At 69.4% G+C, this 111,608-nt stretch carries 112 protein-coding genes, 6 tRNA genes and 3 pseudogenes (1 of these 121 running past the window's edge); 73 read left to right on the top strand and 48 right to left on the bottom strand.

Translation table 11 applies throughout. The features are described from left to right. Together K338_RS0102815 and K338_RS0102820 are read left to right on the top strand one after the other, a co-directional pair. A protein-coding gene (locus tag K338_RS0102815; protein WP_022916671.1) for an amino acid ABC transporter permease crosses the window boundary here: on the top strand, positions 1 to 368 show its 3' portion. It extends 304 nt beyond the left edge of the window; the window shows 368 of its 672 coding nt (coding positions 305–672); the start codon falls outside the window, past its left edge; it ends in the stop codon at positions 366 to 368. Then, positions 365 to 1,090 (top strand): amino acid ABC transporter ATP-binding protein, encoded by a 726-nt coding sequence (locus tag K338_RS0102820; protein WP_022916672.1) that lies wholly within the window; start codon positions 365 to 367, stop codon positions 1,088 to 1,090. Before K338_RS0102815 ends, K338_RS0102820 begins: the two co-directional genes overlap by 4 nt. 79 nt (positions 1,091 to 1,169) lie before the next feature. Here K338_RS0102820 and K338_RS0102825 read toward each other — a convergent pair whose 3' ends face one another. The 4 genes from K338_RS0102825 to K338_RS0102840 form a co-directional block, all read right to left on the bottom strand. Further along, positions 1,170 to 2,048: an alpha/beta fold hydrolase gene (locus K338_RS0102825; RefSeq protein WP_022916673.1), complete on the bottom strand. Its 879-nt coding sequence runs from the start codon at positions 2,046 to 2,048 to the stop codon at positions 1,170 to 1,172. Between the two features lie 9 nt (positions 2,049 to 2,057). Next, a complete protein-coding gene (locus tag K338_RS0102830) occupies positions 2,058 to 2,624 on the bottom strand; it encodes a TetR/AcrR family transcriptional regulator (protein ID WP_245542880.1) in 567 nt (188 codons plus the stop codon). Between the two features lie 187 nt (positions 2,625 to 2,811). Next, entirely contained in the window at positions 2,812 to 4,047 is a 1,236-nt protein-coding gene (locus tag K338_RS0102835; RefSeq protein ID WP_022916675.1) for a sensor histidine kinase, read from the bottom strand. Further along, positions 4,044 to 4,709, bottom strand: a complete 666-nt coding sequence (locus K338_RS0102840; RefSeq protein ID WP_022916676.1) for a response regulator transcription factor — start codon at positions 4,707 to 4,709, stop codon at positions 4,044 to 4,046. Before K338_RS0102840 ends, K338_RS0102835 begins: the two co-directional genes overlap by 4 nt. 177 nt (positions 4,710 to 4,886) lie before the next feature. Between K338_RS0102840 and K338_RS0102845 the strand changes: the two genes are divergently transcribed. The 4 genes from K338_RS0102845 to K338_RS0102860 are packed head-to-tail and all read left to right on the top strand — an operon-like array spanning position 4,887 to position 8,648. Then, entirely contained in the window at positions 4,887 to 5,576 is a 690-nt protein-coding gene (locus K338_RS0102845; RefSeq protein ID WP_022916677.1) for a hypothetical protein, read from the top strand. Further along, positions 5,573 to 6,685 (top strand): peptidoglycan-binding protein, encoded by a 1,113-nt coding sequence (locus tag K338_RS0102850; protein ID WP_022916678.1) that lies wholly within the window; start codon positions 5,573 to 5,575, stop codon positions 6,683 to 6,685. The genes K338_RS0102845 and K338_RS0102850 overlap by 4 nt, the downstream gene beginning before the upstream one ends. Continuing rightward, positions 6,682 to 7,446: an ABC transporter ATP-binding protein gene (locus K338_RS20115; protein WP_022916679.1), complete on the top strand. Its 765-nt coding sequence runs from the start codon at positions 6,682 to 6,684 to the stop codon at positions 7,444 to 7,446. Before K338_RS0102850 ends, K338_RS20115 begins: the two co-directional genes overlap by 4 nt. Further along, a complete protein-coding gene (locus K338_RS0102860; protein ID WP_022916680.1) occupies positions 7,443 to 8,648 on the top strand; it encodes an ABC transporter permease in 1,206 nt (401 codons plus the stop codon). Before K338_RS20115 ends, K338_RS0102860 begins: the two co-directional genes overlap by 4 nt. A gap of 62 nt (positions 8,649 to 8,710) precedes the next feature. On the opposite strand, the gene K338_RS0102865 is transcribed toward K338_RS0102860, so the two are convergent. Beyond that, a tRNA-Leu gene (locus K338_RS0102865) sits at positions 8,711 to 8,792 on the bottom strand. An 86-nt stretch (positions 8,793 to 8,878) separates the two neighbouring features. Between K338_RS0102865 and K338_RS20120 the strand changes: the two genes are divergently transcribed. The 6 genes from K338_RS20120 to K338_RS0102895 all read left to right on the top strand — a co-directional run bounded on the left by K338_RS20120 (position 8,879) and on the right by K338_RS0102895 (position 14,304). Then, positions 8,879 to 9,571, top strand: a complete 693-nt coding sequence (locus K338_RS20120) for an HAD family hydrolase (RefSeq protein WP_022916681.1) — start codon at positions 8,879 to 8,881, stop codon at positions 9,569 to 9,571. 273 nt (positions 9,572 to 9,844) lie between these two features. After that, a complete protein-coding gene (gene phnD / locus K338_RS0102875) occupies positions 9,845 to 10,867 on the top strand; it encodes a phosphate/phosphite/phosphonate ABC transporter substrate-binding protein (RefSeq protein WP_022916682.1) in 1,023 nt (340 codons plus the stop codon). A gap of 69 nt (positions 10,868 to 10,936) precedes the next feature. Beyond that, positions 10,937 to 11,719: a phosphonate ABC transporter ATP-binding protein gene (phnC, locus tag K338_RS20125; RefSeq protein WP_022916683.1), complete on the top strand. Its 783-nt coding sequence runs from the start codon at positions 10,937 to 10,939 to the stop codon at positions 11,717 to 11,719. A 23-nt stretch (positions 11,720 to 11,742) separates the two neighbouring features. Further along, positions 11,743 to 12,534 carry a phosphonate ABC transporter, permease protein PhnE gene (gene phnE, locus K338_RS0102885; protein ID WP_211218184.1) on the top strand — a complete coding sequence of 264 codons (792 nt, stop codon included), beginning with the start codon at positions 11,743 to 11,745 and terminating at the stop codon, positions 12,532 to 12,534. Next, positions 12,531 to 13,418 carry a phosphonate ABC transporter, permease protein PhnE gene (gene phnE / locus K338_RS0102890; protein WP_022916685.1) on the top strand — a complete coding sequence of 296 codons (888 nt, stop codon included), beginning with the start codon at positions 12,531 to 12,533 and terminating at the stop codon, positions 13,416 to 13,418. The genes phnE (K338_RS0102885) and phnE (K338_RS0102890) overlap by 4 nt, the downstream gene beginning before the upstream one ends. A gap of 10 nt (positions 13,419 to 13,428) precedes the next feature. Next, positions 13,429 to 14,304 (top strand): MurR/RpiR family transcriptional regulator, encoded by an 876-nt coding sequence (locus K338_RS0102895; RefSeq protein WP_022916686.1) that lies wholly within the window; start codon positions 13,429 to 13,431, stop codon positions 14,302 to 14,304. Between the two features lie 122 nt (positions 14,305 to 14,426). Here the strand turns inward: K338_RS0102895 and bcp are convergent, their stop codons facing one another. After that, positions 14,427 to 14,903: a thioredoxin-dependent thiol peroxidase gene (bcp, locus tag K338_RS0102900; protein ID WP_022916687.1), complete on the bottom strand. Its 477-nt coding sequence runs from the start codon at positions 14,901 to 14,903 to the stop codon at positions 14,427 to 14,429. Positions 14,904 to 15,025: 122 nt separating this feature from the next. Between bcp and K338_RS0102905 the strand changes: the two genes are divergently transcribed. After that, a tRNA-Lys gene (locus K338_RS0102905) sits at positions 15,026 to 15,098 on the top strand. 87 nt (positions 15,099 to 15,185) lie between these two features. On the opposite strand, the gene K338_RS0102910 is transcribed toward K338_RS0102905, so the two are convergent. Beyond that, positions 15,186 to 16,028 (bottom strand): SMP-30/gluconolactonase/LRE family protein, encoded by an 843-nt coding sequence (locus K338_RS0102910; protein ID WP_022916688.1) that lies wholly within the window; start codon positions 16,026 to 16,028, stop codon positions 15,186 to 15,188. 167 nt (positions 16,029 to 16,195) lie between these two features. Here K338_RS0102910 and K338_RS20130 point away from each other — a divergent pair, with 167 nt between their 5' ends. Continuing rightward, complete coding sequence (locus K338_RS20130; protein ID WP_022916689.1) at positions 16,196 to 17,158, top strand: ATP-grasp domain-containing protein; 963 nt, start codon at positions 16,196 to 16,198, stop codon at positions 17,156 to 17,158. A 108-nt stretch (positions 17,159 to 17,266) separates the two neighbouring features. On the opposite strand, the gene K338_RS0102920 is transcribed toward K338_RS20130, so the two are convergent. After that, positions 17,267 to 17,842 (bottom strand): dihydrofolate reductase family protein, encoded by a 576-nt coding sequence (locus K338_RS0102920; RefSeq protein ID WP_022916690.1) that lies wholly within the window; start codon positions 17,840 to 17,842, stop codon positions 17,267 to 17,269. Positions 17,843 to 17,925: 83 nt separating this feature from the next. Continuing rightward, entirely contained in the window at positions 17,926 to 19,266 is a 1,341-nt protein-coding gene (gene mgtE / locus K338_RS0102925) for a magnesium transporter (protein ID WP_022916691.1), read from the bottom strand. A gap of 288 nt (positions 19,267 to 19,554) precedes the next feature. Between mgtE and K338_RS0102930 the strand changes: the two genes are divergently transcribed. The 5 genes from K338_RS0102930 (at position 19,555) to K338_RS0102950 (ending at position 23,501) form a co-directional block, all read left to right on the top strand. Next, positions 19,555 to 20,418, top strand: a complete 864-nt coding sequence (locus K338_RS0102930; protein ID WP_022916692.1) for an EamA family transporter — start codon at positions 19,555 to 19,557, stop codon at positions 20,416 to 20,418. Between the two features lie 84 nt (positions 20,419 to 20,502). After that, positions 20,503 to 21,027: a 2'-5' RNA ligase family protein gene (locus K338_RS0102935; protein WP_022916693.1), complete on the top strand. Its 525-nt coding sequence runs from the start codon at positions 20,503 to 20,505 to the stop codon at positions 21,025 to 21,027. A 156-nt stretch (positions 21,028 to 21,183) separates the two neighbouring features. Continuing rightward, complete coding sequence (locus tag K338_RS20135) at positions 21,184 to 22,257, top strand: YeeE/YedE family protein (protein ID WP_022916694.1); 1,074 nt, start codon at positions 21,184 to 21,186, stop codon at positions 22,255 to 22,257. Between the two features lie 66 nt (positions 22,258 to 22,323). After that, positions 22,324 to 22,551, top strand: a complete 228-nt coding sequence (locus tag K338_RS0102945) for a sulfurtransferase TusA family protein (protein ID WP_022916695.1) — start codon at positions 22,324 to 22,326, stop codon at positions 22,549 to 22,551. A 107-nt stretch (positions 22,552 to 22,658) separates the two neighbouring features. Then, on the top strand, positions 22,659 to 23,501 hold the full coding sequence (locus tag K338_RS0102950) for an ABC transporter ATP-binding protein (RefSeq protein ID WP_022916696.1): 843 nt from the start codon (positions 22,659 to 22,661) through the stop codon (positions 23,499 to 23,501). Between the two features lie 492 nt (positions 23,502 to 23,993). On the opposite strand, the gene K338_RS0102955 is transcribed toward K338_RS0102950, so the two are convergent. Beyond that, positions 23,994 to 24,069 (bottom strand) — tRNA-His (locus tag K338_RS0102955). Between the two features lie 98 nt (positions 24,070 to 24,167). Next, positions 24,168 to 24,827 carry an oligoribonuclease gene (gene orn / locus K338_RS0102960; protein WP_022916697.1) on the bottom strand — a complete coding sequence of 220 codons (660 nt, stop codon included), beginning with the start codon at positions 24,825 to 24,827 and terminating at the stop codon, positions 24,168 to 24,170. Between the two features lie 431 nt (positions 24,828 to 25,258). Between orn and K338_RS0102965 the strand changes: the two genes are divergently transcribed. The 4 genes from K338_RS0102965 (at position 25,259) to K338_RS0102980 (ending at position 27,258) form a co-directional block, all read left to right on the top strand. Then, on the top strand, positions 25,259 to 25,798 hold the full coding sequence (locus K338_RS0102965) for a DUF1697 domain-containing protein (protein WP_245542881.1): 540 nt from the start codon (positions 25,259 to 25,261) through the stop codon (positions 25,796 to 25,798). A gap of 181 nt (positions 25,799 to 25,979) precedes the next feature. Further along, positions 25,980 to 26,444 (top strand): FluC/FEX family fluoride channel, encoded by a 465-nt coding sequence (locus K338_RS0102970; protein ID WP_022916699.1) that lies wholly within the window; start codon positions 25,980 to 25,982, stop codon positions 26,442 to 26,444. Further along, entirely contained in the window at positions 26,441 to 26,809 is a 369-nt protein-coding gene (locus K338_RS0102975; protein WP_027286373.1) for a fluoride efflux transporter FluC, read from the top strand. Before K338_RS0102970 ends, K338_RS0102975 begins: the two co-directional genes overlap by 4 nt. Before the next feature lie 32 nt (positions 26,810 to 26,841). Continuing rightward, on the top strand, positions 26,842 to 27,258 hold the full coding sequence (locus tag K338_RS0102980; RefSeq protein WP_022916700.1) for a DUF2695 domain-containing protein: 417 nt from the start codon (positions 26,842 to 26,844) through the stop codon (positions 27,256 to 27,258). On the opposite strand, the gene K338_RS0102985 is transcribed toward K338_RS0102980, so the two are convergent. After that, the gene (locus tag K338_RS0102985) at positions 27,246 to 28,967 is read right to left on the bottom strand and encodes a CocE/NonD family hydrolase (RefSeq protein WP_022916701.1); all 1,722 of its coding nucleotides are present in this window, start codon (positions 28,965 to 28,967) and stop codon (positions 27,246 to 27,248) included. The two genes, K338_RS0102980 and K338_RS0102985, sit on opposite strands and share 13 nt — an antisense overlap. A gap of 52 nt (positions 28,968 to 29,019) precedes the next feature. On the opposite strand from K338_RS0102985, the gene K338_RS26095 reads away from it, so the two are divergent. After that, the gene (locus K338_RS26095; protein WP_245542882.1) at positions 29,020 to 29,541 is read left to right on the top strand and encodes a hypothetical protein; all 522 of its coding nucleotides are present in this window, start codon (positions 29,020 to 29,022) and stop codon (positions 29,539 to 29,541) included. Between the two features lie 370 nt (positions 29,542 to 29,911). Here the strand turns inward: K338_RS26095 and K338_RS0102995 are convergent, their stop codons facing one another. Beyond that, on the bottom strand, positions 29,912 to 30,301 hold the full coding sequence (locus K338_RS0102995) for a heavy metal-responsive transcriptional regulator (RefSeq protein WP_022916703.1): 390 nt from the start codon (positions 30,299 to 30,301) through the stop codon (positions 29,912 to 29,914). 104 nt (positions 30,302 to 30,405) lie between these two features. On the opposite strand from K338_RS0102995, the gene merA reads away from it, so the two are divergent. After that, positions 30,406 to 31,806 carry a mercury(II) reductase gene (gene merA / locus K338_RS0103000; RefSeq protein WP_022916704.1) on the top strand — a complete coding sequence of 467 codons (1,401 nt, stop codon included), beginning with the start codon at positions 30,406 to 30,408 and terminating at the stop codon, positions 31,804 to 31,806. Between the two features lie 278 nt (positions 31,807 to 32,084). On the opposite strand, the gene K338_RS0103005 is transcribed toward merA, so the two are convergent. The 6 genes from K338_RS0103005 to K338_RS0103030 form a co-directional block, all read right to left on the bottom strand. Beyond that, positions 32,085 to 32,681 (bottom strand): cadmium resistance transporter, encoded by a 597-nt coding sequence (locus K338_RS0103005; RefSeq protein WP_022916705.1) that lies wholly within the window; start codon positions 32,679 to 32,681, stop codon positions 32,085 to 32,087. Continuing rightward, complete coding sequence (gene cmtR / locus K338_RS0103010; RefSeq protein WP_022916706.1) at positions 32,678 to 33,037, bottom strand: Cd(II)/Pb(II)-sensing metalloregulatory transcriptional regulator CmtR; 360 nt, start codon at positions 33,035 to 33,037, stop codon at positions 32,678 to 32,680. Before cmtR ends, K338_RS0103005 begins: the two co-directional genes overlap by 4 nt. Positions 33,038 to 33,363: 326 nt before the next feature. After that, a complete protein-coding gene (locus K338_RS0103015; RefSeq protein ID WP_022916707.1) occupies positions 33,364 to 33,753 on the bottom strand; it encodes a hypothetical protein in 390 nt (129 codons plus the stop codon). Between the two features lie 146 nt (positions 33,754 to 33,899). Next, positions 33,900 to 37,442, bottom strand: a complete 3,543-nt coding sequence (gene mobF / locus K338_RS20140) for a MobF family relaxase (RefSeq protein WP_051154667.1) — start codon at positions 37,440 to 37,442, stop codon at positions 33,900 to 33,902. A gap of 895 nt (positions 37,443 to 38,337) precedes the next feature. Beyond that, entirely contained in the window at positions 38,338 to 38,739 is a 402-nt protein-coding gene (locus K338_RS0103025) for a four-helix bundle copper-binding protein (protein ID WP_022916709.1), read from the bottom strand. 290 nt (positions 38,740 to 39,029) lie between these two features. Then, positions 39,030 to 39,611 carry a CueP family metal-binding protein gene (locus tag K338_RS0103030; protein WP_022916710.1) on the bottom strand — a complete coding sequence of 194 codons (582 nt, stop codon included), beginning with the start codon at positions 39,609 to 39,611 and terminating at the stop codon, positions 39,030 to 39,032. A gap of 257 nt (positions 39,612 to 39,868) precedes the next feature. On the opposite strand from K338_RS0103030, the gene K338_RS0103035 reads away from it, so the two are divergent. The 5 genes from K338_RS0103035 (at position 39,869) to K338_RS20145 (ending at position 44,530) form a co-directional block, all read left to right on the top strand. Beyond that, entirely contained in the window at positions 39,869 to 40,138 is a 270-nt protein-coding gene (locus tag K338_RS0103035) for an SHOCT domain-containing protein (RefSeq protein WP_027286374.1), read from the top strand. Continuing rightward, complete coding sequence (locus K338_RS0103040; protein WP_022916712.1) at positions 40,138 to 41,598, top strand: multicopper oxidase domain-containing protein; 1,461 nt, start codon at positions 40,138 to 40,140, stop codon at positions 41,596 to 41,598. The genes K338_RS0103035 and K338_RS0103040 overlap by 1 nt, the downstream gene beginning before the upstream one ends. Before the next feature lie 33 nt (positions 41,599 to 41,631). Continuing rightward, positions 41,632 to 42,549, top strand: coding sequence for a cation diffusion facilitator family transporter (locus K338_RS0103045; protein ID WP_027286376.1), 918 nt, complete (start codon positions 41,632 to 41,634; stop codon positions 42,547 to 42,549). A 158-nt stretch (positions 42,550 to 42,707) separates the two neighbouring features. Continuing rightward, entirely contained in the window at positions 42,708 to 43,412 is a 705-nt protein-coding gene (locus K338_RS0103055) for a response regulator transcription factor (protein ID WP_022916715.1), read from the top strand. Then, complete coding sequence (locus tag K338_RS20145) at positions 43,409 to 44,530, top strand: HAMP domain-containing sensor histidine kinase (protein ID WP_022916716.1); 1,122 nt, start codon at positions 43,409 to 43,411, stop codon at positions 44,528 to 44,530. Before K338_RS0103055 ends, K338_RS20145 begins: the two co-directional genes overlap by 4 nt. Here K338_RS20145 and K338_RS0103065 read toward each other — a convergent pair. Further along, complete coding sequence (locus tag K338_RS0103065) at positions 44,484 to 44,768, bottom strand: DUF2933 domain-containing protein (protein WP_022916717.1); 285 nt, start codon at positions 44,766 to 44,768, stop codon at positions 44,484 to 44,486. The genes K338_RS20145 and K338_RS0103065 overlap by 47 nt on opposite strands. A 581-nt stretch (positions 44,769 to 45,349) precedes the next feature. Between K338_RS0103065 and K338_RS0103070 the strand changes: the two genes are divergently transcribed. Both K338_RS0103070 and K338_RS26100 read left to right on the top strand, forming a co-directional pair. After that, positions 45,350 to 45,874, top strand: a complete 525-nt coding sequence (locus K338_RS0103070) for a DUF305 domain-containing protein (protein WP_342662704.1) — start codon at positions 45,350 to 45,352, stop codon at positions 45,872 to 45,874. A 289-nt stretch (positions 45,875 to 46,163) separates the two neighbouring features. Continuing rightward, entirely contained in the window at positions 46,164 to 46,394 is a 231-nt protein-coding gene (locus tag K338_RS26100) for a beta/alpha barrel domain-containing protein (protein WP_022916719.1), read from the top strand. A 706-nt stretch (positions 46,395 to 47,100) separates the two neighbouring features. On the opposite strand, the gene K338_RS20155 is transcribed toward K338_RS26100, so the two are convergent. Next, a complete protein-coding gene (locus tag K338_RS20155; protein WP_022916720.1) occupies positions 47,101 to 48,252 on the bottom strand; it encodes an FAD-dependent oxidoreductase in 1,152 nt (383 codons plus the stop codon). After that, positions 48,252 to 48,899: a TetR/AcrR family transcriptional regulator gene (locus tag K338_RS0103090; RefSeq protein ID WP_022916721.1), complete on the bottom strand. Its 648-nt coding sequence runs from the start codon at positions 48,897 to 48,899 to the stop codon at positions 48,252 to 48,254. Before K338_RS0103090 ends, K338_RS20155 begins: the two co-directional genes overlap by 1 nt. 161 nt (positions 48,900 to 49,060) lie before the next feature. Here K338_RS0103090 and K338_RS20160 point away from each other — a divergent pair, with 161 nt between their 5' ends. The 5 genes from K338_RS20160 (at position 49,061) to K338_RS0103115 (ending at position 54,534) form a co-directional block, all read left to right on the top strand. Next, positions 49,061 to 50,620: an MFS transporter gene (locus K338_RS20160; RefSeq protein WP_022916722.1), complete on the top strand. Its 1,560-nt coding sequence runs from the start codon at positions 49,061 to 49,063 to the stop codon at positions 50,618 to 50,620. Positions 50,621 to 50,681: 61 nt separating this feature from the next. Next, entirely contained in the window at positions 50,682 to 50,891 is a 210-nt protein-coding gene (locus K338_RS0103100) for a heavy-metal-associated domain-containing protein (protein WP_022916723.1), read from the top strand. 1 nt (position 50,892) lies between these two features. Next, positions 50,893 to 51,906, top strand: a complete 1,014-nt coding sequence (locus K338_RS0103105; RefSeq protein ID WP_022916724.1) for a hypothetical protein — start codon at positions 50,893 to 50,895, stop codon at positions 51,904 to 51,906. Next, a complete protein-coding gene (locus K338_RS20165) occupies positions 51,896 to 54,220 on the top strand; it encodes a heavy metal translocating P-type ATPase (protein ID WP_022916725.1) in 2,325 nt (774 codons plus the stop codon). The genes K338_RS0103105 and K338_RS20165 overlap by 11 nt, the downstream gene beginning before the upstream one ends. 41 nt (positions 54,221 to 54,261) lie before the next feature. Next, the gene (locus tag K338_RS0103115) at positions 54,262 to 54,534 is read left to right on the top strand and encodes a hypothetical protein (protein WP_022916726.1); all 273 of its coding nucleotides are present in this window, start codon (positions 54,262 to 54,264) and stop codon (positions 54,532 to 54,534) included. A 140-nt stretch (positions 54,535 to 54,674) separates the two neighbouring features. Here K338_RS0103115 and K338_RS0103120 read toward each other — a convergent pair whose 3' ends face one another. Beyond that, the gene (locus tag K338_RS0103120; protein ID WP_157612188.1) at positions 54,675 to 54,911 is read right to left on the bottom strand and encodes a hypothetical protein; all 237 of its coding nucleotides are present in this window, start codon (positions 54,909 to 54,911) and stop codon (positions 54,675 to 54,677) included. Between the two features lie 78 nt (positions 54,912 to 54,989). Between K338_RS0103120 and K338_RS0103125 the strand changes: the two genes are divergently transcribed. From K338_RS0103125 to K338_RS24925, 9 genes and pseudogenes are all read left to right on the top strand, one after another. After that, complete coding sequence (locus K338_RS0103125; RefSeq protein WP_425413814.1) at positions 54,990 to 56,903, top strand: heavy metal translocating P-type ATPase; 1,914 nt, start codon at positions 54,990 to 54,992, stop codon at positions 56,901 to 56,903. A 47-nt stretch (positions 56,904 to 56,950) separates the two neighbouring features. Next, positions 56,951 to 57,265 (top strand): metal-sensitive transcriptional regulator, encoded by a 315-nt coding sequence (locus tag K338_RS0103130; protein WP_022916728.1) that lies wholly within the window; start codon positions 56,951 to 56,953, stop codon positions 57,263 to 57,265. Positions 57,266 to 57,555: 290 nt separating this feature from the next. Next, positions 57,556 to 58,479, top strand: a complete 924-nt coding sequence (locus K338_RS0103135) for a helix-turn-helix domain-containing protein (RefSeq protein WP_022916729.1) — start codon at positions 57,556 to 57,558, stop codon at positions 58,477 to 58,479. A 233-nt stretch (positions 58,480 to 58,712) separates the two neighbouring features. Then, complete coding sequence (locus K338_RS0103140) at positions 58,713 to 59,831, top strand: ArdC-like ssDNA-binding domain-containing protein (RefSeq protein ID WP_022916730.1); 1,119 nt, start codon at positions 58,713 to 58,715, stop codon at positions 59,829 to 59,831. After that, entirely contained in the window at positions 59,828 to 60,772 is a 945-nt protein-coding gene (locus K338_RS0103145; protein WP_022916731.1) for a bifunctional DNA primase/polymerase, read from the top strand. The genes K338_RS0103140 and K338_RS0103145 overlap by 4 nt, the downstream gene beginning before the upstream one ends. Further along, positions 60,769 to 61,566 (top strand): DUF2637 domain-containing protein, encoded by a 798-nt coding sequence (locus K338_RS0103150; RefSeq protein WP_211218186.1) that lies wholly within the window; start codon positions 60,769 to 60,771, stop codon positions 61,564 to 61,566. The genes K338_RS0103145 and K338_RS0103150 overlap by 4 nt, the downstream gene beginning before the upstream one ends. Then, a complete protein-coding gene (locus tag K338_RS0103155; RefSeq protein ID WP_022916732.1) occupies positions 61,563 to 61,982 on the top strand; it encodes a hypothetical protein in 420 nt (139 codons plus the stop codon). Before K338_RS0103150 ends, K338_RS0103155 begins: the two co-directional genes overlap by 4 nt. 93 nt (positions 61,983 to 62,075) lie before the next feature. Further along, on the top strand, positions 62,076 to 62,999 hold the full coding sequence (locus tag K338_RS20170) for a hypothetical protein (RefSeq protein WP_022916733.1): 924 nt from the start codon (positions 62,076 to 62,078) through the stop codon (positions 62,997 to 62,999). Beyond that, positions 62,996 to 63,373 (top strand): annotated as a pseudogene (locus K338_RS24925) (ParB N-terminal domain-containing protein); the annotation flags it as partial. The gene K338_RS20170 and the pseudogene K338_RS24925, both read left to right, overlap by 4 nt. Positions 63,374 to 63,560: 187 nt before the next feature. On the opposite strand, the gene K338_RS25425 reads toward K338_RS24925, so the two are convergent. Next, the gene (locus K338_RS25425; RefSeq protein ID WP_027286380.1) at positions 63,561 to 63,833 is read right to left on the bottom strand and encodes a hypothetical protein; all 273 of its coding nucleotides are present in this window, start codon (positions 63,831 to 63,833) and stop codon (positions 63,561 to 63,563) included. Positions 63,834 to 63,867: 34 nt separating this feature from the next. After that, a tRNA-Arg gene (locus tag K338_RS0103170) sits at positions 63,868 to 63,943 on the bottom strand. Positions 63,944 to 64,056: 113 nt separating this feature from the next. Here K338_RS0103170 and K338_RS20175 point away from each other — a divergent pair. The 5 genes from K338_RS20175 (at position 64,057) to K338_RS0103195 (ending at position 70,090) form a co-directional block, all read left to right on the top strand. Continuing rightward, a complete protein-coding gene (locus K338_RS20175; RefSeq protein WP_022916734.1) occupies positions 64,057 to 65,712 on the top strand; it encodes a P-loop NTPase family protein in 1,656 nt (551 codons plus the stop codon). Then, complete coding sequence (locus K338_RS20180; protein ID WP_084480555.1) at positions 65,709 to 67,214, top strand: GTPase; 1,506 nt, start codon at positions 65,709 to 65,711, stop codon at positions 67,212 to 67,214. The genes K338_RS20175 and K338_RS20180 overlap by 4 nt, the downstream gene beginning before the upstream one ends. An 82-nt stretch (positions 67,215 to 67,296) precedes the next feature. Further along, complete coding sequence (locus K338_RS24260; protein ID WP_022916736.1) at positions 67,297 to 67,857, top strand: single-stranded DNA-binding protein; 561 nt, start codon at positions 67,297 to 67,299, stop codon at positions 67,855 to 67,857. A 91-nt stretch (positions 67,858 to 67,948) separates the two neighbouring features. Next, positions 67,949 to 69,631, top strand: coding sequence for an energy-dependent translational throttle protein EttA (gene ettA / locus K338_RS0103190; protein ID WP_022916737.1), 1,683 nt, complete (start codon positions 67,949 to 67,951; stop codon positions 69,629 to 69,631). A 3-nt stretch (positions 69,632 to 69,634) separates the two neighbouring features. Next, positions 69,635 to 70,090: an acyl-CoA thioesterase gene (locus K338_RS0103195; protein WP_022916738.1), complete on the top strand. Its 456-nt coding sequence runs from the start codon at positions 69,635 to 69,637 to the stop codon at positions 70,088 to 70,090. A 90-nt stretch (positions 70,091 to 70,180) separates the two neighbouring features. On the opposite strand, the gene thpD is transcribed toward K338_RS0103195, so the two are convergent. The 4 genes from thpD to ectA form a co-directional block, all read right to left on the bottom strand. Beyond that, the gene (gene thpD, locus K338_RS0103200; protein ID WP_022916739.1) at positions 70,181 to 71,074 is read right to left on the bottom strand and encodes an ectoine hydroxylase; all 894 of its coding nucleotides are present in this window, start codon (positions 71,072 to 71,074) and stop codon (positions 70,181 to 70,183) included. A gap of 126 nt (positions 71,075 to 71,200) precedes the next feature. Further along, positions 71,201 to 71,593 (bottom strand): ectoine synthase, encoded by a 393-nt coding sequence (locus K338_RS0103205; protein ID WP_022916740.1) that lies wholly within the window; start codon positions 71,591 to 71,593, stop codon positions 71,201 to 71,203. Between the two features lie 37 nt (positions 71,594 to 71,630). Then, positions 71,631 to 72,893 carry a diaminobutyrate--2-oxoglutarate transaminase gene (gene ectB / locus K338_RS0103210; protein ID WP_022916741.1) on the bottom strand — a complete coding sequence of 421 codons (1,263 nt, stop codon included), beginning with the start codon at positions 72,891 to 72,893 and terminating at the stop codon, positions 71,631 to 71,633. Between the two features lie 122 nt (positions 72,894 to 73,015). Further along, positions 73,016 to 73,576 carry a diaminobutyrate acetyltransferase gene (ectA, locus tag K338_RS20190; RefSeq protein ID WP_022916742.1) on the bottom strand — a complete coding sequence of 187 codons (561 nt, stop codon included), beginning with the start codon at positions 73,574 to 73,576 and terminating at the stop codon, positions 73,016 to 73,018. Positions 73,577 to 73,816: 240 nt separating this feature from the next. On the opposite strand from ectA, the gene K338_RS20195 reads away from it, so the two are divergent. Beyond that, entirely contained in the window at positions 73,817 to 74,806 is a 990-nt protein-coding gene (locus K338_RS20195; protein ID WP_051154651.1) for an N-acetylmuramic acid 6-phosphate etherase, read from the top strand. Positions 74,807 to 74,849: 43 nt separating this feature from the next. Here K338_RS20195 and K338_RS0103230 read toward each other — a convergent pair whose 3' ends face one another. From K338_RS0103230 to ptsP, 3 genes are all read right to left on the bottom strand, one after another. Continuing rightward, positions 74,850 to 75,722, bottom strand: a complete 873-nt coding sequence (locus tag K338_RS0103230) for an acyl-CoA thioesterase (protein ID WP_022916744.1) — start codon at positions 75,720 to 75,722, stop codon at positions 74,850 to 74,852. Then, positions 75,719 to 76,180, bottom strand: a complete 462-nt coding sequence (locus K338_RS0103235; RefSeq protein ID WP_022916745.1) for a globin — start codon at positions 76,178 to 76,180, stop codon at positions 75,719 to 75,721. The genes K338_RS0103230 and K338_RS0103235 overlap by 4 nt, the downstream gene beginning before the upstream one ends. Positions 76,181 to 76,245: 65 nt before the next feature. Next, positions 76,246 to 77,928 (bottom strand): phosphoenolpyruvate--protein phosphotransferase, encoded by a 1,683-nt coding sequence (gene ptsP / locus K338_RS0103240; RefSeq protein ID WP_022916746.1) that lies wholly within the window; start codon positions 77,926 to 77,928, stop codon positions 76,246 to 76,248. Between the two features lie 109 nt (positions 77,929 to 78,037). Here ptsP and K338_RS0103245 point away from each other — a divergent pair, with 109 nt between their 5' ends. The 3 genes from K338_RS0103245 to K338_RS0103255 all read left to right on the top strand — a co-directional run bounded on the left by K338_RS0103245 (position 78,038) and on the right by K338_RS0103255 (position 81,157). Beyond that, entirely contained in the window at positions 78,038 to 78,277 is a 240-nt protein-coding gene (locus tag K338_RS0103245) for a PTS sugar transporter subunit IIB (protein ID WP_027286382.1), read from the top strand. A 250-nt stretch (positions 78,278 to 78,527) separates the two neighbouring features. Further along, positions 78,528 to 80,711: a 4-alpha-glucanotransferase gene (gene malQ / locus K338_RS20200; RefSeq protein WP_022916748.1), complete on the top strand. Its 2,184-nt coding sequence runs from the start codon at positions 78,528 to 78,530 to the stop codon at positions 80,709 to 80,711. Continuing rightward, positions 80,708 to 81,157 carry a PTS sugar transporter subunit IIA gene (locus K338_RS0103255; protein ID WP_022916749.1) on the top strand — a complete coding sequence of 150 codons (450 nt, stop codon included), beginning with the start codon at positions 80,708 to 80,710 and terminating at the stop codon, positions 81,155 to 81,157. Before malQ ends, K338_RS0103255 begins: the two co-directional genes overlap by 4 nt. A 93-nt stretch (positions 81,158 to 81,250) precedes the next feature. Here K338_RS0103255 and pepN read toward each other — a convergent pair whose 3' ends face one another. Continuing rightward, complete coding sequence (pepN, locus tag K338_RS0103260) at positions 81,251 to 83,815, bottom strand: aminopeptidase N (protein WP_022916750.1); 2,565 nt, start codon at positions 83,813 to 83,815, stop codon at positions 81,251 to 81,253. A 135-nt stretch (positions 83,816 to 83,950) separates the two neighbouring features. On the opposite strand from pepN, the gene K338_RS0103265 reads away from it, so the two are divergent. Next, complete coding sequence (locus tag K338_RS0103265) at positions 83,951 to 84,283, top strand: cupin domain-containing protein (RefSeq protein WP_022916751.1); 333 nt, start codon at positions 83,951 to 83,953, stop codon at positions 84,281 to 84,283. A gap of 57 nt (positions 84,284 to 84,340) precedes the next feature. Further along, positions 84,341 to 84,994 carry a DsbA family oxidoreductase gene (locus tag K338_RS0103270; RefSeq protein WP_022916752.1) on the top strand — a complete coding sequence of 218 codons (654 nt, stop codon included), beginning with the start codon at positions 84,341 to 84,343 and terminating at the stop codon, positions 84,992 to 84,994. A gap of 15 nt (positions 84,995 to 85,009) precedes the next feature. Here the strand turns inward: K338_RS0103270 and K338_RS0103275 are convergent, their stop codons facing one another. Then, positions 85,010 to 85,963, bottom strand: a complete 954-nt coding sequence (locus K338_RS0103275; protein WP_027286384.1) for an aminoglycoside phosphotransferase family protein — start codon at positions 85,961 to 85,963, stop codon at positions 85,010 to 85,012. Between the two features lie 88 nt (positions 85,964 to 86,051). Here K338_RS0103275 and K338_RS0103280 point away from each other — a divergent pair, with 88 nt between their 5' ends. After that, positions 86,052 to 86,630, top strand: a complete 579-nt coding sequence (locus K338_RS0103280; RefSeq protein WP_022916754.1) for a hypothetical protein — start codon at positions 86,052 to 86,054, stop codon at positions 86,628 to 86,630. Positions 86,631 to 86,692: 62 nt separating this feature from the next. Continuing rightward, complete coding sequence (locus tag K338_RS25430; protein ID WP_022916755.1) at positions 86,693 to 87,145, top strand: rhodanese-like domain-containing protein; 453 nt, start codon at positions 86,693 to 86,695, stop codon at positions 87,143 to 87,145. A gap of 4 nt (positions 87,146 to 87,149) precedes the next feature. Here the strand turns inward: K338_RS25430 and K338_RS0103290 are convergent, their stop codons facing one another. After that, on the bottom strand, positions 87,150 to 89,102 hold the full coding sequence (locus tag K338_RS0103290) for a M13 family metallopeptidase (protein WP_027286385.1): 1,953 nt from the start codon (positions 89,100 to 89,102) through the stop codon (positions 87,150 to 87,152). Positions 89,103 to 89,284: 182 nt separating this feature from the next. Between K338_RS0103290 and K338_RS0103295 the strand changes: the two genes are divergently transcribed. After that, the gene (locus K338_RS0103295) at positions 89,285 to 89,734 is read left to right on the top strand and encodes a ribose-5-phosphate isomerase (RefSeq protein ID WP_027286386.1); all 450 of its coding nucleotides are present in this window, start codon (positions 89,285 to 89,287) and stop codon (positions 89,732 to 89,734) included. Here K338_RS0103295 and K338_RS0103300 read toward each other — a convergent pair. Beyond that, positions 89,709 to 90,458 (bottom strand): hypothetical protein, encoded by a 750-nt coding sequence (locus K338_RS0103300; protein WP_157612190.1) that lies wholly within the window; start codon positions 90,456 to 90,458, stop codon positions 89,709 to 89,711. The genes K338_RS0103295 and K338_RS0103300 overlap by 26 nt on opposite strands. Positions 90,459 to 90,479: 21 nt before the next feature. On the opposite strand from K338_RS0103300, the gene K338_RS0103305 reads away from it, so the two are divergent. Next, on the top strand, positions 90,480 to 90,827 hold the full coding sequence (locus K338_RS0103305) for an MGMT family protein (protein WP_022916759.1): 348 nt from the start codon (positions 90,480 to 90,482) through the stop codon (positions 90,825 to 90,827). 13 nt (positions 90,828 to 90,840) lie between these two features. Here the strand turns inward: K338_RS0103305 and K338_RS26540 are convergent. Further along, positions 90,841 to 90,963, bottom strand: a pseudogene (locus tag K338_RS26540) (nuclear transport factor 2 family protein); the annotation flags it as partial. A 5-nt stretch (positions 90,964 to 90,968) separates the two neighbouring features. Between K338_RS26540 and K338_RS26545 the strand changes: the two are divergent. Further along, a pseudogene (locus K338_RS26545) lies at positions 90,969 to 91,130 on the top strand (LysR family transcriptional regulator substrate-binding protein); the annotation flags it as partial. Positions 91,131 to 91,250: 120 nt separating this feature from the next. Here the strand turns inward: K338_RS26545 and epsC are convergent. From epsC to K338_RS0103330, 4 genes are all read right to left on the bottom strand, one after another. Next, entirely contained in the window at positions 91,251 to 91,829 is a 579-nt protein-coding gene (gene epsC / locus K338_RS0103315) for a serine O-acetyltransferase EpsC (protein ID WP_022916761.1), read from the bottom strand. 13 nt (positions 91,830 to 91,842) lie between these two features. Beyond that, a complete protein-coding gene (gene cysK / locus K338_RS0103320; RefSeq protein WP_022916762.1) occupies positions 91,843 to 92,778 on the bottom strand; it encodes a cysteine synthase A in 936 nt (311 codons plus the stop codon). 340 nt (positions 92,779 to 93,118) lie between these two features. Then, complete coding sequence (locus K338_RS24265) at positions 93,119 to 94,120, bottom strand: hypothetical protein (protein WP_022916763.1); 1,002 nt, start codon at positions 94,118 to 94,120, stop codon at positions 93,119 to 93,121. Then, entirely contained in the window at positions 94,117 to 94,479 is a 363-nt protein-coding gene (locus K338_RS0103330) for a GntR family transcriptional regulator (RefSeq protein ID WP_022916764.1), read from the bottom strand. Before K338_RS0103330 ends, K338_RS24265 begins: the two co-directional genes overlap by 4 nt. 283 nt (positions 94,480 to 94,762) lie before the next feature. Here K338_RS0103330 and K338_RS0103335 point away from each other — a divergent pair, with 283 nt between their 5' ends. From K338_RS0103335 to K338_RS20210, 3 genes are all read left to right on the top strand, one after another. After that, positions 94,763 to 95,020, top strand: a complete 258-nt coding sequence (locus K338_RS0103335; protein WP_027286387.1) for a type B 50S ribosomal protein L31 — start codon at positions 94,763 to 94,765, stop codon at positions 95,018 to 95,020. A 101-nt stretch (positions 95,021 to 95,121) separates the two neighbouring features. Then, positions 95,122 to 95,292 carry a 50S ribosomal protein L32 gene (rpmF, locus tag K338_RS0103340; RefSeq protein WP_022916765.1) on the top strand — a complete coding sequence of 57 codons (171 nt, stop codon included), beginning with the start codon at positions 95,122 to 95,124 and terminating at the stop codon, positions 95,290 to 95,292. Positions 95,293 to 95,440: 148 nt separating this feature from the next. After that, entirely contained in the window at positions 95,441 to 95,812 is a 372-nt protein-coding gene (locus tag K338_RS20210; RefSeq protein ID WP_022916766.1) for a helix-turn-helix domain-containing protein, read from the top strand. Here the strand turns inward: K338_RS20210 and K338_RS0103350 are convergent. The 3 genes from K338_RS0103350 to K338_RS0103360 all read right to left on the bottom strand — a co-directional run bounded on the left by K338_RS0103350 (position 95,809) and on the right by K338_RS0103360 (position 97,450). Beyond that, positions 95,809 to 96,414, bottom strand: coding sequence for a ClpP family protease (locus K338_RS0103350; RefSeq protein WP_022916767.1), 606 nt, complete (start codon positions 96,412 to 96,414; stop codon positions 95,809 to 95,811). The two genes, K338_RS20210 and K338_RS0103350, sit on opposite strands and share 4 nt — an antisense overlap. Next, positions 96,411 to 97,058 carry a ClpP family protease gene (locus K338_RS0103355; protein ID WP_022916768.1) on the bottom strand — a complete coding sequence of 216 codons (648 nt, stop codon included), beginning with the start codon at positions 97,056 to 97,058 and terminating at the stop codon, positions 96,411 to 96,413. The genes K338_RS0103350 and K338_RS0103355 overlap by 4 nt, the downstream gene beginning before the upstream one ends. Positions 97,059 to 97,373: 315 nt before the next feature. After that, positions 97,374 to 97,450, bottom strand: a tRNA-Pro gene (locus K338_RS0103360). A 151-nt stretch (positions 97,451 to 97,601) separates the two neighbouring features. Here K338_RS0103360 and K338_RS0103365 point away from each other — a divergent pair. Then, positions 97,602 to 97,675, top strand: a tRNA-Gly gene (locus K338_RS0103365). A gap of 19 nt (positions 97,676 to 97,694) precedes the next feature. On the opposite strand, the gene K338_RS20215 is transcribed toward K338_RS0103365, so the two are convergent. After that, entirely contained in the window at positions 97,695 to 98,567 is an 873-nt protein-coding gene (locus K338_RS20215) for a glycerophosphodiester phosphodiesterase (protein ID WP_022916769.1), read from the bottom strand. A gap of 265 nt (positions 98,568 to 98,832) precedes the next feature. On the opposite strand from K338_RS20215, the gene tig reads away from it, so the two are divergent. From tig to K338_RS0103400, 6 genes are all read left to right on the top strand, one after another. Then, entirely contained in the window at positions 98,833 to 100,314 is a 1,482-nt protein-coding gene (gene tig, locus K338_RS20220) for a trigger factor (protein WP_022916770.1), read from the top strand. A gap of 180 nt (positions 100,315 to 100,494) precedes the next feature. Further along, positions 100,495 to 101,118, top strand: coding sequence for an ATP-dependent Clp protease proteolytic subunit (locus K338_RS0103380; RefSeq protein WP_022916771.1), 624 nt, complete (start codon positions 100,495 to 100,497; stop codon positions 101,116 to 101,118). A 68-nt stretch (positions 101,119 to 101,186) separates the two neighbouring features. After that, positions 101,187 to 101,819, top strand: a complete 633-nt coding sequence (locus K338_RS0103385; RefSeq protein ID WP_084480590.1) for an ATP-dependent Clp protease proteolytic subunit — start codon at positions 101,187 to 101,189, stop codon at positions 101,817 to 101,819. 247 nt (positions 101,820 to 102,066) lie between these two features. After that, positions 102,067 to 103,350: an ATP-dependent Clp protease ATP-binding subunit ClpX gene (gene clpX, locus K338_RS0103390; protein WP_022916773.1), complete on the top strand. Its 1,284-nt coding sequence runs from the start codon at positions 102,067 to 102,069 to the stop codon at positions 103,348 to 103,350. A 77-nt stretch (positions 103,351 to 103,427) separates the two neighbouring features. After that, positions 103,428 to 104,618 (top strand): baeRF2 domain-containing protein, encoded by a 1,191-nt coding sequence (locus K338_RS0103395; RefSeq protein ID WP_157612192.1) that lies wholly within the window; start codon positions 103,428 to 103,430, stop codon positions 104,616 to 104,618. A 67-nt stretch (positions 104,619 to 104,685) separates the two neighbouring features. After that, the gene (locus K338_RS0103400; RefSeq protein ID WP_022916775.1) at positions 104,686 to 105,003 is read left to right on the top strand and encodes a chorismate mutase; all 318 of its coding nucleotides are present in this window, start codon (positions 104,686 to 104,688) and stop codon (positions 105,001 to 105,003) included. A gap of 63 nt (positions 105,004 to 105,066) precedes the next feature. Here the strand turns inward: K338_RS0103400 and K338_RS24270 are convergent, their stop codons facing one another. Then, positions 105,067 to 106,575, bottom strand: coding sequence for an HNH endonuclease signature motif containing protein (locus K338_RS24270; protein WP_022916776.1), 1,509 nt, complete (start codon positions 106,573 to 106,575; stop codon positions 105,067 to 105,069). Between the two features lie 259 nt (positions 106,576 to 106,834). On the opposite strand from K338_RS24270, the gene fgd reads away from it, so the two are divergent. After that, positions 106,835 to 107,857, top strand: coding sequence for a glucose-6-phosphate dehydrogenase (coenzyme-F420) (gene fgd, locus K338_RS0103410; protein WP_022916777.1), 1,023 nt, complete (start codon positions 106,835 to 106,837; stop codon positions 107,855 to 107,857). A 19-nt stretch (positions 107,858 to 107,876) separates the two neighbouring features. Here the strand turns inward: fgd and K338_RS0103415 are convergent, their stop codons facing one another. Together K338_RS0103415 and valS are read right to left on the bottom strand one after the other, a co-directional pair. Next, a complete protein-coding gene (locus K338_RS0103415) occupies positions 107,877 to 108,782 on the bottom strand; it encodes an NADP-dependent oxidoreductase (RefSeq protein ID WP_022916778.1) in 906 nt (301 codons plus the stop codon). Between the two features lie 88 nt (positions 108,783 to 108,870). Continuing rightward, positions 108,871 to 111,519 (bottom strand): valine--tRNA ligase, encoded by a 2,649-nt coding sequence (gene valS / locus K338_RS20230; RefSeq protein ID WP_022916779.1) that lies wholly within the window; start codon positions 111,517 to 111,519, stop codon positions 108,871 to 108,873. Between the last annotated feature and the right edge of the window lie 89 nt (positions 111,520 to 111,608).

Here is a 111,608-nt window from a genome sequence, read left to right on the forward strand (position 1 = left end):
TCAACTCCGGCGCCTACATCGCCGAGATCGTCCGCGGCGCGGTGCAGTCGATCGACAAGGGGCAGATGGAGGCCGGGCGCTCCCTGGGCATGAGTCACCACATCACCATGCTCAAGGTGATCTGGCCGCAGGCGTTCAAGCGGATGATCCCGCCGCTGGGCAACCAGTTCATCATCAGCATCAAGGACACCTCGCTGCTGTCGGTGATCCTGGTGCCCGAGCTGCTGTTCCAGGGCCGCACCATCGCGTCCAACCACTTCAACTCAGTGGAGATCTACACGACGGTGGCGGTGTTCTACCTGGCCATCACCTTGACCCTGTCCTTCGTGCTGCGCCGCACCGAGAAGCGTCTGGAGCTCCGGGCATGATCATCGAGGTCACCGACCTGCACAAGTCGTTCGGCGACAACGAGGTGCTCACCGGTATCGACCTGTCCGTGTCCGACGGTGAGGTGGTGTGCGTGATCGGGCCGTCCGGGTCCGGCAAGTCCACGCTGCTGCGCTGCTTGAACCGGTTGGAGGACATCACCGGCGGGGACGTGGTGGTCGACGGGCACCGGCTGTCCGACCGGAACATCCGTATCGACGACGTGCGCGCCGAGATCGGCATGGTCTTCCAGCAGTTCAACCTGTTCCCGCACAAGTCGGTGATCGAGAACATCATGCTCGCGCCGATGATGGTGCGTCAGCTCGGCAAGGAGCAGGCCCGGGAACGCGGGCGGGCGCTGCTGGCCAAGGTGGGGCTGGCGGAGAAGGAGAACGAGTACCCGTCGCGCCTCTCTGGCGGCCAGCAGCAGCGGGTGGCGATCGCCCGCGCGCTGGCGATGGAACCGAAGATCATGCTCTTCGACGAGCCCACCTCTGCTCTGGACCCCGAGCTGGTGGGGGAGGTGCTCGCGGTGATGAAGCAGCTCGCTCTGGAGGGCATGACCATGGTGGTGGTCACCCACGAGATGGGCTTCGCCCGCGAGGTGGGCGACCGGGTAATCTTCATGGATGACGGGGTGATCGTCGAGGAGGGCGACCCGGTGCAGGTGTTTGACAACCCCCGGCACACCCGCACCCGGGCGTTCCTGGACAGGGTGCGGTAGGCGCTCGACGGCGGAGCTCGGCGTGGTCTGGCGGGCTCACCGTGCTCCCGCGATACTCAGCGCGGTGGTCCCACGGAGCTCAGCGCGCCAGGAGGGTGCGGACGAATGCTGCGACCTCCTCGGGGCGCGACTCGGCCATGAAGTGTCCGGCCGTGGTGGGCCGGAGCTCGAAGTCGGGTGCCCAGGCCCGCCACAGCGCCTCCGGGTCGAAGCCGAGCTGGCCGCCCCAGTCCTGGGTGAGGGAGGCGACCGGCATCGTGAGCCTCCGGCCAGCGGCGCGGTCGGCGCGGTCGTGCTCCAGGTCGACACCTGCGGAGGCGCGGTAGTCGGCGACGATCGAGGGGACGGCTTTGCGCGAGGCGGCCAGGTAGGTCTCCCGGACCTCCGGCGGGATGGTGCTGTCGTCGCCGCCCCAGGCATCCAGGAACGAGCCGAAGAACTCGTCCGCGGTGGCCGCGATCATCCGTTCCGGCAGACCCGGTGGCTGGGCCATCAGGTACAGGTGCCACGCGACTGCCGCATCGACTCCGTGCAGCACGTCCCACGTGTCCAGGGTGGGCAGCACGTCCAGGATGCCCAGGTGGGTGATGGCCTCGGGATGGTCCAGTCCGGCGCGCACCCCCACGAGCGCCCCGCGATCGTGCCCGACGAGTGCGAACCGGTCATGTCCGAGCGTGCGTGCGAGCGTGACGACGTCAGCTGCCATGGTGCGCTTGGCGTAGGTGTCGGCCGTGGTGGCTAGGGGTTTGCCGCTGCTGCCGTAGCCGCGCAGGTCGGGCACGATGACGGTGTTCGTGGCCGCGAGCTCGACGGCGACGTGCCGCCACATCAGGCGCGTCTGCGGGAACCCGTGCAGCAGCACGACCGGGGAACCGGAGCCCCCGACGGCGGTATGGATCGGCACGTTGTCGTGACCGCGAAGCTGGTCGTAGCGAAAACCTGGGATGGACACGGGCACGACGACTCCTCAGTGGTTGCCGCCGGAGAAGATCCCGGCGTGCTGGATAGATGGTGACGAGGTGCGAAGTGCGGGCAGGAGCACGGCGTCGACGAGCTGGGCCCGGTAGGTCTCGTCGTAGGGCAGGCCGTTGAGTGCGCGCGTGATCAGGGCCGCACCGGCGACCTCGTCGTAGCCGAAGGTGTGCGCATCGTCCGGGACCTCGCCGCGCTCGACCGCGCGTTCCAGGACGGCGGCCGGCAACCGGGCGCCGGTGGGTCCGGTGGCTGTCTCCAGGTAGTCGCAGAGCTCCGGGTCTGCCAGGCCCGCGTGCAGCAGAGTCGCTACCAGGGCGGTGTCGCTGGTGGTGAGTGTCTCCGCGAGCACCCCGAGCAGCTCCAGCAGGTCCCCGCGCAGCGATCCGGTGTCGATCGTCCGGCCGCCGCCAGTTGCCGGCATGGCACGGACGGCTGCGACCACCATGTCCCGTTTCGTGCGCCACCGACGATAGAGGGTCGGCTTCGAGGCGCCCGCGCGCCGCGCGACGAGCTCGAACGTGACGCCGTCGTACCCGACCTCGGCCAGGAGCTCGGCCACGGTGGTGAGGATGGCTCTCTCTCGTTCCCGATCGCGGGGGCGGCCCGGTGGCCGAGTCTTCTGATCAGATTGAGACACGATACGTATCGTATCAATATTGATGGTGCTGTGGCCGTTGCTGCTCGTGGCGCTTCCGATGCCGGGGCTGCGCGCTGGTTCACACCTGGCCGGTCGTGGCCGTGCGGGGTCAGGTCGCCGGTGGACAGCTGAGTCGGGCGACCAGACCGCCGTCCGTGCCGGGAGTCAACGTCAGCGTGGCTCCGATGGAGTCGGCGATGTTCTGGACCAGCGTGAGTCCCAGGCCGAGGCTCCGTCCGCCGGCGGTGGTTCGGGTGTGCGGGCCGCGGTTGAAGGGTTCGACCAGCTGAGCGGCTTCCTCGCTGCTCAGTGCTGGGCCGTCGTTGGCCACCTCGATCCATACCTGTGCGTCGTCCTCGCCCGTGACGATGTGCACCGCGCCGCGGTCAACGTTGTGCTGGATGGCGTTGTCGACCAGGTTCTCGATGGCCAGCGTCAGCAGAGCCTCGTCGGTGGTGGGGGCGCTGGTTCCGCCGAGCTCAGTAGTGACGGTGAGGTGCCGATCCTCGATGTCCTGCTGGCGCTGCGCGAGGCTCTCATCGATGATCGGCGTGAGCTGAGTCCGTCGTGCGGCCCGGGTGCTGGGTTCGGCACTCGTCGTGCGCGCGAGAGCCAGGAGTGCCGCGATGAGCTCCTCGCTGCGCTGGTTTGCCTCCAGGGCGCGCCGCACCGCGGGTACGAGGTGCTCGGGGATCTCGCCCTGTTCGAGCGGGATCTCCAGAGAGGTGCGCGTGGTGGTCAGTGGCGTGCGCAGCTCGTGGGAGGCGTTGGTGATGAAACGCTCCTGCTGGGTGAACGACGCCTGGAGCCGGTCGAGCATGGTGTCGATCGTGTCGCCGAGCTCCTTGATCTCGTCGGCAGGACCTGGCAGGTCGAGCCGCTGGTGCAGGTCGTTGCGGGTGATCTGCTGCGTGGTGGTGGTGATCTGCCCGATCCGGGCGAACGATCGCCGGGACAGCCAGGAGGCGGCTGCCACCGCGAGGCCGGTGAACACGAGGAGGGTGACGATCGACCACAGCAGCAGTCCGGAGAGCACATCCTCGGAGAGCAGCGTGGTCTGCTCGACGATCACCGCGTAGTCCTCGTCAGCCGACGGAGCCGGGCCCGGATCGGTGCCCCACCCATCGCTCATGGTCTGGCAGTCGAGCTCGCTGTCCGCACCGGCCACCACCGTGACCCCGCGGTCGTCGACGCAGCTGGTGATGCTGCCGATGGCGTCCTCGAACAGTCCTTGCACCAAGAGGTACTGGACCACCAGCAGGGCCGTGCCACCGGCGACGAACACAGCAGCGATGAGGGCAGTGAGCCGGGTGCGGAAGCTCCACGAGCGTCGCGTGCTGGTCACGTCGGTGCTCCGATGCGGTAGCCCAGTCCGGGACTGGTGTGGATGATGTCGGGGTGGCCGAGCTTGCGCCGCAGCGTGTGGATGGTGAGCTTCACGACTGAGCGGCTGCGTTCGCTGCCGGCCTCCCACACCTCTGCCAGCAGCTCCTCAGCGGTGAGGTGTCCGCCGTCTGCCAGGAGCAGTGCCTCGAGGACCCCGAGCTCCTTGGGGGTGAGCGCGAGCGGACGGCCGTCGCGTTCGGCGACCCGCCGCAGCGTGTCGATCCGGACACCAGCAGCGGACAGCACCATCTGTACTCCCTCGGTCGCGCGGCGTGCGAGCGCGCGCAGCCGGGCGAGCAGCTCGACATAGGCGAACGGTTTCGCCAGGTAGTCGTCCGCGCCCAGGTCGAGACCGGCGACCCGGTCGTCCAGAGCTCCTGCGGCGGTGAGCATGAGGATCCGCATCGGATGGTGTTGCTCGCGCAACGTGCGGCAGACGAAGTCGCCGTGCAGCACGGGGAGGTCGCGGTCAAGAATCATGATGTCCACATCGGCTTGCCCGATCTTGACCAGCGCGTCCGCCCCGTCGTGTGCCACGTCGACGAGGTACCCCTCGTTCCGCAAGCCAGAGGCGAGCGAGTCGGCGAGGTCAGCCTCGTCCTCCACGATCAAGATCCGCACCCCTGGTCACCTCCTGCGGCAGACGCCGTGTCCGCTGCCCTGATCCTGCGCCCACCACTCTGACACCGGTGAGGTTAGGTCGCGGTTAGGCCGACCCAGACCTGTACCTAACCCCGACCTCCGTAGAACAGACCCTACGGGTGGTGATCGGCACCGCCACAGATCCCGGAGGACCTGATGAAGGCACGTACTCTTCCCGGTGCGACTGTTGGCATCACGCTGGTCGGCGTGCTCGCGCTTGCCGGCTGCAGCGACGGCCCGAGCAACGCACCCGACCCGGACGAGGCTGGGTCGGACGCCGCTGCGGTGTTCCTGGCCTGCCTCACCGCCGCCGACGTGGAGGCGGGCCTCAACACCGACGACCAGGTGCTGGTCAAGCTGCCGGCGGAGCCGGGGGACGGCGCTGAGATCTCCAGCGGGGCTGACGATGACGGCCTCCTTGGCATGGAGCTCGACGAAGCAGGGCACCTGTGGGCGGTGGCTGCCGACTCCACCTACTTCGTCGACGTCCCGGAGATCCAGGACGCCTACGCCACATGTGAGCAGGAGCATCCGGAGTTCACCCAGCCACACCCCGATCCGGGCAACGATCCTGAGCACCAGGACCTGAGCGCAGAGCAGCAGGCGGCGGCGCTGGCGTTCGCCCGGTGCGCACGCGAGAACGGGTTCCCGCAGATCGCGGATCCGGAAGGTGACATGGGCGGGGCGATCATGATCCCGGACGGTTTCAGCGAGTCAGACTTTCGTGCGCTGGCCGAGGCCTGCTATGACCCGGGGAGCAGCTTCGCCGTCGGAACCAGCACCGAGGACCTCGGCTTCGATCCGTGGGCGATCCTCGAGGAGCTCGAGGACGCACCAGTCTCATGAGCGCGCGTACTTCCCCAGGCCGGCTGATCCGCAGGGCCGTGGCATGGGGTCTGGTTGCCGCGCTCGCAGTCGGTGCTGTGCTCGTCTGGATCGGCGGGCCCTGGAACGGCACTGCTCCACACCCCGCACCAAGCGGTGCGGACAACGTCGTGACTGTGCCGGTGGAGCGAGGAACCCTCACCAGCCAGCTGCACCTGAACGGCACCCTCGGGTACGGGGACCCGGTCGAGATTCCGCCAGCCGCCGGGGTCGTCACCGCGCTGCCGCTCCCGGGAGAGGTGATCGAGGTCGGCGCGCCGGTCTACGAGTCCGACGGGTCCCCGGTCATCCTCATGGAAGGACCACGCCCGCTGTGGCGAGACCTCTCCCGCGGAGTGGCCGACGGGCCGGACATCCTGCAGCTGGAGCAGAATCTCGCCCGGATGGGGTTCTTCCACCGGGAACCCGACACCAGGTTCGACTGGTGGACCGCTGACGCTGTGCGTCGGTGGCAGAAGGAGTCCGAGCAACCGGTCACGGGCACCATCGCCGTAGCCGACATCGTGGTTGCCGACGCTGCGCCCATCCGTGTCTCGCAGGTCACTGCGGCCCTCGGCGAGTCCGACGTCAGCCCACTGACCTACACGGCTACGAGGCTGCGGGCGCAGGTCAAGCTCACCGAGGCGCAGGCACGCGAGCTGGACGCCGGTACCCCGGTCATCGTGGCGCTCCCCGACGGGACGGAGGTGGAGGAGACTCTCGACGCGGTGGATCCGGGCGGGCAACCCACTGGCGACGACGGTGAGACGACCCCGCCCACTGCGACGATCGAGTTCGCTGATCAGGACCAGGTGACCAGTGCCGGCCCGGCCGCGGTGCGGGTGACCGTGCAGAACAGCGAGGAGAGTACGGAGACGCTCATCGTCCCGGCCACCGCCCTGATCGCCACTGCACGAGAGAGGTACGCCGTCGAGGTGCAGGCCGCGGGCGAGATCGTGCGTGTTCCGGTGGAGATCGGGCTCGTGGCCGAGGCCCGTGTCCAGATCCTTGCCTCCGGCAGCGCCGTGGCCGGTGCCCACGCCGAGGTTCCCAGCCTCGCCGAGGGGGACGAGGTGGTGATCACCCGATGATCACCAGTGCGGCTCCCGAGCCCGCCACGTCCGTCCCTGTGATCGACGGGCAGGCGATCGCGAAGCTGTACCCCGGCCCACCGCCGGTCACTGCTCTGCACCCCACCTGCGTGCGGATCCACGCAGGGGAGAAGCTCGCGATCCTCGGCGCCTCCGGCTCCGGCAAGAGCACCCTGCTGGCGATCCTCGGCACTCTCGACGACCCGAGCGCGGGTACGGTGCTGGTCCAGGGGCAGGACCTGGGCGCTCTTGCCGACGCGCAGCGCTCTGCGATCCGGGCCGCCACGATCGGCTTCGTGTTCCAGCAGTTCCACCTCCTCCCGACGGTCTCGGCAGCAGAGAACGTCGCCACGGGGCTGCTCTACACCGGTGTCCCCCGGCGAGAGCGCCAGGAACGCGCAGTGCGGGCGCTGGAAGCAGTCGGTCTCGGACACCGGCTCCGGAACCGGCCCGGTGAGCTCTCCGGCGGTGAGCAGCAACGGGTCGCGATCGCCCGTTCGTTGGTCCGAGAACCTGCGGTGCTGTTCGCGGACGAACCTACCGGAGCGCTCGACTCCACGACAGGTGAGTCCATCATCACGCTGCTGACCGAGATCGCCACGGCTGGGACCGCCGTCGTGATGGTCACCCACGACGTCGAGCTGGCCGGACGGTTCCCGCGCCGGCTGCACCTCAGTGACGGTCGCATCATCGACCGCTACCCGGCAGAGCCTGGACCCGGCGGGCGGCCGCCCAGCACGAGGGCGGAGGGTGCGCCGTGACCCGAGCACCCGCAGCCAGGAGCAGGTTCCGGTGCAGCGACGTGCTGCGCACCGCCTGGTCGGGCGTGGTCAGCCGCCCGCAGCGCACTGTCCTCGCTTCGCTCGGGGTCGCCCTGGGCATCGGGGCGCTCACGGCTCTCTCCGGTGCGGCGGCCTCCAACCAGGCTCAGCTGCTGGCCGAGCTCGACCGGATGGGTGCGAACCTCGCCATCGTCACCGCCACACCGGGCCCCGACGATGTTCCCGTTCCTCTCCCGCAGACGGCACCAGAGATGGTCGGACGAGTGGACGGCGTGGCAGAGGTGGGGGTCTTCGAGACCGCACCAGAGGACGTCCACGTCTACCGTACGGATCTCGTACCTGCGACGGAGACCAACGGTCTGGACGTGGCCGTGGCCCGACCGGACGTGCTCGGTGCGATCGAGGCAACGCTCGCGTCGGGACGCTGGTTCGACGACGCCACCCGGGCCCTACCAGTCACCGTGCTGGGCCACACTGCGGCAGACCGGCTCGGCATCACCAGACCTGGTGACCGGGTATGGATCGGCGGGCACTGGTACGGCGTGATCGGCATCCTCGACTCCGCCGGTCTCGCCACCGAGATCGACACCGCTGCCATCCTCGGCGACCGGTGGGTACGGGACAGCTTCGCCGGCGCCGACATCGGGGACCTCTCCGCCCTCTATGTGCGCGCTGAACCTGGGCGCATCGACCAGATCACCGACACGCTCCCGTCGGCAGCGAGCCCCGGGTCGCCGTTCGTCACAGTGAGCACGCTGACCGAGCTCGCCGATGCCCGTACCACTGCCGATGACTCCTTGCACACCCTTGGTCTCGTCCTGGCTGGGATCGCGCTGCTCGTGGGTGCGGTCGGTATCGCCAACACGATGGTGGTCACAGTCCTGGAGCGCCGCGGTGAGATCGGGCTGCGCCGTTCCCTGGGTGCACGGTCGGTTCATGTCGCGGTGCAGTTTCTCACCGAGGCGGCCATCCTTGCCCTCGTCGGCGGGATCGCCGGCCTGGTGCTCGGAGCCGCCGCAGCGGCCATCATCGCCGCGGTCAGCGGACAGCCGGTCGTCATTCCCGCCGAGGTCGTCGCAGTGAGTCCCGGTGTCGCTGTGCTGGTCGGGGCGCTGGCGGGCCTCGCACCGGCACTTCGGGCCGCTCGACTCTCGCCCACGGTGGCGCTGCGCGCAGCGTGACGAACGGGGCGACCTCTCCGCCGAGACCCCGGCAGCAGAGGTACGCTGAGATTCGGTGTCGGTGCGCGAGGTGGGACTCGAACCCACACGCCCGAAGGCACAGGAACCTAAATCCTGCGCGGCTACCAGTTACGCCACTCGCGCTCAGTGCCTAGCCTAGAGGGTGCCGCAGGTAGGTCCACGCGCCGTGCCCACGACCAGCGACGTGCGCCATCGCCTAGCCTGAGGGCGTGTCATCCTCAGATCCTTCCGCAGCCCTTGTCCTGGACTTCGACGGAACCGTCTGCATCGGCGACGACCCGGTCCACTTCTACGCCGAAGAGGTCGCTGCCCGGCACCCCGCAGCAGCCGACGTGCCCGACCAGGTGCGCCAGTTCCTCGCTGGCCGGCTGCCGGTCGAGCGAGCAGCCGACGGCTACCAGGCGGTGCACCGCCTGTCGCAGGCCGCCGGAGTGAGTCGGGAGCAGTTCGTGGCGGCCTATCTCGCCTCTCGGGAGCGGCTGGAGGCGGGGGAGGGGGACACCCGCGCTCCGCACGGGCTGACCGCTCTGCTGGAGGAGCTGCGCGCGGCGCGGGTGCGGATCGTGCTGGTCACCAACTCGCCACGGACCGGGATCGAGAGGTGGCTCACCAGCCAGGACCTTGACCACCGCTTCGACGAGGTGGTCACCGAGGCAGGCAAACCCCAGGGTATGCCCGCGATCCTGGCGCGCATCGCCGACGAGGCCCGACTAGCACGTCCCGTCACGCTCGGCAGCATCGGGGACGTGTGGGCCAACGACGTCAGCCCCGCGATGGACCGCGGCGGCACCGGATTCTTCATCGACCGGTTCGACCGGCGGGACGGGCCGAGCTCGCACACCGGCGCCACCTTCGAGGATCTGCTCCCGGCGCTGCGGGGCTGGGCCGGCAGCCTCAGCTGAGCGGGCGGCATCCGTCCGTCGCGATCGCCGACGACGGTGCGCTGCCCCGGGCGTACGGCTGTGCCCAGCCGCTGGGCTGCTGTTCGTCCGTCTGCCCGAGCTGGTGGTCCAGCGGTCACGCGACGGTTACCGAGATGCAACCTGTCATTTCCTGGCGCAACGGTGCCCGCATCAGTACGGTGAAATCCGTGTTCACCGTCGAGGCGTCGATGCAATGGCGTTTCGGCACTCCATCCCGGTGCCACGGCACCACCGAACGACGAGGTGCGACAGATGAAGCGGACGATACGTTGGGCCGCTGTAGCGGCTGCGGCAGCGCTGGCGCTCACCGCCTGCGGCAGCGGCGATGGCGACGACACCGACGGCGGTGGAAACGGAGCCGATGCCGACGGTGCCGGTGAGGCCACAGCGGACCCGGACACGATCATCCTCGGGCTGGTTCCTTCGCAGGAGATCGACACCCTGGTGGAGGATGCGGACGGCCTGGGTGCGCTGATCTCGGACGAGCTGGGCCTACCGGTGGAGACATTCGTGTCGGAGAGCTACGCCGCGTTGGTGACCGCGATGGGCACCGGTCAGGCGCACATCGGCATGTTCGGGCCGATCGCGCTGGTGCAGGCCGCCGACCAGTCCGGCGCCGAGATCGTCCTGCAGTCGATGCGCTACGGCTCACCGACCTACCACACCCAGTGGTTCACCAACGATCCCGACACCTACTGCCTGGACGACGTGGTCGAGGTGACCAACGACGACGGCTCGGTCTACACCTTCTGCAACGGTACGGACACCGCAGAGACCGGTCCGGCAGGCGAAGACGGGCTCGCGCTGATCGAGCAGGACACTCCGATCTCCATGGTCGACCAGTCGTCCGCCTCCGGCTACTACTACCCGGCCACCCAGCTGCAGCGGGTCGCCGACCTGGATCCGTTGGCGCTGAACACCCAGTTCGCCGGCGGGCACCCGAACTCGGTGCTGAACGTGGCCCGCGGGGACTACCCGGTCGGCGTGAGCTTCGACGACGCCCGAGACAACCTGGTCGAGGAGGACCCACAGATCGGGGAGAAGGTCACGGTCTTCGCCTACTCCGACGAGATCCCCAATGACGGTGTCGCCGTGGCAGGGAACCTGTCCGACGAGCTCACCCAGCAGATCTCCGACGCCATGGTCGCCGTGATGGACACCGAGGAAGGTGCCCAAGCCTTCGACGACGTCTACTCCATCGAGGGCCTGGTCCCGGCCGACCTGGAGGCGTTGGAAGCCGCCCGCCAGGTGGAGGAGAACTTCGCCGGTCTGTGAGCCGGCCGGCGCCCCGCGCGGGGCGGGCCGCCCGCCCCGCGCACACCCACGAGTACACGAGGTGCGAACATGATCGAGTTCCGTGACGTGTCGGTCACCTACCCCAACGGGACCAAGGGGCTGGACGGGGTGACCCTGACCATCCCGGACGGTCAGTTCGTGGTGGTGGTCGGCCTCTCCGGAGCCGGCAAGTCGACCCTGGTGCGCACGATCAACGGACTGGTCCCGGTGACCGGTGGCGAGCTGACCGTGAACGGCGAGAACCTCGTCGGCGCGAGCAAGCGGCGCCTGCGCGGGTTGCGCTCCCGCATCGGGATGATTTTCCAGTCCTTCAACCTGGTCAACCGGGTCACGGTGCTGAACAACGTGCTCACCGGTCGGCTGCACTCCACCGGCATGCTCCGCTCCCTGCTCGGCTGGTTCTCTGCCGACGACAAGGAGCGCGCCTTCGACGCCCTGGAGCGGGTGGGCATCGTGGAGAAGGCCTACATCCGGGCTTCTCAGCTCTCCGGCGGGCAGCAGCAGCGGGTGGCCATCGCCCGGGCACTAGCCCAGGAACCGCAGGTGGTGCTCGCAGACGAACCGGTCGCCTCCCTCGACCCGCCGACCGCGAACGCGGTGATGCGCGACCTGCAGCGGATCAACCGGGAGCTGGGCATCACCACTGTGGTCAACCTGCACTTCCTGGACCTGGCCCGCCGGTACGGTGACCGGATCATCGGTATGCGCGCCGGCAAGGTGGTCTTCGACGGCACTGCCGCGGAGGCCGACGACGCAGTGTTCGAGGAGATCTACGGTCGCTCGCTGACCGCCGAGGACGTCGCAGAGCGCGAACCGGGGGCGCTGGCGTGAGCGCACCCGCCCCTACTGCGGCGGTGACGAGCCGGGGCCGCCCGCGCAAGCCACCGCCGTCGATCGGCGCGATCACCGCACTGGTGGTGTTCGTGGCGGTCACCCTCTGGTCGGCGATCGGGGTGGAGTTCACCCTCAGCCCGCTGATCGTCAACCTCACCCGCGGTAGCGACGTCATCGAGCAGTACCTGCACCCGAACTGGGAGATCCTCACCCGGCCCGCGGTTCGGGAAGGTTTCCTGGAGACCCTGTACATCGCGATCCTGGCGTCCTTGGTCGGCTGCCTGATCGCACTCGTGCTCGCCATGCTGGCCTCGAAGGTCTCCGCCCCCAACACCGGTGTCTACCAGGTGATGAAGCTGATCCTCTCCCTGGTCCGTTCCCTGCCGGACGTCGCCTACGGTCTGCTGTTCGTGGCCTTCGTCGGCTCCGGTGCCCTGCCCGGCATCCTGGCGCTGATCGTCTTCAACATCGGCGTGGTCGCCAAGCTCACCTCGGAGAGCATCGACGCTGTGGACCACGGCCCGGTCGAGGCCGTCGAGGCCGCCGGTGCCACCCGGTTCCAGCGGGGCCGGTACGCCGTGCTGCCGCAGGTCGCACCGAACTACCTGTCCTACTGCTTCTACGTGTTCGAGCTGAACCTGCGCGCCTCCCTGGTGCTCGGCTTCGTCGGTGCCGGCGGGATCGGTGAGGTGATCATGCTGCTGGTCAGTCGGTTGGAGCACTCCTCGGTCTCCGCTGTGGTGATCATGCTGTTCGCCATCGTGTTCGTGCTCGACCAGGCCTCCCGCGCCGTGCGACGGAGGTTGACATGACCACCACCCAGACGCGCTCCGCGCCCACCGGGGCCCGGCCCAAGCCGCCGTCCAAGGCCCGCAGCACCGTCGCGCTGCTGGCCACCGCTGCGATCGTGATCGCCACCGTGTGGGCGGTGGACGCGCGCTGGGAGCGGTTCCCGGCGATCTTCACCGAGGCCCCCACGTACATCTCGCTGATGGTCGAGGGGCTGGTGCAGAACCCGCTCGAGATGCCCTGGAGCGAGTACTGGACGAAGACGTCCGGCTACATGTTCGAGTCGCTGCAGATGGCCTGGATGGGCACGGTGATCGGGGCGCTGCTGTCCTTCCCGCTGTCCTTCCTGGCTGCCTCGAACGTGGCCCCACGGTGGGTGGTGCTACCGGTGCGCCAGCTGCTGAACATCATCCGCGCGCTGCCGGAGATCGTGCTGGCGATCGCGTTCATGATCCCGATCTTCGGCCTCGGTGCGCTGGCCGGCACCATGGCCCTGGGCATCGGGTCGGTGGGCACGCTGGGCAAGCTCTCCAGCGAGGCGATCGAAGAGGTCGACCGCGGCCCGGTCGAGGCGCTGCGGGCCACCGGGGCGAACACGCTGCAGTCGTTGCGCTGGGCGGTGGTGCCGCAGGCGCTGCCGGAGATCGTCGCTTTCTGGCTGTACCGGTTCGAGATCAACATCCGCGCCAGCGCGATCCTGGGCATCGTCGGCGCCGGCGGAATCGGCTCCATCCTCAGCCAGCTCTTCAACGCCCGGCTGTGGGACCGGATCGGCATCACCCTGGTGGTGATCATCGTGGTGACGGTGATCGTCGACCAGATCTCTGCGGCGGTGCGTCGGCGGATCATCTTCGGCTCCGCCCGCCCCTCGGCCGAGATGGCCACCGGCCCGGTGGAAGTCGCATGAGGGAGCGGACGTGAGCGGCACGATCCTGCCCGAGATGGGCACCGTCCCCGCGCTCATCCGTGCCGGCGTCTCCGCCCTGCACCCCAGCGAGCAACGGGTGGCGCAGGTGTTCATCGACCGCCCGGAGTGGACCATCGAGGCCTCCGCCCAGGACGTGGCTGACGCCGCCAGCACCTCGCGGGCCACCGTGGTCCGGGCGGCGCAGCGGCTCGGCTTCACCGGCTATCCGCAGCTGCGGGTGCTGCTGGCCCGAGACCTGGGCCTGGCAGCCACGGAGACGGCGGAGAGCGACCACAGCGGCGCCGTCGGAGTAGTGCGTGCCTACGTGCGAGACATGGCCAGTGCGGCGCACGACCTTGCCGCCCTGCTGGACCCCGAGGACGTGCAGCGCGGTGTGGACCTGCTCCGCAGCGCCCGGTCCATCCTGGTGCTCGGCAACGGCCTGTCCGCCCCGGTGGCGCTGGAGGCGGCGATGCGGCTGAATGCCATCGGCCGTAACGCCGAGGCTCCGTTCGACAACGTCGCCCAGGGGGTGCGGGCCCGGCAGCTCAGCCCGCAGGACGTGTGCCTGGTGGTCTCCGGCTCCGGGTCCACCCGGCCCACGGTGCAGGCCGCCCGTGCGGCCCGCGCGGCCGGGGCCCCGCTGATCGCGATGACCGCGTTCACCACCTCACCACTGACCGAGATCGCCACGGTCAGCTTCGTCTCCGCCCTGGGCGCCGGCTCGTTCCGGGACGAGATCACCCGCACCTCGCGGCTGTCCCAGACGATCATGGTGAACGCGCTGATCCGGGCGCTGATCCAGGCGGACCCGGAGTCGGCCCGGCTGGCGCAGGCGCGGATGCTGGACGTGATCGGCGAGGTGTTCCTGCAGGACCCGCCGTAGGTGCCCGGCGCCGCTCGTGAGTCACTCTGCTGGTGCTATGAGGCCAGCAATCCTCCACGCGAGGTGACGCTCCGCGAGGCGCCTGCGGCGCGGAGTGCGGAGCTCGCCTCGATCGGCACGGTTCAGTCGAGCTTGAGGTCGCGGCGGAGCTTGGCCACGTGCCCGGTCGCGCGCACGTTGTACTGGGCGAGGGTCACGGTGCCCTCTGGTGCGACCACGACGGTGGAGCGGATCACGCCGGTGTAGGTGCGCCCGTAGTTCTTCTTCTCGCCCCACGCGCCGTAGGCCTCCAGCACAGTGTGCTCAGGGTCACTGAGCACCGGGAAGGACAACGACTCGTCCGCGGTGAACCTCGCCAGCTTGTCCACACTGTCCGGGGAGATGCCCACCACGGCGTAACCGGCCGCCGTCAGCGAGCCCAGCGAGTCGCGGAAGTCGCATGCTTGCTTGGTGCAGCCCGGCGTCCCGGCAGCGGGGTAGAAGTACACGATCACGCCGTTCTCGGCGCTCTGCCGCAGCTCGGCCAGGCTCACCGTGGAGCCATCGGCAGCGGGCAGGGAGAAGTCGGGCGCAGTGGCGCCAACCTCGAGACGAGACATCGCGGGGGCCTCCTGGAGAGTCGGTTCCCGGCCAGCCTAACCGGGCGGTGTGATGCCGCTTACCAAGAGGCCCACGAGTTCGCGCCGCCGACCGGGCGGCTGCTAGTATCGCTTCCGCGCTAGCGCCTCTAGCTCAATTGGTAGAGCAAGTGACTCTTAATCACTGGGTTCCGGGTTCGAGTCCCGGGGGGCGTACCGGAGAATGATGCTCAAGGCCCGGAATCATGCGGATTCTGGGCCTTTGTTCCATCCGCCAGGGTCTGCGCGGACGACGTCCTCCGTTCAGCCGGCGAACGGTTCCGGCAGCCTCCCGCGCACTCCCGGGCTCGCCACGAACACAGCACCGCCGTGCGGTCCGCCCGCCCCGTCCTGGGCCGAGGTGGTGATGAACAGCTGGTCCAGGTCCGCCCCGCCGAAGGCGCAGGCACTGGTCTGTGTGGCCCCGTCGACCTCGATCGACTCCACCTCCCGGCCGCTGACCGGATCGAGGCACACCACGCGGCCCGCACCCCAGAGCGCGACCCACAGGTTCCCCGCGGCATCGATCGTCATACCGTCCGGCGAACGACCGGCAAGATCGGCGACGATCCGCATCGCACCCCAGCTGCCGTCCTCATCCACCTCGTAGACGCGCACGGCATGCGTGCCGGTGTCGATGAAGTAGGCCAGTGCCCCGTCGGCGGAGTACACCAGCCCGTTAGGGATGAACAGGTTGTCGAGGACCGCCTCCACCTGGCCGTCCGGGGAGAGGCGGTACAGCACCCCCTCCGGGGAGTCGCCGCTGAACGTCATCGACCCGCAGTAGAAGCGCCCCTGGGGGTCACAACCGCCGTCGTTCATGCGCAGGCGTGTGGAGGACCACAGCTCGCCGAGGTCCTGCACGCTGCCCGCCTCGTCGATCAGCACGAAAGAGCGCTCGTTGCTGGCGACCAGGCCACCGCTCTCGCGCGGCCGGAACGCCCCGACGAAGGTGCCCACGTGCTGGTCCGCGACGACCCTGCCTGTCTCGTCCAGGGAGCGGATCCGTCCGGCGAAGCCGTCGCACACCCGCAAGCCTGCGTCCGGCCACCAGACCGGCCCTTCGCCGTGGCCGGTGACCACGTCGCTGAACTGTTCGGCCTTCATCGTGCCTCTCTCCTGTACGAGCCGGCCACACCTGGACAAGAGGGACACGGCCACCGTCGCTACCACTGATCATCACATCGGTTGCCTGGTGGGAAGGCAAGCAGGATCGGGCACCAGCCGAGGTGGAACATCGCCGCGCGGCCCGGACCGCCGGTACGGTGTGCTCTGTGACCACTCCACCGTCCACTCCACGCCTGGCCCTCGTCACCTGCGCCGACTTTCCCGAGCTGCACCCTGAGGATGCGCCGCTGATCCCGGCGCTGGCGGAGCGGGACATCGCCGCGGAGGCGGTGATCTGGGACGACGAGCAGGTGGACTGGTCGGTCTACGACATGGCGGTGATCCGGTCCACCTGGGACTACAGCTCGCGACGGCTGCAGTTCATCGAGTGGGCGCGGTCCGTGCCCCGGCTGGTGAACCCACCGAACGTGGTGCGCTGGAACTCCGACAAGCACTACCTGCAGGCGCTGGAGGACCACGGCCTCGCGGTGGTGCAGACCACCTGGCTGGAGCCCGGGCGTGGCTATGACAAACGCGCCCTGCACAACCGGTTCCCGGCGCGGGAGGACTTCGTCATCAAGCCGGCGATCAGTGCTGGCTCGGTGGGTGCCGGACGGTACACCGCCACCGATGCCAACTCCCGGCGCTATGCGATCGAGCACGCGATGCGGCTGCTGGCCGAGGGACACTCGGTCATGGTGCAGCGGTACATGCCGAAGGTCGATCTGCACGGTGAGATCGCGCTGGTCTACTTCCACGGCACCTACTCGCACGCGATGAAAAAGGAAGCAGCGCTCACCGACGTCGGCGAGGTGGCGGTCCAGGACGGGGCGGACGTGGAGACCGTGGAGCGGTACAAGGCCACCCCGGCGGAGATCGAGGCCGGCCAGGCGGCGCTGGCGTTCGCCCGGGCCCGGATCCCGGGCCGCAGCCTGTCCAGCCGTCCGCTCGCCTACGCCCGGGTGGACATGGTGCCCGCAGGTGACGGTGAACCGGTGCTGATGGAGATGGAGCTGGTTGACCCCCGGCTGCACCTGTCGGTGGGGCGCCGATCACTGGACCGGTTCGCCGACTCCCTGGCTGCCGAGCTGCGCATGGGCCCGGACGCAGCGAATATCGACCTCGCCTGATCCGGTATCGATCGCGACGGCGGAGCTCACCTCTCCCCGTCGCTCGTCCTGGTCGTCTGCCCGGGACGGCGGGCCCCGCCTCTCCCCGCCGCTCGCCTGGCAGGGCTCTCAGACGCCGGCGCGACCTCGGTCGACCCGTCGGTAGTGCATGGCGACAGCGCCATTGCTGAGCGGCCGCGCAGAGACCAGACCAAGGCGTCGGGTGCTGGGCAGTCCGCCCTGGTACAGGGTGGGGCCATGACCGGAGATCATGGGATGGACGAGGAACGTGTACTCGTCGATCAGGTCCAGTCGGTCCAGCTCGGTCGCAAGCGTGCCGCTGCCCACAAGTACTCCATCGGGAGTGCGGTCCTTGAGCGCCTGCACCGCGGTGCGCAGGTCGCCGGTGAGGTGGTGGCTGCCCGTCCAGGGGAACTCGGTTCGCGTCGTGGAGACGATGAACTTCGGCTTGGCCTCCAGCTTCAGCGCCCACTCGCGTATCGCCGGCGCGGCTTCGACGTCACCGCGAGCGACAGCCGGCCAGTAGCTCTCCATCATCTCGTAGGTGGTGCGTCCCCAGAGCATCGCGCCGCTCTGGTCCATGAGGCGGGTGAAGAAGGCGTGCGTCTCATCGTCGGCGATGCCCTCTTCGTGGTCGACGCAGCCATCCAGAGTGACGTTGATGCTGAAGGTGAGAGTACCCATTCGACGATTCTTCCTGTCGGATCGGCTGCTGTCGCGAACGCGTTGCCCAGGTGCACGGTGAGCCGCTCTGCGCAGAGCGCCGGTCAGATTCCCAGGATGGCCCGCGCGATGGTGAAGTAGATGATAAGGCCTGTCGCATCGCAGAACGTGGAGATGAACGGTGTGGAGAACACCGCCGGGTCCACCCGGCAGGCCTTGGCGATGATCGGCATCAGCCCCCCGACAGTGGCTGCCATCGTGCACACGGCGAGCAGCGTCAGCCCGATCACGATCCCGATCGGCAGCTCGTAGACCAGCGAGGCGATCAGGAACCCGAGGCTGCCGAGCACCAGCCCGAGAGTGAACCCGGTCCGGACCTCTTTGAAGGCGACCCGGCCGATGTCCCTGGTGCCTAGCTCGTTCATCGCCAGCGCGCGGGTGAGCGTGGTCGCCGCCTGGGCTCCGGCATTACCACCGGTGCCGGTCAGCAGCGGGATGAACAGTGCGAGCGCGATCACCTCCGCCAGCGTTGCCTCGTACAGCTCCAGCACCTGCACGGTGAGGATCGCCGAGATCGCCAGGATCAGCAGCCACGGTGCGCGCGCCCGCGCGATCTGGCGCACCGGGGTGAGGAGGTAGGTGCGCCGCAGCGGCTCGGTACCACCCGCGCGCGCCTGGTCCTCGTCCTCCGCAGCGCGGATGATGCGGATCGCGTCGTCGATGGTGAGCAGCCCGACCAGCCGCTCCTCCCGGTCCACCACCGGCAGCGCGAGCAGACCGCCGTCCAGGCAGCGCCGGGCGGCGACCTCGTCGCTGTCGTAGGCGGCCGCGGAGACGGGGGTGTTCATCACCGTTCCCACCAGGTCGGTGCCCTCAGCGCGCATCAGCTCCCGCAGGCTGAGGACCCCCACCAGAGTGCGGGAGTGGTCGACCACCGGGATGGTGTAGATCGTCTCGTACTGCGCCTCGTCCCGCTGGGTCCGGGCAAGCACGGTCTGCACCAGCTCGTCCGGGCGGGCGATGAGGTACTCCGGGCTCATCTTCCGCCCGATCGACCCCTGGGGGTAGCCGAGGATCGGTGCGGTCGCCGTGCGCTGGCGCGGGCTGAGCGTCTGCAGCAGCCGCTTGGTCACCTTCGCCGGCAGCTCGTCCAGCAGCCCGACCACATCGTCGGGGTCCAGCGCCTCGAACACCCCGACCACCTCCGCCTCGGCCAGCTCAGTGACCAGGTCAGCCTGGGCGGCGGGCTCCAGCCGTTCGAACACGTCGATCGAGGTGTCCTTGGGCAGCAGCCGGAACACCACCGCCGCATCGACCGGGGGGAGGCGGTCGAGCAGCTCGGAGATCTCCGGTCGTGGAGCCTCCGCAGCGAACTTCGCCAGCGTGGTCAGGTCCGAGCGCTGCACCAGGTCGTGGATCGTCTCCAGCGTCTCAGTCATCGTCATGGCAGCACCTCCGCGCTGATCACGGCCAGGCAGCAGGATGCGGCCGGGCCGAACGGGAGCCGTGACGCAGCGCAGCGGCGCTGGTCAACGGCAGGGAATACGCCTGGGTTCGCCCTGGATCAGGAGTGCTCGGCGCGGCACGCAGTCCTGATGGCGCGGCGATCTCGGCTACTACTGCCGGTGTCCATGGCCATCTCCCTTCGCGTGCGCCCTGTGCTTGCACCGGTAAGCCTACCTGGTACCTGCCGCCGGCGGCAGCGTCAGACCGGTCGGTAGGGTGAGATCTCAGTGACAACAGCTGCGCTCCTCCTCGTCCTCGGTGCCGCTGCGTTCCATGCGTTGTGGAACGCCGCCGCCAAGGGCGCCCGCGGCAGCTCCTACGTGTTCGTGTGGCTGAACTCGGTGGGTTCAGCTGTGCTCTGCCTGCCGCTGGCCCTGGTGCAGCTCAGCCAGGCCGGCTGGCCGTGGAGCTGGACGCTGCTGGTGGGACCGGTGGTCTCTGGCCTCCTGCACATCGTCTACAGCCTGGTGCTGCAGACCGGCTACCAGCGTGCCGAGCTCGGTGTGGTCTATCCGGTGGCGCGCGGTGTGGGTCCGCTGCTGACGATGCTGGTCGCCCTCCTGGTGCTCGACGAACGGCCCGGGCTGGCTGGCGTGGTCGGGGCAGTGGTGGTGCTGGTCGGGATCCTGGTCGTGGCTACCGGGAACAGGATCACCCACCGGGACCGGCTGGTGCGGGGCCTGACCTACGGCGCCGCCACCGGGGTGGCGATCGCCTGCTACACGCTGTGGGACAACCATGCGGTGGTGACCTGGGGGTTGGACCCGCTGACGTACTTCACCTTCACCATCACCACCCAGGCGATCCTGCTCACCCCCGGCGCGGTGCGCAGGCGTGCGCACTGGCGGGTGACGTTCCAGACTAGCTGGCCCCGCAGCGCCGTCGTGGCGGTGCTCTCCCCGCTGGCCTACGTGCTCGTGCTGATCGCGATGCAGAGCACGCCGGTGTCGTTGGTGGCACCGGTGCGGGAGTCCTCGATCGTGATCGGGTCGATGCTGGCGTGGTGGCTGTACCGAGAGCCGAACCCGGTGCGCCGGCTGGCCGGTGCCGTGGTCGTGCTGCTGGGGATCGGGCTGATCGCCGCCGGCTGATGACCGGGCACGGCGCGAGAGCCGCAGACGTCGTGGTGCGTCGCCGGTCTGGCGACCACCGGCCGGCGGCGGCACGCTGGAGGCATGGCTCTTGCCGTGTGTCTGCTCTTCGACGCGCCGTCGGCGGCCCGGGTCCGCCGGCTGTGGGCGCACCTGGAGCGCCAGGGCGTGGCCACCCTGGCCAGCCATACCCACGGCCAGCACCTGCCACACCTGTCCTATGCGGTGCTGCGCAGCTGGGACCTGGCGGAGGTGCGCGAGGTGCTTGAGCCTCTCGACGGCGGAGGGCAGGTGTCGTTGTCCTGCCAGGGAGCGGTGGTCTTCCCGCGCGGCCGGGTGGCGCTGGCGCCGGCGCTGAGCAGCCAGGTGCGGGCGCGCCAGGAACAGGTGGTCGAGGCACTCGCCGGGACCGGTGCGGACCTGCACCACAACTATGTCCGCGGACGGTGGCTGCCGCACGTTTCAGTGGCCACCCGGGCGCGTGCTGAGCAGCTGGCGGTGCTAGCGCGCACCGTTGCGGACGTGGTGCCGCTGGTGCTGCAGGCAGACCGGGCGGCGCTGGTGGACAGCGGCACCGGCGAGCAGTGGCCGCTGCCGCAGGTCCCGTGACCGGCCGGTGACCGCCTGGGTGCGCACCCCCGGTGCCGGAGACGTCTCATATCCCGAGACCTTGCGGTCGCCCCTCGGACTCGCATGCAGGAGTCCGTAGCGTCGCCTGCCGTGCCGCACCGACCGCGGCGCCCCGTCTGACGGAAAGGAACACTGATGATCCTCACTGGACTCCTGCTCGGCGCTGCGCTGGGTTTCGTGATGCAGCGGGGCCGGTTCTGTGTCACCGGTGCGTTCCGAGACGTGTGGATCGCGCGGCGCACCCGCTGGCTCACCGCGTTCTTCGTGGTGATCGCGATCCAGAGCGCGGGCGTGTTCGCGCTGCAGTCCGCCGGGGTGCTCACCCTGCCCACCTCGAACCTGGCGCTGCCCGCAGTGCTCGTCGGCTCGCTGCTCTTCGGCGTAGGCATCGTGCTCGCCGGCGGGTGCGCCACCGGCACCTACTACCGCTCCGGGGAGGGCCTGGTCGGCTCCTGGATCGCGCTCGGCCTGTACGCCCTGTTCGCGTCGGTGATGAAGAACGGCGCGCTCGCCGGCGTGAACGAGGAGTTCCGCGCCCAGCGGGTAGAGGCCAGCACGCTGTACGGCACTCTCGGGGTGAGCCCGTGGGTGCTGGTCGCAGTGCTGCTGGCGGGCACCGGTGCGGCTGTCTGGTGGCACCTGTCCCGGCGCAAGAAGGTCGCACAGCTGCCGGCGCGCTACACCGGGCTGCGGCACTGGCTGTTCGAGAAGCCCTGGGACCCGTTCGTCACCGCCGTGCTGGTCGCCGTGATCGCGATTGCCGCCTACCCGCTGAGCTTCGCCACCGGCCGCGAGTCCGGGCTGGGCATCACCACCCCGAGCGCGAACATCGTCTCCTTCCTGGTCACCGGGGAGGTGGACTTCGCCCGGAGCTGGAGCGTGCTGCTGGTGCTCGGCATCCTCGTTGGCTCCTACGCCGCGGCCAAGGGGGCAGGGGAGTTCAAGATCCGGGTACCCGATGCGCGCACCACCGTGCGCGCCATCGCCGGCGGCACGCTGATGGGCGTCGGAGCAGCCTGGGCCGGTGGGTGCACCATCGGCAACTCCATGGTGCAGACGGCGCAGCTCAGCTTCCAGGGCTGGCTCGCCCTGCTCTTCACGTTTCTCGGGGTGGGGCTCGGTGCCCGGCTGTTCATCACCAGCCACCGCCGCACCGGCGCCCTCACCAGCCCCGCCACGACTGCCGCTCCGCAGCCGGCCCGCGTCTGATCCCGATCATCGTCTCGCCACCAGGCGGGGCGCGCCCGACCTGATCACTACTGGAAGGACACCCCTATGGCACGCCACATCCTGCAGACCGAGGGACAGGTCTGCCCGTTCCCGCTCGTGGAGGCCAAGCAGGCGATCGCCGGCCTGGACGTCGGCGACGAGCTGGTCATCGACTTCGACTGCACCCAGGCCACCGAGGCCATCCCGCAGTGGGCGGCCGAGAACGACTACCCGGTGACCCACTTCGACCGCACCGGGGACGCGTCCTGGACCATCACCGTGCAGAAGGCCTGACCGGCGGCCCCGGCGGGGCGGTGCCACCGACCTGGTGGCGCTGCCCCTGCCGGGCAGCCTGCCGCTGGTGGGTCAGAGCGAGGCGCAGGAGCGGGTAGCGTCTCACTGTGACCGAGCACCCTGGGACCACGGCCGGTACGGAGATCCTCCGGCTGGAGTCCGTCGACTTCGTCCGCGCCGGCCGGGAGATCCTCAGCGATGTCCACCTGACGGTACGAGCCGGGGAGCACTGGGCGTTGCTCGGCCCCAACGGGGCGGGCAAGAGCACCATCCTGAGCCTGTGCGGTGCGGTGCAGCACCCCACCCGCGGCAGCGCGGACGTGCTCGGTCACCGGATCGGGCGGGTCGACATCCGTGCGCTGCGCCAGTCCATCGGGCACGTGAACCCCCGGCACGCACCACGCAGCCCGCTGACCGCGCATGAGGTGATCCTCACCGGAGCCACCGGTACCACTGAGCTGATGCTGCGCTGGCAACCGGACCAGGCCACCCTGGCCCGCGCGAAGCTGCTGATGGAGATGCTCGGCCTCGGCAACGTGCAGGCGGCGACCTGGGACACCATGTCGCAGGGGGAGCGGGGCCGTGCCCTGATCGCCCGCGCCCTGCTCACCGATCCACCGCTGCTGCTGCTCGACGAGCCCTCCACCGGACTGGACGTCGCAGCCCGGGAAGAGTTCCTGGAGACCATCGACGGCCTGCACCGCGCCCAGCCGCAGCTGGCCACGGTGCTGGTGACCCACCACCTCGAGGAGCTGCCCGAGACCACCACGCACGCGCTGCTGGTCAGCGGCGGTCGGGTGACCGCTGCGGGCCCAGCAGAGCAGGTGCTCACCACGGAACGAATCTCGGAGTGCTTCGCCTACCCGATCCAGATCGGGCACCAGGACGGGCGCTGGTATGCCCGGGCCGGCCGAGGCGTGCTCACCGAGGAGGCTGCGGCTGCTCGCTGACGAGCGGGTCGGTCAGCGTATGCGGGTTGGAGGTTCCACGTTCAGCCTGACCAGTCGTACCGCAGCAAGCCGTACACCCACGTGTCGGACAAGAACCGCCGAGCGGTAGGTGGAAGCGGTAGGGACGTGAAAACCCGGCCACGACTTCTTGCCTTCGTCAGACCGGCGGAGAGTCGCGCGACCGTAGCCGCAGCACGACGACCTGCAGGCCACGGCAGCGCCGCGCGATCAACGATGAGCTTCTCCCCGCGCCGCTGCGGCTTCCTCGGCGAAGAGCGCCCGCAGGCTGGCCGTCGTGCACGCCACGTTGCAGCGCGGGCTGCGGTGGTCCGCTGCATCGGAGCATTCACCATTGCGCAACCCACTTGTAGCATCCAGGCGCATCCATTGATCTGCGCGATCACCATCGTGCACCACCCCAGAAACCGAGCCTGAACAGGGCCGTCGAGGACACACGATCGGCCCCGACTGGGAAGTCGGGGCCGATTCATCTGGGGTGGCTGACGGGGCTTGAACCCGCGACCCCCGCGACCACAACGCGGTGCTCTACCAACTGAGCTACAGCCACCGAGTGCATGCCGGGACCTGCCGCAGCCTGCGGTTGTCCAGTGTAGCGAAGTTCCTCCCGGCCTCGGACCACCGGTGGTGTGGGTTCGGCCACCGCCCTCAACCGTCGGCGGGCGTCGCGTCCTTACCCACGAGGGTGGGGGAGGCGGTGATCAGCGCGGCCTTCTGCTTCGCGGTCGCAGAGTCCGGGCCGACGCCCTCGGGCAGCAGCACGCTGCGGTAGTAGCGCAGCTCGTCGATGCTCTCGGCGATGTCCGCCAGCGCACGGTGCCCACCGTTCTTCTTCGGCGACTGGAAGTACGCGCGCGGGTACCAGCGCCGGGCGAGCTCCTTCAGCGAGGAGACGTCGATGATCCGGTAGTGCAGGTAGTCCACCAGCTCGGGCATGTCCCGGTCCAGGAAGGCCTTGTCGGTGCCCACCGAGTTACCGGCCAGCGGCGCCTTCTTCGGCTCCGGGACGAACTGCTTGATGTAGTCCAGCACCCGGGCCTGCGCATCGGCCAGCGTGGTGCCGGCCTCGAGCACCTCCAGCAGCCCGGACGTGGTGTGCATCTCCCGGACCACCTCGCCCATCTGCTCCACCGCAGCAGCGGGCGGGGTGATGACGACGTCCAGGCCCGGGTCCAGGGCATGCAGCTCGGAGTCGGTGACGATCACCGCGATCTCGATCAGCGCGTCGTCGGCCAGGCTCAGCCCGGTCATCTCGCAGTCGATCCAGACGATCGGGTCCTTCTGGCCAGCAGTCGGTGCGGTACTCACGGGACCAGCCTAACCGGGGCGGAGAACGGCCCGGGGACGAGCGATCTCGTCCCCGGGCCGCGGGTCACGGGTGCTGCTGGCCGCCTCGGCCCGCGCCGCCACCCGCGCGGGCCGAGGCGTGCTCAGCTCGCGCGGGTGAAGGTCTGCGGATCGCAGGGGGCCGGAGACGACGAAGGGCGGCCGGTTGCCCGACCGCCCCGCGCTGCCACCCATGCGCTGCGCCTGTCCCGGAGCCGCTGCAGGATGGTCCTGCGAAGCTGGGTCTCGGCGCGAAGGTGTGCCTGCTCGAGGCGTCGTATCTCGTACAGCATGAGGGTGTCCATGGAGGGGCCTTCCGGTGGTGGCGGTGTCATGCCCGGATGGGCACGGGGAGCAACTGTTCCACCGACGACGGCGCAGGTCACCTCTTTTTCTTCCGCTCCGCTGTGCGGGTGGCTACTGTGGCGCAGGTGACGGACTATGTGGTGCTGCTGCGCGGGGTGAACGTGGGCGGGCGCACGCTGAAGATGGCGGACGTCCGAGCCGCCCTGGCCGAGGGCGCCTTCCCCGGTGCCCGCACGGTGCTGGCGAGCGGGAACGTGCTGCTGGCCAGCGAGCGGGATGCTGCCACGGTGGGCTCCGCCGTCGAGCAGATCCTCACCGAACGGTTCGGCTACCAGGCCTGGGTGCTGGTGCGCAGCACCGCACAGCTCGCCCAGGTGGTGGCCGACTTCCCGTTCGAGACCGACGAGGCCACCCACCACCCGTACGTGGTGTTCTGCCGCTCGGCCGAGGTGCTCGCGGCGCTGCGGGAGGAGCTCACCGAGACCGACCCGGCCGAGCGCATCGCGCCCGGGGATGCGGTGCTCTACTGGCAGACGCCGCGCGGCAGCAGCCTGGACACGCCGGTGGCCAAGACGCTCGCCCGGGCGCGGTACACCGCCGACGTCACCACCCGGAACCTGCGTACGCTGCGGCGCCTGCTGCCCTGAGCTGGAGTCGCGCACGGTGGTGCCGGCGCCGGCGCAGGTGGGCACGCAGCGGACCCGGTAGGCTGCTGGCGGCGATGGATCCCGCCGGGGCAGCATGCCCGAACCGCCACGAGGCTGATGGTTTCCTGCCGCCGTCCGAGACGGCGGGCAGGACCGAGCATGCCCGCAGAAGGAGCACCCCGTGGCCGACCGAGAGATCCCACCCGTCCGGCACCCACGACCGGCCTACCTGCGGCCTCGCTCCCTGGCGCTGGTGGGCGCCGGAGGAGCGGTCGGCACCACGGTGCGGTACCTGCTGGAGGCCGCCGTCATCCCGGCACCGGGCCACGTGCCCTGGGTGACGTTCGTGATCAACGTGACCGGGGCTTTCCTGCTCGGCGCGCTGCTCACCGCCTTGGCGCGCACGGGTGAGGACACCGGTGCACGACGCGCTGCGCGGCTCGGGGTCGGGACCGGAGTGCTCGGTGGGTACACCACCTACTCGACCTTCGCCGTCGAGGTGCACAGTCTGCTCGGCGCCGGGAGCACCTGGACAGGCACCGGCTACGCCGCTGGGACCGTGCTCGCCGGCGCGGCGGCAGCCGCTCTCGGGCTGCTGCTGGCCCGATGGTTGGTGCGCGCGCGGGGCGGGGAGGCGGCGCCGTGATCGTGCTCGCCGTAGCGCTCGCCGGCGGGGTGGGTGCGATGCTGCGGTTCGTCGTGGACGGCGCGCTGGCCCGCTGGCGGGACCAGCCGGTACCGCTGGGGCTGATCGTGGTGAACCTCACCGGATCGTTCCTGCTCGGGCTGCTGGTCGCTCTCGCCCGCGACCATGCCGGGCTGGATGCGCTGGTGACCGTGCTGGGCACCGGGATGCTGGGCGGGTACACCTCCTTCTCCACCGCCAGCCTGGAGGCGGTGACGATCGCGTTGCGCGAGGGAGCGCGGGCGGCGGCCCTGGCCGCAGCCCATGCCGTCACGATGCTGCTGGCGAGCCTGGCCGCCGCGGGGCTCGGCCTCTGGCTGGGCTGAGCAGTGTCGGTGCCCGCTGGTTCACTGCGCAGATGACGAACCTGACGATCGAGGACACCGAGACCTACCTGCGTCAGCTGGCCGGCGAGCTGACCGACCCGCGGCCGGGGGAGTGCCTGCTCTGCTACGTCTACCGGATGCTCGAGCACGGCTGCCGCGGTCTGCGGTGGGCGCTGCGCTACCGCGACCTGCGCGCCCCGCGGGCCACCGCGCTGGAGCGCCGGCTCGGGCAGGTCGGCGGCTACTGCGACTGCGAGATCTTCATGAACGGCTACGACCTGCGGCCGGCGTACCTGGGCGAGCCAGGAGGCTACGCCGTCATCAACGGGGTGCTGCGCCGGGAGCGACCGTACCCGAACCCGATGCCGGGTTGTCTGGGTGTGGGTCGCGGCTCGACCCGGCCGTGCGGGCTGTGGGCCCGCCGGCCGCGGGGTGGCTACCTGGGCTGACTGCGGCGGCGGTGCGGTGGGATGACCGGGACGAGCAGCCGGCCGGGACGCTGAGGCCCCCAGTGCAGCGTGCACCTGGGGTGCGGGCTGCCCCGGAAGTGCGCTGGGAACTGGCCGGTCAGCGGGTTCCGTGGCCACAGCCACCGGCCGGCCACGACCAGCCGGAGCGACTCTCCGGCGCGGAAGAGCGTGGCGGAGGGCCCCAGGGCGATGTCCAGGCGGACCACCTCGCCCGGTGCCAGCACCTCCCGGGTGCAGAAGGTGGGGACGGGTTCGGCATCTGTGGAGGTGCGTGCATCCAGACGTCGTAGCGACGCCCGTTGCCACCCGGAGGCCACCCGGTCCCGGCCGAAACCGTAGGACCCCTCGAAGCCGACGTAGCGACGCCCACGCCACTTCTCCACACCGACGTAGAGGTCCACATCGTCCCCGCGGTCCACGCTCACCCAGGTGCGTAGCGCCATCGGCCCGGTGAGCTCGGTGTCCTCGGTGAAGGTGTAGGTGAACGCGGCGGCGCGCCACCGGGTCGGGAACGTGACGGTCCCCGGTGCGCCGGGTGGCTGGCGGCTCAGCCGCCCCGCCGGGCCGAGGTGGAGCGCTCGCCAGTGGGCGCCGGCCAGTGGCCAGGTGTCCTCGGTGCGTACCTGGTCGATGTGCGTGCGCGACTCGCGGACCTCCAACCGCACCCGCGGTGGTGCCGGCGAGTCCTCCTCGCGCAGGTAACGGTCGAAGAAGGACAGCTGGGCGGTGCGTGCGGGCTCGGAGTAGAAGGTGGCCCACTTGCCGCCTCGGTGGGTGTAGGCGAACTTCTCCGGCGACCCCACCTGCTCGAAGGCGCGGAAGGAGCCCCGTGAGTGCAGGTTGTTGTCGGAGAAGCTGGTGCACACCAGCATCGGCACCTTGATGGCGGCCAGGTCCGGGGTGATCGACTGCCACCACTCGTCCCGCAGCGGGTGCGCGCGCTGCGCCGCGCCGAGGTCGGTCGCGAGGCGGGCGGTGCGCCTGGTCATCGTCGTCCAGACCAGGGAGAAGCCATGCTCGTAGAGACCGCCCGGTCGCATCAGGTCACGGTAGCTGTCCGTCATCCCCTCCCACGGGCAGATGGCCCGCAGCGCAGCAGGACCGATACCGGCCACCTTGTACTGCGACATCGCCAGGTAGGAGACGCCGAGCAGGCCGGCCCGTCCGTTGCACCAGGGCTGCGCGGCCGCCCAGGTGATCAGGTCGGCGTAGTCGCGTGCCTCCTGGTCCGACAGCAGCGAACCGACCCCGCCGGACGTGCCGGCACCACGCAGGTCGGCGTTGACCACGGCGTAGCCGTGTCCGACCCACCAGGCCGGGTCGGGCGCCTCCCAGCCGGTGAGGGTGGAGAACGAGACCGGCGCGCTCTGGTGCAGGATCCGGTACTGCGCGGCGAAGCGGGCCCGCCTCCCGGAGACCGACGGCAGCCGGTCCTTCCCGTACGGGTGGGCGCACAGGATCACCGGTACCGGCGGGCTGGTCGGTGGCCGGTACACGTTCACCCGCAGCACCGTCCCGTCCCGCACCGGGACGCCGACGTCCAGCTCGCGCACCACGCTGCCCGCGGGCGGGCGGATCACCTGCACCGGTGGGCGGACAGTGCCGCGGACCCGCTCGGCTGCGTAGCGCAGGGCGCCCGGACGGTGCCACGGTCGGTCCAGGACGGGGAACGCGGTGCCAGGTGCCATATGCACTCCCGATGGGGCAGGCTCCGGAGCGGGGCAGGTCCACTGTAGGTCTGTGGTCGTGGTGCCGCCGCCTCAAAGCGCACTCGCCTACCGAGAATCGTTGGTGCACCTCGCTGGGTGGTTCTCAAACCCACGCAAGCCGCTCGTGACGTTGATTCGCCGGGTTCTGCGGGGATCACGGCGCTCGGCGTCGCGTCCTGAACGTCAGCCTATCGAGGATGTGCGCGGCTCAGTGGCGAAAAATTCACCCCGGTCTCAAACCCGTTTGAGTGTCTCGAATCGGGCTGCGCTGGCCGAGGAGTACGCCAAGGGTGTGCCAGTTGATGAGCTGGTGCGGCGGTTCGGGATACATCGCACGACGGTGCACCGGCTCGCTTCTCAGGTGGGCGTCGCGATGCGCCGCCGCGGTCTGGATGAGCCCGGGCGCCGGGAGGCCGCGCGATTGTACGAGCAGGGCATGACGCTCGAAGAGGTCGCAGCTGAACTGGGGGTCGGCCATGAGACGGTGCGCTCTGCGGTCGTGGCCGGTGGGGGAACGATCCGCCCGCGCGGTCGCCGTCCCGCCAGGGTCTGACCCGCTGTGTAGCTCACCTCGCTGTCGGCAGGGGCGGTAGAGGCCGACGATGGCCTTCGCGTTGCTGGATCGGCCGCCATCGGGCGTTCGTGAGATTTCCGGCTGTACCGGCCCGGATTCGGTGGTTTCGTACGGTGTCCGTGCCCCATCCTCCGGTATATCGCGATGATCGCTGGCCTGCGCGGGGTTGGCTGGAGTGCTGCGCCGGTGGGTGTGGCTTTTGGGGTTCTGTCGACGCTCCGTGGCAACTTTCGCTTCCGGGTAATGCTGGCGGGGCTACGCTGACTGACGTTCCGTTAGCCGATCGCTCACCGGACGCTGTTCGGCATTGAGCGTGGGTCCGGTGCCAGACGGCGCCGGTTCCGTGCGGTCACAGGTAGCGGCAGACGGTCGTGGCGTCGCAGTTGGTGGGGTCGCTGGTGGCGGCACCGTCGCGAAGGTGCGCGACGGTGTGTCGCAGTGCCTGCAGGTCGGCGATCTGCTGGTCCAGGTCGCCCAGGCGGGCCTCGAGCAGGTCGTGCACGTGCTGGCAGGGCGCGACTCCGGCGTCGCGGATGTCGAGGACCTCGCGGATCTGGGCCAGGGTGAGCCCAGCGGTGCGGCCGCGGCGAACGAAATCCAGGCGCACCAGGGTATCAGGGGCGTAGTCGCGGTATCCGTTGGCGGTGCGCTCAGGCGGGGGCAGGAGTCCGGCCTCTTCGTAGAAGCGGAGCGTCTTGGTCGTGGTGCCGCTGGCCTCGGCCAGCTCACCGATGCGCACAGTGACCCCTTGCTCGGCTCTCTTCCATGTTCACCTTGACCTTCCCCTGCACTGGAACGTCCAGTGTGGTCACTGAAAACGCGTAACGCAAATGAGGGTGCGAGATGACTGAGGACTACGACATCGATCTGGCCGTGATCGGCTCAGGAGGCGCGGCCATGTCGGCCGCCATCGCGGCCAGCCAGGCCGGTAAGAGCGTCGTGCTGATCGAGCGGGGTGTCCTGGGCGGCACATGCGTGAACATCGGCTGCGTGCCGTCCAAGACGCTCCTGGCGGCCGCTGGAGCCCGGCACGCCGCGATCACCAACCCCTTCACCGGCGCCCCAACGGCAGCCGGGCGCGTGAACCTCGGCGATCTGGTGGCCCAGAAGGACGCCCTGATCGAGCGCCTGCGCGATGCGAAGTACGCCGACGTGGCCGCCGCCTACGGCTTCGAGGTCCGCCCGGGCCAGGCTACCTTCCTGGACAGGGACACCCTGGCCGTCGACGGCCAGTCGCTGCGGGCACGGGCCTATCTGGTCGCCACCGGCTCCACCCCCGCCGTCCCGGACGTGACCGGCCTTGGCTCCGTGGACTGGCTGACGTCCACCACCGCGATGCAGCTCACTGAGCTGCCCGAGTCCCTGGCCGTCATCGGTGGCGGGTACGTCGGGATGGAGCAGGCCCAGCTGTTCGCTCACCTCGGCGCCCGGGTGTCGGTGGTGGGGCGTCTGGCGCCCCACGCCGAGCCGGAGCTGGCCCAGGGTCTTCGAGAGATTTTTGCCGACGACGGCATCACCGTGGTGGAAGAGCACGCGACGACGGTGGCTCGCGAGGCGGGCCCCGCAGGAGAGGTGGTGGTGACCACGGACTCGGGCGAGCAGGTGCGCGGCGCGCGGGTCCTGGTGGCCACCGGACGCCTGCCCCGTATCGACGGCCTGGACCTGGCTGCGGCCGGTGTGGACGTGGACGAGCGGGGCTTTATCGTGGTCGACGAGGCCCAGCGCACCTCCAATCCCCGCATCTACGCCGCGGGTGACGTCTCTGGGGCTCCCCAGTACGTCTACGTCGCCGCCGCTGGCGGTCGGGCCGCCGCGCTCAACGCCCTGACCGATGACGGAGTCCCGCAGGTAGCTCGGGTCGACTACGCCGGCTTGCCAGCGGTCGTCTTCACCCGGCCCCAGCTGGCCTCAGCGGGGCTGACCGAGGACGAGGCCCTCATCCGCGGGCACGCTTGCGACTGCCGCGTCCTGGACCTTTCCGACGTCCCCCGGGCGCTGGTCCAGCACGACACCCGCGGCGCGGTGAAGCTCGTCGCCGACGCCGAGAGCGGCGAGATCCTGGGCGTACACGCCCTGGCTGACGGCGCCGGAGAGATCATGCTGGCGGCCACCTACGCCATCAAAGCCGGCATGACCGTCGATGATCTGGCCGATACCTGGGCGCCATATCTGACCATGGCCGAAAGCCTGCGCATCGCGGCCGGCCTCTTCCGCAACCAGATGCCAACGTCCTGCTGCGCTTGACCCGCGGCCCCAACCCGAGGCTGGGGCCAGAGCGCGACGTCGCCTGGTGGTGCACGCGCTCCTGTGCCGCGCCGGGCACAACACAAGCACGACCCACCGCCCTAGATGCCTTGGACCTGTAAGCACTCCTTCAGACAGTGGGCTGCGGCATCTCCATAAGGGGAACCCGCCGGGCCGAAGCGTACCTGGGTTGGAAGAAGTGCGGTGGTGACGTCCCGCCAGGGGATCCTCTACCGGAACGTCGAGCCTGGGGACCTCTCTTGTTCGCTTTGGCTTCGTCAGAGACCAAACGCTCCGCCGCTGACGAGGATGAGGATGCCCAGGCCGATCAGGACGATGGGGAACAGGACGTGTTCCCAGCGTTCGAGGACTTCGGCGATCGGCGGGCGGGTGGCGACGAACTTGGCGAGTATGACTAGGACCGCGACGAGTGCGAGGAAGACGAGGCAGTAGGCGACCACTGCGATGGGTTCCACGTTGAGGAAGACGGGGACGTAGACGCCGATGTTGTCTCCGCCGTTGGCGAAGGTGACTCCTGCGACGGTCCACGCGCTGACCTTCTTGCCTGCGATCTTGGCGTCATCGTCGTCATCGTCTCCGCGTAAGGCTTGCCATGCCGCCCAGAGGCCGAGGGTCAGGGGGATGAGCCCGAAGTACGGGATAGCTGCTGAGGGCAGGAATGCTCCGGCTCCGATAGTCACCAGCACAGCGGCACCGAGGATGCCGGCGAACCCCAGGTACTGGCCGACCAGGATGCGCGTGGTCGTCCCGCGTTGGCACGCGCCGCGGGCGAAAAACAGGGAGAGCACGATGATGTCGTCGATGTTGGTCACGATGAACAGGCCGATTGCCTGCAGGACGGAAGCCAGGATCACGCGACCACCTCTGCTGCGTCGCATCTGGGCACCGAGCAGGCCGGTTCAATGCACGGGGCGTTCTCGTCCAACGCGAGGGTGACGTCGACCAGGGCAGTCAGCGCCCGCGTCAGGTGCGGATCGGCGATCTCATAGCGCGTCTTGCGGCCCTCGGGCTCGGCGATCACGATCCCGCAGTCGCGCAGGCACGCCAGATGGTTGGACACGTTAGAGCGTGTCAGATCCAGATCGCGGGCCAGCTCTGCCGGGTAGGCCGGTCGGTCGAGCAGCGTCAGGATGATGCGGGACCTGGTCGGGTCGGCCAGCGCGCGGCCCAGCCGGTTCATGACGTTCAGGCGAGAAGCAATGGTCAGCATGCACTGAACTATACAGCAGGGACTGAAGTGTCCCAGGCGCAGCCCGGAATCAAGTTACGTGTGCGAACCGAGCCGAACACCCTCCTGGCTGTGCCAGTTGGGGAACCCATGACGGGAACGGTGCAGGTCATCGGTCGCGCGTGTTCGGGTGTTCGCAAGATCCGCCCGAGAAGGTGCCCGGCGACGGGGCGTCATGCCGGACACGCCCGTCGTCCCGCCAACGATTCCACTACCAGGTTCGTGCGTTGGGGCGTGAAGGTCCGGGGCAGTCTGCGGTTCTTGCCACCGCGTTTGGAGCGTGCGGCACATGTTGGTCACTGCGCATATCAGACCATCCTCGCCAACTCGGACATGCCTCTTTCGGATGTGTCGTTGGCCTCTTGTGGGGCGGTTCGTCGCTGTCGTCGACGTGCGCCGGCTTCACCGAGGCGGGCTCGGAGGAGCCAGGCGATGCTGGCGGGTCCGAGCCAGAGCATCTTGAATCCGGACCACACTGTCAGCAGTACGAACAGGTGGAGCCAGCCCGGCGCGCCCTGTTCGATAACACCGACGAGCCAGACGGCAGCGGCGAAGTACGGGACGGCCAGCAGCATCGCTACCGGTCCCCACTTCACGCCGCGTCTGGTGTGGATCGCGTCAGCGAGGATGTTGGTGGGCATGTAGCGGCGCAGGAAGTATCGGATTCTGAGGCTTCCCGCTAGCAGGAGGCGGAACATGATCGGCTCCTCTCAATCGCACGTTTCACCTGAGGAGGCAGTGCGTTGAGAAGGGTCCAAAGCCGGACTGACCGCGTACGGCCGAGTGGTGAGAAGAATCCTGCCTCGCCTCCACGATACGCCCGATCTCTGACATCTGAAAGTGCTCACAGCCGGGGACCGATCTGGTCGCGTCCGGCCGGTTGCGGCCCCGGCCCATCCTGCCGGGGCCGGGTGATGGCTTGGGCGCGTTGGAGGGCGGTGTCGGCACGGGCGTGGCCGATCTTCTGCGCCGTGGTGTCCGGTTCGGGGCCGAGGGGGTGGCTGCCGGTGATCTGGTAATGGTCGCGGTAGGCGGCCACGACTCTCGCTTCGCGCCGCCACGCCTGCGCTTCCTTCTCTCCCTCGGGCACGGCGCCGAGCCGGGTAGTCCAGGGCTCTTGGTCGGTGATGGCGGTGTCCAGGACGGCGGTGGCTCGTTGCTCGATGAGTTGGTGACGTTCATCGAGGGCATGGCGCATGTCAGCGGTCATCGGGCCTCGCGCTGCGGGGACGAGCCCGGCGATCAGCCGCGGTGCCGTCCGGGTCCGGCCCGAGCCGGCGGGACGTGCTGTGGCGCGAGTGACGCGGTGGTGCAGGACGGAGGCGATGTCGTCTGCGTCATCGAACCCGCGGGCCGCGATCAGGCGCGGGAGCAAACGGTCCATATCGTGGTGGTTGGCCTCGGCGCGCCGCAGCTCGGCGGTGAGTGCTCCGAAGGCCTCCGAGTCCGCCGCGGCGTCGGCCTGGCTTTCGGTGAGACCGCAGGCACGGATCAAAGTCGCCCAGCGGTCACGTTGGGCTGCGGCAGCGATGGTTTCGTACTCGGCCGCGAGTTGGGCGATCGAGCCCCACTGCTCGTGTTCCGCGGTGATGGTCTCATAGGCGGACAGCTCCGCGCCGACGTGCTGGAGGACGCCGTAGAGCACGCTCCGGGCGGTGGCGTCGGGGTTGTCACCGGGGTGCGGCTCAGTGTGGGCGTCGTCGGCTCGATCGAGGACCACATAGGCCTGGTTGGAGTGCTTGCCGCGGGTCATGGCGACATAGAAGTTCTCCCGCGTGGTCGTCGGCCCCACCAGCACATGCGCGGTATCGACCGTGACACCCTGAGCGCGATGTGCGGTGACCGCGTACCCAAGATCGACATGCTCGGCCACATACGACGTCGGCAGCACGATCGACCCGCCGAATCTGCGTCTGCTGGGACGGATCGTGACCGAGCCATCGTCGCGCACGTCTTTGATAGTCCAGGTGTCGCCGTTGCGGACCCAGTCCTTGCCGTTGCGAAGGCGCCGGTTGTTGCGGCGGGTGATGACCGTGTCCCCGACCCCGGCGGTGGTGCCGTCGGTCAGCTCGACCTCGCGGCCGGGTGCGAGGGTGCCGTCGAGGATCAGGTCCGCGCGGGCACGGGTGTTGAGGGTGTTCACGTCGTCGCGGGTCTCGGCGATCAGCACTGCCACCGACCCGGCGTCGCGGTCGGCGCGCCAGGCGGCGTAAGCGGCATCGGTCATCGCCTCGGCGTCGCCCTCGTGGATGCGGCCATGATCGAGGTAGGCGTCGATCACCTCGGTACGTCCATGCCGTAGCCCAAGGGATGCGGTCTTCTCCCAGGCGTTCGTGAAGCGGTGGACGTCGACCAACTGGGGAGCATCGTCCCGGTCGCTCACAAGGAGGTTGAATGCGCCACCGGCGTCCACGGACTGGAGCTGGGCGAAGTCACCCACCAGCAGCACCTTCGCGCCCGCCTGCTCCGCGAGGTGCGTGATCCGGTCCAGGGACAGGGTGCCTGCCAGGGATGCTTCGTCGATCATGACGAGCTGCCCCGCCTCGAACCTCGTCCCGTGCACGAGGTGGTTGGTCCACCATTTCGCGGTGTTCTCCGTCGCGATGCCAAGGTCATCAGCGAGGACCTGCGCTGCCACTGCGGAGGGGGCCAGCCCGACCACGGACCCGGAACCGTGTTCCTTCTCCCACATCCTCCGCAACGCCGACATAGCCGTGGTCTTGCCCGCACCTGCCGGGCCGACGAGCACGTCGAGCACCCGCCCGGAGACGGCGATCTTCATCAAAGCGTCGGCCTGGTCCTCGCCGAGCATTCGTCTCTCGGCATCGGCCTGGGAGGTGATCGTTTCCACAGTGCCGACTGGGACCGTGGGTGCGGTGATAGTGCGGGATCGGTCGAGCAGCCGGTCCTCGGCTGCGAGCAACAGCTCGGAGGAGAACACGGTGGAGTGCTTGGGCCGGAACACACTGGTGCCGTCCACGCGCCGGAGCGCTCCTGGGCTGGTAGTGAGGTCGGGTGGAGTGAGTCGCAGCGACGCGTTCTCGGCGGCGTCAGCGACCATGCCGACGATCGCCTCCCGGTCCTGCATGGAGGCGAACCGCCAGCCCATCGTCTGGCGGGACGCCTCGGCCATAAGGTTCCAACGGCGCCAAGTCGAGCGCTTCTCACCGACGACCTCGACCACCGCGATCCCGAGCTCGGCAACCACGCCGAGTGGGACGTCGTCGGCTCGCAGCAGTAAGGGCGTCTCGTTGTCAGTGACGGCGCGTGCCCATGTAGTGGCGTCCTGACCGATTACACCGGTGGCACGGGTGCGCCACTGCTCGGTGAGGTTCGCCAGCGACCGGACCTCCTTGTCGGGGCGCGTGGACAGGGTGGCTTGGGCGCGCAGCTTCATGATCGTCGCCGGTGACGGCCGCCGCCCGCGCTTGTCGACGTACTCGGCGATGAGGCGGTCGGTCTCGGTGTCGATGTACCGGGCGCGGGTGGAGAACTCTTGGACCAGCTCTTCCGGCACACCGGTGATCGCCCACGCCGGGTTCCGGTCCCGGCCCATGTCACGGGCTTCCCATTCGACGCCGAAGGTGCGGGTCATGTGATCGGCGAACACCGCCTGGTGCAGCTCCGAGAGCGCGACGACGGCGGCGTGCATCGGCCGCCCATCCACGCTCCGCCACTTCCCATCCAAGGCAGTCTGTACCTTGTTGGAGATAACGACGTGGGTATGCAGGTGGGGGTCGCTGGCGCGGGAATCGAAGTGATCGAACGCCGTGGCTACCAGCCCGGTGACATCGACCTGCGCAACAGCTCCGTCGCCAGCGGTTGCACCGGTGCGGGTGGCTGCAACCTCCCGCTCCATGAACGCAACCACCTCGGCAACCGCCGCACGATGCGCCTCACCGATCAACGCCTGCGTCCCGGCATCAGAGACCGCCCACAGTGCCGAGGCGGACTTCGGAACCGAGAACGTGAAGTCGAACCCCGCAACCGCCCGCCGCGTCCCACGCTCACTCTCCTCGGCCTCGATCTGCGCGACCGCCTCACCTTTCGCGCCAGGACTCATCGCCGAATCGAGGCCAGTCACGCGGGCTTCGATCCGCTCGGCCGGGGGCTTGTAGGCAGGGAACGCCAGACCGAGCGGGTCGCCGGTGAGCGGGTCACGGCCCATACCCATCAAGAGCTGGAGCTGGGCCTCCGACACCCGATCACCCACGGCAAGTCGGCCCGTGCCGAGAGAGGCCACCCCGGACCCAAGCCACTGGCCTGGTGGTGTGCCCGCCTCGGCGTAGTAACGCGTGAGAGGGGTCGAGAGCGACCGATCACCATCGGCCGCAGCGACCGTGCGCAGCAGGTACTTGTAGCCGTCGCCAGCCGACATGACCCGCATCGAGACCGTCACCACTGCCTCCTTCGTGACAGTCAGGTGAGCGCCCGGCAACCAAGACGAGCACGCTCGGAGTCACCCGCTCTTGACACCTACGTCAACTTTGGTTGACGGCGTCTCAACCTCGACCTGCAAGAGGCGTGGCCGCTCAATAAGCAAATGGGAGCCGAGCGGATCGAGCATCTGCCAGACGCGCGCCGCCGGGGTCTCGCGCGGGTCGCGTGACTGTCAGGAGAGGCGCTGCCGTCGTCGACTACGGCCGAGTCTGTGCCTGGATGACGCTACCTCATAGACCGAGCATCGAGCCGTCTACCACAGCTCTCAGCGGCGGGGACGACGGCAACCGTCATCAATCCCTCCAGATCTGGCAGGTCGATCGTGAGTTGCACCACCCCTATGCACGCGTGGACGTTGTGCAGAGTCACCGAAGGGTGCACAGTTGAGCGGATCTACTGGACGTCGTATCCGCACAAGCCTCGGCGGAACGGTCCTTCGAGGACGACGCCGAGCCAGGGTGTTCGGTGTCCAAGGTGTACCCGGACACCCACCACAGCAGCCCGCCGCACGAGCGCTGGATGATCACCGCGGCGTGGTGACCGCTTGCTGTCGTGACGAGCGCGATTGCGCACGCCGGTTCAAGGGGTGGGCTACGACCGGTCCTGTGCAGCCCAGTTCGGGGCGGGTCCGTCAGCAGTGTGGCATAAGCCAGGAACGCGACGTCGCGCGTGCCGGCCCGTAACAGTGGTTCCCATGCCCGTGCGGTCCGGATCAGAGGGCGCGGCCGCTGTCCGGATGAGCGTCACCGGGTCCCGTGTAACGGCGTGGCACCGATAGTCGCGCTCGCGTCCGGTGGCCGTTCATGTCTATCGTCAACTCTTGGCGTTAGGTTAGCCGCGGGTCATGCGATTGCCGCGAGGAGTTCATTACAGGCTTGTGCGCACGCCCGGCAGGCCTCGGCGCAAACGCTGCAATGCTCGTGGTGGCCGGCATGCTGCTCGCACTCGTCTCCGCAGGACTCGCACGCCTGGGCACAGGCCTGGAGTTGGGCATGGGTGAGGTTGGCGTCATAGCCGGTGTGGCGGGACAGAATGCGGGCGGTGGCAGCGTAGATGTCGGCGCAGTCAAGATTGGTGCGAATGCACTTGCGTAGCTCGGTCACGGTCTCTTCGCTCAGGCAGGCATCGGCGCAGCTGGTACACGCTTGGGCGCACGCCACGAGCATGTCGATCGTGCGGGCAAGCAGATCGCGGTCGACGCTGATCTCGGCCGGGTAGGTGTTCATCATCTCGGTGGTCCTCATGACGTGCTCCCTTGCTTTTCCGGTGTGACGTCGACGCGAATTCGTGACGCCGCAGATTTGTCCCTCCGACGCTACGGCGTCACGATGGAGAACACCCGGTGATGCGATGAAGGTTCGATGAAGAACCGTTGGTCGGACACGCCCACCGCCGACCATTCCGGCGCTCAGCGGCCGAACTAACCGCCCATGAACATCGCGCGGTAGTCGTCAAAGGTCACGCCAGCGCGCTTGACCGGGACCCCGGCGGGCCTCCCACCGACCAGATATCGGTAGGCCTGGCGTGCGTTACCTCAGGCGTCGAGCTGGAGAGTAGTCAGGCAGGTCGCCCCGTCCTCGCTGGTGGAGAAGTCGCGCTGGCCGGTGCGGCCGTCGTGGGTGACTTCAACGGTGCCCTCGATGTCGCGGGGAAGCCAGAAGCCGACGAAGCCGTTGTCGAAGGTGGTCACCTGCTCATCGACGAGGACCGCGCCACTGTCGTCGATGATGCGCACGCTGATATCCTCGTTGGCCAGCTCGCCACGGCAGGTGGTCAGGGAGTGGTAGTAGCACTCGTGGGTCTGATCGACGTATGGCGCGATTGAGAGGTAGAACTCGTTGTCTTCGAGCGGGAGCGCGACTTCCTGATCGGGGCCGGCGAGCATAAGTTGCTCTGCGCGCACGGAGGCCATGAGCTCGGTCGGGCGATCGGCCACAGGCATCCGGTCGAGGTGGCCGATGATCTGCTGCGCGTCCATGCCGTCGAGGTCATGCGCGGCCAGGAAGTCGGCCTGCGCGGTGGTGCTGGTCGTCGTCGGGCTCGCGTCGGGGGTGGTGGTGGAACAGCCTGCGAGCACCAAGGCCAAGGCAGCAACAAGGGTCAGGGATCGTTTCATACACCTCATTCTGCTAGACGCTGGCAGCCCGAGTGTGGTCGAGCACTGAAGATTCGATGAAGATCGACCGGACGGCCGGGACCACGCCGGACCCATCTGATTGACTCGATCGAAAGGCCCACCGCTCGCCTTCCGGTCAGCTGCGACGCCCAAGGAGGATCGATCCCTCCTCGCGCACCGCGGCTCAGAGGAGGCATCGTGCGGTGGACGGCCGGCCGTCGATCACGTTCCGGCACGGACACTCGCGGAGGTGAGACATGGGAAGGAACTGGGACCACATGGGTGGGTGGGGCATGGTCTGGGGCTGGTTCTTCCTGGCCCTGATGGTCGTGGGCCTCGTCGTGCTCGTCCTTGTCCTGGTCCGGCTGCTCAGCGGCCGCGGTCAGCGGCCCAACGGCGCGAGCCACCCGGGTCGTAGTCGGGCCCGGGAGGTGCTCGATGAGCGGTACGCCCGCGGGGAGATCGATGACACCGAGTACGACGAGCGTCGCCGGCGCCTGGACAACGGCGCAGGACCTGAGGCGTGATGCCCATCACCCGGCGTCAAGCGCTCCAGCTCGGAATGCTTGGCGGGCTCGGGGTCGTGGTCGGTGGGGTGGGGCTCTCGCAGACCGGCCTGCCCTGGCTCGCCCCGTCCACCAGTTCGGCTGGGGCCGGCGGCGAATCCCTGGTGGAACCGGAGGTCGTGCGCAGCCGGGACGGGGTGCTGCGGGTGGAACTGGTCGCCACCCGTCGGGAGACGACCATCGCTGGGCAGCGGGCACGGGTGCTGACCTACAACGGCACGGTGCCGGGTCAGACCTGGCGGGTACAGCCGGGAGACCGAATCGAGGTGCGGCTGCGTAACGAACTCGACACCCCGACCAACTTGCACACCCATGGGCTGGCCGTCTCCCCGCGGGATAACGGAGACAACCCGTTCGTGTCCATCGACCCTGGCCAGGTCTTCGACTACCGCTTTGATCTTCCCGAGGACCACCCGCCAGGGGTGTCCTGGTATCACCCCCACCGGCACGGCACGGTCGCCGATCAGTTGTTCGGCGGCTTGTACGGTGCCTTGATCGTCGAGGGCGATCGGGTGCCGGTCAGCCGGGAGCGGGTGCTGGTCGTCTCGGACATCTCGCTGACCGGCGACGGGCAGATCGTCCCCGTCGCCGCTCCGGAGGTGATGATGGGCCGAGAGGGAAACCTGGTTCTGGTCAACGGTCAACACCGGCCGCAATTATCTGCGCGTCCCGGGCAGCGAGAACGCTGGCGGGTGATCAATGCGTGCACCTCGCGGTACCTGCGCTTGGCGCTGCCCGGACAGCACTTGGAGCTGCTCGGTATCGACACCGGCCGCGAATTAACGCCTCGGGAGGTGCAGGAGGTGCTGCTGGCGCCGGGCAATCGCGCCGATCTGCTGGTGAGCATGCGCGCCGGTTCCAGCGAGTTGCGCACACTCGGTTACGACCGCGGTGGGATGGGGATGATGGGCGGTGGTGGCCTGTCCGGGCCAGGCACCTTGGCGACGTTGGCTGTCACCGGCGCCGAGGCCGCCGCCCCGGGCCCGGTGCCGGACCGTCTGGCGGTTCCGGATCTGCGGGAGAAGTCCGTCGCCGGGCGGCGGGAGATCGCGTTCACCATGACCATGGGATCGATGATGGGTCCCGGCCGGGGGATGATGGATCCCGGGTTCGATGGCCGCGCCTTCGACGCCGACCGGATCGATCAGCGGGTGAGCATCGGCGGGGTGGAAGAGTGGCTGATCACCAACCCGACCCCGATGGACCATCCCTTCCACCTGCACGTGTGGCCCATGCAGCTCGTCGAGACTGGCGGACAACCGGTCCGCGAGGTGACCAGGCGCGACGTCGTCAATGTGCCCGCCCGGGGCCGGGTGCGGGTCCTGGTCGACTTCGCGCGCCACCCGGGGCGCAGCGTCTACCACTGCCACATTCTCGATCACGAGGATGCCGGGATGATGGCCAGCGTCGAGGTCGGCTGACCGCGCCCAACCCCCGACGAGGAGGAGAACCCCTTGAGTCTCGACCACGCCTCAGGTGGGCACGTCCCGGCCCACGGAGATCGCCGCGCACTGCGGATCTCCGGGGCATTGACCGGGGTGTATTTCGTCATCGAGTTGGTCGTGGGTCTGTGGTCCGGGTCGGTGGCCGTGCTCTCCGACGCGTTCCACACCTTCTCCGCTGTCGGTGGGGTCATGATCGCCCTGGTCGCCCAACGCCTCAGCCAGCGTCCGGCCACCGGCAGGGAGACCTTCGGATGGGGGCGCGCGGAGATCCTCGGAGCCCTGTTCAACGGGGTCTTCCTGGTCGTCATGGCCGGGTACGTCTTCTGGATGGGGGCGATGCGGCTGGCCGACCCGGTCGAGCTGCCCACTACGGTCATGCTCTGGGTCGCCGCCGGCGGCATCCTCACCGAAGTCATCGCTTTCTGGTTGCTCTACCAGCGGCAGAAGTCAAACCTCAACCTCAAGGGCGCGTTCTGGCACATTCTGCAGACCTTCGTCGGCAGCCTCATCATCATCGTGTCCGCGGTGGTGATCCGGCTGACCGAGTTTCTGGCGATCGACCCGCTGCTCGGTATGGCGTTCGGGCTGGTACTGCTGTGGGCATCGTGGACCATCCTGCGCTCGGCGATGCGTATCTTGCTCCAAGGCACCCCTGAGCATCTCGACGTGCGTGAGGCGACGGCACTGCTGCGGGGCATCGACGGAGTGGCCGACGTCCATCACATCCACGCATGGACCATCACCTCCGGACGCACCGTGTTCTCCGCCCATCTGCGCGTGTCCAGTCTGCCCGAGGCTGGCGACCGTGTCCTGCACCAGGCCACCGACCTGCTCCAGGATCGCTTCGGCGTGTACTTCTCCACCCTCCAGCTCGAACAGACCTGCCCGGACGAAGAGCGCGCCGCAGACATCGACATCACCAGATAGCCCACCACCACGCCTGGTCGGTGAGAGTGGTGTCGGTGTCGCGCGACAACCACGGCGACATCGACTGAAAGCTCCCGCAAGACTCGGCCATCCCCGGCACCAAGAGTCCATCCCGCAACCTCACCGGGCCGGGAGGCGCCGTTTGGGAGAATAGATGCATGATTACGGTGGATACCCTGCCGCGCGTGCTCGTCGTGGACGACGAGGCGCCCCTGGCAAGATTGGTGGCAAGCTACTTCGAACGGGACGGCTTCGACGTCGAGACCACGGGCAACGGTCGCGAGGCGATCACCATGACCCGAGAGCTGGACCCGGGCGTGATCGTCCTCGATCTGGGGCTGCCGGGCATTGACGGGGTCGAGGTTTGCCGCACGGTGCGTACCTTCTCCGACTGCTACATCGTCATGCTCACCGCGCGGGTGGAAGAGGTCGACAAACTCATCGGCCTGTCGGTGGGCGCCGACGACTACGTCACGAAACCGTTCAGCCCGCGCGAACTCCTCGCCCGGGTGCGGGCCATGTTACGTCGTCCGCGTTCGAGCCTAGGCCCAGAGATGCCGGTGCGCCGGTTCGGTGCCCTGACGGTGGACATCGCCGCCCGCGAGGTTCACCTGCACGCCGAGCCGGTGGAACTCACCCGAACCGAGTTCGACGTACTGGCCGCGCTGGCGGTCCGACCGCGGATGGTTTTTTCCCGGCGCCAGCTCATCGAAGCGGTCTGGGGCGAGGGCTGGGTTGGTGATGAGCATCTGGTCGACGTACACATCGGGCATCTGCGGCGCAAGCTCGGCGATGACCCCGCCAACCCGATCTTCATCAAGACGATGCGCGGGGTCGGCTACCGGATGGGCAGCGGCGAATGACCCGGCTGCCGGGGCTGGCTGCACGGCTGCTCGCGGCCACGGCGGTGGTCGTATTCGTGGGCTGGGCCACCGCGTGGGTGGTCGTGGCCGCTGTCGGACCGGCGATCTTCCACGACCACATGATCCAGGGCCGGGCAAGCGATTCGGGGGTGGTCCACCACGCCGAGGAGGCCTTCCAGTCCGCCTCGGCCCTCTCCCTGGCCGGGGCGTTGCTGGCCGCGCTGGTCGCCTCGGTCGTGGTGAGCCTGTTTCTGGCTCGACGGGTCAATAGCTCTCTGGTGGCAGCCACGGACGCCGCCCACCGGGTAGCCAACGGCGATCATTCGGCTCGCGTGCCCCGGGTGGGGCTGGGCCGGGAGTTCGACGAGCTGGCCGAGGCGTTCAACACCATGGCGACGGACCTGGCGGAGGTCGAGACGATTCGCATCCGGATGCTCGGTGACCTCGCCCACGAAATGCGCACCCCGCTAGCCACCCTCCACGGCTACCTCGAAGCAATCCTGGACGGGGTGCACGACGCCGACGAGGAGACGATCACGCTCCTGCGCGATCAGGTCACCCGCTTGTCCCGGCTCGGGGAGGACATCGCGCTGGTGACCACCGCCGAGGAGGGCGGCCTGACCATGCACCGCCGAGAAGTTGCTATCACCGACCTGTTCGCCACAGCGCAGGCCGAGGCACAAGCCCGCTACCGGGAGCGCGGCGTTCGGCTGGAACGAATGGTCTCGGCCGCAGCGGCACAAGCCTGGCTGGACGCCGATCCTGACCGGCTCGCGCAGGTGCTGACCAACCTGTTGGACAACGCCCTGCGGCACACGCCCGCCGGCGGGCGGGTGGACTTGAGCGCAGACCGGCAGGGGTCGACCGTCGTGCTCCGGGTGGCCGACGACGGGGCCGGGATTGATGCCAAGCACCTTCAGTATTTGTTCGACCGGTTCTACCGCGTCGACACGGCACGGGACCGCGCCCACGGCGGGTCCGGAATCGGGCTCGCCGTGGTCGGCGCCATCGTCCGCGCCCACGGTGGAAAGGTCACCGCCACAAGCCCGGGAGCCGGGCGAGGCGCCACGTTCACCGTGACCCTACCGGTGGCTGGCGCCGCCGTCGGCCCCGGGTGAGCGGGGAGCGGTCTGCCGTGGGCCGTTCGGCGGACGGTGCGGCATCGGTCCGCTGGGGGTGCTGACCGTGCCTGCCGTGGTCCATGAACATCATGCCGATCATCATCAGCGGGCAGGCCAGCAGCGCGGCCAGCGGGAGCGCCTCACCGAGCGAGCGACCGGCGGCGAGGAGAGCCAGGACCGCCAGGACGGCGGTCCCCAGTATGATCAGCAGGTGCGAGCGGTGGTTGGTGTGCATCGGTTCCTTCTCGTTGAGCGTCGGCGCGGGTGGGGAAGATCGTCGCCACGGCCCAGACGCCGAGAACGACATAAAACAGGACGACCACGGTGAGCGTCAGCCAGACGATCGGTGCCATGTCTGCTCCTCTCCTTCAAGGCTCCACCCTCGGGCACGCTCCTGGCGCCGCGGATAGACGAATGACGAAGAATCGCTGAAGCCGCCACCCGGTGGGGGGCTCGGTGGAGCCACCGAGGGTGTCGAGCATCCGGCGGGTTCAGCTGTAGACGCTGACCGAGGGGCAGCGGGCCGAGCAAGTCGCTGGAAATCTCGCGCCCCCGTGATGGCCGCCGGCGCGGTCCCGATGAAGGTCCCGTCCGGCTTTGATGAAGAGGCGATGAAGATTGGCCGCCTGGCTGGATGCGCTCACGGCGTCCTTGCTTGACTCGGAGGGAACCATGCATCGCCGTCTCTAGGAGCAGCTCCCCGTGAAGATCACCTCTCGCCGCCTCGCCGCTGGTGGCAGCGCACTCGCCCTCGCCCTGATCCTGGCCGCTTGCGGCACCCCGCAGGACCAGGCTGACCCGACCGGGACTGGCACCGTGACCCAGGAACCGACCGGGACGCAGACCAGCGGGCCGGCCGGCGAGGTCGATCAGACCCACAACGACGCCGACACGATGTTCGCGCAAATGATGATCGTCCACCACGAGGGTGCCATCGAGATGGCCGACCTGGCAGTGGAACGTGCCGCGTCGGAGAAGGTCCGAACCGTGGCCGAGGGCATTTCCTCTGCCCAGGGGCCGGAGATCGAGCAGATGACCTCCTGGCTGCAGGCTTGGGGTGAAGACACCACACCGCCTGACGACATGGAGGGTCACGGCGGGATGGATATGGACGGGATGAGCCAAGAGGAAGCCATGGCCGAACTCGGAGGACTGTCGGGCACCGAGTTCGACCAGCGATTTCTGGAGCTGATGATCGCCCACCATGAGGGCGCCGTGACCATGGCCGAGGACGAGCTCGCGGACGGGCAGAACCCGCAGGCGCGCGAACTCGCACAGATGATCATCGACGCCCAGCAGGCCGAGATCACCGAGATGGAGCAGCTCGGCCAGAACCTGTGACAGCACGGCCCCTCCGGCCGGCGGCGGTTCTTTCCCTCCGCCAAAAGCGGGTTGCCGCCGGCCACCCGCGATGATGGCGGGGTCGCTCAGGCTTCGCTGATCATCACCGGGTCGAGCTTCACTCGGCTGACCTTCGCAATCACTAGGACAGATTGCCGAACGAAGTGGAGAAGCAAGGGACCGACAGATCGATAGCGAGCAGGACAACAAGCTCAAGACCGACTTTGCATTCGTGGCGGCGCTAGATCAGAGCGGTGTCAGCACACCAACGGCACTGAAACTGTAGGGAATGGGCGAGGACGCTTACTCCGATCAGCAGCAGATGTTCGACCTGATGCACGAGATGCGTACCCGGATCATCACCGGTCCCGCGTGCGATTGGGACCGCGTGCTGGGCACGATTCTGTTCGGAGACACGCTGGACCGGGAGATCGAGGAGGTGCGGACAGTCAAGCACCTGTGGACGGCCAGCGGCATCGTCCCGCTCCCCAAGATCGACCGCGGCCAAACTGCCGAGTGAGACCGACGGTGCCCAACTCATGAAGCCCGCCCCGACCTGGACGCCCTAGTCACCCGCGCCGCGGCGAGGTGCGGGCCTGTCCCGCGTTGTCGCCGAGCAGTCCATCCTCGCCCGGCCCATCTTGGATACCAGCCTGACGCCCACCGTCGAACCCGAGTTGGAAATCCACAGCCCCCGCAAGATCCAGGCGGAAGTGCAACTCCGCACGAGTATCCGCGCCGAACCGTGTGGGCGGGACCAGGCAGTCATCCTGGAGCCAGCCGTGCCCGAGGTCGATGACTGCTACCCAGAGTTCGTACGCATCCGCGGTATTAGTGTGCTGGCTCTGTCCGGCCGGCCACGGCCGGGTACAGGCCATCGCTGGGCCTGCCCGACATCACTGGATGATCGCCAGGTTCTACCGCGCGCTGAGCGAGGGCCCGTCCATCGACCAGACCGACGACGAATTCGACGCCTCGCGCACCTGACCGCAGGCGCCGCGTGTCGAGTGCCGAGTCGGTGAGGAAGTGGGCGTGCCATCATCGCTGCGCCTTACGCTGTTCGCGCACGACACGCAGGTCAGGATCTCCTGGGCGACGGCATCGAGGTCGTCCTAGCCTTCGGAGATGACCCGATCGATCGCAGCATCGACGACATCCCTCCTAGAAAGAAAGCGCCATAGATGGTGCCTCTCGGCCCGCACTGTGGATCACCGTCGGATCGGGGCTTAGTGATGCAGGCTGGGCATCTGCTCACGGAGGAGAGGGGCAGCGTCGATGCCCATGAGGGCAACTGGCGTGTCATCGAGGTAGTGGGCGACGAGCAAGGGTTTAGTGGACATCACCCGTGCGCGCGTGCCTAACGGAGGGTGGCCGGCACCAATGAGGGTGTGCCCGTGGATGCGCACGGAGAAAGTGGAGACCGGCAGGTATGTGCGGGGATCAGCGGCCATGCCGAGATCGTGCAGCAGCGCCTGCGCGGCGTGCACTCCCTGTGCGGTGGAATCGTCCCAGTGGTCGATCCGGTAAGCGCTGTGCCTGGGATAGTGGTGTACCGCCACGCCTCCAGCAGCGTAGATGCGCTGGTCCGGGGCATGCAGGGACCGTAGGTGACTGTCGACAGGTATGCCCTCGGGTCCGGTCCAGGGAGCCGGCGCGGTAGGTGCGGTGCCGTGAGCGACGATCGCGAGATCGCCTTCTACGCGAGTGCCGTCATCGAGGACGACGGCGACGCGATCGGAGTGAGTGCGGATCGAACGCGCGCTTCGGCCGAGGTAGGCGGCGTGCTGGGGCTGATGCAGGTCGAGCAGCCACCGGGCGGCGGGTTCGCCGATCGAGCTGGCTCCTGGCACGAGTGAACGGGCGATCAGGGCGGTGTCGTGGCCCGCATCGGTGAGCAGTGACGCGGTCTCCGAAGCGACCAGGCCGCCACCGAGGATCAGCACCCGCGCCGGGGAGGCGTGGGCGAGGCGGTCACGTACACGGACGCCGTCGGCCATCGAATGCAGAGTGGTCAGGCGACCTGCACGCACGGCCTCGTCGCGGCCGATGATCTCCTCATCAAGGATGCGAGGCCGGCTTCCGCTGGCGATGACGAGCGCGTCGAAGGCTCGCCTCTCGCCAGAGTCGAGACGAACCTCTCGGGTTCGCGGGTCGATGCTGCGCACGGTGTCGGCAGTGGGCTCGACCCCAACATCGGGAAGCGCTGCCTGGTGGGGTTCCAGTAGCCCGATGGCCACGCCCTTGTTGACCAGGGTCCGGTTGGAAGGCTGTTCGCCGGTTCGGGTGAACAGTTCGACGTCGACGCCCGAAGCGCGCAGGGCTTTCGTGGCGGCGGTTCCGGCCGCGCCGGCGCCGATGATTCCGACTGTCGAGGTCATCAGGCGTCCTCCGTCTCTCTTGCGGCCCGTGTGAAGGCTGGCAGCAGGATTGCGTCGATGAACCAGGGTGCGTCATCGGGGTCGAGGCGTCCTGCTCGGACTTCCTCTGCTGCGCCGTTCATCACCACGTGGGTCGTGGTCAGCAGCCAGGTCACGGGGAGGTCGTTGCGGAACGCGCCCTCGCGCTGGCCCCGGAGCAGCAGGGTGCGCATGCGCGCCTCGGCCTTCTCGTGCAGCTCGCGGATGCGGGCTGCGGGAAGTTCTTTCTGCGCGGCCGCCAACAAAGCGCCGGACTGGTCGACGAGTACCCAGCTGGAAGAAACCAGGCGCTGGAACGCCGCGGCGGCCTCGCCGTCGAGAGACACCTCTTTGAGCACGTCTTCGCCGCGTTCAAGGCTGTCGACCAACGCTTCTTCGATGAGCTCGGCGCGGGTCTGGAAGTGGCCGTACAGCGTCATGCGGCCCACACCCGCCTCCGCGGCGATGTCGGCGACCGAGGCGTCGGGGTTCTTGCGGATCGCCGTCACCGTAGCGGCCAGGATCTTCGCCCGGTTGCGCTGAGCATCGGCCCGCTGGTTGGCCGCCCGGTTCGCTGTCGCAGGGGCGCGCCGGGTGCCCCGTGTCGCCTGAGCCTTCTTCGTCGGCATCGTCCACCTCGCAAGTCGTATGGGAATGTATGAGATAGTGTAGCCGTTACATCCCGTACACCGATGCTTGAGTTACGGTGTCGTCGCCGGATCGGCGACGGACACACACGAGAGGAGCAGAGCGCTATGAGTACGACACACACGCCTCCGGGGGGTGCGACATGAGCGGCACGAGCGCACCGGAAACACGGACCGGCGCCAAGCAGTGGTGGGGTCTGGCGGTCCTGGTGATCCCCTCCACCCTGCTGTTCATGATGCTGACGATCCTGTTCCTGGCGGCACCGAACTTGGCCACCGACCTGAACCCGTCGAGCGCGCAGCTGCTGTGGATTCTCGACATCTACGGCTTCGTGATGGCCGGGTTCCTGGTCGCGATGGGCGTACTCGGAGACCGGGTGGGCAAACGCCGCCTGATGGTGATCGGCGCGATCTTGTTCGCAGTTGTCTCCATCGCGGCAGCGCTGACGACCGAGCCGTCACTGATGATCGTCTGGCGCGCCGTCCTGGGTCTGGCCGGTGCGACGATGTTGCCCGCCACGCTCGGGTTGATCTTCGTGCTGTTCTCCGATGCGAAACAGCGCGGCGTGGCGATCGGGATATGGGCCGGCGGCATCTCAGCTGGCGTCGCGCTCGGCCCGCTGCTGAGCGGGCTACTGCTGGAGGCGTATGGATGGGAGGCCACGTTCCTGGTGGCCGTCCCGATCATGGCGATCGTGGTGATCGGTGCACCACTCCTCGTGCCCGAGCACCGCGACCCCACGGCCCGGTTCGACCTCTTCAGTGCGCTGCTGTTGGTGGCGTCGCTGCTGGCGATCATCTACGGCATCAAACGGTTCGCCACGCAGCAGCCGGCAGGCCTCTCGATCGCACTGCTGGTGGTCGGTGCTCTGATCGGTCTGTGGTTCGTGATCAGGCAGCTGCGCGCGAAGCAACCGCTGCTGGACGTGCGCTTGTTCCGCAACAAGACGGTCAGTGGCGCTCTCGCAGTCTTCCTCCTGTCCGCTGCCGCCCTGGGCGGTGTCTACCAGCTGTTTGCGCAGTACCTCCAGCAGGTACAGGGCCTTTCACCCTTGCAGGCCGGATTCGCGATTCTGCCGGCAGCAGCGGTACTGATCGTGGCCTCCACCCTCTCTCCGGTGTTCGCCCGGAAGTTCCGACCAGGAAACGTGATCGCGATCGGCCTGCTTACCCAGGTCGTCGGCTACGTCCTGTTCACGCAACTCGACGCTGGGACAGGCCTGGCACTGGTGATCGCCAGTTTCGTGATCACCTATCCCGGCGTGGCCCCGGCGATGGCGCTGACCACCGATTTGGTGGTGAGCTCGGTCCCGCCGGAGAAGGCGGGTGGCGCCTCGGGCTTGGCGACCACAGTGAACGATCTCGGTCTCTCCCTCGGCGTCGCGCTGATCGGCAGTGTCGGCGTGGTTGCCTACCGAAATCAGATTGCGGGCACGCTCCCGGATGGGTTGCCCGCTGACGCCGCGGCCGCAGCCTCCAACAGCATCGACGGCGCGCTGGTCTCGGCCAGGGAGCTGCCGGGAGCGCTCGGCGAACAGTTGGTGACTGCGGCCCAGGAGGCCTTCACCGGCGGGCTGAACACCGCCGCGATCGTTTCGGCCGTAGTGGCCGGCATCGCCGCGATCATCGCGGCAACCCGCTTGCGCCACGTTCGCCCCACAGGCGAGGCGCAGCAGGCCGCCGCCGACGCGGCCAGCCGTTGACCTCATACCCCCTAGGGGTATAGTGTTCTGGAAGTAGTACACGAGTGAAGGAGTTTCAATCATGAGCACAACCGAATATCAGGTGACCGGGATGAGCTGCGGGCACTGTGAGACCGCCATCCGCGCCGAGGTCTCCGAGATCCCCGGCGTCACGGGCATCGAGGTCAGCGCGACCACCGGCCGCCTGGCTGTTACCACCGACAATCCGGTCGATGACGCCGCGGTGCTCGCGGCGGTCGACGAGGCCGGATACACCGCCGTCAGGAGCTGAGATGAAGGCACCTGCACGGCTGGGCCTGTACGGGCTGGTCCTCGTGGCCGTGTTCGCCGTGGCTGGATTCACGGCGAACGCGGTCATCCCCGCGGTGACCGTGCAGAGCTGGGCAGAAGACACCGCACAGAACACCCACCACGACGAAGGAGACAGCATGGACACCGCCGGGCACGAGGGCGGCCACACAGGCGAGACGGCCCCCCTCGGCCTGGGGATCGCGCAGGACGGTTACCAGCTGACCGCCGTGACCGCCCCCACCGACACCAGCACCGAGGGAAGCCTGTCCCTGACCATCACCGGCCCGGACGGGAGCCCGGTGACCGACTTCGAGCTGGAGCACGAAAAGGAACTGCACCTGATTACCGTTCGCGCCGACGGTCAGCACTTTCGTCATGTCCATCCCGAGATGAACGACGACGGCGCCTGGACGATCCCCTGGCAGTGGGAGGCGGCCGGGTCCTACCGGATCTTCGCGGACTTCCTTCCCGCGGACGCCGGTGAAGGGCTGACCTTGTCGACCTCGGTGCACGTGGGTGGCGACTACGAGCCGGCACCGGCCACCGAGCCGGTCACCACGGCCACCGTCGACGGCTTCGACGTCAGCGTGCAGGGCGATCTCACTGCGGGCGAGGCCACGCAGCTGACCATGACCATCACCCGTGCCGGGGAACCAGTCACCGAGCTGGAACCCTACCTGGGCGCCTTCGGACACCTCGTCGCGCTGCGGGACGGGGACCTCGCCTATCTGCACGTCCACCCCCATGGGGACGAGCCGCAGGCCGGCCAAACCTCTGGTCCGGAGATCGTGTTCGAGGCCACCGCGCCCACTGAGGGCCGCTACCTGCTCTACCTGGACTTCCAAGTTGACGGCGAGGTCCACACCGCTGCGCTGGTGATCGATACGGCGACCGGCTCGGGCGGGAGCGACGGCGGGCACTCCGACGGTGGGGGTTCCGATCAGGAGCCGGGCACCGGTGACGAGCATCAGGAAGGAGAAGGCCATGACCGCTGAGAACACCAACACCGGGGTCGCCGGCATCGAATTGCAGATCGGTGGCATGACGTGCGCCTCGTGCGCGAACCGGATCGAGAAGAAGCTCAACAAGCTCGACGGTGTCACCGCGAGCGTGAACTACGCCACCGAGAAGGCCAGCGTCACCGGCCCCGACGACCTGGACCCGCAGGCCTTGATCGCGGAGGTCGAGAAAACCGGCTACACCGCCGCGCTTCCGGCACGTACCAAGGGCCACGGTGACAGTTCAGAGGATGAGGGCGAGTCGGCCGAGGACAGAGAGCTGCGTTCTCTGCGTCAGCGCCTCATCGGCGCCGCGGTCCTTGCGGTGCCGGTGATCGCGATGGCGATGATCCCAGCCTTGCAGTTCGACTACTGGGGCTTTGCCTCCCTCGTCCTCGCCGCCCCCGTCGTGGTCTGGGCCGGGTGGCCCTTCCACCGTGCCACGTGGATGAACCTCAAGCACGGTGCGGCCACGATGGACACGCTTATCTCTGTGGGCACGACCGCGGCGCTGATCTGGTCGATCGTGGCCCTGTTCTTCGGTACCGCCGGCCAGCCCGGCGTCACCCACTCCTTCGAGCTGGCCATCTCCCGCTCCGACGGGCTTGGGAACATCTACCTCGAAGTCGCCGCCGGGGTGATCACGTTCATCCTGATGGGCCGCTACTTCGAGAAGCGATCCAAGCGTCGCGCCGGGGCCGCTCTGCGCGCCCTGCTGGAACTGGGGGCAAAGGAAGTCTCGGTCCTGCGTGACGGCACCGAACAGCGTGTCTCCATCGACGAGCTGGCCGTCGGCGACGAGTTCGTCGTGCGACCTGGTGAGAAGATCGCCACCGACGGGACCATCACCTCCGGCAGCTCCGCGATCGACGCTTCCATGCTCACCGGCGAATCCGTGCCGGTCGAAGTCTCAGAGGGCGACCCTGTCACAGGTGCGACCGTCAATGCCGGTGGCCGGCTCGTGGTGAAGGCGACCCGGGTGGGCTCGGATACCCAGCTGGCGCAGATGGCGAAGATGGTCGAGGACGCCCAGTCCGGCAAGGCTGAGATCCAGCGGCTGGCCGACCGTGTCTCCGGGGTGTTCGTGCCGATCGCGATCGCCATCGCCGTCGCGACCCTCGGGGCGTGGATCGGCGCAGGGTTCCCGCTGTCGGCCGGCTTCACCGCCGCCGTCGCCGTGCTGATCATCGCCTGCCCCTGCGCTCTCGGCCTGGCCACGCCGACTGCCCTGCTGGTCGGCACCGGGCGCGGCGCGCAGATGGGCGTGCTCATCAAGGGCCCCGAAACCCTCGAATCCACCCGCAAGGTCGACACGATCGTCCTCGACAAGACCGGCACCGTCACCACCGGGAAGATGACCCTGACCGACGTGATCGCCGCCGACGGGGTTGACCGTGACGAGCTGCTCAGGCTGGCCGGCGGTCTGGAGGACTACTCCGAGCACCCCATCGCCCAGGCCATCGCCACCGGAGCGACCACCGAGGTCGGTGACCTACCGGCACCGGAGTCCTTCGAGAACATCGAGGGTAAGGGTGTCCAAGGCGTTATCGACGGCCACGCGGTCCTGGCCGGCCGGGAGTCGCTGCTGGCGGACTGGTCGATCCACCTGGGCGACGACCTCCGGGTCGCGAAGCAGGCGGCGGAGGCCGAGGGTAAGACCGCGATTGCCATCGCCTGGGATGGTGCCGCACGCGGTGTGCTGGTCGTCTCCGACCAGATCAAGCCCACCAGCGCCCAAGCGATCGCACAGTTCAAGGAGCTCGGGCTGACCCCGGTGCTGCTGACCGGCGATAACCAGGCCGTGGCTGAGCAGGTCGCCGCCGAGGTGGGCATCGATCAGGTGATTGCCGAAGTCATGCCCAAGGACAAGGTCGGTGTCGTCTCAAAGCTTCAGGACGAGGGCAAGGTCGTGGCCATGGTCGGCGACGGCGTCAACGACGCCCCCGCCCTCGCCCAGGCCGACCTCGGTCTGGCGATGGGCACCGGCACCGATGTGGCGATCGAGGCCGCCGACATCACCCTGGTCCGTGGCGACCTGCGCGCCGCCGCGGATGCGATCCGGCTGGCCCGGCGCACGCTACGGACGATCAAGGCGAACCTGTTCTGGGCCTTCGCCTACAACACCGCCGCGATCCCACTGGCCGCCTTCGGGCTGCTCAACCCGATGCTCGCGGGGGCAGCGATGGCCCTCTCTTCGGTGTTCGTCGTGTCGAACAGCCTGAGGCTGCGGACCTTCAAGGCCCGCGCCGACGATGTCAGCGACCCGGCGCCTGCTGGCCCGGCGCAGGCCCGGGAGCCGGTGGCCGCCTGACCCATCCATCTGTCATCACCCAACGAGAAAGGACACACCTGATGACTGCACATGAGAACCTCAACCTCACTGACACCTCGGGCTCCGCGGGAGGAAGCTGCTGCGGCCACGCGCCCAGCACCGACTCCGACGCGCAGGTCCCTGCCGCAGACATGGCCGAGTGCCCGGTCATGGTCGGCACCCCCGTCGTGAAGGCCGAGGCCGAAGCCGCCGGCCTCTTCCGCGACTACAAGGGTGAGCGGTACTGGCTGTGCTGCGGTTCCTGCGGGCCGCTCTTCGACGCCGACCCCGACCGGTACGTGGACGCCGCCTAACACCCCACGAGCGAGGAACCCGGCTCGTGCGGTGCGCAACCGAAGACGAGCCGGGTTCCCCCTCACTCGCCATATACCCGTACCGGGTAACAGATAGGAGCATCACGATGCGCCCCGATCACCACCGCACGCAGACATCGTCAGCGGCACACGAGGAACACGCAGGCCATCCCGGGAAGCACCCGGGCCATACCGATCACAGCGCCGAGCACGCCGGCAGCGAGGGCCACACCGACCACCACCACGAGCACTCCGACCACGCCGGCACGGACCATGAGCCTGCACACCGCGAGAAGCACGTCGACCACCAGGATCATCACGGTCAAGCCGGCCAGCATCACGCCGGGCACGAGGACCACGGCGGTCACGCCGGCCACGGCGACCACGTCGGGCAGTTCCGGCGACTGTTCTGGATCATGCTCGTCCTGGCCATCCCGGTGGTGGGGTTCAACGAGATGTTCGCCGACCTCCTCGGCTACCAGCTCCCCGACGCCGGATGGGTGTGGTGGGTCTCCCCGGTCTTGGGCACCGTGATGTATCTCTGGGGCGGCCGGCCGTTCCTGACCGGCGCGCTTTCCGAGATCCGCGCCCGCCAACCCGGCATGATGCTTCTCATCGGTCTGGCGATCACCGTGGCGTTCATCGCCTCCTGGGGCGCCAGCCTGGGCTTGCTGGACCATCAGCTGAACTTCTGGTGGGAACTGGCGCTGCTGGTCGTCATCATGCTGCTGGGCCACTGGATCGAGATGCGCTCCCTGGCACAGACCACCTCCGCTCTCGATTCCTTGGCGGCCCTGCTACCCGACGAGGCCGAGAAGGTCGACGGCGACGACGTGGTCAAAGTCGCTCCGGCCGACCTCGCGGTCGGTGACATCGTCATCGTGCGCCCCGGCGCCTCTGTGCCCGCCGACGGCAGGATCACCGACGGCTCGGCCAGCATGGACGAATCCATGGTCACCGGCGAATCCAAGTCCGTCCGACGCGAGACCGGTGAGCAGGTGGTCGCCGGCACGGTGGCCACTGATTCAGGCTTGCGGGTCGAGGTCACCGCCATCGGCGAGGACACCGCCCTGGCAGGTATCCAGAAACTGGTGGCCGACGCGCAAGCATCGTCCTCGCGCGCCCAGCGCATCGCCGACACGGCGGCGGCCTGGTTGTTCTGGTTCGCACTCGGCGCAGCCGCGATCACCGCCGTGATCTGGAGTGTTCTGGGGATGCCGGATGCGGCGGTGGTGCGCACGATCGCCGTGCTGGTGATCGCCTGCCCGCACGCGCTGGGACTGGCGATCCCGCTGGTGGTCTCGATCGCCACCGAACGCGCCGCCCGCGGCGGAGTGCTGGTCAAGGACCGCCTCGCGCTGGAGTCGATGCGAACAGTGGACACCGTCCTGTTCGACAAGACCGGCACCCTGACCAAGGGCGAGCCCACCGTCACCGGGATCGAACCGATCGAGGGACACACCGAAGACGAGGTGCTGGCTCTGGCCGCAGCGGCCGAGACCGACAGCGAGCACCCGCTCGCCAGGGCCGTGGTCGGGGCGGCGCGCGCCCGTGAGCTGGACGTGTCCAAGGCGACCGACTTCTCCTCCTCGCCGGCAGTTGGAGTGAAGGCGACAGTGGGCGGCACGGTGGTCGAGGTCGGCGGCCCCTACCTCCTCGACGAGCATGGCCTCGACGAACTCCCCGTCGCCGATCAGTGGCGCACCGAGGGTGCGATCATCCTCCACATCCTCTCCGACGGTCAGGTGATCGGTGCCCTGCGGTTGGCCGATGAGATCCGGTCGGAGTCCCGTGACGCCGTCGACGCGCTCCACGCCGCCGGCGCGCAGGTCGTCATGATCACCGGCGACGCCCAGGCGGTGGCCGACACCGTCGCGAACGAACTCGGCATCGACCGAGTCTTCGCCGGGGTCCGGCCCGAGGACAAGGCCGCCAAGGTCGCCGAACTCCAGCACGAGGGCCGCAAGGTGGCCATGGTCGGCGATGGAGTCAACGACGCTCCGGCCCTGGCCCAGGCCGATGTCGGCATCGCCATCGGCGCCGGCACCGACGTGGCCATCGGCTCCGCCGGAGTCATCCTGGCCAGCTCGGACCCGCGTTCGGTGCTCTCGGTCATCGACCTCTCTCGGGCCTCATACCGGAAGATGAAGCAGAACCTCTGGTGGGCTGCCGGCTACAACCTCATCTCCGTCCCGATGGCAGCCGGCGTCCTCGCACCGATCGGATTCGTTCTGCCGATGAGCGTTGGCGCGATCCTGATGTCCGCCTCGACCGTGGTGGTCGCGCTCAACGCCCAGTTGCTGCGCCGGCTCGACCTGACGCCTGAGGCCAGCACGGCCAAGACCCTTGACCGCGCGGCAACCAGATAAGCACTGTCCCCTCCCGGAGCGGACACCATACAAACAGGAGAAATACGATGGAAACCATCACCACGCCAACGGCCGAAGCCAGCCACGGCTACATCAATGACAAGGACCGCTACCTGGCTCGTCTCAAGCGCATCGAGGGCCAGGCACGCGGCATCCACCGAATGATCGATGAGGACACCTACTGCATCGACATTCTCACCCAGATCAGCGCCCTGACTTCCGCCCTGGAGAACGTCGCCCTCGGCTTGCTCGACGACCATCTCAAGCACTGCGTCGTGGACGCCGCCAAGGCTGGCGGGCCACAGGCCGAGGAGAAGATCAAGGAAGCCTCCGACGCCATCGCTCGACTGGTCAAGTCGTAAGGGACCACGGTCGCATGCGCTCTTCAAACATCATCGTCAGGGCATTGTCACTTGCCACGGAAATCGTGACCTTCCGCGCCTCAACTTCTGGCGACGCGAGCTGGCGGGCCTCCAGCACCACGGGACGCACTCAGTGGGTGTTGGAAGTCACCATTCGCGCCGTGAAAGCCTGCTGCTGAGGCCAGCCTCGGCGCCCGCCCGTGAGGCATCCCGGCATCCCATACGTGTCCCGCGTCAGGGGAACCGGAAGCGCTGGCCGTCAGGACGAGTCGCAGCTCCGGTGAGTCGAGATGGCGGCCCTCGATACGCTCGATCTCGACCGGTTCGCGCCGGTCGTCGCACGAACGCGAGCAATACACCGCCCCATCGTGCCCGTGGCCTATGACTGCGTGAAACTGATCTTCGTCCGCGCCGGCTCAGCAATATTGCTTAGCGAGTTTGGTGAGAGACCGGTGGCCGTCGGTGACGTCGTCGTGTTAGGAGCCAACACTCTGTGTGGCAGTGAACCTGAATGCTCGATCACGGTGACCACCCTCTACCTCGATCACGACTACGTCGTGGATCAAGTGTTCTGGCAGTATGCTGCACAGCTGGCAGATCGATGGGACGCGCAGGACTTCGCCGAGAAGCTGTATTCGGAGCCAGCCCAGATACTGCACCTCGGCGAAGACCGCGCCGGGATGCTCATGCCCTGGCTCGATGAACTCGTTGCACTGAGCATCGACGGCCCCTCCCCAGAACGGTTCTACCGGCTGCAAGCGCTGCTCTTTGCCGTACTGGACGTGGTAACCCCGTACGTGAGAACAACCGCGACGCGGCGATCGCCAACACAACGCCAATCGATGCGACCCAGCCTCCCACGCCACCGTAGGTTCGCGCCCCTACGGGCCGAGGCCCAGGCCGCTGCCGACCTGCTGCGCGCTGACCATGCGCGCCGATGGACGTTGCGAGAACTTGCCGGCGCCGTGCACCTCTCCCCATCCCAGCTCGGGCGCGTGTTCGTCGATGCCTACGGTAAGACCCCGATGACGTACCTGACCACGCTACGGGCCGAGCACCTGGCCCGGGTGCTGCGCGAGACCGACCTGCCCATCGAACAGGCCATGGCCGAGGTTGGATGGCACAGCCGCGGCCACGCCGCCCGTCTGTTCCGCCAGGCCGTCGGGCTCACGCCCACCCGCTACCGCGAACGTAGCCGACACTCCCGCGCCTGATCGGATGATTCGCATTAGCGCATTTTCGATACGCGTATCGGCATCATCGGCCCTTCTCGGCCCACTGCCGAGTTTCCAGTTGGTAGTCCGGTAAGGACTCGTCGGGTTTATCACTTGTGCCTGACGGTCACCGCGTCGTTGTCCGTCTCGTCCGTGCTGGTGATCCCGGCGTACCTGGGGGTTACCGAGCCTGTTCGGCTCGGTGTCCAGGGTAGCAGGAGGAGACGGCGACGATGGCCACGACACGGGAAAACTCTCAGGCGGCGCGGGAGGCGAAGCTCGACGAGCTGCACGAGAAGCTGACCGGCGCCGTCGAGCGGCTGGTCTCTGGGGAGGACTGGGCGCGAGCGCTCGCGTTCGCGGCGCGGTTCAGGGCCAGATCGTTCTCGAACACGCTGCTGATCTGGGCCCAGCACCAAGCGGCCTTCGAGGCGGGCCGGGTGCCGGAGCCGATGCCGTCGTATGTGGCCGGGTACCGGCAGTGGCAGACCCTGGGCCGGCAGGTCGAGAAAGGCCAGTCCGGGTACCAGATTCTCGCCCCGGTCACCGGCCGGTTCGCCTCCTCGAACCCGGCTGATGCGGAGTCGTGGCGGCGCCTGGGCAAGGGCGAGAAGCCGCGGCCGGGCGAGGTGGTCCGGTCGAAGATGATCACCGCCAAGCCCGCCTATGTCTGGGATGCCTCCCAAACGTCCGGGGAGCCAATCCCGGAGCCGCCGGCGCCGACGCTGCTGGGAGGCGAAGCCCCCACCGGTCTGTGGGACGGGCTGGCCGACCACGTGCGCGCGCAGGGGTTTGAGGTGGTGCGGGTGCCGCACGAGGGCATGATCCACGGCGCCAACGGCGTCACCGATTACACCGCGAAGACGGTGGCGGTCCGGGAGAACATGGACCCCGCCGCGCAGGTCAAGACGCTCGCCCACGAACTGGGTCACGTCCTGCTGCACGGCCCCGACAACGACGAGGCGCGTCAGCATCGTGGCATCGGGGAGGTCGAGGCGGAATCGGTCGCGCTGATGATCGGCGCCGCTCACGGTATGGACACCTCCGGGTACACGATCCCTTACGTCTCCACGTGGGCCGCGCGAGTGGACGGCAAGGAGCCCGGCGAGATCGTCAAGGCCACCGGGGAGCGGGTCCGCAAGACGGCACTGTCGATCCTGGAACGGCTCGACACGGCACAGGTCACCGACGGCGCCCCGCCCGGCCTGGACCGCGACGCACCACAGCGCGAGGCGACCTCCCGCAAGCAGCCGACCCACGATGCCCCGGAGTCACGTCGGGTCACACCGCTGCCCGAGCCCGCGCCCCGAACGGTCACCGCGTCCGCGACGACACCGGCGAGGGCGTTGTGACGCCCGCGGTAGAGGCTGTCGCCCGCGTGCTGAGACGCGCCGCCAGCCCGTGGCCGGTCTCGGCAGTGGCACGGGAACTGGCCGCCGCCGGGGTGCCCGTCTTTCCGTGCCTGCCCGGCGGCAAGCGTCCCCTGACGACGCATGGTTTCCACGACGCCACCACCGACCTCGAACAGATCACGGCGTGGTGGCGTGAGCATCCGGAGGCGAACCTCGCCGTGCCCACCGGCGCCGCGTCCGGGCTGGTGGTGGTCGATGTCGACGTTCACGGGCCCGTCGACGGGTACCGGGCGTTCGATCACGCCCACCGGGCGGGGCTGGTGTCGGGGTGGGCGTTCCTGGTGTCGACGCCGTCGGCTGGGATGCACGCCTACTACCCGGCAACCCCAGACCGGGACCAGCGGTCGTGGCAGGCCGCGCGCGCCGGCATCGACTTCCGTGGTGACGGCGGGTACATCGTCGTCCCACCCTCGACCGTGTCCACCGCCCGCAGGAGCGCCGGCTACCGGGTGCGGCGGATCAACGCCGGTGTGCCGTCGGTGCTCGACGCCGATCAGCTGCGAGAGTTCCTCGACCCGCGCCCCACACCCCGCCGCACTTGGGGTCGGGAGGTGGAGCAGTCGGCGGATGCGTCCCGGCTGGCGGCGTGGGTTGCCGGCCGCGCCGAAGGGGAACGGAACCGAGGCTTGTTCTGGGCCGCCTGCCGGCTCGCGGAGAACGGCGTTCCGGCACCGGATGCGCTCGATGTGCTCGCGGCCGCGGCGTCGCAGGTGGGCCTGGGTGAGCGCGAGATCACCGCGACCGTCCGCTCCGCCTACCGCACTGCCCAACCCCGACCCTCGGCGCCGCCGGTGCAGCGCGGCTCACCAGCGGCGGCTGACGGCTGGTTCACTCACGACGGCGCCGTACGGCTGTCGTCTCCGACGCGGAGACTGTCATGAGCATTCCTGCCGCGGCGAAGCACAGGAGCCGACATTGGGCGGTGGTGACCGCGGTGGCCGGGACGGTGTTCATCGCCGCCGGCGCGTTCTGGCTGTCGTTCACGGCGCTGGCTGATCTCGCTGCTCGTTCGGGGGTCGGTGGTTCGCAGGCGTGGGCGTGGCCGCTGATCGTCGACGGCATCATTGTGGTCGCCACCGTCGCCGTGGTCGCCCTGGCCGGCCAGCGCTCGGCGTGGTATCCGTGGGCGCTGTTGATCGGCGGCGCCGCCGTGTCGGTGACTGCGAACGCCATCCACGCCGTCGTCGCCGCGGATGCCGATGTCCCCGGAGTGCTGGCCGCGGCCGTCGCCGCGGTGCCACCCGTGGTGCTGCTGGCGATCACCCACCTGACCGTCATCCTCACCCGACCACAACCGATCACCGACCCGTCCGTGTCCAATGACGACGCCGTGCCCAGTGACACGTCCCCGTCGGTCGAGAAGTCCCGCTGGGGCGGGGTGCCGGTACCGGAGTCGGGAGCGTGGCAGTCGGCAGAGGCTCAGGCGTTCGTCGCCTTGCCGGCGCCAACGCCGGAAGCGATCGACCTGGCATCGGCGCACGAGAGCGCTGAGCCGTCGGCCGGACCCCGGGCGGTCCTCCCGGATCGGCGTGCCCGGGCGGCAAAGCTACGCGGACAGGGGTGGTCGAACAAGAAGATCGCGCGAGAACTCGGCGTGCATCCCTCCACGGTGGGCCGCTGGTTCACCGCGGCGCACCTTCCCGACAGCACCGATGTTGAGGAGGCGATCCCATGAGTTCCGCACACGACCACGATCCGCAGCGGCCCGACACCGACGAGCGGGTACCCGAGCCGATTTCCGCGCGGACGGCGGCGGAGTCTGCTGAAAAGAGCGAGGCACCGGACGCGCTCCGGGCAGCACGGGCCGCCCACCGACGCGAAACCGAACGGCAGACACCAGCGGCAGAGTCGAGGCGCGCGCGGGGGGTGGAGTGGGTGCGGCCCACGGACCTCATCGCCCGCCAGGGTGCGGCTCTCGCCGGCCGCGGCATCGACTTCGAGGTCGAGCTGGCCCGCCGCACCCGCACCCCCATCACCGCCGGCGCCCAACACCTGGGTGAGCGGGCACGCCGGCTGCCGCCCCTCTCGGCGTTCGGCCGCGGCAGCACCGCCCAGGCTGCTCTGTCCCGGCCCGGTGTCGGGATGAGCTGAGCAAGGCGGTGACCAGCGATGCGTACGTCAACGAGGACCCACAGCGATGCCGGGGACGGCGTGTGCACCTGCCTGTCAGGAGGTGCCCTGACCATGACCGACAACAACACACACCCCACCACCGCCCCAGCGGCAGCAGCTGGCCGCGCGGACTTCACCACCGGCGAGGGCCTGCGCGCCCTGCTACACCGGCTCCACCACGGCGGGCGGCGCACCTGGCAGCACGATCCGCAAGCAGCGGAACTGATGGCCTTCACCGCGCAGAAGTACACGCCGCTGGCACGCAAGCATGGGCTGGACCCGTGGGAGGCCACCTCGGCGGCATTCGACGTGATGCGCACTCGGGCAGCCCGCGAGGCGCACGACCCGTGGGCGGTCATCACACACGCGGTGCGGATCACCTGCATCTTCGAAGAACGCGCCCAAGGACTGCTCTGCTCGGTCCACCAAGCCCGCCGCCCCCACATCTCCGCGTTCCACGACCCCGAACGGTTCTCCGACCGCGAGACCCCGCTGACCGACTACCACTCCGCCTTCCACATCCCCGCAGCCGACGCACCGGACGCCCCTGACCAGACACCGGCATCGGCACGGGCCAGCACCACGGCGGGCTCGGCGGTCGAGGACGCGATCGCGCTGTTCACGCTGCTGGACTGGCCGGCCGACATTGCCAGAGCTGCGGTGGAGCATGTGTGCGCCGCGCTCACTCGGGCTGGCACCCGGCAGGCTGCGTACGAGGCGTTGCGGCGCGACAAGCATGCCCGCGCCTTGCTGGACATCCCCGGCCGCTCCTGGACGGCGCTGTTGAAGGCGCTGCTGGGTCACCCGCACCCGGCCTACACCGCCACCGGCACCGGGCGCGGTGTGCTGCTGCGGCTACTGATCGGCGAGAGCCTGCCGGTGCTGCTGCGCGACGACGACCTCGTCCTGTCGATCTCCCTCGCCGCTCCCACCCACCACTACCGCGGTGAGCGTGGCCTTGCCGGTGAAGCCTCTCCCGGGGGCGAGTCCCGATGAGCGCGCGGGAAGGGTCCATCGAGCTGGAACGCAGCGTCGATTCGATCCGCGTCGGGCGCCGGCACCGCACCGACCTGGGCGACATCGACGCCCTCGCCACCTCCATCGCCCGCGACGGCCTGCTCCAACCGATCACCATCACCCTCGACAATGTGCTGGTCTGCGGTGCCCGTCGGTTGGCGGCCATCAAGCAGCTCGGCTGGAGAACTGTCAACGTGTGGGTCCGCTCGGGCATCTCCGACCGCCTCGGCCACCTCCTTGCCGAGCAGGACGACAACGTCCTGCACAAGCCGCTGACCCAGCTCGAAGCCGCCGCTCTGTATCGGGAGCTGAAGCAGGTGATGGCCGAGGATGCCGCCCGCCGGCAGGCCGCTCATCACCAGCGAGTTCGACCAGCTGTTCACAACCGCCAAGACCGAACGGAAGGCACAGATCGCCGAACGCGACCGCCTCTACGACGAACGGACCAAACTGCTCCAGGCCCACTACGCCGGCGCAGTGCCACTCGACCTGCTCAAAACCGAACAGGACCGCATCGCCCGCCAAGTCGCGTTCCTCGACTCACGCATCGAGGCCAGCGAGATCGAGTACGACCAGGCCCGCGCCCACCTCGATGACTGCCTGGCCCTGGCAGGCAACGCCCACGCGATCTACATGAGCATCGACGACTCGCTGCGCCGCATCGCCAACCAAGCCTTCTTCGAACGACTGACGGTCACCGACGACGACGCCATCGATGCCGAACCCGGAGTGCCGTTCGACACTCTGTTCAACCCCGAAGTCCAGGCCACCGCCCTCGCCCGCCAGGAGCGAGGCGGAAACGGGGCAGATCAAACCGGGAACGTCGCTGGTTTGAACAACGACGCTCTGGTGCCCCCGGCAGGACTCGAACCTGCAACCTACGGATTAGAAGGCCGTTGCTCTATCCATTGAGCTACGGGGGCGGACCGCTCCAGCAGGCCTGCGCTGGGTCGCGCGAGCGAACCGGGTGCCAGGATACCCGCCGTGCGGCGCGGAAAGTTGGTCCTAGCGGTGCTGGCACGGCAGGCTAGGGGCCGTGACCACTGAATCCTCCGACACCAGGCCCGCGGGCGGGGATCAGTCCGTGGACCGTCCAGCGCCGACCGAGCCGGACGAGCGGGTGCCGATGGTTGAGGTGATCGAGCACCTGCTCGCGAACCTGGACGCGGCCACGCTCCCGCTGGACGTCCCCGGTGTGGTGGCCGCGCGCCAGGAACGCGACCGGGTGGCCACCCAGGTGCGCCACCATCTGCTGCCCCGCCTGCGCCAGGTGGCCGCCCCGGTGATCGTGGTGGTGGGCGGGTCGACCGGGGCCGGCAAGTCCACCATCGTGAACTCGGTGGTGGCCAAGGAGGTCACCACCGCCGGTGTGCTGCGTCCCACCACCCGGGAGCCGATCCTGGTGGTGCACCCCAAGGACGCGGACCTGCTCGAGGGGCACCCGGTCGCGGACATCGCACGGGTCACCCCCCAGGAGGTGGTGCCGCGCGGGATGGCGCTGCTGGACGCCCCCGACCTGGACTCGGTGCACGCCGCCAACCGTGGCCTGGCCGACGAGCTGGTCGAGCTGGCCGACCTGTGGGTGTTCGTCACCACCGGCTCCCGCTACGGCGATGCCGTCCCCTGGGCACGGCTGCACGAGGCCCGGGAACGAGGCGTCTCCCTGGCGGTCATCCTCAACCGGGTCGACCCCACCGCCCTGGCCACGGTGCGGCGGGACCTCTTCGAACGGTTGGAGACGCAGGGCTTCGGCTCCGTACCGTTCTTCGTCATCGCCGACGTCGGTCCGCACGAGGGGGTGCTGCCCGCCGAACGGATCCGGGAGTTCACCCAGTGGCTGACCGTGCTCGGGGCGAAGAGCCAGTCCCGCAGCATCATCGCCCGGACTGTGCGCGGCGCCTGGCCGGCGCTGCGCCAGGACGTGCAGCAGGTGGCGGTCGCGCTCGAGGACCAGCGCCGCCACCACCTGTCGTTGCGCAACCAGGTCCGTGCGGCCACCACCGCCTCTGCGGAGCAGGTGCAGGAAGGGCTGGCCGCCGGCGGCGCTGCGGTGGGCGCACCGACCACCGCGTGGCTGGCCGGCGCCAGCTCCGGTGGGGTCCTGGCCCCGCTGGTCGCCGCCCCGGCGAACCTGGTGGAGTCCTGGCGGTACCGGCGTGCCACCACCGCCCGTCGAGCAGCTGTCGCCTCCCTGCGCGAGGTCAGCATGAGCGCTGCCCGCACCCTGATCAGCGAAGCCTGCGAACGTGCTGAACGCGCGATCCGCGCCGGTGCTACACACTCCGCCGGCGGCAGCCAGGTCGCCGAGCTGGTCAGCGCCGAGGAGGCCGCCGCGGCACGTACCGAGCGCCTGGACCTGCTGTTCTCCGAGTGGGACGAGGTGGTCGCCGAGCTGTGCGCCACGCTGACCTTCGGCGCCGACGACGCCGGTCTGGACGAGGCCAGCAAGGCTGCGCTGGTCGAGGTGGCGGCCATCGGCCTGGACGGCGCCGAACGCGCCGTGGCCAGGCTCCTGTCCGAGCGAGGCTCCGCCGTCGTGCGCAGGCTCCGCACCGACCTGTCCACCTGGGCGAGGGTGGCCGTGGAAGGGGAGGCCGACGTGTTCCTGGCCGCCTTGTCTACCCTCGGGGTAGATGATGGTGCCGCCCGCAGCCTTCGACTGCGGGCCAGCGAGCTGAAGGGATACCAGTGAGTTCAACGTCGGAGACTGCGGTGCCGACCGGGGGCGCGGGGCAGGAGCTGGGGGACGACGTCGAACAGATCACCACAGCGCTGGACACTGCCGGCGCACGGATCCCTGGAGAGATCACCGCAGCAGCCCACGAGGACCTCGCCCAGGTCACCCAGCGGCTCGCGCTCGGGGTGGACTACACCGTGGTGGCCCTGGTCGGCGGCACGGGGTCGGGAAAGTCTTCGCTGTTCAACGCCCTGTCCTCGTTGCAGTTCGCTGACGTCGGGGTGATCCGACCGACCACCTCCCAGGCCGCTGCCTGCATCTGGGGCAGCAAGGCCACCGCTCTGCTCGACTTCCTCCAGGTGGCCCCCGATCGGCGCATCCAGCGCGAGTCCGCCCTGGACGGCGACGCCGAGGAGGAGCTGACCGGTCTGGTGCTGCTCGACCTGCCCGACCACGACTCGGTCGAGTCCACCCACGCCGAGCAGGTGAACCGGCTGCTGCCGCTGATCGACCTGCTCATCTGGGTGGTCGACCCGCAGAAGTACGCCGACAACGTGCTGCACGAGGAGTACCTGCGCGCCCTGGCCGCCCGGCACGAGGCGATGGTTGTGGTGATCAACCAGATCGACACGATCCCGGTCTCCGCGCACGACCAGGTTCGTGACGACGTGGCCCGGCTGCTGGTCGAGGACGGTCTGGCAGACGTGCAGATCGAGATGGTCTCCGCGCGCACCGGTGAGGGGGTGGAGCGGCTGCGCACGCTGCTCGCCGAGGTGATCGCCGGGGAGTCGGTGGCCGCCCGCACCGCCCGGGACGAGGTGTCCGCGGTGCGCCGCCGGCTGGTCGGGCACGTCGCAGCCCAGGACCCCGCCCCACCGGAGGCGGAAGCGGTGGCCGAGGACCTGGCGACCGCCTCTGGTGTGCCGTCGGTGGCCGAGTCGATCCGCCGGGCCGTCGCCTCCCCGCGTGCTGTGGCGCTCGCCGAGGTGCAGCGTCCCGCCAGCAGCCGCACGGCGGCGATCCGGGACCGCTGGCTGGGTCAGGCCACTGCCGGCCTGCCCACCCCCTGGCGAGAGGCCGTGGTCCAGACCGTCGCCGAGGAGGCCGCGTTCGACGAGCACGTCTGGACCGCGCTGCACAGCCAGGCGCTGCCAGCCAGCACCGACCGCGTGGCGGCCGCACAGCGCACGGCCGGACTCGCTGCCGGGGGCCTCGGCCTGGTGCTGCTGATCGTCGGCGCCGCACTGTTCTCCTCCGCCACCGCCGTGGGTGGGTCGCTCGCCGGCGCCGGAGCCGCGCTGCTGCTGGTGGCCCTGGTGCTGGTGCTGGTGGCGCGCACCCGCCGGCGCCGCACCGCCGGGGAGCGTGCCGAGGACTTCTTGCACCGCACGACGGCGGCGCTCACCTCGGTCGTGTCCGACGACCTGGTCCGGCCTGCTCAGGTCCCCCTGGGCGAGCACAGCAGTGCACGGGCGGGCATCCGCGGGGATGCCCCGGTATCCACAACCCGGGGGTAGGCCGCGGGCGCCGTGGGCGCCGCACGGGTCACGGTGGTCCCGTGCACCGGACCAGCCGGTGCCCGAGCACTCTGGAGTCACCATGGTCAACGAGATCGAGGTCACCCTCCGTGGCCACATCGGCCACGACCCGAACCTGATCACCGGCGCCGGCAAGCAGTCGTTCCTGCGGTTGAACGTCGCCAGCACCCCACGGATCCGCACCCGGGAGGGGGAGTGGGGCGACGGGACCACCCAGTGGTTCGCCGTCAAGCTCTTCGGCGCCTTCGCCGAGCACGTCGCACAGAGCGTGCGCAAGGGCGACCCGGTCCTGGTCCGTGGCCGCCTGGAGCACGAGGAGTACCAGACCCGTGACGGTGAGGACCGGTGGACCGCGGTGATCGTTGCCGACGCCTTCGGGCCGGACCTGCGCACCGTGACCGCGCACGTCTCCCGCGCCACCCGGCGCGCCGAGCCCGAGGGGGACCACGAGGAACAGACCGCCCCTGCGGCAGGTGGTGAGGCCAGCAGCGCCGCGGACCGGACGGGCGGGGCACCCACCGACGAGACCGGAGCGGTGGACGTCTCCGGGTTCCAGGAGGTGCCGGACGAGGACGTCGAGGCCGCCGAGGAGGACTCGATGGCCGCCCGGATGTCGGCCTGAGCGGTGCCCGGCCCCCGATTGCCACTATCGGGGGCCGACGCCGTAAGGTGAGGACTTGATCCATCCCCAACCGCTCATCGCTGGGAGAAAAGTGGCCGAGTACATCTACTCGATGGTGAAGGCGCGCAAGTCGCACGGAGACAAGCTCATCCTCGACGACGTGACGATGTCGTTCCTGCCCGGGGCGAAGATCGGCATGGTCGGCCCGAACGGGGCCGGCAAGTCGACGATCCTGAAGATCATGGCGGGTCTGGAGACGCCGTCCAACGGTGAGGCCCGACTCTCGCCCGGCTACTCCGTGGGCATCCTGCAGCAGGAGCCTCCGCTGAACGAGGAGAAGACCGTCCTGGGCAACGTGGAGGAGGGCGTCGCCGAGATCAAGGCCAAGATGGACCGGTTCAACGAGATCGGTAACCAGATGGCCGAGCCGGACGCCGACTTCGATGCGCTGATGGCGGAGATGGGCAAGCTCCAGACCGAGATCGACGCTGCCGACGCCTGGGACCTGGACTCCCAGCTGGAGCAGGCGATGTCCGCACTGCAGCTGCCTCCTGGGGACGCCGAGGTGACCCACCTCTCCGGGGGTGAGCGCCGCCGGGTGGCGCTGGCCAAGCTGCTGCTGGAGCAGCCGGACCTGCTGCTGCTCGACGAGCCCACCAACCACCTGGACGCCGAGAGCGTGCAGTGGTTGGAGCAGCACCTGGCCAAGTACCCCGGCGCCGTCATCGCCGTCACCCACGACCGGTACTTCCTCGACCACGTGGCCGGCTGGATCGCCGAGGTCGACCGCGGCCGTCTCTACCCCTACGAGGGCAACTACTCCACGTACCTGGAGAAGAAGTCCGCCCGGATGGAGATCCAGGGCAAGAAGGACGCCAAGCTCGCCAAGCGGCTCAAGGACGAGCTGGAGTGGGTGCGGTCCTCGGCGAAGGGCCGCCAGTCGAAGTCCAAGGCCCGGCTGACCCGGTACGAGGAGATGGCTGCCGAGGCGGAGCGCACTCGCAAGCTGGACTTCGAGGAGATCCAGATCCCGCCGGGCCCGAGGCTGGGTTCGCTGGTGATCGAGGCCCGCGACCTGAAGAAGGGCTTCGGCGATCGCACCCTCATCGATGGGCTGAGCTTCACCCTGCCCCGCAACGGCATCGTCGGTGTGATCGGCCCGAACGGAGTCGGCAAGACCACTCTGTTCAAGACGATCGTCGGGCTCGAGGAGCTCGACGGTGGTGAGCTCAAGATCGGGGACAGCGTCCAGATCTCCTACGTGGACCAGGGCCGGGAGAACATCGACCCGAACAAGACCCTGTGGGAGGTGGTCTCCGACGGGTTGGACTTCATCCAGGTCGGCAAGGTGGAGATCCCCTCGCGCGCCTACGTCTCCCAGTTCGGGTTCAAGGGCGCCGACCAGCAGAAACCGGCCGGTGTGCTCTCCGGAGGGGAGCGCAACCGGTTGAACCTCGCGCTGACCCTGAAGCAGGGCGGCAACCTGCTGCTGCTGGACGAGCCCACCAACGACCTGGACGTGGAGACCCTGGGCAGCCTGGAGAACGCGCTGCTGAACTTCCCCGGTTCCGCTGTGGTCGTCTCCCACGACCGCTGGTTCCTGGACCGGGTCGCCACCCACATCCTCGCCTACGAGGGCACGGCGGAGAACCCGGCGCAGTGGTACTGGTTCGAGGGGAACTTCGCCGACTACGAGGCGAACAAGGTCGAGCGGCTCGGCCCGGAGGCGGCCCGGCCGCACCGGGTCACCTACCGCAAGCTCACCCGGGACTGATCGATGGGCCGGACGCGCGTTCCGGTGCAGATGCGCTGGGCCGACCTGGACGCCTACGGGCACGTGAACAACGCCGCGATGCTCACCCTCCTGGAGGAGGCGCGCATCGCCACGTTCTGGACCAGCGACCCCGAGGGGTCACGGTCCGGTGCCAAGGTGCTCTCCGGCGGGCCCGGCAGTGACACCCACACGCTGGTGGCTCGCCAGGAGATCGAGTACCTGGCTCCGTTGTCCTACAGCCAAGACCCGGTCGGGGTGGAGCTGTGGATCGGGGAGATCGGCGGCGCCAGCCTGCTGGTCTGCTACGAGGTGCTCACCCCGGCCGGTCAGGTCTGTGCCCGTGCGGCAAGCTCGATCGTGAAGGTGGACGCTGGTTCGGGACGCCCGGTGCGGTTCACCGCCGAAGAGCGGGAAGCACTGGCCCCGTTGCTGGACGACCCGGTGACCTTCCGGCGCTGACCACACCCACCCCAGCACACGCGAACGCCCTGCTTCGCGGCTCCGACCCGGAGGTCCGCCGCGAAGCAGGGCGTTCGCGATGGGGACTGGTCAGCGCAGCGGCGTGTAGTCCCGGTTGGCGATGTAGCCCGGTCGGGGCGCAGGTGCCGCGTACGGGTCAGTCAGCGTGTTCTCCACACTGTTGAACACCAGGAAGATGTTCGACCGTGGGAACGGGGTGATGTTGTTCCCGGACCCGTGCATGATGTTCGCGTCGAACCACAGCGCCGACCCCGCCGGTCCGGTGAACTGGTCGATGCCGTAGTCCGCGGCCATCCGCGTGATCGCTGCCTCGCTGGGCACACCGACCGTCTGCTCCTTCAGCGAGGACTTGTGGTTGTTCTCCGGGGTCTGGCCCACGCCTGGGATGAAGGTGCGGTGCGAGCCCGGCATCACCATCAGCCCACCGTTGAACGGGTAGTTGCGGGTGAGCGCGATCGAGCAGCTCACCGCCCGCGGCAGCGGCATCCCGTCCTCCGCGTGCCAGGTCTCGAAGTCCGAGTGCCAGTAGAACCCGGTGCCCTTGAAACCAGGCATGTAGTTCACCCGCGTCTGGTGCAGGTAGACCTCGGAACCGAGCAGCTGACGAGCCCGGTCCAGCAGTCGTGGATCACGACTGAGCGCGTCGATCTTCTCGCTGAAGGCCTGCACCTCGAAGATCGAGCGGACCTCGCCGGATGCCTTCTCCGTGACCACGCGCTCGTCACCGCGCAGCGAGGTGTCCGAGGTGAGACGGCCCAGCTCAGCGCTGAAGGTGTCCACCTCGGCAGGACTCAAGAAGTCCTCCAGGATGGTGAAGCCGCGCTCCTCGTGCGCGGCCAGCGCCTCGGCGTCGAACGGGCCGTCGGAGGCAGACCCCCACACGGTGGGGTGCTCGCGGGCGATCGGATCCTCGGCGCTCACCCGGGTGGGGTAAGCGTCGCTCGGTGCCACAGTCGTGGACATGATTCTCCTTTCGTCGGCGAAAAACGCGTCACCCGGTGCGGCTGGGCCGCACCGGGTGCTCTGATGGACGGCACGAACAGTGCCGCCAGGTCGGGTCAGGCGCCGGCCCGCAGGCGGGCGCCCGCGTCAGCTCTCTTCGACGACCAACGGGTAGACGCCGTTCTCGTCGTGCACCTCCCTGCCGGTCACCGGCGGGTTGAACACGCACACGCACCGGATCTCGGTGCGCGGACGCACCCGGTGCTTGTCATGGTTGTTCAGCAGGTACAACGAGCCGGGCGCCAGCTGGTGCACCTCGCCGGTGGCGAGGTCTTCGATCTCACCCTCACCGTGGGTGATGAACACCGCCTCGATGTGGTTGGCGTACCAGAAGTAGTTGTCGGTCCCCGCGTACAAGGTGGTCTCGTGCACGGAGAACCCGACACCCTCGCGCGCGAGGATGATGCGCTTGCTGCGCCAGTTCTCGGTCTTGATGTCATCCTCGGTGTCGGTGACGTCGTCGAGGGTGCGAACGATCATTGACGGTGTCCTTTCGCTGGTGCCGGTCCGATACCCCTCAGGCTACGGCGTCAGCCGTGGCCCGGCGCAGGATATCCAGTCCGTGGGCCAGCTCGTCGTTCGTCAGCGTCAGCGGCGGCAGCAGCTTGATCACCTCGTCGCGCGGGCCAGAGGTCTCCACCAGCAGACCGGCATCGAAGGCGTTCCGGCAGGTGGCTGCCGCGTGGTCCGGGTTCTCGAACTCCAGGCCGCGAGCCAGGCCACGGCCCTTCGCGGACAGACCGGCGCCGGGGTGGTCGGCCACGATGGTGTTCAGCGCGGACTCGGCGAAGGCACCCTTGGCGATGGTGGAACGCTCCAGGTCGTCGTCCGACCAGTAGGTGCGGATCGCCTCCGCAGCGGTCACGAACGCCGGGGCGAACCCGCGGAAGGTGCCGTTGTGCTCACCGGGCTCCCACACGTCCAGCTCGGGACGCAGCAGGGTCAGCGCGAGCGGCAGCCCGTAGCCGCTGATCGACTTGGACAGGCAGATGATGTCCGGCACGATCCCGGCCTCCTCGAAGGAGAAGAAGCCACCGGTGCGGCCGCAGCCCATCTGGATGTCGTCGACGATGAGCAGGATGCCCTGGTCCTTGCACAGCTTGGCCAGCCGCTGCAGCCAGGTCCGACGGGCGGTGTTCACGCCACCCTCGCCCTGGACTGTCTCCACGATCACCGCTGCCGGGGTGTTCAGCCCGGAGCCGGCATCGTTCAGCAGCCGCTCGAAGTACATGAAGTCTGCCATGTCGCCGTCGAAGTAGTCGTCGTACGGCATCGGTGTGGAGTGCACCAGCGGGATGCCGGCACCGTCGCGCTTCATCGAGTTCCCAGTCACCGACAGTGCACCGAGAGTCATCCCGTGGAAGGCGTTGGTGAAGGTCACCACCGACTCCCGGCCGGTGACCTTGCGGGCGAGCTTGAGCGCCGCCTCGACGGCGTTCGCCCCGCCAGGCCCGGGGAACATCACCGTGTGGTCCAGCCCGCGCGGGCGCAGGATCTGGTCGGTGAACGTGGTGAGGAAGTCGGTGCGGGCGGTGGTGAGCATGTCCAGTGAGTGCACCACGTTGTCACCGGCGAGGTACTTGAGCAGCACCTCCTTGAGGTGCCGGTTGTTGTGCCCGTAGTTCAGCGTGCCGGCACCAGCGAAGAAGTCGAGGTACTGGTCACCGTCCTCGGTGTACATGTAGCTGCCCTGGGCCTTGGCGAACGTGGCCGGCCAGGTCCGGGAGTAGCTGCGGACACCAGACTCCAGAGCGGTGGCGTCGATGCTGGTGAGTGTCATTGGTCGCTTTCCTTCGTGAGGGTTTGCGGATAGGTCGTGGGCACGGGTAGGCGTGCGGGCTGCGCGCAGCACGCCGGGACCGGTCGGGCCGGCGCAGCCTGGGGCTGTCAGATGCGCGTGAATCAGCTCCTCGTGAGCGGACTGATGTGCAGACGGGGCTCGGCGTCCTGCCCGTCCGGGAAGGCCTCGGCGAGCAGTCCTGCCGACCAGGTCAGCTCCGCTCCACGGCTGCGCGCGAAGCTCGCGAACAGCCTGCGGGAAGCCGTGTTGTCCTCGGTCACCGTCGCTTCCAGGGTGTGCACACCGGGCAGACCGTCAACCAGGTCGTCGAGCATCCGCCGGGCCAGGCGCCGGCCCCGTTGGTCGCCGCGGACCGCCACCTGCCAGACGAACACGCTGCTGGTGCGCTCCGGCGGCTGGTAGCCGAGCAAGAAGCCGACCACTTCTGCGCCGCTGACAGCGACCCGGCAGGTGCTGGCAAAGTCCTCGGCCAGCACCAGGTAGGCGTAGGACGAGTTCAGGTCCAGCTCGCCGCCGTCCCGGGCGAGACGCCACATCTCGGCACCTTCGCCGGGGCGCGGGGGACGGATCTGCACCGTGTCCGCAGCTGCGGACGGCGCACCATCAGTGGCTGAGGGTTCAGCTGTAGCAGGACTCGTCGGGGACTCAGTCGTGATCGGCATACGGCCACCCACGTTATGCAGTCATTGACCGAAGTGAAACCGGCCGTTGACAGTCCTGCGGCGGATACTCGATCCCGGCAGCACGGAGTAACTCGCTTCCTGCTGCGGGAAATGGACTGCCTCCGAGCCGGCGAAAAATGCCTCTCGAATTGCGTCCAAATAGTGAGACGGGCTGGTGTTCTGTGACGACGAACGACGAAAGGAGACCTGCCTCACAGATACCGCTACTAGGCTGGCCGGGTGGAGCAGGGCAGGGCGACGGGCGAGGAGCAGAGCGTTGCCGTGCCGGCAGGCTCGCCCACTGAGGAACGGCACCCAGGCAGCCGTGACATCGACACCATGGGGACCGCCGGCGTCGTGGCCACCATCCTCGCCGAGGACGTGGGCATCGCCGCCGCTGTGGCCGCCCAGGCCTCTGCGATCACTGCGCTGGTGCAGCTGGGCGTGGCTGCGCTGCGCGACGGTGGGCGGATCCTCTACCTCGGTGCGGGCACCTCCGGTCGGCTGGCGGTGCTCGACGCTGCCGAGCTGCTGCCCACCTACCGGGTCGGTGCGGACCAGGTGCGCGGGCACATCGCCGGCGGAGAGCGCGCCATGCTCCACCCGGTGGAGGGGGCAGAGGACGACCCGGAGGAGGGGCGTGCCGCCGTCGCCGACGTCACCGCCGCCGACCTGGTCATCGGTGTGGCCGCCAGCGGACGCACCCCCTACGTCCGCGGCGGCCTGCAGCACGCTCGTGCCGTCGGTGCCAGCACCGGACTGCTCTCCTGCAACCCCGCCGCCCCGCTCGCCGCGTTCGTCGACGTGCCCGTGCTCGTGGACACCGGTCCGGAGGTGATCACCGGCAGCACCCGGATGAAGGCGGGCACCGCGCAGAAGATGGTGCTGAACGCCTTCTCCACGGCGGTGATGGTCCGGCTCGGGAAGGTCTACTCGAACCTGATGATCGACGTCCTGCCCACCAACGAGAAGCTGCGCGGACGCGTGCTGCGGATGCTCGGCCAGGCCAGCGGTGCCGACCCGGACCGCTGCCGGCAGGCGCTGGAAGCAGCCGGGGCGCCTCGCCCGGCACTCGTCTGCCTGCTCGCCGACGTCTCGCCCGAGGTCGCGGCTGCAGCCCTGGCTGCCCACCCGCCTGACGACCGACGGGAGGCGGACCCCTCCGGGGTGCGTTCCGCCGTCGAACAGCTGCGCGGCAGGCGTGCCCGGGAGGCTGACCTGGCACGGTGACCTCCGCCGTCGACCATCGGTAGGCGGCGCGGACCGGAACCGGTCAGCTGGGGATCTGCGGGATCCGGATCATGCCCTCCTGGGCGATCGTGGCGACCAGCTCACCCGACCGGGAGTAGACCTTCGCCACACCCAGCCCCCGACCGCCGCAGGCCGAGGGTGAGGACTGGCTGTACAGCAACCAGTCCCCGGCGTCCACGTCGCGGTGCCACCACATCGCGTGGTCGAGGCTGGCCACCGACGCCTCCCGGGTCATCCAGGACAGGTGGTGGCGGCGCATGATCGGCTCCAGCATCACCTGGTCGCAGGCGTAGGCGAGCAGCGCTCGCTGCTCCAGCTGACCGGCGGGCAGCGGCCCGCGCGCCCGCATCCACAGGTGCTGCCGGTCCGTGCGCACCTCGCTCGGCGCGGTGAACAGGGCACCCTCCACGTGCCGCAGGTCGAACGCGCCGTTGCGGTAGAAGAACTGCGCCACCGGGTGGTCCAGGGAGCCGAACAGCTCCACCGAGCTGGGCAGGTCCTCCGGCGGCGGCACCTGCGGCATCTGCTCGGCGTGGTCCAGACCCTGCTGGTCGGCCTGGAACGAGGTGATCATCGACAGGATCGGCTTGCCCGACTGGATCGCGTGCGTGCGCCGGGCGGAGAAGGAACGCCCGTCGCGCAGGCGTTCGACGGCGAAGGTGATCGGCTCGTCCAGGTCACCGGGGCGCAGGAAATAGCCGTGCACGGAGTGCGGCAGCCGTTCGGTGGTCATCGTGCGACCCGCGGCCAGCAGCGCCTGGGCGAGCACCTGGCCGCCGTAGACCCGCCCGTGCAGCTGAGGCAGCGAACGGCCCACGAACGTGTCCTCGTCGAGCCGGTCCAGCTCCAGGGCCGCCAGCACCGCACCCAGCGGGTCCACCGGCTCGGCGCTCACGCTCGCCCCTCGTCGTCCTCGAAGGTGTTCACCAACGAGTAGGCGGCGCGTTCCAGGTAGTCCAGCAGAGCAGACTCCTGCAACGGGGCCAGGCCGGCCTCCTTCACTGCCACAGTCATGAACTGCAACCAGCGGTCCCGGGCCGTGGGTGTGACCCGGTAGGGCACGTGCCGCATCCGCAGCCTCGGGTGCCCGCGGGTCTCGGAGTAGGTGGTGGGACCGCCCCAGTACTGCTCCAGGAACATCCGCAACCGGTCCTCGGCCGGCCCCAGGTTCTCTTCCGGGTACATCTGGCGAAGCAACTCGTCCTCGGCGACCTGCTCGTAGAAGCGGCGGGTGATGAAGCGGAACGTGGGTGCACCGCCGACCGCCTCGTAGAAGGAGTCCGGGCGGGCAGGACGTGCCGACGTCACCCGCAGGGCAGGTCGCTGGGCGGGGTTGGCCGCAGGTTCGGGCATGCTCACGCCCGCCAGCCTAACGGGAGTGCAGTCCCTGATCTAAGCGGTATCGGCCGGTGCCGGTGCTAGAGCGCCAGCTCGACCAGGGCGGGCAGGGCGCCGCGAGCAGCCCTGCGGGCGTCCTCGGCACTCTCCGCAGCCAGCGCCCGACCCGCCGCCGCGCGACACTCGGCCAGCGTGGTCGCAGCCAGCAGCGCGCCCACGTCACCCAGTGCCCGCGGGGTCATCGACAGGCTGGAGACCCCCATGCCCACCAGCACCGCCGCCAGGGCGGGATCGGCAGCCGCCTCCCCGCACACCCCGACCGGGCGGGACTGGGCCGCTCCGCCGTCACAGGTGTACTGCAGCAGCTGCAGCACCGCCGGATCCCACGGAGTGGACAGCGGGGCCAACGAGCCGAGCAGCCGGTCGGCGGCCAGGGTGTACTGGGTGAGGTCGTTCGTACCGATCGAAGCGAACTCCGCGCGAGCCAGGATGGGGCCGGCGAGCAGCGCGGCACTGGGTACTTCCACCATCACCCCGGCCCGGTGCAGCCCGTGCGCGGCGCAGGCGGTCACGAAGTCTTCCGCCTCAGCGACCCGAGAGACCATCGGCGCCATCACCCAAACCTCCGCCTCGGAGTCCTCGGCAGCCTGGGCGATCGCGGTCAGCTGGTTCTCCAGCACGTCCCGGTCCTGCCAGGAGGTGCGGATTCCTCGGACCCCCAGGGCGGGGTTGGACTCCTCGCCACTGGTCAGGAACGGCATCGGCTTGTCCGCCCCCGCGTCCAGGGTGCGGATCACCACGCGACGCCCGGCGAACGCGGCGAACACTGCGGAGTAGGCGTCCACCTGCTCGGCGACGCTCGGCTCGGTGTCCCGACCGAGGAAGGCGAACTCGGTGCGGAACAACCCCACCCCCTCAGCGCCGCTGTCTGCGGCCGGCTGCGCCTCGGCGACCTCCCCCACGTTGGCCAGCAGCGCCACCCGGTGGCCGTCCTTCGTGCGCCCGGGTGGGTCGAAGGCACGCACCCGCACACGCTCCTTGGCGGCGGCCACCTGCTCCTCGGTGGGGTCCAGCAGCACCTCACCGGCGCCGCCGTCGACCAGCACCACGTCCCTGGCAGCGACCTGCTCGATCGCCTCACCCACCCCCACCACCGCCGGGATGCCCAGCGCACGGGCCAGGATCGCAGTGTGCGAGGTGGGCCCGCCCTCCTCGGTGACCAGCGCGCGCACCACCTCCGGGTCCAGCTGGGCAGTGTCCACCGGGGCCAGGTCGCGGGCGAGCAGGATGTAGGGCTCCTCCCGCTGCGGCACCCCCGGGCTGGGGGCGCCGAGCAGGTGGGCGATGATCCGGTCCCGCACGTCCGCCACGTCCCGGGCCCGTTCGGCCAGGTAGCCGCCGAGGGACTCGAACTGGCTCGCCACGGCACCGGCGGCCTCCCACACCGCCCGCTCCGGGGTGATCTGCTCGTCCCGCACCCGCTGCTGGGCATCGGAGACCAGCGTGGGGTCCTTGGCGATCTGCGCAGTGGTCTGGAGCACCTCCCGAGCCGTCCCCTCGGTGTGCTCGGCACGGTCGGTCAGGTCTTCGGCGACGGCGGAGGCTGCAGCGGGGATGGCCGCACTCGCCTCGTCCAGTCCTTGGCTGCGTCGCCGTCTGGGCGGTTCGCCCGCCGCCGTCGCCATGCGTACGGTGGGGCCTGCGGCCCGTCCGGGGGAGACCCCCGCACCACGGATGATCCGGATCTGCTCGTCGCCTGACATCGTGCCTCCCGTTGCCGCTGGCATCGAGCCTCATTCTCGTCCGGTGGCGGGAGTGGGGCCATGCGGTTGTAGAGTGGTGTGTATCACAAGGAGGAAGTCAGGAGTGGACGTGATCAAGGCCGAGGACATCCTCGCGGCGCTGGGCGGCGACACGAACGTGGTCGACCTGGAGCCGTGCATCACCCGGTTGCGGGTCGAGGTGACCGACCCGGCACTGGTGGACGAGGAGAGCCTGCGCGCGCACGGGGCCTATGGAGTGGTGCGCTCCGGTCGGGTGGTCCAGGTGGTGGTCGGCCCGGTGGCCGATGACCTGGCCGCTGACATCGACGGGCTGCGCCCCACCACGTGACCTGAGCAGCTCCGGCTGCGAGGGCCCGACGGCGTGCCCGGCGACCGCGTGCCTGCCCTGGCGGCACGCGGTCGATCTACGTCCGGATCCATCGATGCGGTGCCGGTGCGCAGGTTCCTCTCGATGAGCCGCAGGTCGCGAGCTTCCCGGTGGCGCCGCCGCCGTCCAGGTGCCGACTCTGGCAAGATCGTCTACAACGGCCAACACCGACCGCCACCTATCGACGCAGGAGTATCGGGTACACACCGTGATGGAGGACCACATCGACGTCGGCAGCAGCGGGCTGCGCGCTCTGGCCGCTGCGTACGGGGTGGCGACCGAGTTCTGGGACTACCGCGGTATCCACCAGCAGGTGCCAGACAGCACGCTGCGTAGCGTGCTCGCAGCCATGGACGTGCTGGCCGAGACCGACCACCAGGTGCAGGCCGCGCTCGCGGTTGCGCAGAGTGCGCCCTGGCGGCGCACGCTCCCACCGTGCGTGGTGGTGCGTGCCGGTGTGCCGGAGCAGGTACCGGTGCACGTGCCCGACGGCGCCACGGTGCGGCTGCGGGTGGTCCTGGAGGACGGTGCCGAGCGTGAGCTGGAGCAGGTGGACGTCTGGGTCGCACCGCAGGAAGTTGACGGCGCGCAGGTCGGCAGAGCCACCTTTGCGCTGCCTGCTGACCTACCGCTGGGCTGGCACGAGCTGGTCGTGGACGTCGATGAGCGCACTGCCACCGCCCGGAGCCCGCTGGCCATCACCCCCTCCCGGCTGCCGATGCCCGAGCTGCGGGCAGAGCAGGGTGGCCGCGCCTGGGGGCTGATGGCCCAGCTGTACTCGGTGCGCTCGGCCGCCTCCTGGGGGATCGGCGACCTGGCCGACCTGGCGGAGCTGACCGGCCTGTCCGGGGAGCTCGGCGGCGACTTCCTGCTGATCAACCCGCTGCATGCGGCCGAGCCCGGTGCGCCGATGACGCCCTCGCCGTACCTGCCTACCACCCGCCAGTTCCTCAACCCCATCTACATCCGGCCCGAGGACATCCGGGAGACCGCCTACCTGCCGAACAGCCAACGCACGCTGCTGGAGTGGGCGCTGGACGCGTTGCGACCGATGAACACCGATGCTGGCCCGATCGACCGGGATGCGGTGTGGGCGGAGAAGAAGTCGGCGTTGGAGACGATCTTCGCCGCCGGCCGCAGCCGTTCGCGGCAGCGGTCGCTGGACCGGTTCCGTGCGGAGCTGGGCCGCCGGCTGGAGGACTTCGCCCTCTGGTGTGCCGTGGCCGAGCAGCACACCGAGGGGGAGCCTTGGCCGCTGGACGACGCCACCCCCGGAGCACTGGGCCGGCTCCGCCGGGAGCTGGCGGAGCGCATCGACTTCTTCTGCTGGCTGCAGTGGGTCGCCGACGAACAGCTCGAGCGTGCCCAGCGCACAGCGCGGGAGGCGGGGATGCGGATCGGCGTGATGCAGGACCTTGCCGTGGGGGTGCACCCGCGCGGGGCGGACTCCTGGTCGATGGCGGGGGTGCTGGCTCGCGGCATCACCGTGGGCGCGCCGCCGGACATGTACAACCAGCAAGGGCAGGACTGGTCGCAGCCGCCGTGGCGGCCGGATGCGCTCGCCGAGGCCGGGTACCGCCCGCTGCGGGACCTGGTGCGCACCGTCGTGCGACACGCCGGGGCCCTGCGGGTGGACCACATCATCGGCCTGTTCCGGCTGTGGTGGATCCCCGACGGAGCGTCCGCCGAGGAGGGCACCTATGTGCGCTACGACCATGAGGCGATGGTCGGGGTGCTCGCCCTGGAGGCCTATCGGGCCGGGGCGATGGTGATCGGGGAGGACCTGGGCACGGTGGAGCCGTGGGTACGCGACTACCTCTCCGAGCGTGGTGTCCTCGGCACCTCGGTGCTGTGGTTCGAGCAGGAGGACAACCGGCCGCGCCGCCCGGAGGACTATCGCGAGCTGGCCCTGGCGACGGTCACCACGCACGACCTGCCCCCGACCGCCGGCTACCTCGCCGAGGAGCACGTCGAGCTGCGTCAGCAGTTGGGGCTGCTCACCGAACCGGCGGCGCAGGTGCGGCTGGCGGCGCAGATCGAGCGGGAGCGGATGCTGCAGGCGCTGCGCGACCGGTTCCTGCTGCCGCCAGACCCTACGGAGCGGCAGATCGTCGAGGCACTGCACCGGTTCGTGGTGCACAGCCCGTCGCTGCTGGTAGGGGTGGCGCTGACGGACGCAGTGGGAGAGCGACGGGCGCAGAACCAGCCTGGCACCGACACCGAGTACCCGAACTGGAAGATGCCCCTGGCCGACGGTGGGGAGACGGCCGTGCTGGTGGAGGACCTGCCCGGCAACGCGCGGTTCTCCTCGCTGGTGGCTGCCGTGCGCCAAGAGCTCGCCGACCGGGCCGCAACTGCTCAGCCCGCCGACGGGCAGCAGGTGAGCCGGCCGTGAGGGTGCACGCCCCGGTACCGGGCCGGGTGCTGGAGCTTGCGGACGTGCCCGACCAGGTGTTCGCCGCGGCGATCGTCGGGCCCGGACTGGCGATCGACCCCGGTCCTGATGCCGAGGCCGTCACAGCTGTGGCGCCGGTGGCCGGGCGGGTGGTCAAGCTGCATCCGCACGCGTTCGTCATCGTGGCTGGCTCAGGCCAGGGGGTGCTGGTGCACCTGGGCATCGACACGGTCGAGCTCGCTGGGGACGGGTTCACCGTACATGCTGCCGAGGGCGAGGAGGTGACCACCGGCGCGCCGATGATCACGTTCGACCCGGTAGCAGTGGCTCAGGGTGGCCGCAGCCCGGTGTGCCCGGTGATCGCGCTCGACGGCGGTGCCGAGCAGGTGCACCGACTCGCCCCCGCGGTGGTCGCCGCAGCGGACCCACTCTTCGACTGGACCTGACCCCCTGAGTGTCGCGAACGCTCGCCTTCGCGGCGTCTGAAACGATTCACAGCGCGCAGGCGAGCGTTCGCGACCTGCGGGGTGGGGCTGGGTTCAGGCGCGGTCGCGGGCCTGGGCGGCCAGCGCCCGGCGGGCGGTGTCCCGCGCTTCGACCACCAGCCGGCGCAACGCGGGCAGCCGGTCTCCCAGCCCGTCGAGGAACTCGTCGGTGCGGCCCAGCACGTCCAGGTGGCTAGCGTCGATGTCCGCGAGCTTCGCTGGGTACAGGCCGATCACGATGTTCTGTGCCATCTCGTTGGTCCGCTCGGTCCACACTCGTTCGATGGAGCGGAAGTAGCGCTCGGCGAACGGTGCGAGCAGAGCCCGGTCTCGAGCGCGGCCGAAACCGCTGATCACGGCGGCTTGCACGGCGTTCGGCAGGTCGTCGGCCTCGACCACCGACGCCCACACTGCCTCCTTCGCCTCCGCGGTGGGGATCGATGCCCGTGCGGTGGCGGCGGCACGCTGACCGGTGGCGGTGGCATCCCGGTCGAGCTCGGCTGCGATCTCCTCCTCACCGGCAGCGCCCGCGGCGACCAGACCGGTGAGCAGGTCCCAGCGCAGGTCGGTGTCCACCGTCAGCCCCGGCAACGTCTCCTCGCCGGCGAGCAGTGCGGCAAGGGCCGTCGTGTGCGCTGCAGTGCTGGCGCGCCCGGCGAACGCCCGGACCAGCTGGAGCTGGCTGTCCGAGCCGGCCTCGGCAGCTCGGGCCAGCGCCCAGAGCCGGTCGGCGACCTCCACGGCCACCGCGTCTCGCCGTGCCGGGTCGGTGTAGAAGTCCACTGCGGTCGCCAGCTGGCGCAGCAGCACGAGCGTCGTGGTGGAGTCGGTCTCCGCACCGAGGTTGGCCAGCAACAGGTCCAGGTAGCGGTGCGCCGGCCACTCGCCGTCTCGCGTCATGTCCCAGGCGGCGGCCCAGACCAAGGACCGAGGCAGCGACTCGGTGAACGCGGCCAGGTGGTCAGTGGCTACCTGCAGCGAGCCCTCGTCCAGCCGGATCTTCGCGTAGGCGAGGTCGTCGTCGTTCACCAGGATCAGCTGCGGTCGGGTCAGACCCACCAGCTCGGGCACGGGGGTGGCCGGTCCGTCGATGTCCAGCTCCACCCGGTGGGTACGCACCAGCGCCCCGGTGGCGTCCATGTCGTAACCACCGACGGCGACGCGGTGCGGGCGCAGCACCGGGTGAGACCCTGGCGCCTCCTGTGCGATCACGAACGAGGTGATCCGCCCCGTGGCGTCCGTCTGCACCTCCGGGCGCAGCGTGGTCACCCCCGCCTCCTGCAACCACACCCGAGACCACGTGCTCAGGTCCCGCCCGCTGGTGGCCTCCAGCTCCACGAGCAGGTCCTCGAGCTCGGTGTTGCCGAAGGCGTGCTTGCGGAAGTAGGCCGCGACCCCGGCGAGGAAGCTCTCCTTGCCCACCCAGGCCACGAGCTGCTTGAGGACTGAGGCGCCCTTGGCGTAGGTGATGCCGTCGAAGTTGACCTCCACGTCCTCGAGGTCGTTGATCTCGGCGACGATCGGGTGGGTGGAGGGCAGCTGGTCCTGGCGGTAGGCCCAGGACTTCTCCAGCGACGCGAACGTGGTCCAGGCTTCGGTCCACCGGGTGGCCTCGGCGGTGGCGAGGGTGGAGGCGTACTCGGCGAACGACTCGTTCAGCCACAGGTCGTTCCACCAGCGCATCGTCACCAGGTCGCCGAACCACATGTGCGCCAGCTCGTGCAGGATCGTCACCGCCCGGCGCTCCACGGTGGCCTCCGGGGCCTTGGAGCGGAACACGTAGTGCTCCACGAACGTCACGCAGCCGGCGTTCTCCATCGCCCCAGCGTTGAACTCCGGCACGAACAGCTGGTCGTACTTCTCGTACGGGTACGCCAGGTCGAACGCCTCCTCGTAGAAGGCGAACCCGGCGCGGGTGATGTCCATGATGTTCTCCGCATCCAGGTGCTCGGCGAGCGAAGCGCGGCAGAACACGCCGAGATCGATGGTGCGCCCGTCCCGGGAGGTGAGCTCGCCGTCGACCCGGTGGTACGGGCCAGCCACCAGGGCGGTGACGTAGCACGGCAGCACGGGCGTAGCAGCGAACGACCAGGTCGAGGTCCGTTCACCAGCCGGCACAGGAGGTGGGGTGGGGGAGTTGGACACCACCTTCCAGTGCGCTGGCGCCGTGACTGTGAAGGAGAACGTGGCCTTGAGGTCCGGCTGCTCGAACACCGCGAACATCCGCCGGGTGTCGGCCACCTCGAACTGCGAGTAGAGGTAGACCTCGTTGTCGACCGGGTCCACGAACCGGTGCAGCCCCTCGCCGGTGCGCATGTAGGCGCAGTCAGCAACTACGGTCAGCTCGTTCTCCGCCGCCAGGTCGGTCAGCTGGATGCGGGAGTCGGCGAACACCTCAGCCACCGGCAGCGAGCGACCGTTGAGCACGACCTCGTGCACCGTTGGAGCGATCAGGTCGATGAAGCTGCTCGCCCCGGGGGTGGCCGTGAACTGGACGGTGGTGCGCGAGGTGAACGTCTCCTCACCCTGGGTCAGGTCCAGCTCCACCAGGTAGCTGCTGGGCGAGAGCACCTCCGCACGCTCGCGGGCTTCGAGGCGGGTGAGGTTCTCTCCGGGCATGGCACTGCTCCTTCGTCGACGCCGATCGCGGGTCATCGTCTGTGGCCGGCCGGTGGGCCGGCACCGATCCTCCCACGTCCGGCCGGCGGGGCCCGACCTGGAACGTGCTGCGTGCGGTGACCGTAGGGTAGGAACATGCTCGATCAGCGATGGGTGTTCCGCGACGATGTCCAGGCCGAGCCCGCCGGAGAGGGGGTCACCCGGCGGGTGCTCGCCTATGACAAGGACGTGATGTGCGTGGAGAACACCTTCGAGACCGGAGCGACCGGCCCGTTGCACCACCATCCGCACACGCAGATCACCTACGTGGTCAGCGGTGTGTTCGAGTTCGAGATCGACGGTGTGGTCAAGACGGTGCGTGCCGGAGACTCGATGCTGAAGGCGAGCAACGTCGAGCACGGCTGCGTCTGCCGCGAGGCAGGGGTGCTGCTCGACCTGTTCACGCCGATGCGTGCGGACTTCGTCTGAGCCGTGACCAGCCGCGCACGACCCAGCCCACCAGCCCGAGAACAAGGAGCCGCAGAAGTGACGACACACACCGAGATCCCGGACACCGGCACCGAGGAGCAGACCACTGATGTGGCCGACTTCTGGTTCGACCCCGCCTGCCCCTGGGCGTGGATGACCTCCCGGTGGATCACCGAGGTGGAGAAGGTCCGGGACATCACCGTGCGCTGGCACATCATGAGCCTGACCGTCCTGAACGAGGACCGGGACAACCTCGATCCCGGCTACCGGGAGATGCTGGGCAAGTCGATGGGGCCGGTCCGGGTGATCAACGCCGCCCGGGAGCTGCACGGTCAGCAGTGGGTCAAGCCGATGTACGACGCCATCGGAACCCGGTTCCACCCCGAGGGCCGCAACGACGACCGGCACCAGGTGCTGGTGGAAGCGCTCGCCGAGGTCGGTCTGCCGGCGGAGCTGATCCGCTATGCCGACACCGACGAGCTGGACGACTCCCTCCGCGAGTCGCACCAGGCGGGCATCTCCCTGGTCGGAGAAGACGTCGGCACCCCGGTGGTGGCGTTCAACGGCACCGCGTTCTTCGGTCCCGTGATCACCCCGGCCCCGAAGGGGGAGGACGCCGGTCGCCTCTGGGACGCAGTGGTGGCGGCGGCCGCCTACCCCGGCTTCTACGAGCTCAAACGCACCCGTACCCAGGGCCCGATCTTCGACTGACTGCTGCGGGCCGGGTCAGCCGCTCTGCAGCGCCTTGGCGACGGTGACCAACCGGGTCACCCGGTCGCGGTCGACCACGTCCGGTTCCAGCTCCCAGAGCGCATCGCGAGCCAGCCGCACCAGCGTCAGCGCACGCGCCCGCTCGGCGGCGACCCCGGTCACATCGGCCAGGGTCGCCAGCCGGGTACGCACTGCGCGACGCACACTGGTCGCCCGCTCCACGGCCGGCCAAGCCTCCAGCAGCGCAGGTTCGAACGCCCACCCAGGCTCTGCGGCCAGCGGCTGGGGGTCGATCGCCACCCACTCGCCGGGATCTGGTCGCCAGAGCACGTTGGCGTGGTGCAGGTCGCTGTGGATGAGCCGGGAGTCCAGGCCATCCTCACCGAGCAGGTCACGGGTCAGCGACCGGGCCTGCTCCAGCATCCGCCGAGGAAAGTCGACGGTGGGCCCGGCCAGGACGTGCCCGAGATCTGCGAGCAGCCGGCGCAGGTGCTGGCTCAGTGGCGGCGCCCACGGCGGCGCCGGCTGGTCCAGGGCCTGCACCAGGACACCTAGCTCCTCGGTGGCGGTCAGCTCGCCAAGTGCAGAACCGAGCGCCTCGTTCGCCAGCGTCCGCTCGGGATCCAAGCGCTCCAGCAGCAGCGCCCACCGGGACGGGTCCGCGGCGAGCAGCCGGACAGCCCCGCACCCGGCCCATGCGCGCAGCGCGCGATGCTCCTCCCGGCCCCCTGGGTGCGGCCAGACGATCTTCAGCACTGCCGCACGGCGCGGTGACCGCACGGGGAGCACCAGTGCGGAGAACCCGTGCCGAGCTGGTCCGTCGATCTGCAGATCCCAGTCCCGCAGCATCCCGGCCACCCGTGCGGGCAGCTCGTCGAGCCACTGCGCACCCGTGGGCATACCTGGCTCGGGGACGTGCCCAGAGACGAGGCGGACCAGCCCAGCAGGGATGTCGAGGTGGTCAGGCACGTGACCTGCCTACCACGTGCGCCTGCACCGAGGGCTAGGGCCGCTACCGTTAGAGTGTCTTGCTGGTTCGGTCCAGAGCGGAGGAGAGATGGCCAAGCGCGGCGCAGTGGGTCCTGCGGCGATCACCCTGATCGTCCTGGACGTGCTGCTGATCGCTGCCCTGGTCGTGATCATGGCCACCTGGCCGGACGTCACCAGCAACCAGGGCACTGCGGCGAGCACCACCGGTACCGGCGCGACCGGCGCACCGGAGGACGGCGGTGCTGGCGATGGTGAGGAGACCACCCAGGCCGAGGCCGTCGAGGTTCCTGACGATGCTCTCGACGTGGCTGCGTTCACGATGCCGAGCGGCAACATCTGGTGCCAGCTCGGTGACGACAGCACCCAGTGCGTGATCGAGAGCTTCGACTTCTCGCCACCGCCGCTGGACGGGTGCGGCCAGGACGTGGCCGGACACGTCTGGCAGGTGACGACCGAGCAGGCCGGGCCGGTCTGCCCGGGGGATGCGGTGCCGCAGGCCCCGGACGACGTCACCGAGCTCGCCTATGGTGATGCGACCACTGTCGGTGACTTCCTCTGCGAGAGCACCAGGGACGGGGTCGTCTGCCGTGCCATCTCCACCGGTCACGGCTTCGAGATCGCACGGAGCGGTACCCGCAGCTTCTGACCGGTGCCCAGCAGGTGAGACGCTCGCTGGCACTGTCCGGGAGGACGGTCCGGGCTGCTGTGATGGTCGTACGCACCCGCACCGGGCGGGTACCAGCACAGAGCGAGCACACCATGACCCTCACCACCGGCACCACCTGGGACCTTGTCCTCAGTGCGCCGACCCGGCGCCACCAGAGGCGGACCGACGGATGTGGGACGAGCCCGCGGGCGCTCTACCAGGAGCTGCTCTACGACCGCGCCCAGGTGCTCGACCTGCGTACCGACGTCGAGCGCGCCGCCGGCACGCTGCACCCGGACCTGCCGGTCCACCAGGTGTCGCCGGCGGGCCTGGTCGCGCACCTGGTGAACACCACCACGCTGGTGCCGGTCGTGCTGCTCAGCCAGGACGGTAGCGCCGCCGCGACTGCGGCGCGCGAGCTGCGCCGGCTCGGTCTGGCCCGGGTGGGCCACGCCATCGGTGGCTACCAGGCGTGGGCCGAGGCCGGGTTGCCGGTCCTCGGCCGCATCCCCTGAGCCGTCACCAGATCTGCACCCGTTCCTCCGGCGGCAGGTAGAGTCCGTCGCCCGGCTGCACGTCGAACGCCGTGTGGAACTCGTCCAGGTTCCGCACGACGGCGTTGCACCGGATCTCGTCGGGTGCGTGCGGGTCGATCGCCAACAGACGCAGCACCTCCTCGTCCCGAGCCTTGGTACGCCACGCACGTGCCCAGGCCACGAACAACCGCTGCATGTCGGTCAGACCGTCGATAGTCTCACCGGTGCTGCGGCCCTGGCGAGCGAGAGCGATCCGGTAGGCCTTGACGGCGATACCCAGACCACCGACGTCACCGATGTTCTCACCGACGGTGAGCGCGCCGTTGACGTGCTGGGCGCCGTCGAGCTGGCTCGGGGAGAGCTGGTCGTACTGGGCGATGAGCGCCTGCGTGCGTTTGTCGAACTCGGCCCGGTCGGCCTCGGTCCACCAGTTGTGCAGACGCCCCTCACCGTCGTACCGGCTGCCCTGGTCGTCGAAGCCGTGCCCGATCTCATGGCCGATCACGGCACCGATCGCACCGTAGTTGGTGGCATCGTCGGCGTCGATGTCGAAGAACGGCGGCTGCAGGATCGCCGCAGGGAAGACGATCTCGTTCATCGTGGGGTTGTAGTAGGCGTTGACCGTCTGCGGCGTCATGAACCACTCGCCGCGGTCGATCGGACCACCGAGCTTGCCCAGCTCGTAGTCGCTCTCGAACGCATAGGCGGCACGCACGTTGCCGACCAGGTCGTCAGCGGTGACCTGCAACCCGGAGTAGTCCCGCCACCGAGCCGGGTACCCGATCTTCGGGGTGAACGCAGCCAGCTTGGCCAACGCCAGCTCCCGGGTGGCCGGACTCATCCAGTCCAGCTCGTCGATCGACTGGCGGTAGGCCTCGATCAGGTCGGCCACCAGCACGTCCATCGCGTCCTTGTGCGAGTGCGGGAAGTGCCGGGAGACGTACAGCTTGCCGACCGCCTCACCGAGCACCCCCTGCACCAGGGCGACGCCCCGCTTCCACCGTTCGCGGATCTGCTGCGCGCCGGTCAGGGTGCGGCCAGCGAAGTCGAAGTTCTCCGCCACCAGCGCCTCGGTCAGGTAGGGGGCCCGCGCGCGCACCACCCGCCAGGTGAGCCACAGCTTCCAGTCCGCCAGGTCGCGCTCGGCCCACAAGCGGGCGAAGCCGGCCACGAACTCAGGCTGGCGCACCACGGTCTCCGCCAGCGCTTCGGCGTCACCGAGCGCCGTGCCCCAGGCTGACCAGTCGAAACCAGGGGCAAGGTCCCGCAGCTCAGCGAGCGTCATCGGGTTGTGCGTGGCCTGGGCGTCCCGGGTACGCACATTGTCCCAGTGGTGGCCCGCCAGGGCTGTCTCCAGCGCCACGACCCGATCAGCAGCCGTGGCCGCCTCGTCCGGGTCCACTGCCCCGGCCAGGGCGAGCATCCGGGCCACGTGGCCGGGATAGGCGGCGCGGATACCAGCGTGCGTCTCATCACGGTAGTAGGCCTCGTCGGGCATGCCGAGACCGGACTGCTCCAGGTACACCCGGTACCGGGTCGGGTCGGCAGCGTCGACGTCCACGAACGGTGCGAGAGCACCGCCGACGCCGGCGCGCTGCAACGCACCCAGCACTGCGGCGAGCTCGGCGCGGTCGTCGGCTGCCTGCACCAGCGCGAGCTCAGGCTGCAGGGGCTCGGTGCCGCGAGCCTCGATCGCCTCAGTGTCCATGAACGAGGCGTACACAGCGGCGATCTTCGCCGCTTCCTCGCCCGCCGGGTCGCCAGCCGGCACGTCGCTCGCCTCGATGATCAGCTCGCGCACGTCGCGCTCAGACTGGTCGCGCAACTGGTGGAAGGTACCGTCGCGGCCCCGGTCAGCGGGGATCTCGTGGGTGGCGAGCCAGGTGCCGTTCACATACCGGAACAGGTCGTCCTGGGGCCGCACGGTGGTGTCCATGGCGGCCTGGTCAGCAGCGACCCGCTCGGCGTGGGTGAGCCTGCCGGTCGCGTCGGTGTGCGTCGGATCGCCGCTGGTGGCGGCGGTGGTCTCGGTGCTCATCCTCTGAACATACCCAAGCCGGTGCAGGGTGTGACCACATGGTGCGCGGGCCGGGCCGCGCCGTGGGGCAGAATGTCGGCATGCGCATCCACATCGCTGCCGACCATGCTGGGTTCGAGCTGAAGGCCACCCTGATCGAGCACCTGCGCGCCGCGGGGCACGAGGTCACCGACCACGGCGCGCTGGACTACGACCCGCAGGACGACTATCCGCCGGTGTGCTTCGCCGCCGGGGAAGCGGTCGTGGCCGACCCGGGGTCGCTCGGGGTGGTGATCGGTGGCAGCGGAAACGGTGAGCAGATCGCCGCGAACAAGGTGCGGGGAGTGCGTGCGGCGCTCGCGTGGAACACGGAGACCGCTCGGCTGGGCCGCCAGCACAACGACGCCAACGTCGTCGCGATCGGCGCGCGGCAGCACAGCAGCGAGGAAGCGGTAGAGCTGGTGTCGGCGTTCGTGGCCGAACCGTTCTCCGGTGACCCGCGTCACCAGCGGCGCATCGACCTGGTCAGCGAGTACGAGGCCGGCCGCTGAGCAGCCGGCGGGAGAGCGCGACCAGCGCCACGTGCAGGGGTACCAGCACCACCACCACCACCGACAGCTGGTGGCACAACCCCACCCACAGGGCTACCACAGCGGCGGTGGCCACCACGGTCGCCACCTGGGTCCATTCGTCGGCGCGGTCCCGGGTGCGCACGGCTGCGGCCCGTGCGACCTCCCCGGCGCGGCTCTCGGCACCGAGCAGGTTGCGCAGCCGCAGGGCGCGCACCACGTCGGCAGCAGCCGAGGCGGTCAGCCATCCGGTCCCGGCCGCGGTGGCCACCATCGCTGCCGCACCGGTACCGATCCCGTCCACCAGCGCCCGTCCGGCGAGTGCCACCAGCAGGGCCGCCACCGGAGTCAGCGCTGCACCGGTGAGCACTGAGACGGTGACCAGCCGGCGCGAGCCTGCACCAGCGGCCTGTCCCTGACCGCCCTGCCGGGCAAGGTCCAGCGACGCCACGAGCAGGCCCGTAGCCGTGGCGAGGGCCCAGGCCAGCACACCGGAGGCGACCAGGGTGAGACCCGCCGTCACCGGTAGCCAGAGAAGCACCCCGACCACGGTGAGCACGACGAGTCCGGCGCGTAGCCCAGAGACCACCGCAAGGCGCCGACGGTGCCCGAGGACCACGGCGCGCTCGTCGACGTGCTCGTGGGCGTGCGTGGCCTCGCAGTGCGGGCAGACGTAGGGTTCAGCGGGTGCGGTGGTGTCGGTCATCTCAGGAGAGATCATAGGCAGGTGCGTGAGCTGGACGAGGACTACGTGGAGGCGGTGCTGGACCTGGTGTCCCGCATCCCACCCGGCCGGGCGAGCACGTACGGGGTGATCGCCGAGACCATCCGCGTGGCGACCGGGCGCGGCGGCCCCAGGGTGGTCGGCATGGTGATGTCCCGCTACGGCGGCGACACCCCGTGGTGGCGCCTCGTGAACGCCCGGGGGGAGATGGCCGGGCACAAGGCTGGTGAGGCTCTGGCCCGCTGGCGGGAGGAGGGCATCGCGCTGACGGCGTCCGACCCGCCGCGAGTGGACCTGTACCGGGCAGGCTGGGAGCCCGGTGAGGACCTGGAGGACCCGCCCTGCCGGTGACGCTCTCCCCGGGTCAGGCAGTGCACTCCTCCGCCCCGTACGCGGCGCCCAGCGGGCCGGTGAACTCCACATCTGCTGCCAGCACGGTGCGCAGTCGTTCGAAGTCCCGATCGCGCCAGGCCTCGAAGTAGGTCGTCGCGGCTGCACGGGTGCTCTGGGTCCTCTCGGTGGCCGCGCCTGTTCGACGCGCTGGCGACGTTGCACGAGCGGCACCCGGGCATCGACATCAGCCTGCGCGAGGGGATCTCGGCCGAGATCGTCGAGCAGGTGCGCCGCGGCGTGGCAGACCTGGCGGTCGCGCTGGCCCGACGCCGTCACGGTGCCGGTCGAGGCCGATCAGGCCCGGTCCCGGCTCGGTGTGCTCTGGCGGGACCGGCCGAACCACACGGTCCGGGCCCTGCTGCGCGAGCTCACCAGCAGTGCTCAGATGTAGAGCGCCGGGTCCTCCAGGTCACCCTTCTCCCGCGCCGGCACGTGCCGCGGCCGGCCGGGGACGCCTACCACCACGGCGCCGTCCGGCACGTCCTTGACCACCACCGCGTTCGCACCGATCTGCACGTCCGAGCCGATGGTGATCGGCCCGAGCACCTTCGCGCCCGCGCCGATCACCACCCGGTCGCCCACGGTGGGGTGCCGTTTGCCACGGCTCATCGAGCGCCCACCGAGCGTCGAGCCGTGGAACATCAGCACGTCGTCACCCACCTCGGCAGTCTCACCGATCACCACCCCCATGCCGTGGTCGACGAAGAACCGCCGACCGAGCACCGCACCGGGATGGATCTCCACCCCGGTGACGGCGCGGGCCAGCTGGGACAGCACCCGGGCAGGCAGCCGCAGCAACGGCAGGTGCCACATGTGGTGCGCCACCCGGTACAGCCACAGCGCGTGCACGCCCGGGTAGGTCAGCGCCACCTCGACGGCGGTGCGCGCGGCCGGGTCACGACGGCGCGCCGTGGCCAGGTCTTCGGCGATCAGGTCTTTCAGCGGTAGGCGGGGGGACACGTGCTCCTCGGCCTCACTCGGCCAGGTCGGCGAACAGCACGGTGGACAGGTAGCGCTCCCCGAAGTCCGGTACCACCGCGACGATCGTCTTGCCGGCGTTCTCCGGACGCTTCGCGACGTCCACCGCCGCCTTCAGCGCGGCACCGGAGGAGATGCCCACGAGCAGACCCTCCTCCCGGGCGGAGCGGCGGGAGGTCTCGATCGCGTCCTCGCCGCTGACGGTGATCACCTCGTCGTAGATGCTGGTGTCCAGGATCTTCGGCACGAAGTTCGCGCCCAGGCCCTGGATCTTGTGCGGTCCGGCCTGACCCCCGGAGAGCACGGGGGACTCCGCCGGCTCCACAGCGATGATCTGCACCTCGGGCTTGCGCTCCTTGAGCAGCCCGCCCGCACCGGTGATCGTGCCGCCGGTGCCCACGCCGGAGACGAGGATGTCCACGCCACCGTCGGTGTCCGCCCAGATCTCCTCGCCGGTGGTGCGGCGGTGGATGTCCACGTTCGCCTGGTTCTCGAACTGGCGGGCCAGGATCGCTCCGGGCCGCTCGGCGGCGATCTGCTCGGCCTTCTCCACCGCGCCCTTCATCCCGCCGGAACCGGGGGTGAGGATGAGCTCGGCACCGTAGGCGCGCAGCAGCATCTTGCGCTCGTTCGACATCGTCTCCGGCATGGCCAGCACCACCTGGTAGCCGCGGGCGGCGCCGACGAACGCCAGTGCGATACCGGTGTTGCCGCTGGTCGCCTCCACGATCGTGCCGCCCGGGGGCAGGGCGCCGGCCGCCTCGGCGGCGTCGATGATGGCCACGCCGATGCGGTCCTTGACGCTGTTGGCGGGGTTGTAGAACTCGAGCTTGGCGAGCACAGTGGCGCCCGCCCCCTCGGTGAGGGAGTTGATCCGCACCAGCGGGGTGTTGCCGATCAGGGCGGTGGCGTTGTCGTAGATGCGTGCCATGAGTGAGGGGTTCCTTCCATCGTGTGATCGTGCTGGTCGAGTGCCGGCAGGCAGCGTGGCGCCGCAGGCGGCAGCGGCCAGGTGCAGGGGACCAGCGGCCGTGGAGCCTCAGCTGCTCCGGCACGTCCGGCCCGCTCGCACCTGCGGGGCGAGCGCGGGGGCTCGCTGGCGCCCGCGCTCTACAGACAGCAGCAGCCGGAGAGCACGCTCGACACGAGGCGCCGGTGCGACATCCGAATCCTCCAATTGGTTGAAGGTGAGAGTGATTCGGTGCCTATCCTCTCACCATTCGCCCCTTCGGGACAGGTCGGTGTCCGGAGGACGAGAAATACGCGGGTACTCAGGTCGTGGCGCCGCCCCGGCTGCGGGCTGCCATGGTGTTCAGCAGCGCTGCCGCCCGGGTGGCGTCGTCAGTCGTGACCACGAACGTGCGCTCACCGGTGGCTTGCACCTGCACTGCCTCGCCGCGGCGCAGCACCAGGCCGCTGGTGCCGTCCACCCGGGAGCGCAGGCCCCAGCCACCGAACTCGGTGAACGGGTGCACGGTGACCACGTCGGCACGCAGCGTCTCCTCGGCGCGGACGGTCAGCCGGGGCCAGCCGAGCAGGGCGCGGGCATGCAGACCGGTGGCGTCGATCTGTAGCGTCCAGTGCAGGTTCGCCAGCAGCGGCAGCGCCGGAAGGAGCAGCACCGCTAGCAGCCACCACTGCGCGCTCAGGGAGGTGATCGCCACGGCTGCGGCGAGCCAGAGTGCGATGCCGGCCCACCAGAACACCTCGCCGCGCACTGTGCACCGGGTGAGCCACATGGTCCTGGCCTCGGCCGGTAGGTCCAGCCGGGCAGCGTCGGCCGGTACCGGGTCCGCTGCCGGCAGGTGCGGGTCGGCACCGGCCAGCAGACCAGCGGCGACCCCCAGCAGCACGGCCACCAGCAGCCCCACCACGAGCGGTGTGGCCGAGGGGGTCACAGCAGCAGCATCCGGTGCGTCCAGCTGCACCCAGGCCGAGCCGAGCAGCACCGCCGCGTAGGTCGCTCCCAGCAGCACAGCACTACCGACGAGTACGCGGCGGGCGCCCTCGGTGCGGCCGGCGGCCAGCACCAGGGTGGTGAACAGCAGCCAGGTGGTGGCCGCCAGCGCCACGACCACGGTGACCAGCTCGGTGAACGGGCCGGTGCGAGCCGGACCGTGCAGACTCCAGTGCAGCACCGCCGGGTCGGGCAGGCGCGGCAACCAGGTGGTCGTGAGCAGCGCTGCCCCGGCGACCAGCAGCGCGGGGAGCAGTACACCAAGGACGACGCTGCGGGCCCGGTGCGGGTGGGTGGGGGCCGGGTGAGGACTCATGGTGCGGTTCCGGGAGCGTGTCGGATCAGGTCGGCAAGCCCGGTGCGGCTCAGGCCGAGCCGGTCGCCCTCCCGGACCAGGTCCGCCAGGGCGCGGCGCAGACCCCGGTAGTCCGCGCTGCTGCGGGTCGAGACCACCGTGCCGCGGCCTCGCCGCACCTGGATCAGGCCTTCCTCGCGCAACGTGCGATAGGCGTGCAGCACCGTGTGCATGTTGACCTCGAGCGCGGCGGCCAGGTCGCGTGCGGCCGGCAGCCGCTCACCGGGCCGGAGGTCACCGGCCACGACGGCCGCGCGGATACCGGTCGCGACCTGCTCGAAGAGGGGCGAGTCGGCGGTCGGGTCGATAGTCAGCAGCATGAAGCCAGCGTAATGTTCTAGTGCATATAGAACAAGACGATCGGCGGGTGCGCCCCGGCCGCTGCTACCGGTGAGTGATGCGTCACATCGGCGCTGTACCACGGGTTTGTCGACCTGCGCCGACTAGGTGTTCGGGCCGGAGTGTGAGTATCATCGTCCGGGCGCATCGTGACCGCGGTCGCGCGCCCAGCGTGTGCTGCCAGGGTGCGGACGAGGAGCTCCGGCGCCGCCAGCCACACTCCTGACGCCGCAACCGCGCAGCCGAACTACGTAGGAAGCAGACATGAAGAAGGACATCCACCCGGAGTACAAGCCGGTCGTCTTCCGGGACATCTCCGCGAACTTCGCCATCCTGACCCGCTCCACCGCCACCTCGGAGACCACCGTGGAGTGGGAGGACGGCAACACCTACCCGGTCGTGGACGTGGACATCTCTTCCGCTTCGCACCCGTTCTACACCGGCAAGCAGAAGATCCTGGACACCGCCGGGCGGGTGGAGAAGTTCCGCCAGCGCTACGCCAAGGCTGGCGCCAAGGCCTGAGCCGACCCGCCGGGAGCAGCCTCCTGGCCATCGTTTCGAACCTGCTCTCGCGCCACCGTGCGGGAGCATCCGTCACCAGCATAGAAGGGGAGGTAGGGCCCATGGCAGTTCCCAAGCGCAAGATGTCGCGCAGCAACACCCGCTCGCGCCGCTCGCAGTGGAAGGCGCAGCCCACAGACCTCGTCCCGGTCCGCTCCGGTGGCCGCGAGGTCAAGGTGCCGCGGCGCCTGGCCCGGGCCGTCGAGCGCGGCCTGGTCGACGTCGAGGACTGAGCGTCCCCCGAAGACCACGCACCGGCCGTCCCCGCAGCAGCGGGGGCGGCCGGTGCTCTTTCTGCCCGATAGCACCTCACGGCTGGGTGAGCTTCTGCTCTGAGCGGAGCACCGCCGTCGGGCAGGATGTGGGGACCTACGATCAAGCATGCGCACCCGACGACTGCATGCCGTGCCCGTGCCCGCAGCGCCCGCCGCCGAGCCGGGCCAGGAGACCACTGCGGACGAACCGCTGTGGCGCCACCTGCTCGGTGCCCGGCTACGCCGGCTGCGCACCGACCGCGGGCAGACGCTCACCGAGACTGCCGAGCGGGCCGGCATCTCACCGCAGTACCTGTCCGAGATCGAGCGCGGCGTCAAAGAACCTTCCAGCGAGATGATTGCCGCGGTGGCTGGGGCGCTCGGGGTCACCCTGCTGGACCTGACCGTCGCCGTGGCGCGCGAGCTCAGCGGGTTGCGCACGACGGCGGAGCGCCAGCTGGTCCGCAACGTTGCGCGGGTGCTCTCGCTGGCGGCCTAACCCGTGGTGGGGGTGGTGCGTTCGGTCACCACTGCGTCGATCAGGCCGTAGTCCACCGCCTGGGCGGCGGTGAGCACCCGGTCCCGGTCGGTGTCCGCGCGCAGCGTGGCGGTCGGGTGGCCGGTGGCTCCGGCGAGGATCTCCTCGATGTCCGCCCGGACCCGGACCAGCTCGTCAGCCTGCACGATCAGGTCCGGGATCGCGCCCTGCCCACGGCCGACCGGCTGGTGCAGCACCATCCGCGCGTGCGGCAGCGCGGCTCGCTTGCCCGGGGTGCCGGCGGCGAGCAGCACCGCACCGACGGCGACGGCCTGCCCCACGCAGGTGGTGGCCACGCCCGGTCGCACGTAGCGCATCGTGTCCACGACGGCGAGCATGGCGCTCGGGTCGCCACCCTCGCAGTTGATGTACAGCTGGATGTCCGCCTCCGGGTCGTCAGACTCCAGGTGCAGCAGCTGGGCGATCAGCACGTTCGCCACCCCGGCGTCGATCGGTGTGCCGAGGTAGACGATCCGCTCGGTGAGCAGGTGGGAGTAGACATCCATGATCCGCTCGCCGCGCGGGTGCTGGGCGATCACGTTCGGGACCGGGTAGGTGCTCATCGCGAGCCTCCTGTGCTCTGCGTGCCGGCCGGTGGCCAGCCGATGCCGACGGGGCGGTGGTGGGACGGGGCGAGGGTGTCGAAGCTGGTGACGACCTCGTCGATGAAGCCGTAGTCGAGGGCCTGCTGCGCGGTGAACCAGCGGTCGTGCAAGGAGTCAGCGAACACCTGGGCCGCGTCCTGGCCGGTGTCCTGTGCGATCAGGCCGAGCACGGTGTCGCGGGTGTGCCGGAGCTCGTCGGCCTGGGTCTCCACGTCCACAGCGGTGCCGGCGAACCCGGCCGAGCCCTGGTGCATGAGGATGCTGGAGTGCGGGAGAGCCCGCCGTTTCCCCGGCGCGCCGGCGGACAGCAGGAACTGGCCGGCGCTGTAGGCGGTGCCCAGCGCCAGGGTGGTCACGTCGGGGCCGATGGTGCGCATCACGTCCCGGATGGCGAGCATCGCCGGTACCGAGCCGCCGGGGGAGTGGATCCACAAGGTGATGTCCGCACGGGCATCCGCGGCGGCCAGGGCGATCAGCTGGCTGAGCAGCAGGATGCCGTTGTCGTCGTCGAGCGGGCCGTCGAGGACCAGGATGCGTTGGTGGTACAGCTCGGCCCGGGCGCGGTCGTTGAACCGGGGCCGGGCGGGGGTCTCGTCGCTCATGAACCCACTGTGCGTGCGCTCGTGGCCTCCCTACCGGGTGGATCTGCTCAGGGCAGCAGGCTGCTGCTGTGGGCAGCGGGGGTCCCGCCGGGCCGCAGATCGATATTTCCTGCGCCGCGTCGTGCTCCGGGCGCATGACCCGGCGGGCCAGGTATCGCCTGGGTTGATTCATGCCGGGCGCCCTCGTTCCTCGGGCGCCCGACAGGCCTCATGGTCGGGATGACAGGAGCCGTCGCTGCGCTCCTCCCAAATCCTGCGACCACACAGATGAGACCTGCCGGGCGCCCTCGTTCCTCGGGCACCCGCCAGGCCTCATGGTCGGGATGACAGGATTTGAACCTGCGACCTTCCGCTCCCAAAGCGGACGCGCTACCAACCTGCGCCACATCCCGTGGACCCACGTGCCGGCAGTCCTGCCGGAGTGGGTCGAGACCGAGTGTAGAGCGTGCCGGCCGTCACCGTGACCACGGCGCCTCCGCCAGCGGCGCTCACCAGCCGATGCAGCGCCCACCCCCACGGACCCGGTAGGCTTGTCCCCGCCCCGCGGGTGTAGCTCAATGGTAGAGCCTCTGCCTTCCAAGCAGATGGTGCGGGTTCGATTCCCGTCACCCGCTCCACTCCCCCCGATCGGTCCGCTCAGGAGCGGCCGAGCGCCGGGGCGACCAGCCACGGCGAGTCGGTGACGACAGCGGCCACTCCCATATCGACCAGGTCGGCCAGCTTGGTGATGTCGTTCACCGTGTGCACCCAGACGCCTAGTCCGGCGTCCTCCGCCCAGCCGGCGATCTCCGGCGTGAGGTTCCGGTACCCGGTCTTGATGCCGGTGGCGTGGTCAGTAAGGGACTCCACCCAGTCCTGGTCCGGTACCTGATCGATGATGGGCCAGACGGGAACCTCCGGAGAATGGTTGTGGAAGGTGCGGGTGGCATCCGTGTCGAAGGAGGACACGATGACCAGGTCGTTCTGGACCAACGGGGCCCAGGCATCGGTCTGCAGGGCGTCGGCAACCGCCTGCTCGAGGCCTGGTGAGTTCTCCGGTGCCTTCAGCTCGATGTCCACACCCACCTCCGGTCCCACGGTGAGGGCAACGTCGTCGAGACTCGGTATCGACGTCCCAGCGAAGCCCTCGCCGAACGACGATCCGGCGTCCAGCTGTTGTAGCTCCTCCCAGGTGAAGGATGTGATCGGGTCGTCTGTGCGCTCGGGAAACACCTCGTCCACGTCAGTCGTGCGGTCTGGAGTGTCATCGTGGAACAGGAACGGCACACCGTCGGCAGACAGCTGCACGTCGACCTCGACCATGTCGACACCGGACTCCACGGCCTGCTCGAAACCGGGGACCGTGTTCTCCGGCGCTTCGTCCATGGCGCCGCGGTGCCCGACGACCAGCACATCTGGGGCATCGACCATCGGGCTCTGCTCCGGTGACGTGCCGTCCGTTCCCTCCGTACCGCAGGCTGCGGTCAATGAGAGCAGCAGAGCGGCGGGCAACAGTCGTCTGAACTGCATCGTTCTCCAGTCTCGGGATGGTGTGCGGACGCCGGTCGTAGGGCTGGCGTGAGAACCAAGGAGCCTAGCAATGTGCCGACGTGCAGCGTCGGCCAGGCCCGTGCAGGGATGCCGCCGCTGAGCCATGTTCCGGCCTGCCCGTGCGGCAGGTACGATGGGTCGAGCCGCTCGTTTCCGCATGCCCTCGCGCGTGCCCACGGGCAGGTACTAGACGTTTCCCGGGTCGCCCACGCCGGCCCACCAACCCACGAGTGGAGAGCACGTAGTGAAGAGCGCCGTCGAGAACCTCGAGCCCACCCGGGCGAAGCTGACCGTTGAGGTGCCTCTGGACGAACTGAAGCCGAGCGTGGACCACGCGTACTCCCACATCGCCTCGCAGATCAACGTCCCGGGCTTCCGCAAGGGCAAGGTGCCGCCCCGCATCATCGACCAGCGGGTCGGCAAGGGTGCGGTGATGGAGCACGCCATCAACGACGCGCTCCCCGAGCTCTACCGGCAGGCGGTCACCGAGTCCGATCTGCGTCCGCTGGGCCAGCCGAACATCGAGGTGACCGCAGTGCCCGGCATCAGCGAGGACGCCGAGGACCTGGTGTTCACTGCTGAGGTCGACGTCCGCCCCGACTTCACCTTGCCCGAGCTCGGGGACATCACCCTCACCCTCGATGACCTCGACGTCACCGACGAGGATGTGGAGGAGCGGCTCACCTCGCTGCGCGAGCGCTACGCGACACTCTCCAGCGTGGAGCGTGCCGCCGCCGACGGAGACTTCGTCACCATCGACCTGAAGGCTGCCATCGGCGAGGAGGAGATCGACTCTGTCTCCGGCGTCTCCTACCAGATCGGGTCGGGCAACATGCTGGACGGTCTGGACGAGGCGCTCACCGGGCTCAGCGCCAACGAGACCACTACCTTCACCGCCCCGCTGGCCGGCGGGGACCGGGCCGGCGAAGAAGCCGAGGTCACGGTGACCCCGACCGCCATCAAGGTGCAGGAGCTGCCCGAGGTGGACGACGAGTTCGCGCAGACCGCCTCCGAGTTCGACACCGTGGACGAGCTTCGCGAGGACCTGCGCAAGCAGGTGGGCGAGGCGAAGGAGAACAACCGTGCCGTCGCCGCCCGTGACCAGCTGCTCGACCGCCTGCTGGAGAGCACCGACTTCCCGTTGCCCGCCGGGGTCATCGAGACCGAGGTGCACCAGCACCTGGAGAACGAGGGCCGCCTGGAGGACGACGAGCACCGTGCTGAGGTGACCGAGGAGACCACGAAGGCGCTCCGCCGTCAGCTGGTCCTGGACGCCCTCTCTGAACAGGTCACCGTGAACGTCGGGCAGGACGAGCTGCTGGAGTTCCTGGTCCGCACTGCCCAGCAGTACGGCCAGGAGCCGAGCGAGTTCATCCAGCAGATCAGCCAGAACGGGCAGATCTCGATGTTCGTCGCCGAGCTGACCCGGAACAAGGCGCTCGCGGTCGCGCTGCGCCAGGTGTCCGTGGTGGACTCCTCCGGCACCGAGATCGACCTGAGTGCCTACATCGGTTCGGACGAGGAGGACGCCGCGCAGGCGGCTGCGCAGGCCGCTGAGGCTGCTGGCGCCGACACCGAACAGGTCGTCGTCGAGGACGTCAGCGCGGAGAGTGCCAACTCCGGCGAGTCCGCCGATTCTGCCGACAGTGCCGACTCCGGCGACAGCGCGGAGAGTGCCGACTCCGCGCCGAGCGCCGACAGCGCTGAGGACGCCAACAAGGCCTGAGCCACGACGTACCGCAGGAGCCCTCGTCCCCAGCCGGGGCGGGGGCTCCCGGCGCCTCAGCACCCGCGATGGCTGCGCCATCAGCGAAACCGGCGAGACGCAGGCAGATACCCGCAAGGTGCGGCGTTAGTGTCAGTCGCAGGATCACATCAGGACCACCCGACGATCAGGAGCACACACGTGAGTGAGTTTCCGCAGTCCGCCGCCGGCGATACCGAACGTTTCGCCCTCGGGGACCACATCTACAACCGGCTGCTCAAGGAGCGCATCATCTGGCTCGGTTCCGAGGTGCGTGATGAGAACGCGAACCAGATCTGCGCCCAGATGTTGCTGCTGGCCGCCGAGGACCCGGACCGGGACATCTGGCTCTACATCAACTCCCCGGGCGGATCGGTGACTGCCGGGATGGCGATCTACGACACCATGCAGTACGTGGCCCCGGACGTGGCCACGGTCGCGATGGGCATGGCTGCCTCGATGGGGCAGTTCCTGCTCGCCTCCGGCACCAAGGGCAAGCGTTATGCCACCCCGCACGCCCGGGTGATGATGCACCAGCCTTCCGGCGGCATCGGTGGCACCGCGTCCGACATCCGGATCAACGCCGAGCTCATCCTGCACATGAAGAAGACGATGGCTGAGCTGACCGCTGAGCAGACCGGCCGCAGCGTGGAGGAGATCAACCGCGACGCCGACCGGGACCGCTGGTTCACCGCCCAGGAAGCACTCGAGTACGGCTTCATCGACCACGTGGTCACCGAGTCCTCCGCCGTCTCCGGTGGCGGCGGCACCACCAACAAGTCCTGACCGCCGCGAACCGAAGAGGAGCTTCAACCGTGAACTTTAACCCCCAAGCGTTCGGTGGCCGGGCCGGCATGGACCCCTCGGCACGGTACGTGCTGCCGCAGTTCGAGGAGCGCACCCCGTACGGCTTCAAGCGCCAGGACCCCTACACCAAGCTGTTCGAGGACCGGATCATCTTCCTCGGTGTGCAGGTGGACGACGCCTCCGCCGACGACATCATGGCCCAGCTGCTGGTGCTGGAGAGCCAGGACCCGGACCAGGACATCATCCTGTACATCAACTCCCCGGGTGGGTCCTTCACGGCGATGACCGCGATCTACGACACGATGCAGTACATCCGCCCCCAGATCCAGACGGTCTGCCTCGGCCAGGCCGCCTCGGCCGCGGCGGTGCTGCTGGCCGCCGGGTCGCCGGGCAAGCGGCTCGCGCTGCCCAATGCCCGCGTGCTGATCCACCAGCCGTCCCTGGAGGGCGGCTACGCCCAGGCGTCGGACATCGAGATCCACGCCAACGAGGTGATGCGGATGCGGGAGTGGTTGGAGACCACGATCGCCCGGCACAGCTCGACCAAGCTGGAGCAGGTCCGCCAGGACATCGAGCGAGACAAGATCCTGTCGGCCGAGCAGGCCAAGGACTACGGTCTGGTCGACCAGGTGCTGGAGAGCCGCAAGACACCGCCGGCCGAGCTGCCCAAGGGATCCTGACACCGGGGGGCGCGGGGACGGTCCGCCGAGAGCGGTCCGCCCCCGCGACCCCGACCGACCGCCGAAGTGCGACACGCGGCGAACGGGTCGATATCCCCGTCGCCTGCGACGTATCGTTGACGATGGTGCACACGGGCGCACCGGTAGGAGAGCCCGCACTAATTCCAGTGGTCGCCCCGGCCCGGATGGCGCAGAATGACCAGACGGCCACGTTGTCCAGGGCACGACGGCAGAGAGGTGAGAAGAGATGGCGCGAGTGGGTGAAGGCGCCGATCTGCTCAAGTGCTCCTTCTGTGGCAAGAGCCAGAAGCAGGTCGTCAAGCTCATCGCAGGACCGGGTGTGTACATCTGCGACGAGTGCATCGACCTGTGCAACGAGATCATCGAAGAGGAGCTGGCCGAGGCGAACGAGCTGGGCCTGGTGGACCTGCCCAAGCCTCGGGAGATCTTCGAGTTCCTCGAGGAGTACATCATCGGCCAGGACCCCGCGAAGCGGTCCCTGGCGGTCGCCGTCTACAACCACTACAAGCGGGTGCAGGCCGGTCCGGCCGCCGCGTCCACCACCGGCGAGGACGCCGACGTGGAGCTGGCGAAGTCGAACATCCTGCTGATCGGGCCCACCGGGTGCGGCAAGACCTACCTGGCGCAGACGCTGGCGAGGATGCTGAACGTCCCGTTCGCGATCGCTGACGCCACGGCGCTGACCGAGGCCGGTTATGTCGGTGAGGATGTGGAGAACATCCTGCTCAAGCTCATCCAGGCTGCGGACTTCGACGTGAAGAAGGCCGAGACCGGGATCATCTACATCGACGAGATCGACAAGATCGCGCGGAAGAGCGAGAACCCGTCGATCACCAGGGACGTCTCCGGCGAGGGGGTGCAGCAGGCGCTGCTGAAGATCCTCGAGGGGACGCAGGCTTCAGTGCCACCACAGGGCGGCCGCAAGCACCCGCACCAGGAGTTCATCACGATCGACACCACGAACGTGCTGTTCATCGTTGCGGGCGCGTTCGCAGGGCTGGACGAGATCATCTCCTCACGGTCGGGTCGGCGCGGGATCGGGTTCGGTGCGCCGCTGAAGGAGGCCGAGCAGGAGGACGTCATCGAGGACGTCATGCCCGAGGATCTGCTGAAGTTCGGGCTGATCCCGGAGTTCATCGGGCGGCTGCCCGTGCTGACGACGGTCTCGCCCCTGGATGCTCCGGCACTGATACGTATCCTCACCGAGCCGAAGAACGCGCTGATCAAGCAGTACCAGCGGATGTTCGAGATCGACGGCGTGGAGCTGGAGTTCAGCGACGACGCGGTCGAAGCGGTGGCCGACCAGGCCATCTTGCGTGGCACCGGAGCCCGTGGGCTGCGGGCGATCATGGAGGAGGTGCTCCAACCGGTGATGTTCGACGTGCCCAGCCGCGAGGACATCGCACGGGTGGTGATCACCCGCGACGTGGTGCTGGAGAACGTGAACCCGACGCTCGTTCCGCGGGAAGCTCCCCGCAGCAAGCGGACCCCGCGAGAGAAGAGCGCCTGATCCTCAGGTAGCGGCGAGCGACCCGCTGCGGCAGGCTGGGAGGGACCAAGCACCCGATCAGGAAGCGATGGTCTGCCGTGCACGTTTTCGTCCCACCACTGCCGGCCCAGGCGCCGGTGCTGACTGTGATCCTGGACGCGACCTCCAACCCCGACAACCGCGACAACACGGTCCTGAGCAGGTGGGCCGACCTGCGTCGTACGCTCACCCCAGAAGGGGTCGACGGCGTTCCGGCAGCGGACTGCGATGCCGTCACCGAGGCGCTGGGCGTCCCCGTCTACGTCCACGGACCGTACGGGCGGGTCGTCGTCGCTGCGGGCGGTGAGGTGGTCCTCGACCGGCTCCTGCCCGAGGCGCCAGGGGCGGACCGGGCAGTCGTCTCCGACCGCCCGCACGCCTTCGCCCTGGCCCGCGCAGCTGACGCCACTGTGCGTTACCTGATGCTCAGCGTGGACCGTGCCGGGGCCGACGTCGCCCTGTACGACGCACCGGCAGGGCTCACCGGCCAGCTGGAGGAGGAGCGCACCATCGAAGGCGGCCACGACGTGCTCTCCAAACCGAACTTGGGCCCGCTCGGGCACAAGCGCATCGACAACCGCGCGGAGGACTCCTGGGAGCGCAACGCCGAGGCCGTCGCTGGCGAGGTGGAGCGTATCTGCCGCGAACGACGCCCCGAGCTGGTGCTGATCACCGGCGACCTGCGCGCTGTGCACCTGGTGCTGGACGAGCTCAGCCGCCCGGTGCGTGAGCTGGTGGTGGAGATCTCCGGTGGCGGCCGCGCCGGGGGCGTGAACACCCGGGCGCTGCACGAGCAGGTCGCGGCCCAGCTGAACGAGCTGCGCGAGCGCCGCAGGGCAACGACGGTGGACCGGTACCAGCAAGAGGCGGGCCGGGACGGAGCTGCTGTGTCCGGGGCAGAAGCCGTGCTCGATGTGCTCCGCAAGGGTCAGGTGGCGGACCTGCTGATCTCCCCGGACGTGGCCGGCCCGCCCAGCCGGTTGGCGCGCAAGATGTTGTGGATCGGTCCCGGTGCGCTGGAGGTGGCAGCCACTGCCGAAGAGCTGCACGGTCTGGGGGTCAGCAACCCCGACGAGGTGCGTGCTGACCTGGCGATCGGGCGCGCGGTGCTGGAGCAGGACGCCGGCATCACCGTGGCGGAGGAGATGGACGCTGTGGCGGACGGCGTGGGAGCGCTGCTGCGCTGGCACGATCCGGCGACGCCCGGTGAGCATGCGCTGGCCGGCAGTGCAGACACCCGCCGCGTGTAAGCACGATCGCGCCACCAGCCGGCGGACAGCAGCCAGCGCTGCCGCGGTCCTCACCTAGGATCTCCCCATGACTGACGGAACCGACCGCGGCCTGCCTGACGAGCTGCTCCGCATCCGGGGCAGCATCGACAACATCGACGCCGCACTCATCCACCTGCTGGCCGAGCGGTTCAAGTGCACCCAGGCGGTCGGTCGGCTGAAGGCGCGGGAAGGGCTGCCGCCCTCAGACCCTGGCCGTGAGGAGCGGCAGATCGCACGTCTGCGCGCGTTGGCCGAGGAGTCCGGGCTGGATCCGGTGTTCGCGGAGAAGTTCCTCGCCTTCATCGTTGCCGAGGTGATCCGGCACCACGAGGACATCGCTGCCAACGGTCCTCAGTCGCGCTGAACCAGGGCCTGGACAGGCCGAGGCCCCCGCACGGCTCACCGGGCAGGGTCCGGGGCGGAGCAGCTAGGACGGTGGTGGTTCGCGAAGCGCCGTCCGCGGTCCGTGGCCGCACACCTGCCCAAGGTCCGGTACGCGAAACGTCCCTCGAGAGTCCACCAGCGAGGTGGCACCACCCGGAGAGTGCCAGAGGTAGGTGCCCGGTGTGACCATCACGTAGGACCAGCCCGCGTGGGTCTTGGCGCGATGGTGCCGTCGGCACAGCGGAGCCAGGTTGCAGCCGCAGGTCGGGCCGCCCTCCTCCCAGGGCACGATGTGGTCCAGGTCCGCGCGGTCGGCGCGCCGGGTGCACCAGGGGAACACGCACTGGGGCTCGCGCACGGTCACCTGCTGGCGCACCCGCGCTGGGATCTCGTAGGACTCGGTGGGGTGGTGACCAGCCAGGTCGATCACCGGCTGGACGCTCACTCGGGCACCAGGAGCACCGCACCAGGAACGGATCTGCTCGGCAGAGACCGGTGACCTCGTGTTCTCGCAGCGGCCGATCGCACCGGCAAGCGACCCAGCTCCGATCGCGTCCGAGGAGAGGTGCAGGACCAGCCGGACCGGTCGGCCGCCGCCGGCAGCAGCGGCCGACGGCGGTTCCCCGCCGGTCGTGCCCTCTGCCTCGAGCCCGCTCGATGCCGGCGGCGCAACGTCCTGGTGGACAGCTGGTCCGGTGATCGGCAGGGCGAGCTCGTCCCGGGCGATCTCGCCGAGCGCCAGTGCTCGGCGCACGTCACGGCTCTCCTTAGACCCGCACGCGGCGAGCTGCTCGGCTCGTGCTGCCACCGCTGCCTCGAGGTCCAGCGCGTCCGGTAGGTCCAGCACCCCGTCCACGGCCACCACCCCGGCCGTGCTGGTGTGGCTGCCAGCTTCTGGGTCGCGGCAGTGGATGTCGAAGTGTCGGTCGTCAGCGGCGGTCCGACGGCGCTCTGCTGCCGCCTCCGGATCGAACCGGTCCAGAGCGGCATCAATGACACGGCGCAGCTGAGTACCGGAGCAGGATCCGATCACCGCCGCCAGCTGGGCATCCACCCAGGCGGCCCCTTCGGCCGGAAGGCAGGTGGTGGCACGAGCCACTTCGCGGGCACGCCACAGACGCACCTCACCATGGCGGACCCGGTCCCACAGGCGGGGCAGCCGGAAGCCCAGCTCGACCACCTCGCCCACGTATCCGCGGGCACCGTCCAGCGACATGGACAGGCTGCTGGCCAGCGCACAGAACGCCAGGTCGGACACCAGCGGCGCACCGGGTCCGGCGAGCCGCATCGGAGAGTCAAGACCCGGCAGCGCCGGTCGTACGACCGGCTCGTCGAGCTCGATGACCTGGTCGAGCAGTGTGCCGTCCTGGCCCACCAGGCGCGCCGGAAGCCGGTGCCCGTCGGCCCACTCGGTCACCAGCCGTGCAGACTCGACCTCCCAGGCGGTGGTGGCGTCGCGTGCTGCGCGGAGCGAGGTCAGCACGCCCTCGCACGCGCCACGGCGCATCTGCGGCGCCGGGGCCGCAGGTACCGGGAGAGCTGAGGTGGTCATAGTGCTACTCAACCATCGACCACTGACATCGGGACTCGGGCTGCTGGGGGTTGTGGACACCGTGGCACCGGCGCGGTGAGCGCCGCCCGGCCGATGCGACCCGAGACGGCCCGAACCGCCAGGCCCATGCGACACGAGACGGCCCGAACCGCCAGGCCCATGCGACCGAGCCGGAGTCTCATCCCGGCGACCCGCCTACGGCGGCGAGCTGTCGCCGTCGGGCGTTAGATTGGCCGTACCCAACCTCTTGGAGTGACACATGCTGCCCCTCACCCTCGGATACAAGGCCTCCGCTGAACAGTTCGGCCCGCGCGAGCTGGTGGAGATCGCCGTTGCTGCCGAGGCGCACGGGATGGAGTCGGTGGCGGTCTCCGACCACTTCCAGCCGTGGCGGCACGAGGGCGGGCACGCACCGTTCTCCCTGGCCTGGTTGGCGGCTGTGGGGGAGCGAACCTCCACGATCCGGATGGGGACCTCGGTGATGACGCCGACGTTCCGGTACAACCCGGCCGTGGTCGCCCAGGCGTTCGCCACTCTCGGGGTGCTCTACCCCGGGCGGGTGATGCTCGGGGTGGGCACCGGGGAGGCGCTGAACGAGATCGCCACCGGGTTCGCCGGCGCCGGCGAGCAGAGATGGCCGGAGTTCAAGGAACGGTTCGCTCGGTTGCGGGAGGCGGTGCGGCTGATGCGGGCGCTGTGGGCCGGTGACCGGGTCAGCTTCGAGGGGGAGTACTACTCCACCCACGACGCCAGCATCTACGACCAGCCCGACGGCGGCGTGCCGGTCTACATCGCCGCCGGCGGGCCGATGGTCGCCCGGTACGCTGGCCGCGCCGGGGACGGGTTCATCTGCACCTCCGGCAAAGGGATGGACCTGTACACCGAGAAGCTGCTGCCCGCCGTCGCCGAGGGGGCTGCGAAGGCCGACCGGGACGCGGAGACGATCGAGAAGATGATCGAGATCAAGATCTCCTACGACACCGATCCGGAGCTGGCCCTGGAGAACACCCGGTTCTGGTCGCCGCTGTCGCTGTCGGCGGAGCAGAAGCACTCGCTGGACGACCCGGTGGAGATGGAGCGGGCCGCCGACGCGCTCCCCATCGAGCAGATCGCCAAGCGCTGGATCGTCGCCTCCGACCCGGACGACGCCGTAGAGCAGGTGCTGGCCTACCGCCGCGCCGGGTTCAACCACCTGGTGTTCCACGCCCCCGGGCACGACCAGCTGAGGTTCCTCCAGCTCTTCCAGCGTGACCTGGCGCCGCGGCTGCGCGCTGCCGGCTGAAGCCCGCAGCTGCTCAGGCCTACCAAGTGTCGCTGAGGGTCAGCACCACCTTCCCGGTGGCGTGCCCGGACTCGCAGCGCCGGTGCGCCTCAGCCGCCTGCGACCAGTCCAGCTCGGTGTCCACCAGCAGCTCCAGCTCCCCAGCAGCCACCAGGTCGGCGACCTCGGTCATCGTCGCCCAGGACCGCCCGTCCGACCCGTCGGTGACCACCGCCTCGGTGGCCCCGGAGAAGTCGGCGATCGTCACCACCCGGGCCGAGTCCCTGGTCAGGGTGACCAGCTCGCCCGCAGAGCCCTCACCGGCCAGGTCCGCTGCGCCGTCGACGTGGTCGACCAGTGCCCGGACCCGGTCCACGAGACCCGGCCCATACGTGGTGGGCAGCGCGCCCAGGTGGCGGAGCACGTCGTGCTTGGCCGGTGAGGCGGTGCCGACCACGGTCAGCCCGCGGCGGCGGGCGAGCTGCACCAGGATCGTGCCCACCCCGCCGGCAGCACCGTCGACCACCAGCACCGCCCCTGGGTCACCCGGCAGCAGGGAGAGCACCCGCCCGGCGGTCTCGGCCACGGTCGGCAGCGCTGCCGCCTGCACCAGGGAGAGCCCCTCGGGCACCGGTGCGAACGTCTCCAGCACCGCCAGCTCGGCGAGCGTGGCCGACCCGGCGCCGAAGACCCGGTCACCTACCTGCACGCCGGTCACACCCGCACCCACCTGGTCCACCACACCGGCGGCGTCCAGACCCGGGATGCGAGGGTGGGCCAGCGGCGTCGAGGCCATCGCCCCGGAGCGCAGCTTGATGTCCATCCGGTTCACCGCCGAGGCCCCGACGGCGATCCGCACCTGCCCAGGTCCGGCCTCCGGGGCCGGGGCGTCCTCCAGGCGGAGCACGTCCGGCCCGCCGTACTCGTGATACCGCACTGCCCGCATGGCCCCAGTATCCACCGTCCGCGAACGCTCCCTAACGCGGCGTCCAGGGCGAATGTGCCGCGAAGGAGAGCGTTCGCGAACTAGTGGGTTACCTGTTCTTCGGGGGTGGGGGGAGCAGCTCGCCGTCCACGGTCACATCGTCGGTGCCGTTCCCCAGCGTCAGGTCCCCGGCCACCCGCCCGGCGGCGCGCAGGTCCGCCAGCACCGCACGGACCGCCTCGTGGTCCGCTTCCGGCAGCAGCAGCGTGGCGGAGGCGAACTCGGTGCGCTGGGAGACCTTCGCCTCCGACTTCACCTTGCGCAGCGCAGCCAACGCCGAGCCGGCGACCGAGACCAAGGAGGGATCGCCGTCACCGGCTGCTGTGTGCAGCACCTGGGAGGTGGGCCAGGCGGCGCGGTGCACCGACCCTTCCCGCCACCAGGACCAGACCTCCTCGGTCGCGAACGGCAGCACCGGGGCGAGCAGTCGCAGCAGCACGTCCAGCGCCAGCCAGAGTGCCGCCCGGGCCGAGTCGGTGGCCTCCGCGGTGAACTTCTCGCTGCCGTAGGCGCGGTCCTTGACCAGCTCCAGGTAGTCGTCGCAGAACGTCCAGAAGAACGACTCGGTGACCTCCAGCGCCCGGGCGTGGTCATAGTTCTCATATGCCCGCGTGGCAGTGTCCACCACGGTCGCCAGCTGGGCCAGGATCGCCCGGTCCAGCGGCTCGGTGACCGCCGCCGGGTCGAGGGTGACCTGCTCGTCGCCGGCGAAGGAGAGCGCGAACTTGCTCGCGTTCAGCAGCTTGATCGCCAGCCGCCGGCCGATCTTCATCTGCCCCTCGTCGAAAGCGGTGTCCCCGCCCAGGCGCGCGGAGGCGGCCCAGTAGCGCACCGCATCCGACCCGTGCTGCTGCAGCAGCCCCAGCGGGGTGACCACGTTGCCCTTGGACTTGGACATCTTCTTCCGGTCCGGGTCCAGGATCCAGCCGGAGATCGCGGCATGGCGCCACGGCAGCGAGTCGTGCTCGGCGTTCGCGCGCACCATGGTGGAGAACAGCCAGGTGCGGATGATGTCGTGCGCCTGCGGCCGCACGTCGTAGGGGAACACCCGGGAGAAGAAGTCCGGATCGCGCTCCCACCGGCCAGCCAGCTGCGGGGTGAGCGAGGAGGTGGCCCAGGTGTCCAGCACGTCCGGGTCGCCGGCGAACCCGCCCGGCTTGCCGCGCTGGTCCTCGGTGTAGCCATCGGGTACATCGGTGGACGGGTCGATGGGCAGGCGGTCCTCGGACGGCACCAACGGGTCGTCGTAGACGACCTCGCCGGCCTCGTCCAGCCGGTACCAGAGCGGGAACGGCACACCGAAGAACCGCTGCCGGGACAGCAACCAGTCCCCGGCCAGCCCGTCCACCCAGTTCTCGTACCGGGACCGCATGAACTCCGGGTGCCAGGTCAGCTCCCGGCCCCGCTGGATCAGCTGCTCGCGCAGGTCGGCGTCCCGGCCGCCGTTGCGGGCGTACCACTGCCGGGAGGAGACGATCTCCAGCGGTTTGTCACCCTTCTCGTAGAACTTCACCGGGTGGGTGATCTTGCGCGGCTCACCGTGCAGGTCGCCGGAGGCCTGCAGCAGCTCGACCGTCTGCTTCTGCGCGGAGAACACGGTCAGCCCGACCAGCTGCTGGTAGGCCGCCAGCCCCTCGGCGGAGGTGATCGCCGCCGGTGCCTCGGGCAGGATGCGCCCGTCCCGGCCGATGATCGTGCGGGTGGGCAGGTTCAGCTCCCGCCACCAGGTCACGTCCGTGGTGTCGCCGAAGGTGCAGATCATCGCGATCCCGGCGCCCTTCTCCGGGTCCGCCAGCGGGTGCGCGAGCACCGGCACCTCGACCCCGAACACCGGGGAGGTCACCGTGGACCCGAACAGGCCCTGGTAGCGCTCGTCGTCCGGGTGGGCTACCAGCGCCACGCAGGCGGCGAGCAGCTCCGGGCGGGTGGTCTCGATGAACACCGGCCCCTCGGCGCCGTGGAAGGAGATCCGGTGGTAGGCACCGTCCCGCTCCCGGTCCTCCAGCTCGGCCTGGGCCACCGCGGTCTGGAACGTCACGTCCCACAGCGTGGGTGCCTCGATCTGGTACGCCTCACCGCGGGCGAGCTGGCGCAGGAACGCGCGCTGGGAGGTCTGCTGCGAGGTCGGGCTGATCGTCTGGTAGGTCTGCGCCCAGTCCACGCTCAGCCCGAGGTATCGGAACACCTGCTCGAAGCTCTTCTCGTCCTCCGCGGCCAGCGTGAGGCACAGCTGCACGAAGTTCTGCCGGGAGACCGGGGTGGGCCGGTGCTTCTTCGGCACGTCCCCGGCGTACGGGGGAGTGAAGTCGGCCTCGAACGGCAGCGAGGTGTCCACCTGCACGCCGTAGTAGTTCTGCACCCGCCGCTCGGTGGGCAGTCCGTTGTCGTCCCAGCCCATCGGGTAGAACACCTCGTGGCCGCGCATCCGCCGGTAGCGGGCCATGCAGTCGGTGTGCGTGTAGGAGAACACGTGCCCGATGTGCAACGACCCGGACGCGGTCGGCGGCGGGGTGTCGATGGAGAACACCCGCTCCCGCGGTGCGGTGGCATCGAAGGCGTACAGGTCCTGCTCGCCCCAGGAGGCGGACCAACGGTCCTCCAGCCCGTCCAGCGACGGCCGGTCCGGTACCTGCGCGACCGGGCGGATGGGCTCGGTCGGCGGGTTCTGGGACGGCGGTGTGGTCGCTGCGTGGTTCATGGTCCCTGATCATCCCAGAAACTCTCGCCCGCTCAGAAATCGATGTCGGCTGTGCTCGCGCCCGGCGGGACCGAGGGCGTCTGGCGCAC

It is taken from the genome of Ruania albidiflava DSM 18029, from assembly GCF_000421225.1.
Taxonomy (GTDB): Bacteria; Actinomycetota; Actinomycetes; order Actinomycetales; family Beutenbergiaceae; genus Ruania; species Ruania albidiflava.

What these genes read in the sequence shown, in the direction of transcription:
- K338_RS0102985 (WP_022916701.1), bottom strand. Translation starts at nt 28,967, where the DNA reads ATGGCACCTGGCACCGCGTTCCCCGTCCTGGACCGACCGTGGCACCGT.
- K338_RS0103385 (WP_084480590.1), top strand. Translation starts at nt 101,187, where the DNA reads ATGGACCCCTCGGCACGGTACGTGCTGCCGCAGTTCGAGGAGCGCACC.
- K338_RS0103140 (WP_022916730.1), top strand. Translation starts at nt 58,713, where the DNA reads ATGGCCACGACACGGGAAAACTCTCAGGCGGCGCGGGAGGCGAAGCTC.
- K338_RS0103115 (WP_022916726.1), top strand. Translation starts at nt 54,262, where the DNA reads ATGACTGCACATGAGAACCTCAACCTCACTGACACCTCGGGCTCCGCG.
- merA (WP_022916704.1), top strand. Translation starts at nt 30,406, where the DNA reads ATGACTGAGGACTACGACATCGATCTGGCCGTGATCGGCTCAGGAGGC.
- K338_RS0103090 (WP_022916721.1), bottom strand. Translation starts at nt 48,899, where the DNA reads ATGCCGACGAAGAAGGCTCAGGCGACACGGGGCACCCGGCGCGCCCCT.
- K338_RS0103400 (WP_022916775.1), top strand. Translation starts at nt 104,686, where the DNA reads ATGACTGACGGAACCGACCGCGGCCTGCCTGACGAGCTGCTCCGCATC.
- K338_RS0102935 (WP_022916693.1), top strand. Translation starts at nt 20,503, where the DNA reads ATGGCTCTTGCCGTGTGTCTGCTCTTCGACGCGCCGTCGGCGGCCCGG.
- K338_RS0103235 (WP_022916745.1), bottom strand. Translation starts at nt 76,180, where the DNA reads ATGCCCGAACCTGCGGCCAACCCCGCCCAGCGACCTGCCCTGCGGGTG.
- K338_RS0102845 (WP_022916677.1), top strand. Translation starts at nt 4,887, where the DNA reads ATGAAGGCACGTACTCTTCCCGGTGCGACTGTTGGCATCACGCTGGTC.
- K338_RS0103335 (WP_027286387.1), top strand. Translation starts at nt 94,763, where the DNA reads ATGAAGAAGGACATCCACCCGGAGTACAAGCCGGTCGTCTTCCGGGAC.
- K338_RS20160 (WP_022916722.1), top strand. Translation starts at nt 49,061, where the DNA reads ATGAGCGGCACGAGCGCACCGGAAACACGGACCGGCGCCAAGCAGTGG.
- pepN (WP_022916750.1), bottom strand. Translation starts at nt 83,815, where the DNA reads ATGCCCGGAGAGAACCTCACCCGCCTCGAAGCCCGCGAGCGTGCGGAG.
- K338_RS26100 (WP_022916719.1), top strand. Translation starts at nt 46,164, where the DNA reads ATGGGCGAGGACGCTTACTCCGATCAGCAGCAGATGTTCGACCTGATG.
- cysK (WP_022916762.1), bottom strand. Translation starts at nt 92,778, where the DNA reads ATGGCACGCATCTACGACAACGCCACCGCCCTGATCGGCAACACCCCG.
- K338_RS0103125 (WP_425413814.1), top strand. Translation starts at nt 54,990, where the DNA reads ATGTTCGCCGACCTCCTCGGCTACCAGCTCCCCGACGCCGGATGGGTG.
- K338_RS0103015 (WP_022916707.1), bottom strand. Translation starts at nt 33,753, where the DNA reads ATGTTCCGCCTCCTGCTAGCGGGAAGCCTCAGAATCCGATACTTCCTG.
- K338_RS0103330 (WP_022916764.1), bottom strand. Translation starts at nt 94,479, where the DNA reads ATGCTGCTGACTATCGACCCGACCGCCGACTCGCCCCTCTTCGAGCAG.
- phnD (WP_022916682.1), top strand. Translation starts at nt 9,845, where the DNA reads ATGAAGCGGACGATACGTTGGGCCGCTGTAGCGGCTGCGGCAGCGCTG.
- K338_RS0103205 (WP_022916740.1), bottom strand. Translation starts at nt 71,593, where the DNA reads ATGATCGTTCGCACCCTCGACGACGTCACCGACACCGAGGATGACATC.
- K338_RS0103195 (WP_022916738.1), top strand. Translation starts at nt 69,635, where the DNA reads ATGGGCCGGACGCGCGTTCCGGTGCAGATGCGCTGGGCCGACCTGGAC.
- K338_RS0103040 (WP_022916712.1), top strand. Translation starts at nt 40,138, where the DNA reads ATGCCCATCACCCGGCGTCAAGCGCTCCAGCTCGGAATGCTTGGCGGG.
- fgd (WP_022916777.1), top strand. Translation starts at nt 106,835, where the DNA reads ATGCTGCCCCTCACCCTCGGATACAAGGCCTCCGCTGAACAGTTCGGC.
- K338_RS0103280 (WP_022916754.1), top strand. Translation starts at nt 86,052, where the DNA reads ATGGCCAAGCGCGGCGCAGTGGGTCCTGCGGCGATCACCCTGATCGTC.
- K338_RS20165 (WP_022916725.1), top strand. Translation starts at nt 51,896, where the DNA reads ATGACCGCTGAGAACACCAACACCGGGGTCGCCGGCATCGAATTGCAG.
- valS (WP_022916779.1), bottom strand. Translation starts at nt 111,519, where the DNA reads ATGAACCACGCAGCGACCACACCGCCGTCCCAGAACCCGCCGACCGAG.
- ptsP (WP_022916746.1), bottom strand. Translation starts at nt 77,928, where the DNA reads ATGTCAGGCGACGAGCAGATCCGGATCATCCGTGGTGCGGGGGTCTCC.
- clpX (WP_022916773.1), top strand. Translation starts at nt 102,067, where the DNA reads ATGGCGCGAGTGGGTGAAGGCGCCGATCTGCTCAAGTGCTCCTTCTGT.
- K338_RS0103105 (WP_022916724.1), top strand. Translation starts at nt 50,893, where the DNA reads ATGAAGGCACCTGCACGGCTGGGCCTGTACGGGCTGGTCCTCGTGGCC.
- K338_RS0103030 (WP_022916710.1), bottom strand. Translation starts at nt 39,611, where the DNA reads ATGAAACGATCCCTGACCCTTGTTGCTGCCTTGGCCTTGGTGCTCGCA.
- K338_RS0103025 (WP_022916709.1), bottom strand. Translation starts at nt 38,739, where the DNA reads ATGAGGACCACCGAGATGATGAACACCTACCCGGCCGAGATCAGCGTC.
- cmtR (WP_022916706.1), bottom strand. Translation starts at nt 33,037, where the DNA reads ATGCTGACCATTGCTTCTCGCCTGAACGTCATGAACCGGCTGGGCCGC.
- mgtE (WP_022916691.1), bottom strand. Translation starts at nt 19,266, where the DNA reads ATGACGATGACTGAGACGCTGGAGACGATCCACGACCTGGTGCAGCGC.
- phnC (WP_022916683.1), top strand. Translation starts at nt 10,937, where the DNA reads ATGATCGAGTTCCGTGACGTGTCGGTCACCTACCCCAACGGGACCAAG.
- K338_RS20155 (WP_022916720.1), bottom strand. Translation starts at nt 48,252, where the DNA reads ATGACCTCGACAGTCGGAATCATCGGCGCCGGCGCGGCCGGAACCGCC.
- K338_RS0103300 (WP_157612190.1), bottom strand. Translation starts at nt 90,458, where the DNA reads ATGACCGACACCACCGCACCCGCTGAACCCTACGTCTGCCCGCACTGC.
- K338_RS0102920 (WP_022916690.1), bottom strand. Translation starts at nt 17,842, where the DNA reads ATGGGTACTCTCACCTTCAGCATCAACGTCACTCTGGATGGCTGCGTC.
- K338_RS0103155 (WP_022916732.1), top strand. Translation starts at nt 61,563, where the DNA reads ATGAGTTCCGCACACGACCACGATCCGCAGCGGCCCGACACCGACGAG.
- bcp (WP_022916687.1), bottom strand. Translation starts at nt 14,903, where the DNA reads ATGTCTCGTCTCGAGGTTGGCGCCACTGCGCCCGACTTCTCCCTGCCC.
- K338_RS0102980 (WP_022916700.1), top strand. Translation starts at nt 26,842, where the DNA reads ATGACGAACCTGACGATCGAGGACACCGAGACCTACCTGCGTCAGCTG.
- mobF (WP_051154667.1), bottom strand. Translation starts at nt 37,442, where the DNA reads ATGCGGGTCATGTCGGCTGGCGACGGCTACAAGTACCTGCTGCGCACG.
- K338_RS0102945 (WP_022916695.1), top strand. Translation starts at nt 22,324, where the DNA reads ATGGCACGCCACATCCTGCAGACCGAGGGACAGGTCTGCCCGTTCCCG.
- K338_RS0103150 (WP_211218186.1), top strand. Translation starts at nt 60,769, where the DNA reads ATGAGCATTCCTGCCGCGGCGAAGCACAGGAGCCGACATTGGGCGGTG.
- K338_RS0103100 (WP_022916723.1), top strand. Translation starts at nt 50,682, where the DNA reads ATGAGCACAACCGAATATCAGGTGACCGGGATGAGCTGCGGGCACTGT.
- K338_RS20135 (WP_022916694.1), top strand. Translation starts at nt 21,184, where the DNA reads ATGATCCTCACTGGACTCCTGCTCGGCGCTGCGCTGGGTTTCGTGATG.
- K338_RS24270 (WP_022916776.1), bottom strand. Translation starts at nt 106,575, where the DNA reads ATGACCACCTCAGCTCTCCCGGTACCTGCGGCCCCGGCGCCGCAGATG.
- K338_RS20210 (WP_022916766.1), top strand. Translation starts at nt 95,441, where the DNA reads ATGCGCACCCGACGACTGCATGCCGTGCCCGTGCCCGCAGCGCCCGCC.
- K338_RS0103035 (WP_027286374.1), top strand. Translation starts at nt 39,869, where the DNA reads ATGGGAAGGAACTGGGACCACATGGGTGGGTGGGGCATGGTCTGGGGC.
- K338_RS0103065 (WP_022916717.1), bottom strand. Translation starts at nt 44,768, where the DNA reads ATGCACACCAACCACCGCTCGCACCTGCTGATCATACTGGGGACCGCC.
- K338_RS0103355 (WP_022916768.1), bottom strand. Translation starts at nt 97,058, where the DNA reads ATGAGCGACGAGACCCCCGCCCGGCCCCGGTTCAACGACCGCGCCCGG.
- K338_RS24260 (WP_022916736.1), top strand. Translation starts at nt 67,297, where the DNA reads ATGGTCAACGAGATCGAGGTCACCCTCCGTGGCCACATCGGCCACGAC.
- K338_RS24265 (WP_022916763.1), bottom strand. Translation starts at nt 94,120, where the DNA reads ATGAGTCCTCACCCGGCCCCCACCCACCCGCACCGGGCCCGCAGCGTC.
- K338_RS0103350 (WP_022916767.1), bottom strand. Translation starts at nt 96,414, where the DNA reads ATGAGCACCTACCCGGTCCCGAACGTGATCGCCCAGCACCCGCGCGGC.
- K338_RS20115 (WP_022916679.1), top strand. Translation starts at nt 6,682, where the DNA reads ATGATCACCAGTGCGGCTCCCGAGCCCGCCACGTCCGTCCCTGTGATC.
- K338_RS20145 (WP_022916716.1), top strand. Translation starts at nt 43,409, where the DNA reads ATGACCCGGCTGCCGGGGCTGGCTGCACGGCTGCTCGCGGCCACGGCG.
- K338_RS20215 (WP_022916769.1), bottom strand. Translation starts at nt 98,567, where the DNA reads ATGCAGTTCAGACGACTGTTGCCCGCCGCTCTGCTGCTCTCATTGACC.
- K338_RS0102850 (WP_022916678.1), top strand. Translation starts at nt 5,573, where the DNA reads ATGAGCGCGCGTACTTCCCCAGGCCGGCTGATCCGCAGGGCCGTGGCA.
- K338_RS0103415 (WP_022916778.1), bottom strand. Translation starts at nt 108,782, where the DNA reads ATGCGGGCAGTGCGGTATCACGAGTACGGCGGGCCGGACGTGCTCCGC.
- rpmF (WP_022916765.1), top strand. Translation starts at nt 95,122, where the DNA reads ATGGCAGTTCCCAAGCGCAAGATGTCGCGCAGCAACACCCGCTCGCGC.
- K338_RS0103265 (WP_022916751.1), top strand. Translation starts at nt 83,951, where the DNA reads ATGCTCGATCAGCGATGGGTGTTCCGCGACGATGTCCAGGCCGAGCCC.
- K338_RS25430 (WP_022916755.1), top strand. Translation starts at nt 86,693, where the DNA reads ATGGTCGTACGCACCCGCACCGGGCGGGTACCAGCACAGAGCGAGCAC.
- K338_RS0103290 (WP_027286385.1), bottom strand. Translation starts at nt 89,102, where the DNA reads ATGGACACCACCGTGCGGCCCCAGGACGACCTGTTCCGGTATGTGAAC.
- K338_RS0103295 (WP_027286386.1), top strand. Translation starts at nt 89,285, where the DNA reads ATGCGCATCCACATCGCTGCCGACCATGCTGGGTTCGAGCTGAAGGCC.
- K338_RS0103135 (WP_022916729.1), top strand. Translation starts at nt 57,556, where the DNA reads ATGGCGGCCCTCGATACGCTCGATCTCGACCGGTTCGCGCCGGTCGTC.
- K338_RS0103055 (WP_022916715.1), top strand. Translation starts at nt 42,708, where the DNA reads ATGATTACGGTGGATACCCTGCCGCGCGTGCTCGTCGTGGACGACGAG.
- ectB (WP_022916741.1), bottom strand. Translation starts at nt 72,893, where the DNA reads ATGACACTCACCAGCATCGACGCCACCGCTCTGGAGTCTGGTGTCCGC.
- ectA (WP_022916742.1), bottom strand. Translation starts at nt 73,576, where the DNA reads ATGCCGATCACGACTGAGTCCCCGACGAGTCCTGCTACAGCTGAACCC.
- K338_RS0102910 (WP_022916688.1), bottom strand. Translation starts at nt 16,028, where the DNA reads ATGAAGGCCGAACAGTTCAGCGACGTGGTCACCGGCCACGGCGAAGGG.
- thpD (WP_022916739.1), bottom strand. Translation starts at nt 71,074, where the DNA reads ATGTCCACGACTGTGGCACCGAGCGACGCTTACCCCACCCGGGTGAGC.
- K338_RS0103130 (WP_022916728.1), top strand. Translation starts at nt 56,951, where the DNA reads ATGGAAACCATCACCACGCCAACGGCCGAAGCCAGCCACGGCTACATC.
- K338_RS0102820 (WP_022916672.1), top strand. Translation starts at nt 365, where the DNA reads ATGATCATCGAGGTCACCGACCTGCACAAGTCGTTCGGCGACAACGAG.
- phnE (WP_022916685.1), top strand. Translation starts at nt 12,531, where the DNA reads ATGACCACCACCCAGACGCGCTCCGCGCCCACCGGGGCCCGGCCCAAG.
- K338_RS20170 (WP_022916733.1), top strand. Translation starts at nt 62,076, where the DNA reads ATGACCGACAACAACACACACCCCACCACCGCCCCAGCGGCAGCAGCT.
- malQ (WP_022916748.1), top strand. Translation starts at nt 78,528, where the DNA reads ATGGAGGACCACATCGACGTCGGCAGCAGCGGGCTGCGCGCTCTGGCC.